The 113,948-nt window shown below is 66.8% G+C and carries 98 protein-coding genes, 4 tRNA genes and 1 riboswitch (1 of these 103 running past the window's edge); of the genes, 60 read left to right on the forward strand and 42 right to left on the reverse strand.

The features are described 5' to 3' along the window. The first annotated feature begins 411 nt into the window (after positions 1-411). The 3 genes from C8261_RS03910 (at position 412) to C8261_RS03920 (ending at position 2,724) form a co-directional block, all read left to right on the forward strand. On the forward strand, positions 412-1,098 hold the full coding sequence (locus C8261_RS03910) for a response regulator transcription factor (RefSeq protein WP_107492378.1): 687 nt from the start codon (positions 412-414) through the stop codon (positions 1,096-1,098). Further along, on the forward strand, positions 1,073-2,566 hold the full coding sequence (locus tag C8261_RS03915) for a sensor histidine kinase (RefSeq protein WP_107492379.1): 1,494 nt from the start codon (positions 1,073-1,075) through the stop codon (positions 2,564-2,566). Before C8261_RS03910 ends, C8261_RS03915 begins: the two co-directional genes overlap by 26 nt. A gap of 82 nt (positions 2,567-2,648) precedes the next feature. Continuing rightward, positions 2,649-2,724 (forward strand) — tRNA-Phe (locus C8261_RS03920). Between the two features lie 181 nt (positions 2,725-2,905). Here C8261_RS03920 and C8261_RS03925 read toward each other — a convergent pair. The 3 genes from C8261_RS03925 to C8261_RS03935 all read right to left on the reverse strand — a co-directional run bounded on the left by C8261_RS03925 (position 2,906) and on the right by C8261_RS03935 (position 5,089). Beyond that, positions 2,906-3,586, reverse strand: a complete 681-nt coding sequence (locus C8261_RS03925) for a GNAT family N-acetyltransferase (RefSeq protein ID WP_219905137.1) — start codon at positions 3,584-3,586, stop codon at positions 2,906-2,908. 54 nt (positions 3,587-3,640) lie between these two features. Further along, the gene (locus C8261_RS03930; RefSeq protein WP_235864827.1) at positions 3,641-3,928 is read right to left on the reverse strand and encodes a YjhX family toxin; all 288 of its coding nucleotides are present in this window, start codon (positions 3,926-3,928) and stop codon (positions 3,641-3,643) included. Positions 3,929-4,195: 267 nt separating this feature from the next. Further along, positions 4,196-5,089, reverse strand: a complete 894-nt coding sequence (locus tag C8261_RS03935) for a class I SAM-dependent methyltransferase (protein WP_181358839.1) — start codon at positions 5,087-5,089, stop codon at positions 4,196-4,198. A 233-nt stretch (positions 5,090-5,322) separates the two neighbouring features. Here C8261_RS03935 and hemA point away from each other — a divergent pair, with 233 nt between their 5' ends. The 10 genes from hemA (at position 5,323) to C8261_RS03985 (ending at position 15,633) form a co-directional block, all read left to right on the forward strand. Beyond that, positions 5,323-6,576, forward strand: a complete 1,254-nt coding sequence (gene hemA, locus C8261_RS03940; RefSeq protein WP_107492382.1) for a glutamyl-tRNA reductase — start codon at positions 5,323-5,325, stop codon at positions 6,574-6,576. Positions 6,577-6,644: 68 nt separating this feature from the next. Next, positions 6,645-7,724, forward strand: coding sequence for a peptide chain release factor 1 (gene prfA / locus C8261_RS03945; RefSeq protein WP_107492383.1), 1,080 nt, complete (start codon positions 6,645-6,647; stop codon positions 7,722-7,724). Then, positions 7,717-8,571, forward strand: a complete 855-nt coding sequence (prmC, locus tag C8261_RS03950; protein WP_235864828.1) for a peptide chain release factor N(5)-glutamine methyltransferase — start codon at positions 7,717-7,719, stop codon at positions 8,569-8,571. Before prfA ends, prmC begins: the two co-directional genes overlap by 8 nt. A gap of 76 nt (positions 8,572-8,647) precedes the next feature. Then, a complete protein-coding gene (grxD, locus tag C8261_RS03955) occupies positions 8,648-8,977 on the forward strand; it encodes a Grx4 family monothiol glutaredoxin (protein ID WP_107492385.1) in 330 nt (109 codons plus the stop codon). A 222-nt stretch (positions 8,978-9,199) separates the two neighbouring features. Further along, complete coding sequence (locus tag C8261_RS03960; protein WP_235864829.1) at positions 9,200-9,721, forward strand: GspH/FimT family pseudopilin; 522 nt, start codon at positions 9,200-9,202, stop codon at positions 9,719-9,721. Next, positions 9,702-10,181 (forward strand): type IV pilus modification protein PilV, encoded by a 480-nt coding sequence (pilV, locus tag C8261_RS03965; RefSeq protein WP_107492387.1) that lies wholly within the window; start codon positions 9,702-9,704, stop codon positions 10,179-10,181. The genes C8261_RS03960 and pilV overlap by 20 nt, the downstream gene beginning before the upstream one ends. Before the next feature lie 2 nt (positions 10,182-10,183). After that, positions 10,184-11,194: a PilW family protein gene (locus C8261_RS03970; RefSeq protein ID WP_181358840.1), complete on the forward strand. Its 1,011-nt coding sequence runs from the start codon at positions 10,184-10,186 to the stop codon at positions 11,192-11,194. Next, complete coding sequence (locus C8261_RS03975) at positions 11,191-11,769, forward strand: pilus assembly PilX family protein (protein ID WP_107492389.1); 579 nt, start codon at positions 11,191-11,193, stop codon at positions 11,767-11,769. The genes C8261_RS03970 and C8261_RS03975 overlap by 4 nt, the downstream gene beginning before the upstream one ends. 38 nt (positions 11,770-11,807) lie before the next feature. After that, on the forward strand, positions 11,808-15,134 hold the full coding sequence (locus tag C8261_RS03980; protein WP_107492390.1) for a pilus assembly protein: 3,327 nt from the start codon (positions 11,808-11,810) through the stop codon (positions 15,132-15,134). A 58-nt stretch (positions 15,135-15,192) separates the two neighbouring features. Continuing rightward, positions 15,193-15,633, forward strand: a complete 441-nt coding sequence (locus tag C8261_RS03985; protein ID WP_107492391.1) for a type IV pilin protein — start codon at positions 15,193-15,195, stop codon at positions 15,631-15,633. Positions 15,634-15,644: 11 nt separating this feature from the next. On the opposite strand, the gene C8261_RS03990 is transcribed toward C8261_RS03985, so the two are convergent. The 5 genes from C8261_RS03990 to argH all read right to left on the reverse strand — a co-directional run bounded on the left by C8261_RS03990 (position 15,645) and on the right by argH (position 20,210). Further along, the gene (locus C8261_RS03990; RefSeq protein WP_181358841.1) at positions 15,645-16,712 is read right to left on the reverse strand and encodes a nucleotidyltransferase domain-containing protein; all 1,068 of its coding nucleotides are present in this window, start codon (positions 16,710-16,712) and stop codon (positions 15,645-15,647) included. Between the two features lie 29 nt (positions 16,713-16,741). Then, positions 16,742-17,644: an HprK-related kinase A gene (locus C8261_RS03995; protein ID WP_107492393.1), complete on the reverse strand. Its 903-nt coding sequence runs from the start codon at positions 17,642-17,644 to the stop codon at positions 16,742-16,744. Then, positions 17,631-17,948, reverse strand: coding sequence for a hypothetical protein (locus C8261_RS04000; protein ID WP_107492394.1), 318 nt, complete (start codon positions 17,946-17,948; stop codon positions 17,631-17,633). The genes C8261_RS03995 and C8261_RS04000 overlap by 14 nt, the downstream gene beginning before the upstream one ends. Before the next feature lie 15 nt (positions 17,949-17,963). Then, positions 17,964-18,548: a hypothetical protein gene (locus C8261_RS04005; RefSeq protein ID WP_146161641.1), complete on the reverse strand. Its 585-nt coding sequence runs from the start codon at positions 18,546-18,548 to the stop codon at positions 17,964-17,966. A 207-nt stretch (positions 18,549-18,755) separates the two neighbouring features. Next, complete coding sequence (gene argH / locus C8261_RS04010) at positions 18,756-20,210, reverse strand: argininosuccinate lyase (protein ID WP_107492396.1); 1,455 nt, start codon at positions 20,208-20,210, stop codon at positions 18,756-18,758. A 125-nt stretch (positions 20,211-20,335) separates the two neighbouring features. Between argH and C8261_RS04015 the strand changes: the two genes are divergently transcribed. Beyond that, positions 20,336-21,310 carry a sensor histidine kinase gene (locus C8261_RS04015; protein WP_328588043.1) on the forward strand — a complete coding sequence of 325 codons (975 nt, stop codon included), beginning with the start codon at positions 20,336-20,338 and terminating at the stop codon, positions 21,308-21,310. Beyond that, the gene (locus C8261_RS04020) at positions 21,307-22,083 is read left to right on the forward strand and encodes a LytR/AlgR family response regulator transcription factor (RefSeq protein ID WP_107492398.1); all 777 of its coding nucleotides are present in this window, start codon (positions 21,307-21,309) and stop codon (positions 22,081-22,083) included. The genes C8261_RS04015 and C8261_RS04020 overlap by 4 nt, the downstream gene beginning before the upstream one ends. A gap of 12 nt (positions 22,084-22,095) precedes the next feature. On the opposite strand, the gene ppc is transcribed toward C8261_RS04020, so the two are convergent. Beyond that, the gene (gene ppc, locus C8261_RS04025; RefSeq protein ID WP_107492399.1) at positions 22,096-24,846 is read right to left on the reverse strand and encodes a phosphoenolpyruvate carboxylase; all 2,751 of its coding nucleotides are present in this window, start codon (positions 24,844-24,846) and stop codon (positions 22,096-22,098) included. A 19-nt stretch (positions 24,847-24,865) separates the two neighbouring features. Then, a complete protein-coding gene (locus C8261_RS04030; RefSeq protein ID WP_219905138.1) occupies positions 24,866-25,321 on the reverse strand; it encodes a thioredoxin fold domain-containing protein in 456 nt (151 codons plus the stop codon). Between the two features lie 81 nt (positions 25,322-25,402). On the opposite strand from C8261_RS04030, the gene hemC reads away from it, so the two are divergent. Genes hemC through C8261_RS04050 form a run of 4 tightly spaced genes read left to right on the forward strand, consistent with a single transcriptional unit; the run spans position 25,403 to position 29,597 of the window. Next, positions 25,403-26,374, forward strand: a complete 972-nt coding sequence (gene hemC, locus C8261_RS04035; protein WP_107492400.1) for a hydroxymethylbilane synthase — start codon at positions 25,403-25,405, stop codon at positions 26,372-26,374. An 11-nt stretch (positions 26,375-26,385) separates the two neighbouring features. Next, positions 26,386-27,174, forward strand: a complete 789-nt coding sequence (locus tag C8261_RS04040) for a uroporphyrinogen-III synthase (protein WP_107492401.1) — start codon at positions 26,386-26,388, stop codon at positions 27,172-27,174. A 4-nt stretch (positions 27,175-27,178) separates the two neighbouring features. Continuing rightward, a complete protein-coding gene (locus tag C8261_RS04045) occupies positions 27,179-28,378 on the forward strand; it encodes a uroporphyrinogen-III C-methyltransferase (protein WP_107492402.1) in 1,200 nt (399 codons plus the stop codon). A 10-nt stretch (positions 28,379-28,388) separates the two neighbouring features. Beyond that, entirely contained in the window at positions 28,389-29,597 is a 1,209-nt protein-coding gene (locus C8261_RS04050; RefSeq protein WP_107492403.1) for a heme biosynthesis HemY N-terminal domain-containing protein, read from the forward strand. 42 nt (positions 29,598-29,639) lie between these two features. Here C8261_RS04050 and hemF read toward each other — a convergent pair whose 3' ends face one another. The 9 genes from hemF to C8261_RS04095 form a co-directional block, all read right to left on the reverse strand. Beyond that, complete coding sequence (hemF, locus tag C8261_RS04055) at positions 29,640-30,563, reverse strand: oxygen-dependent coproporphyrinogen oxidase (protein ID WP_107492404.1); 924 nt, start codon at positions 30,561-30,563, stop codon at positions 29,640-29,642. Positions 30,564-30,567: 4 nt separating this feature from the next. Then, a complete protein-coding gene (purD, locus tag C8261_RS04060; RefSeq protein ID WP_107492405.1) occupies positions 30,568-31,842 on the reverse strand; it encodes a phosphoribosylamine--glycine ligase in 1,275 nt (424 codons plus the stop codon). Between the two features lie 13 nt (positions 31,843-31,855). Then, on the reverse strand, positions 31,856-33,451 hold the full coding sequence (gene purH / locus C8261_RS04065; protein ID WP_107492406.1) for a bifunctional phosphoribosylaminoimidazolecarboxamide formyltransferase/IMP cyclohydrolase: 1,596 nt from the start codon (positions 33,449-33,451) through the stop codon (positions 31,856-31,858). A 61-nt stretch (positions 33,452-33,512) separates the two neighbouring features. Next, complete coding sequence (locus C8261_RS04070; protein WP_107492407.1) at positions 33,513-33,749, reverse strand: helix-turn-helix domain-containing protein; 237 nt, start codon at positions 33,747-33,749, stop codon at positions 33,513-33,515. Beyond that, positions 33,746-34,768: a tRNA dihydrouridine synthase DusB gene (dusB, locus tag C8261_RS04075; RefSeq protein WP_107492408.1), complete on the reverse strand. Its 1,023-nt coding sequence runs from the start codon at positions 34,766-34,768 to the stop codon at positions 33,746-33,748. The genes C8261_RS04070 and dusB overlap by 4 nt, the downstream gene beginning before the upstream one ends. A gap of 272 nt (positions 34,769-35,040) precedes the next feature. Further along, a complete protein-coding gene (locus tag C8261_RS04080) occupies positions 35,041-36,186 on the reverse strand; it encodes an FAD-dependent monooxygenase (protein ID WP_107492409.1) in 1,146 nt (381 codons plus the stop codon). Next, the gene (pepP, locus tag C8261_RS04085; RefSeq protein ID WP_107492410.1) at positions 36,183-37,523 is read right to left on the reverse strand and encodes a Xaa-Pro aminopeptidase; all 1,341 of its coding nucleotides are present in this window, start codon (positions 37,521-37,523) and stop codon (positions 36,183-36,185) included. The genes C8261_RS04080 and pepP overlap by 4 nt, the downstream gene beginning before the upstream one ends. Positions 37,524-37,531: 8 nt before the next feature. Next, positions 37,532-38,221, reverse strand: coding sequence for an N-acetylmuramate alpha-1-phosphate uridylyltransferase MurU (gene murU, locus C8261_RS04090; RefSeq protein WP_107492660.1), 690 nt, complete (start codon positions 38,219-38,221; stop codon positions 37,532-37,534). 17 nt (positions 38,222-38,238) lie between these two features. Continuing rightward, positions 38,239-39,225 (reverse strand): aminoglycoside phosphotransferase family protein, encoded by a 987-nt coding sequence (locus tag C8261_RS04095; protein WP_219905140.1) that lies wholly within the window; start codon positions 39,223-39,225, stop codon positions 38,239-38,241. Between the two features lie 141 nt (positions 39,226-39,366). Between C8261_RS04095 and lptD the strand changes: the two genes are divergently transcribed. From lptD to rsmA, 4 genes are read left to right on the forward strand one after another with little or no spacing between them, the layout of a single operon-like run. Further along, complete coding sequence (gene lptD / locus C8261_RS04100; protein ID WP_235864832.1) at positions 39,367-41,886, forward strand: LPS-assembly protein LptD; 2,520 nt, start codon at positions 39,367-39,369, stop codon at positions 41,884-41,886. Between the two features lie 19 nt (positions 41,887-41,905). Continuing rightward, complete coding sequence (locus C8261_RS04105) at positions 41,906-43,222, forward strand: peptidylprolyl isomerase (RefSeq protein ID WP_107492412.1); 1,317 nt, start codon at positions 41,906-41,908, stop codon at positions 43,220-43,222. Beyond that, the gene (gene pdxA / locus C8261_RS04110) at positions 43,194-44,204 is read left to right on the forward strand and encodes a 4-hydroxythreonine-4-phosphate dehydrogenase PdxA (RefSeq protein WP_107492413.1); all 1,011 of its coding nucleotides are present in this window, start codon (positions 43,194-43,196) and stop codon (positions 44,202-44,204) included. The genes C8261_RS04105 and pdxA overlap by 29 nt, the downstream gene beginning before the upstream one ends. A gap of 29 nt (positions 44,205-44,233) precedes the next feature. Further along, positions 44,234-45,019 (forward strand): 16S rRNA (adenine(1518)-N(6)/adenine(1519)-N(6))-dimethyltransferase RsmA, encoded by a 786-nt coding sequence (gene rsmA, locus C8261_RS04115; protein WP_107492414.1) that lies wholly within the window; start codon positions 44,234-44,236, stop codon positions 45,017-45,019. 34 nt (positions 45,020-45,053) lie between these two features. On the opposite strand, the gene C8261_RS04120 is transcribed toward rsmA, so the two are convergent. The 8 genes from C8261_RS04120 to C8261_RS04155 form a co-directional block, all read right to left on the reverse strand. Then, entirely contained in the window at positions 45,054-45,248 is a 195-nt protein-coding gene (locus C8261_RS04120) for a YgaP family membrane protein (RefSeq protein ID WP_107492415.1), read from the reverse strand. Between the two features lie 67 nt (positions 45,249-45,315). Further along, positions 45,316-45,972, reverse strand: coding sequence for a Crp/Fnr family transcriptional regulator (locus tag C8261_RS04125; RefSeq protein WP_107492416.1), 657 nt, complete (start codon positions 45,970-45,972; stop codon positions 45,316-45,318). Positions 45,973-45,978: 6 nt separating this feature from the next. Next, positions 45,979-46,740 carry an exodeoxyribonuclease III gene (gene xth / locus C8261_RS04130; RefSeq protein WP_107492417.1) on the reverse strand — a complete coding sequence of 254 codons (762 nt, stop codon included), beginning with the start codon at positions 46,738-46,740 and terminating at the stop codon, positions 45,979-45,981. A gap of 127 nt (positions 46,741-46,867) precedes the next feature. Continuing rightward, complete coding sequence (locus C8261_RS04135) at positions 46,868-47,347, reverse strand: glutaredoxin family protein (RefSeq protein ID WP_107492418.1); 480 nt, start codon at positions 47,345-47,347, stop codon at positions 46,868-46,870. Beyond that, positions 47,344-49,401 carry a M3 family metallopeptidase gene (locus C8261_RS04140; RefSeq protein ID WP_107492419.1) on the reverse strand — a complete coding sequence of 686 codons (2,058 nt, stop codon included), beginning with the start codon at positions 49,399-49,401 and terminating at the stop codon, positions 47,344-47,346. The genes C8261_RS04135 and C8261_RS04140 overlap by 4 nt, the downstream gene beginning before the upstream one ends. 114 nt (positions 49,402-49,515) lie before the next feature. Continuing rightward, entirely contained in the window at positions 49,516-50,784 is a 1,269-nt protein-coding gene (locus C8261_RS04145; protein WP_107492420.1) for an MFS transporter, read from the reverse strand. A gap of 253 nt (positions 50,785-51,037) precedes the next feature. Beyond that, a complete protein-coding gene (locus C8261_RS04150; RefSeq protein WP_107492421.1) occupies positions 51,038-51,973 on the reverse strand; it encodes a phosphoribosylaminoimidazolesuccinocarboxamide synthase in 936 nt (311 codons plus the stop codon). 49 nt (positions 51,974-52,022) lie between these two features. Continuing rightward, positions 52,023-52,958: a nucleoside recognition family protein gene (locus C8261_RS04155; RefSeq protein WP_107492422.1), complete on the reverse strand. Its 936-nt coding sequence runs from the start codon at positions 52,956-52,958 to the stop codon at positions 52,023-52,025. Positions 52,959-53,148: 190 nt separating this feature from the next. Here C8261_RS04155 and C8261_RS04160 point away from each other — a divergent pair, with 190 nt between their 5' ends. Beyond that, entirely contained in the window at positions 53,149-54,678 is a 1,530-nt protein-coding gene (locus C8261_RS04160; protein WP_181358842.1) for an extracellular catalytic domain type 2 short-chain-length polyhydroxyalkanoate depolymerase, read from the forward strand. 60 nt (positions 54,679-54,738) lie between these two features. On the opposite strand, the gene aceB is transcribed toward C8261_RS04160, so the two are convergent. Beyond that, positions 54,739-56,337 (reverse strand): malate synthase A, encoded by a 1,599-nt coding sequence (gene aceB, locus C8261_RS04165; RefSeq protein ID WP_107492424.1) that lies wholly within the window; start codon positions 56,335-56,337, stop codon positions 54,739-54,741. Positions 56,338-56,550: 213 nt separating this feature from the next. On the opposite strand from aceB, the gene C8261_RS04170 reads away from it, so the two are divergent. The 12 genes from C8261_RS04170 (at position 56,551) to C8261_RS04225 (ending at position 67,322) form a co-directional block, all read left to right on the forward strand. Next, a complete protein-coding gene (locus C8261_RS04170; protein WP_107492425.1) occupies positions 56,551-57,459 on the forward strand; it encodes a LysR family transcriptional regulator in 909 nt (302 codons plus the stop codon). A gap of 90 nt (positions 57,460-57,549) precedes the next feature. Continuing rightward, a tRNA-Thr gene (locus C8261_RS04175) sits at positions 57,550-57,625 on the forward strand. A gap of 217 nt (positions 57,626-57,842) precedes the next feature. Then, on the forward strand, positions 57,843-58,610 hold the full coding sequence (locus tag C8261_RS04180) for a 3-hydroxyacyl-CoA dehydrogenase (RefSeq protein ID WP_107492426.1): 768 nt from the start codon (positions 57,843-57,845) through the stop codon (positions 58,608-58,610). A gap of 165 nt (positions 58,611-58,775) precedes the next feature. After that, on the forward strand, positions 58,776-61,274 hold the full coding sequence (locus C8261_RS04185) for a heavy metal translocating P-type ATPase (RefSeq protein WP_107492427.1): 2,499 nt from the start codon (positions 58,776-58,778) through the stop codon (positions 61,272-61,274). Positions 61,275-61,279: 5 nt separating this feature from the next. Then, entirely contained in the window at positions 61,280-61,495 is a 216-nt protein-coding gene (gene ccoS / locus C8261_RS04190) for a cbb3-type cytochrome oxidase assembly protein CcoS (RefSeq protein WP_107492428.1), read from the forward strand. 400 nt (positions 61,496-61,895) lie between these two features. Beyond that, the gene (ccoN, locus tag C8261_RS04195; protein ID WP_107492429.1) at positions 61,896-63,320 is read left to right on the forward strand and encodes a cytochrome-c oxidase, cbb3-type subunit I; all 1,425 of its coding nucleotides are present in this window, start codon (positions 61,896-61,898) and stop codon (positions 63,318-63,320) included. Positions 63,321-63,333: 13 nt separating this feature from the next. Then, positions 63,334-63,972, forward strand: coding sequence for a cytochrome-c oxidase, cbb3-type subunit II (gene ccoO / locus C8261_RS04200; protein WP_107492430.1), 639 nt, complete (start codon positions 63,334-63,336; stop codon positions 63,970-63,972). Positions 63,973-63,989: 17 nt separating this feature from the next. Next, positions 63,990-64,178: a cbb3-type cytochrome oxidase subunit 3 gene (locus C8261_RS04205; protein WP_107492431.1), complete on the forward strand. Its 189-nt coding sequence runs from the start codon at positions 63,990-63,992 to the stop codon at positions 64,176-64,178. Then, positions 64,171-65,079, forward strand: coding sequence for a cytochrome-c oxidase, cbb3-type subunit III (gene ccoP, locus C8261_RS04210; protein WP_107492432.1), 909 nt, complete (start codon positions 64,171-64,173; stop codon positions 65,077-65,079). The genes C8261_RS04205 and ccoP overlap by 8 nt, the downstream gene beginning before the upstream one ends. 118 nt (positions 65,080-65,197) lie before the next feature. After that, entirely contained in the window at positions 65,198-66,631 is a 1,434-nt protein-coding gene (ccoG, locus tag C8261_RS04215) for a cytochrome c oxidase accessory protein CcoG (protein WP_107492433.1), read from the forward strand. Between the two features lie 19 nt (positions 66,632-66,650). Then, a complete protein-coding gene (locus tag C8261_RS04220; protein ID WP_235864833.1) occupies positions 66,651-67,151 on the forward strand; it encodes a FixH family protein in 501 nt (166 codons plus the stop codon). Between the two features lie 27 nt (positions 67,152-67,178). Then, entirely contained in the window at positions 67,179-67,322 is a 144-nt protein-coding gene (locus C8261_RS04225; RefSeq protein ID WP_107492435.1) for a DUF3149 domain-containing protein, read from the forward strand. A gap of 95 nt (positions 67,323-67,417) precedes the next feature. On the opposite strand, the gene C8261_RS04230 is transcribed toward C8261_RS04225, so the two are convergent. Beyond that, on the reverse strand, positions 67,418-67,861 hold the full coding sequence (locus C8261_RS04230) for a universal stress protein (RefSeq protein WP_107492436.1): 444 nt from the start codon (positions 67,859-67,861) through the stop codon (positions 67,418-67,420). Positions 67,862-68,042: 181 nt separating this feature from the next. On the opposite strand from C8261_RS04230, the gene C8261_RS04235 reads away from it, so the two are divergent. After that, complete coding sequence (locus C8261_RS04235) at positions 68,043-69,452, forward strand: MBL fold metallo-hydrolase RNA specificity domain-containing protein (RefSeq protein ID WP_107492437.1); 1,410 nt, start codon at positions 68,043-68,045, stop codon at positions 69,450-69,452. Positions 69,453-69,619: 167 nt separating this feature from the next. Then, positions 69,620-71,257 (forward strand): PHA/PHB synthase family protein, encoded by a 1,638-nt coding sequence (locus C8261_RS04240; protein WP_408003207.1) that lies wholly within the window; start codon positions 69,620-69,622, stop codon positions 71,255-71,257. Between the two features lie 99 nt (positions 71,258-71,356). On the opposite strand, the gene C8261_RS04245 is transcribed toward C8261_RS04240, so the two are convergent. Continuing rightward, positions 71,357-72,043 carry a Crp/Fnr family transcriptional regulator gene (locus tag C8261_RS04245; protein WP_107492438.1) on the reverse strand — a complete coding sequence of 229 codons (687 nt, stop codon included), beginning with the start codon at positions 72,041-72,043 and terminating at the stop codon, positions 71,357-71,359. 67 nt (positions 72,044-72,110) lie between these two features. Here C8261_RS04245 and C8261_RS04250 point away from each other — a divergent pair, with 67 nt between their 5' ends. The 3 genes from C8261_RS04250 to C8261_RS04260 are packed head-to-tail and all read left to right on the forward strand — an operon-like array spanning position 72,111 to position 74,281. Then, positions 72,111-73,337 (forward strand): NnrS family protein, encoded by a 1,227-nt coding sequence (locus C8261_RS04250; RefSeq protein ID WP_107492439.1) that lies wholly within the window; start codon positions 72,111-72,113, stop codon positions 73,335-73,337. Further along, positions 73,337-73,729, forward strand: a complete 393-nt coding sequence (locus C8261_RS04255) for a SirB2 family protein (protein ID WP_107492440.1) — start codon at positions 73,337-73,339, stop codon at positions 73,727-73,729. Before C8261_RS04250 ends, C8261_RS04255 begins: the two co-directional genes overlap by 1 nt. A gap of 9 nt (positions 73,730-73,738) precedes the next feature. Next, on the forward strand, positions 73,739-74,281 hold the full coding sequence (locus tag C8261_RS04260) for a hemerythrin domain-containing protein (RefSeq protein ID WP_107492441.1): 543 nt from the start codon (positions 73,739-73,741) through the stop codon (positions 74,279-74,281). On the opposite strand, the gene fnr is transcribed toward C8261_RS04260, so the two are convergent. Next, positions 74,263-75,003, reverse strand: a complete 741-nt coding sequence (fnr, locus tag C8261_RS04265) for a fumarate/nitrate reduction transcriptional regulator Fnr (RefSeq protein ID WP_107492442.1) — start codon at positions 75,001-75,003, stop codon at positions 74,263-74,265. The two genes, C8261_RS04260 and fnr, sit on opposite strands and share 19 nt — an antisense overlap. A 115-nt stretch (positions 75,004-75,118) precedes the next feature. Here fnr and hemN point away from each other — a divergent pair, with 115 nt between their 5' ends. From hemN to C8261_RS04280, 3 genes are all read left to right on the forward strand, one after another. Continuing rightward, positions 75,119-76,510, forward strand: coding sequence for an oxygen-independent coproporphyrinogen III oxidase (gene hemN / locus C8261_RS04270; RefSeq protein WP_107492443.1), 1,392 nt, complete (start codon positions 75,119-75,121; stop codon positions 76,508-76,510). A gap of 63 nt (positions 76,511-76,573) precedes the next feature. Beyond that, the gene (locus tag C8261_RS04275) at positions 76,574-77,275 is read left to right on the forward strand and encodes a sulfite exporter TauE/SafE family protein (protein ID WP_107492444.1); all 702 of its coding nucleotides are present in this window, start codon (positions 76,574-76,576) and stop codon (positions 77,273-77,275) included. 97 nt (positions 77,276-77,372) lie between these two features. After that, the gene (locus C8261_RS04280) at positions 77,373-77,582 is read left to right on the forward strand and encodes a heavy-metal-associated domain-containing protein (RefSeq protein WP_107492663.1); all 210 of its coding nucleotides are present in this window, start codon (positions 77,373-77,375) and stop codon (positions 77,580-77,582) included. A 5-nt stretch (positions 77,583-77,587) separates the two neighbouring features. On the opposite strand, the gene C8261_RS17715 is transcribed toward C8261_RS04280, so the two are convergent. Further along, on the reverse strand, positions 77,588-78,349 hold the full coding sequence (locus tag C8261_RS17715; RefSeq protein WP_107492445.1) for an energy transducer TonB: 762 nt from the start codon (positions 78,347-78,349) through the stop codon (positions 77,588-77,590). A 102-nt stretch (positions 78,350-78,451) separates the two neighbouring features. Further along, positions 78,452-78,601: riboswitch (cobalamin riboswitch) on the reverse strand. Between the two features lie 60 nt (positions 78,602-78,661). Between C8261_RS17715 and ppa the strand changes: the two genes are divergently transcribed. The 3 genes from ppa to C8261_RS04300 all read left to right on the forward strand — a co-directional run bounded on the left by ppa (position 78,662) and on the right by C8261_RS04300 (position 81,408). After that, a complete protein-coding gene (ppa, locus tag C8261_RS04290; RefSeq protein ID WP_107492446.1) occupies positions 78,662-79,189 on the forward strand; it encodes an inorganic diphosphatase in 528 nt (175 codons plus the stop codon). A gap of 206 nt (positions 79,190-79,395) precedes the next feature. Further along, the gene (locus C8261_RS04295; protein WP_181358843.1) at positions 79,396-81,012 is read left to right on the forward strand and encodes an NAD+ synthase; all 1,617 of its coding nucleotides are present in this window, start codon (positions 79,396-79,398) and stop codon (positions 81,010-81,012) included. Between the two features lie 57 nt (positions 81,013-81,069). Beyond that, entirely contained in the window at positions 81,070-81,408 is a 339-nt protein-coding gene (locus C8261_RS04300; RefSeq protein ID WP_107492447.1) for a P-II family nitrogen regulator, read from the forward strand. Positions 81,409-81,588: 180 nt separating this feature from the next. Here the strand turns inward: C8261_RS04300 and C8261_RS04305 are convergent, their stop codons facing one another. Together C8261_RS04305 and trxB are read right to left on the reverse strand one after the other, a co-directional pair. Further along, positions 81,589-82,350, reverse strand: a complete 762-nt coding sequence (locus C8261_RS04305; protein WP_235864834.1) for a Smr/MutS family protein — start codon at positions 82,348-82,350, stop codon at positions 81,589-81,591. Positions 82,351-82,354: 4 nt separating this feature from the next. Then, the gene (gene trxB, locus C8261_RS04310; protein ID WP_107492448.1) at positions 82,355-83,314 is read right to left on the reverse strand and encodes a thioredoxin-disulfide reductase; all 960 of its coding nucleotides are present in this window, start codon (positions 83,312-83,314) and stop codon (positions 82,355-82,357) included. 248 nt (positions 83,315-83,562) lie between these two features. On the opposite strand from trxB, the gene C8261_RS04315 reads away from it, so the two are divergent. The 4 genes from C8261_RS04315 to C8261_RS04330 all read left to right on the forward strand — a co-directional run bounded on the left by C8261_RS04315 (position 83,563) and on the right by C8261_RS04330 (position 88,607). Then, complete coding sequence (locus C8261_RS04315) at positions 83,563-84,234, forward strand: Crp/Fnr family transcriptional regulator (protein ID WP_107492449.1); 672 nt, start codon at positions 83,563-83,565, stop codon at positions 84,232-84,234. A 114-nt stretch (positions 84,235-84,348) separates the two neighbouring features. Next, positions 84,349-86,640, forward strand: a complete 2,292-nt coding sequence (locus tag C8261_RS17800; protein ID WP_107492450.1) for a DNA translocase FtsK — start codon at positions 84,349-84,351, stop codon at positions 86,638-86,640. A gap of 10 nt (positions 86,641-86,650) precedes the next feature. Next, complete coding sequence (gene lolA / locus C8261_RS04325) at positions 86,651-87,274, forward strand: outer membrane lipoprotein chaperone LolA (RefSeq protein WP_235864835.1); 624 nt, start codon at positions 86,651-86,653, stop codon at positions 87,272-87,274. 16 nt (positions 87,275-87,290) lie between these two features. Beyond that, positions 87,291-88,607: a replication-associated recombination protein A gene (locus C8261_RS04330; protein WP_107492451.1), complete on the forward strand. Its 1,317-nt coding sequence runs from the start codon at positions 87,291-87,293 to the stop codon at positions 88,605-88,607. A gap of 13 nt (positions 88,608-88,620) precedes the next feature. On the opposite strand, the gene C8261_RS04335 is transcribed toward C8261_RS04330, so the two are convergent. Continuing rightward, positions 88,621-88,884, reverse strand: coding sequence for a hypothetical protein (locus C8261_RS04335; RefSeq protein WP_107492452.1), 264 nt, complete (start codon positions 88,882-88,884; stop codon positions 88,621-88,623). Positions 88,885-89,145: 261 nt separating this feature from the next. Between C8261_RS04335 and serS the strand changes: the two genes are divergently transcribed. Continuing rightward, positions 89,146-90,435 (forward strand): serine--tRNA ligase, encoded by a 1,290-nt coding sequence (gene serS / locus C8261_RS04340; RefSeq protein ID WP_107492453.1) that lies wholly within the window; start codon positions 89,146-89,148, stop codon positions 90,433-90,435. On the opposite strand, the gene mltF is transcribed toward serS, so the two are convergent. Continuing rightward, positions 90,399-91,844 carry a membrane-bound lytic murein transglycosylase MltF gene (gene mltF, locus C8261_RS04345; protein ID WP_107492454.1) on the reverse strand — a complete coding sequence of 482 codons (1,446 nt, stop codon included), beginning with the start codon at positions 91,842-91,844 and terminating at the stop codon, positions 90,399-90,401. The genes serS and mltF overlap by 37 nt on opposite strands. A gap of 158 nt (positions 91,845-92,002) precedes the next feature. Here mltF and C8261_RS04350 point away from each other — a divergent pair, with 158 nt between their 5' ends. The 3 genes from C8261_RS04350 (at position 92,003) to C8261_RS04360 (ending at position 92,696) form a co-directional block, all read left to right on the forward strand. Further along, positions 92,003-92,368 carry a carboxymuconolactone decarboxylase family protein gene (locus C8261_RS04350; protein WP_107492455.1) on the forward strand — a complete coding sequence of 122 codons (366 nt, stop codon included), beginning with the start codon at positions 92,003-92,005 and terminating at the stop codon, positions 92,366-92,368. A gap of 86 nt (positions 92,369-92,454) precedes the next feature. Then, a tRNA-Ser gene (locus C8261_RS04355) sits at positions 92,455-92,547 on the forward strand. A gap of 72 nt (positions 92,548-92,619) precedes the next feature. Then, a tRNA-Arg gene (locus C8261_RS04360) sits at positions 92,620-92,696 on the forward strand. A 54-nt stretch (positions 92,697-92,750) separates the two neighbouring features. On the opposite strand, the gene C8261_RS04365 is transcribed toward C8261_RS04360, so the two are convergent. Then, positions 92,751-97,364, reverse strand: a complete 4,614-nt coding sequence (locus C8261_RS04365) for an EAL domain-containing protein (RefSeq protein ID WP_107492456.1) — start codon at positions 97,362-97,364, stop codon at positions 92,751-92,753. A gap of 438 nt (positions 97,365-97,802) precedes the next feature. On the opposite strand from C8261_RS04365, the gene C8261_RS04370 reads away from it, so the two are divergent. After that, positions 97,803-98,132: a hypothetical protein gene (locus tag C8261_RS04370; RefSeq protein WP_107492667.1), complete on the forward strand. Its 330-nt coding sequence runs from the start codon at positions 97,803-97,805 to the stop codon at positions 98,130-98,132. Between the two features lie 155 nt (positions 98,133-98,287). Beyond that, positions 98,288-100,960: an HD domain-containing phosphohydrolase gene (locus tag C8261_RS04375; RefSeq protein WP_181358844.1), complete on the forward strand. Its 2,673-nt coding sequence runs from the start codon at positions 98,288-98,290 to the stop codon at positions 100,958-100,960. 141 nt (positions 100,961-101,101) lie between these two features. Here the strand turns inward: C8261_RS04375 and C8261_RS04380 are convergent, their stop codons facing one another. From C8261_RS04380 to C8261_RS04400, 5 genes are all read right to left on the reverse strand, one after another. After that, a complete protein-coding gene (locus C8261_RS04380) occupies positions 101,102-101,665 on the reverse strand; it encodes a phasin family protein (RefSeq protein WP_107492458.1) in 564 nt (187 codons plus the stop codon). Positions 101,666-101,874: 209 nt separating this feature from the next. Then, the gene (gene lpdA / locus C8261_RS04385) at positions 101,875-103,650 is read right to left on the reverse strand and encodes a dihydrolipoyl dehydrogenase (protein WP_107492459.1); all 1,776 of its coding nucleotides are present in this window, start codon (positions 103,648-103,650) and stop codon (positions 101,875-101,877) included. Positions 103,651-103,662: 12 nt separating this feature from the next. Then, a complete protein-coding gene (gene aceF / locus C8261_RS04390) occupies positions 103,663-105,342 on the reverse strand; it encodes a dihydrolipoyllysine-residue acetyltransferase (RefSeq protein ID WP_107492460.1) in 1,680 nt (559 codons plus the stop codon). A 13-nt stretch (positions 105,343-105,355) separates the two neighbouring features. Continuing rightward, positions 105,356-108,037 (reverse strand): pyruvate dehydrogenase (acetyl-transferring), homodimeric type, encoded by a 2,682-nt coding sequence (gene aceE / locus C8261_RS04395; protein WP_107492461.1) that lies wholly within the window; start codon positions 108,035-108,037, stop codon positions 105,356-105,358. 341 nt (positions 108,038-108,378) lie between these two features. Further along, on the reverse strand, positions 108,379-109,587 hold the full coding sequence (locus tag C8261_RS04400) for an ABC transporter substrate-binding protein (protein WP_107492462.1): 1,209 nt from the start codon (positions 109,585-109,587) through the stop codon (positions 108,379-108,381). Positions 109,588-109,796: 209 nt separating this feature from the next. Between C8261_RS04400 and C8261_RS04405 the strand changes: the two genes are divergently transcribed. The 3 genes in view from C8261_RS04405 to C8261_RS04415 are tightly spaced (at most 60 nt apart) and all read left to right on the forward strand, a layout consistent with a single transcriptional unit that may run on beyond the window. After that, positions 109,797-112,508: a PAS domain S-box protein gene (locus C8261_RS04405; protein WP_107492463.1), complete on the forward strand. Its 2,712-nt coding sequence runs from the start codon at positions 109,797-109,799 to the stop codon at positions 112,506-112,508. Then, positions 112,483-113,118 (forward strand): response regulator transcription factor, encoded by a 636-nt coding sequence (locus C8261_RS04410; RefSeq protein ID WP_107492464.1) that lies wholly within the window; start codon positions 112,483-112,485, stop codon positions 113,116-113,118. Before C8261_RS04405 ends, C8261_RS04410 begins: the two co-directional genes overlap by 26 nt. A 60-nt stretch (positions 113,119-113,178) precedes the next feature. Next, positions 113,179-113,948: the start of a potassium/proton antiporter gene (locus C8261_RS04415; RefSeq protein WP_107492465.1), read on the forward strand. 976 nt of this gene lie beyond the right edge of the window; the window shows 770 of its 1,746 coding nt (coding positions 1-770); the start codon lies at positions 113,179-113,181; its stop codon lies beyond the right edge, outside the window.

Consider the following 113,948-nt stretch of genomic DNA (forward strand, 5'->3'; position numbering starts at 1 on the left):
GGGTGAAGCCCCAAACACTCCGGCAGCGAGGAACCAAATCCGGCGGATCAGAGACCAGCAGCTTCAGGCGGTGCTAAGGGATTCGTCCCTGCATGCCGACCTCAACTATTCCAACCGCCCGGTGCGGACCCGCATGCCGGGTGGTGTGGGAGGGGCGGAGCCTCACGGCTCCCCCCTATCCCGATTACAGGGCGCTCAACGGCCCCTGCGCGCTCTGCCCGAAGGGCGGAAAGCGTGTGATAATCGCCGGAGTGGATGGGAAAAAAGCCGGCGGGGAGCAGCCGCAGCGCAATGCGGGGCGCTCCCCGGAATGTCTGCCACAAGGCAGCCATTCCCTCAGACCGAGTAAAGGAGAACAGCGCTGCTGACTCTACGTGCACGCGCTTACATATAACTTACGCCCGGAATCCGATGCGCATCCTGCTTGCCGAAGACGATACCGTGATTGCCGACGGTCTGGCGCGTACGCTGCGCCGCGGTGGTTTTGCGGTCGATCACGTCGCCACCGGCGTCGATGCCGACGCTGCCCTGGTGGCCCAGTTCTACGATCTGCTGATACTCGATCTCGGCCTGCCGCGCCTGCCCGGCATCGAGGTGCTGAAACGCCTGCGGGCGCGCAAGTCGGCGATGCCGGTGCTCATCCTTACCGCCCAGGACGGCATTGAGGACCGCGTGCGGGGGCTCGATGCCGGTGCCGACGACTACCTCACCAAACCCTTTGCCCTGCCCGAACTGGAGGCCCGCGTGCGCGCCCTGACCCGGCGTGGCACCGGCCAGCCGCGCTGTATCGAGGTCGGCTGCCTGAGCTACGACCAGGCCGACCGTGTGGTCAAGATCAACGGCCAGCTCGTCGACCTGTCGGCGCGCGAAATCGGCCTGCTGGAAGTGTTTGCGCTGCGCGTCGGGCGTCTGGTGAGCAAGGACCAGCTCGTCGACCACCTGTGTGGCTGGGGTGAGGAAGTGTCCAGCAATGCCATCGAGGTCTATGTGCACCGCCTGCGCAAGAAGCTCGAAGACAGCGGCGTGCGCATCGTCACCGTGCGTGGCCTGGGGTATTGCCTGGAAAACCCGGATGCTGAGCAAGCGGCGAAGGTCTGAACGCAAGGCTGCCGCCGCCGCGCGCCCGCCCGGACAGCCGAACTCCCTGTTCGGCGAAATCCTCGACTGGATGCTCGCGCCGTTGCTGTTCCTGTGGCCGATCTCGATCATCGTCACCCACAACGTCGCCGACAACATCGCCAACCAGCCCTATGACCGCGCGCTGGCTGACAGCGCAAGGGTGCTCGCGCGCATGGTCGCGCTCCATGAGGGCGAAGTGGTGGTCAACTTTCCCGCTCCGCCGCGTGCGCTCTTCCGTGCCGATCAGGACGATACCCTGTATTACCAGGTCGCCCGCCCCGAAGGCGCGGTGATTACCGGCGACGGCGAGATTCCCCGTCTGCCGCGCCCGGCGCACTGGCTGCCGGAGGAAGTGCTGTTTCGCGATGACATCATTCAGGGCGAGGAAGTGCGCATCGCCTACCAGTTCGTCCTGCCGCCGGGGGGCGCCGCGGACGAAGTGCTGCTGGTGCAGATCGCCGAGACGCGCAACAAGCGCTCCGACCTCTCCTCGCGCGTGGTCACCGGCGTGCTGCTGCCGCAGTTCGCCATCATCCCGCTTGCCGTGGTGCTGGTGTGGGTCGGCCTGACCCGCGGCATCGCGCCGCTGTCCCGCCTGCAGAGCCTCATCCGCCGCCGCCGCCCCACCGACCTGTCGCCCATCCCGCCGGCCAGCGTGCCCGAGGAGGTGCGACCGCTGATCGTCGCCTTCAACGACATGATGGCCCGCCTCGAAGAGAACCTGCAGGCCCAGCAGCGCTTCATCGCCGACGCCGCCCATCAGATGCGCACGCCGCTCACCGGTCTGCGCATGCAGACCGACCTTGCTCTGCTGGAGACCGACCCCGAGCTGCAGCGCCAGTCGCTGCGCCAGATTGCCGAGAGCGCGGACCGCGCCAGTCACCTCATCAACCAGTTGCTCTCGCTGGCCCGCGCCGAGGCCAGCTTCGAGAAGATCTACGCTGTCGAGACCGTGGATCTGGAGGCCGTGGTGCGTGAGGTGGCGCAGGACATCTTCCCGCGCGCGCTGGCCAAGAACATCGACCTCGGCGTCGAGGGCACCGGTGCGCCGCTGCCGGTGGAGGGCAACCCGGTGCTGCTGCGCGAGATGATCAAGAACCTCGTCGACAACGCCATCAAGTACACCCCGCGTGGCGGCAGCGTCACCGCCCGCACGCGCCACGCCGGCGCCCCCATCCTCGAGGTCGAGGACAACGGTATCGGCATCCCCGAGGCCGACCGCGAGCGCGTTTTCGAGCGCTTCTTCCGTGTCCTCGGCAGCGGCGTCGATGGCTCCGGCCTCGGCCTCCCCATCGTCCAGGAGATTGCCGAACTGCACCGCGCCGCCGTCAGTCTCAATCCCAACCCTGCCGGGCAGGGCACCATCGCCCAGGTGGTGTTCCCGCGCAGTCAGCTCGCCACCCAGCCCCCCGTCGGCCTGGGTGAGTCCCTGGCGCAGGGCGAGTGAGCCGCTGTCCGGCGCAGGGCGTTGAAAACGCCCGCAAAGGGTTTGACAGCGCGCTCCGCTCCGCTATAATGCGCACCTCGTTGGCCAGTTAGCTCAGTTGGTAGAGCAGCGGATTGAAAATCCGCGTGTCCGTGGTTCGATTCCGCGACTGGCCACCAGAACACTAAAAAACCAACCGTTTCCGGTTGGTTTTTTTTCGTCTGAGCATGCCGGGGATGAATTCCGGAGATGTTGGCGCGAGCGCGGGCGGACTGCTTTCCGGCGTTCTCACCGCCGCCCGCGCACCGCGGTTTCGGCACTCCGCGCCGCCTTCGCGGCTGGGTGCCGGGCTGCCTTGCCTTAGTCGACCACTGCGCGCACCAGCATTGAGAACAGCTCCTGGGAGTAGTGGTGTTTCTTCTCCTTGGGCGGGAAGCGCAGGTCGTAGGCTTCCGCCTGAGCTGCGTCAAACTCGTACACCGGGCTGGGCTGGAAGGCCCAGCGCGGGCTCGAGGCAAAGAAGCCCGGACGCAGTTCCAGTACCAGCAGGCCGAGCGGATAGCGGCCATCGACCATGCTGACACCGAGGTCCTTGCCCGTCCTGAAGCCGTGCTTGCAGTAGTTGTGCGGGTCGCCGAGGATGAGAATGGCCGGATACCCGCGCTGCACGGCCAACGCCCGGGTGTGTTCGATCAGCGCCGTACCGACACCGCGGCGCTGCCATGCCGGGTGTACGCACAGGGGGCCGAAGGTGAGCGTGTCCACTTTCTCGCCCGCTTCATTTGTCACCCAGGAGCGGGCGTACATGATGCTGCCGATGATCTGACCATCGACTTCGGCAACAAAAGTCAGTTCGGGCAGGAAGTCCTCGTGATTCCGGAGCAGGTGGGCGGTGTAGTGCTCGTCGCAGCCCGGTCTGTAGAGGTTCCAGAAGGCCTCGCGGATCATTGCGTCGACGGCGGGATGGTCGGCTGCGTTCTCGGGGCGGATGCTGATCGGCAGCGTGTGATCCTGCGCGCTGCAGGTGAAAGTGCTGTTCATGTCGATGTCCATGTATTGAGTGCGAGCGGCCCCCGGGTGGCCGCATGCGCTGGTTCATTGATTGTCGGGTTGCGGCCGGACCGCGCGCAGACCTCTTGCGTTGATCCGGTAGGGATGCCCGTCTTTCGAGCTGACGAGGCGCTTGCCGCGCAGCTTCAGAAAGACTGCAAGGGTGCAGTCCGCAAGAAGAAAGCCTTCGCGGGTGTAGCAGTCGACGGAGAAGATGTGGCCCTTGTCATCGCGGTTGTGCACGATGCGGCCGCCTTTTGCGAGGACGTGCAGTGTCCTCTGCTCTGGCCTGGAAAGGTTCATTCTGGAGAGCCTGAAAGCGATCAAATGCATGACAGCGACCGCCCCTGGCGGGGTGGTCGCGCCCTTGTCTGCATGGCGATAACTGACAGCCCGAAGTTCGGGGCCGCGTTATCGGATCGCTACACTCTCCAGCATACTGAGCCTATGAAATAGCAAAGCGGTAGTGAGAAACTGCGGCGGTGGCATGCCATCCGGCTGCACCGCCCTGGCGCGCATTATAGTCTTGCACACGGCCTTCCGGACAACAGGCCCGTCCTTTTCCACGGCCCTCGACTGCTGCCCACGGATCCTGCCGTGTCAGCGGTGCTGCGGGCGCCACGGCGGGTAGGCCAGGGCGTAGCCGCCGTGGCCCAGGAAGCGTGCGAGGTCGCGCAGGTCGCGCTGGCGGGCCCGGCTCAGGGCCTGCCACAGCTCCGCCGCGCGTTGTCGGCGGGCGCAGTCCACTGCGTATCCCGGGTGCGTGCGCAGGACCACCATGAAGGGTACCAGAAAGCTGCGCTCGATACGCACGCCGTTGCCGACATGGCGTGCGGCGGCGCGCCACTCTGCGAGGCTGAAGGCGGCGCGCAGGGAGTTGTAGTAGTCGGCGGTAAACAGGGGTGGCTGGACGGCGCTGCGTTCGTGGGCAAAAAAGTGCTGGGTGCGCTGGCGGCTGAGGCGGCCGAAGTCGGCCAGGTAGAGGCCGCCGCCTGCTCTGAGTACGCGGCGCACTGAGCGCATGCAGGCGTGCAGGCTTGCGCAGTCGGGCAGGTGGTGGAGGCTGACGGTGGAGATCACCGCATCGAAGCTGGCGTCGGCGAAGCCTTCCAGCGCCTCCATGCGCCCGGCGTGCAGGGCGACATTGTTGCGGCCGCAGCGCTCCAGCGTGGTCGCGGCGAGCTCGAGCATCGCGGGTGAGGCGTCGATGCCGGTGAATCGGGCGTCGGCACAGATGTCGGCGATGACGGCGAGCTGGTTGGCCGGGCCGCAGCCGAGGTCGAGCACGCGGGCTGCGGGCGGGATCTGCGCACTGGCCTGGATGGCGTGGTAGAGGTAGCTGGCGGCGAGCAGGCCGTCGCTGCGCCCGGCGTCATGGAAGGCCGCCGCGGCGTCGGGGTCGTCCATGCTCAGTTGCGGTTCGGCCACGCGTGCCTGCACGCCGGGGGTGAGCAGGTCGGCAAAGAGGTGGAAGAGCAGGGCGGGGCTGGGCATGGTGGTGACCGCGGCGGAAAAGCGGGAGCGGGGCCGTATTATGCGGAAAACGCCCGCGGGCGGGCGAATCGCCATGGTTGCGGGAACGCGCTGGGCTATACTCGCCGCCTTGCATGCCGCGCGGAGATGCCCGCAGGGCGTCCGAGTGTGTAATGCAAGCTATTGATTTTGCTGTTTATTGAGCTTTTGCGAGGGGTGCTATAATGCGCCTCGTCCGTGCCTCTCCCGCGCCCATGCAACTTTACGCCCTTGGTCTGAATCACCACACCGCTCCGCTGAGCATCCGCGAGCGCGTGGCCTTTCGTCCGGAGCGGCTCGACGAGGCCCTGCACGACCTCACCCGCGCCAGTGCGGTGCGCGAGGCGGCGATCCTGTCCACCTGCAACCGCACGGAGATGTATTTCGCCACCGAGCAGCCGCAGGCGGCGGCCGACTGGCTGGCGCGCTTCCACACCCTGAGCCTGGAAGAGATCGCTCCCTATCTGTATACACATCCGCAGCGCGATGCCATCCGCCACGTCTTCCGGGTGGCCAGCGGGCTGGATTCGATGGTACTGGGCGAGCCGCAGATCCTCGGCCAGGTGAAGGAGGCGGCACGCCGCGCGGAGGAGGCCGGCACCCTCGGCACCCTGCTGCACAAGCTCTTCCAGAATACCTTTGCGGTGGCCAAGGAGGTGCGTTCGACCACCGCCATCGGCGCCAACATCGTCTCCATGGCCGCCGCTGCCGTGCATCTCACCGAGCGCATCTTCGAGCGCGTGGCCGACCAGCACGTGCTGTTCATCGGCGCCGGCGAAATGATCGAACTGTGTGCTGCCCACTTTGCCGGCGCGCAACCGCGTTCGATGACCGTCGCCAACCGCACCGAAGCCCGCGCCCAGGGCGTGGCCGAGCGCTTCGGGGCGCAGACCCTGCGCCTCGACCTGATCGGCGAGATGCTGCCGCGCTTCGACGTGGTCATCTCCTGTACCGCTGCGCCGCTGCCCATCGTCGGCCTCGGCATGGTCGAGCGTGCCGTCAAGGTGCGCCGCCACCGCCCCATGGTGATGGTCGACCTGGCCGTGCCGCGCGACATCGAACCTGAGATCGGCGCCCTCGACGACGTTTTCCTGTACACCGTGGACGACCTCGCCCAGGTCGTCGATGCCGGGCTCGAATCCCGCCAGCAGGCCGTGCTGGAGGCCGAGGGGATCATCGACGAGCGTGTCGATGGTTTCATCCACTGGATGCAGGCCCGCGATGCAGTGCCCACCATCCGCGCCCTGCGCCAGCATGCCGAGGCGCTGCGCCAGGCCGAACTGGAGCGTGCGCTGCGTCAGCTTGGCCGCGGCGAGGACCCGCGCGCGGTGCTCGATGCCCTCAGCCATGGCCTCGCCAACAAGCTGGTGCACGGCCCGACACGCTTCCTCAACCACTCCGAAGGCGCGCAGCAGGCCGAGGCGGCGCGCGTGGTGCGGCAGATCTTCAACCTTTCCGCCGACGACTAGCACGCTGCGCGGAGGCCGCCGCCGGTCGCGGCACGCCTCCCGGTGGCGCATCGTCATTGCATCCAGCCATGAAGCAGAGCATCCGCGACAAACTCGAACAGCTCGCCGCCCGCCTCACCGAGGTGGACCGCGAACTCGCCTCCGAGGAGGCCGCGCGCGACATGAACGCCTTCCGCGCCCTGTCGCGCGAGCGTGCCGACATCGAGCCGGTGGTGGCCCTGTTCCGCCAGTATGAGGCGGCACAGGCCGATTGCCGCAGCGCCCGCGAGATGCTCGCCGACCCCGAGATGCGCGAACTGGCCGAGGCCGAGATCGATGCCGGCGAGGCGCGCATGGGCGAGCTCGATGGCGAGTTGCAGCGCGCCCTGCTGCCGCGCGACCCGAACGACGAACGCAACCTCTTCCTCGAAGTGCGCGCCGGTACCGGCGGCGACGAGGCCGCCCTGTTCGCCGGCGACCTGCTGCGCATGTACGCGCGCTATGCCGAGCGCCAGCGCTGGCGGGTGGACATCGTCTCCGCCAGCGAGTCCGAGCTTGGCGGCTACAAGGAGGTCATTGCGCGGGTGAGCGGCGCCGGGGCGTACTCGAAGCTGAAGTTCGAATCCGGCGGTCACCGCGTGCAGCGCGTGCCGGTCACCGAAACCCAGGGGCGCATCCATACCTCGGCGTGCACTGTGGCGGTGATGCCCGAGGCCGACGAGCTCGCCGAGGTCAACATCAACCCCGCCGAGCTGCGCATCGATACCTTCCGCGCCAGCGGCGCCGGCGGCCAGCACATCAACAAGACCGACTCTGCCGTGCGCATCACCCACCTGCCCACCGGCATCGTCGTCGAATGCCAGGACGACCGTTCCCAGCACAAGAACCGCGCCCAGGCCATGGCGGTGCTGGCGGCGCGCATCCGCGACGCCCAGGTGCGTGAACAGCAGGCCCGCGAGGCCGCCACGCGCAAGAGCCTGGTCGGCAGCGGCGACCGCTCCGAGCGCATCCGCACCTACAACTTCCCGCAGGGGCGGGTCACCGACCACCGCATCAACCTCACCCTCTACAAGCTCGATGCGGTGATGGATGGCGATCTCGACGAACTGCTCGCCGCGCTCACCTTCGAGCATCAGGCCGCACAACTGGCCGAGCTTGCCGGTGACTGAGGTGGAGCGCCCCCTCGCCCCGCCGCCGATCGCCACCGCGCTGGCGTGGGCGCGCGCGCGCATCGGCGTCGTCGACGCGCGGGTGCTGTTGCGCCACGTCCTCGGCTGCCCGTCAGCCCACCTCGCCGCCCACCCCGAGCGCCCCCTCGACGAGGAGCAGTGGTGCCTGTACTGCGCCCTCGTCGAGGCGCGCGTCAACGGCGAGCCGGTGGCCTACCTCACCGGTGAGCGCGAGTTCTTCGGACGCAGCTTCCTGGTTTCGCCGGCGGTGCTCATCCCGCGCCCGGAAACCGAGCTGCTCGTCGAACTTGCCCTTGCGCACGGTGGCGCCCATCCCCGCCCGCGCATCCTTGATCTCGGCACCGGCAGCGGTGCCATCGCCATCACCCTGGCGCTCGAACTCGATGGCGCCGAGATCACCGCCGTCGATGCCGCGCGCGAGGCGCTGTGGGTGGCGATGGGCAACGCCGCGCGGCTGGGGGCGAGCGTTTCCTTCATGCAGGGGAGCTGGTTCGAAGGGCTGGCCGGCGAGCGCTATCAGCTCATCGTCAGCAATCCGCCCTACGTCGCCGCCGGCGACCCTCACCTGAGCCAGGGCGACGTGCGTTTCGAACCGCGCAGCGCGCTCGCTGCCGGTGCCGAGGGACTCGACGACCTGCAGCACATCGTCGCCGCCGCCCCCGCCCATCTCGACGACGACGGCTGGCTGCTTCTCGAACACGGCTACGACCAGGCCGCTGCCGTGCGCGGCCTGCTCACCGACGCCGGTTTCAGCGCGATCAACTCCTGGGCCGACCTTGCCGGCATCGAGCGGGTCACCGGCGGGCGCTGGCCGGGCCGTCCCTGAGCCGCGCATTGACGCCGCCGGCGCGGCAATCTAGACTTACCCGACTTTTTCACTCAAGTTTATTGCGGGGCAATACATGGACATCCAGGACCTCATCCGCGAACAGGTCAGCAGCAATGCCGTCGTGCTCTACATGAAGGGCACGCCGCAGTTCCCCCAGTGCGGTTTCTCCGCCGCTGCCGTGCAGATCCTCAAGCGCTGCGGCGTCAGCCAGGTCGCCGCCGTCAACGTGCTGGAGAACGACGCCATCCGCCAGGGCATCAAGGAATTCTCCAACTGGCCGACCATCCCCCAGCTCTACGTCGGCGGTGAATTTGTCGGCGGCTCGGACATCATGCGCGAGATGTTCGACAGCGGTGAGCTGCTGCAGATGCTGCAGGACGCCGGGGCCGTTGCCCCCCAGTAATACCCCGATGAATGGCGGGTGAGGCTTCCACACCCGCCATTCATCCACCGCCGGCGCGCGTTCGTCGCACCCACCGCCGCATGCCGTGCGCACTGTCTAGAATGTCATCAGGCTCCACTCAATGGTGACATGGCAGACATGCCTTCATATTCCACTCCAAGGCCTCCCACTCCAAGGCATCCCACTCCAGGGCGTTCCGGCGGCTTCACGCTCATCGAGCTGATGATCGCGGTTGCCGTACTGGGCATCCTCGCCGCGATTGCGGTGCCCAACATGCAGGCCATGCTGGTCAGCAACCGCCTCACCGGGCAGACCAACGAGCTGCTTGCCGCGCTGCAGCTGGCCCGCAGTGAAGCCATCCGCCTCAATGCGCCGGTGAGCTTCTGTCGCGCCGACAACCCGGGGGACGCGGTCTGCTCGGCCGTCGATGACCCCTGGGAAAACTGGATCGTCGTCGCCCCCGGCCTGGCCAACCCGCTGCTCAGAAGCGGCACCATCGACAACCGCCTGACCGTGGAGACCTCTCCCGCGGTGGGTACCGTCCTCACCTTTGGCGCCGATTCGCTGGCCCGCAATGCGGGGCAGCCCATCGTCGGCCGCCTGCGTATCTGCGCGCCGGTAAACAACCCCCCGCAGAACAGCCGTAATCTCAACGTCCGCGGCGGCGGCAGCCGCATGGAGACCGAACGTGTTGAAACAGCGATTGTCCTCAACGCCTGCACCGGTGCAGTCGCCAACCCCTGACAGGGGCGCGCGGGCGGCCACTTGCCAGCGTGGTGTCGGCCTGCTGGAAGTGCTCATTGCCCTGGTCATCCTGTCCATCGGCCTGCTCGGCATGGCCGCCCTGCAGGCCAGCTCCCTGCGCAACAATCAAAGCGCCAGCGAGCGCAGTCTGGCGGTAATGGTCAATCATTCGATCATCGACGCCATGCGGGCAAACCTCGGCCCGGCACGGGCGGGGGATTACAACATCGCCTTTCCCGGCCCCGCAGCGTGCTGGGCCGCACCCGGCAACGCATCTCAGGCCGATGCCGACCGCACTGCCTGGCTCGGCGTGCTGGAGCAGCATCTTGGCCAGGATGCGTGCGGATCGATCAACTGCGACGCGGCCACCGGCGTCTGCACCGTCGAGAGTCGCTGGAACGACAGTCGCGCCACTGGCGGCAACGCCCAGATGATTCTGCAGACCCAGGTACGGCTATGAACATGCCAATCTCCGTTTCCTCGTCCCGCCCGCAGGCAACCGGGCAGCGCGGCCTCACCCTGGTCGAGCTGATGATCGCCATGCTGCTGGGCCTGATCATCCTTGGCGCAGTGGTCAGCGTCTTCCTCGCCAACCGGGTGAGTTACAACGCCGGCGAGAACCTCGGCCGCGTGCAGGAAAACGCCCGCCTCGCCTTCGACCTGATGGCGCGCGACATCCGCGAGGCGGGTGGCAGTGGCTGCGGTGAGAACCTCACCGAGGTCAATGTGCTCAACGGCGCCAACGCTGCCTGGTGGATGACCTACGCTGGGGGCTCAGCGTACGGCGTTGTGGCTTTCGATAATGCTGTGGCTTACCCATTTCGTGGTTTCGGCGTTGGCGAGCGGGATCGTGCTGCCGGGACCCATGCCATTCACATGAGCTACGCCGCAGGGCAGGGCAGCGTGGTGACGGCTCACGACTTTGCCGGAACGACCTTGACGCTGGATGCCAATGTCGACGGCATCGGCACGGCGGATATCGCTGCTGTCTGTGACTTTGCCCGCTACAGCATCTTCCGCGTGACCAGCGTAGGCGGTGCCGGGAATACCGATATCGGACATGCCTCAGGTGGAGGCGACGACGAGGAGAACGGCACCTCGGATATCGGCACCTATGCCATCAACGCCGCCCTCTACCGCTACAACTCGGTAGGCTGGTACGTCGGTTGCAACAACCGCGTGCCCTGCGATCAGCAGGGCGGGCGCTCGCTTTACCGTGTCGCGCTGGTGAATGCGCTACCTGCGGCGGACGAGTTGATCGAAGGGGTCGACGACATGCAACTCGAATTCATGGTGCAGGGCGCGAACCAATACGTTGCGCCTGCTGCCGTCGTCAACTGGGCAACGGTCACCGCCGTGCGCATCACTCTCGATCTGGTCGGCCCCGATGCCGGGGTGACGACCGGCGCAGCGGCAGACCGCCTTACCCGCCGTGTCACCCAGACCGTCGCCATCAGGAACCGCGTGTCATGAACTCCCGCTTCCTTACCCCCTCGCGCCAGCGCGGCATCGCGCTGATCGTCGCCCTGCTGCTGCTGGTGGTGATTTCGCTGGTTGGTCTGTCCAGCATCCGCAACACCACCCTGCAGGAGCGCATGAGCGCCAACCTCTACGACCGCGACCTGGCCTTCCAGGTTGCCGAATCTGCGCTGCGTGCGGCGGAAGCGGCGATTGAGGCGAATCCTGAAGATCTCGTCGCCCTCAACGGCATCGACTGCCGCGTCAGCGCAGCGGCCTGCCCCATCGTGCCGGCCACCGCCTGGGCCAACGACAACACCAACTGGACCAACGTGCCGGCAGCCTTTCAGGTTTCCGCCGGACTCGTCCAGGGGGTGCCGCAGTACCACATCGCCTGGATAGGCTTCGACAGCGGTGAGGATGAAACCACCGGCTGGGAAAGTGCCGAGTGCCAGCAGCGCGCCTGCCCGCCGCCCATCGTCCGTCCGCCCGCCAATTTCTACCGCGTCACCGTGCGCAGCGCCAATCCCGGCGCCGTGGACGGCCGTGCCATCGTCGTGCTGCAAACCGTGGTGCGCGTCAACATCTGACGGGCATCGCCTCAACCTGAAGTTCGGGGGGTTCCATCATGTCACCCATATCCGTCACCACTCTCTGCCCGGCCGCCATCCGCCGTGCGGCGCTCAGCCTGTGTGCGACCTTCGTCGCGCTGCTCTCGGCCAGCGCTTCCTACGCCACAGTGGCCATCGACCAGATGCCGCTGGTGGTGCCGCAGCCCATTCCGCCGAACATCATGTTCATTCTTGATGACTCGGGGTCGATGGACTGGAATTACATGCCGGATTCGGTTCCGTCGATGACGTCAGGGCCGAATATTCGTTATACGGCCTATCCAATCAACACGCTTTACTACAACCCCCACATCACCTATCAGCCGTGGGTAGTTCCTTCTGGCATGACGCCTTACAGTGAACCCCTGCCGAGTAGTGTCTCCGGGGGAACCACAGCCAGCAAGCGTTTTCTGACGGGCTCAGTGGATCTGACCACGCAGAATCGTTGCTTTCACGTCCCTAAAGAGCCTAATAATCCTAGCTTCAACCTGCGTAATGGTAACAACTATTACCGCTGGCGCCTGAATTCAGATGGTACGGCCAACCGTTGCGATGCGCGCGCAGTCGCGTTCTGTATGGATTGCACGAACGACACAAGTGGTACGGGTGGGGGATGCGACGATAATAGCGGTTGTGTTGCGGTGGCCAGCTTCAGCTGGGATTTGCCTAACGGGACGACGATTACCCGTACTATTGCCGAAGAACGGCAAAACTATGCGAACTGGTATCACTTTTACCGAACCCGGATGAAGATGGCGAAGGCTGGGGTTAGCCGCGCCTTTGTTGGATTGGGCGAGGATTTTCGCGTTGGGTTCCGCACTATTCATAATCGGACTGCGCTCGACATTCCTGTGGGTAATGATAATGGTTTGTTTTCGGGGGATAATCGCCAGACTTGGTTCTCAAGGCTTTTTGGGGCAACAGCGGGTGGCGGTACACCGCTGCGCCGGGCGTTGGAGGCAACCGGAAACTACTACATGCGTTCCGACGCCAATGGACCCTATGGCCCGGAGTCGGGCAGTGCCCAGCTGTCCTGCCGCCGTAATTTTGCCATCCTGACCACCGATGGCTATTGGAACGGTTCTGATCCGGTCTCGGCGGATGTTGCCGCGAACAACGACAATCTAGCGGGGCCGGAAATTGAACATCCGGACGGAACGGTCTTCCAGTACCAACCGGAGCGCCCTTTTCTCGACAGCCAGGCTCGTACCTTGGCGGATGTGGCGATGTATTACTGGAAGCACGATTTGCGTACGGAGGAATACATGCGTAACAACGTGCCGGTCAGCGCCGGAAACCCGGCGTTCTGGCAGCATATGGTTACATTCGGTATTTCCATTGGCTTGCGTGGAACCCTTGATCCCGATACTGCCTTGGATGAGATTGCCGCTGGAACAAGGGACTGGCCTGATCCGCACAGTGGAAGCGCCGATCGGAAGATTGACGACCTCTGGCATGCCGCGGTCAATTCTCGGGGCGAGTTCATTGTGGCGGCTAACCCCGCCGCTCTGGAAGAGGGGCTAACGAATGCCCTGAAAGCCATCGAGGGCTTGGGTGGCTCCGGCGCGGGATTGAACATTTCCGACGAGAGTATTGCCGGCTCGCTGGTCTTTCAGACGCTGTATTACAGCGGCAACTGGCACGGCGATGTACAGGCTTTCAGTTTCAATACCTCCACCGGCACCATCGGAGCCACCCCGGAGTGGTCGGCGCTGGAAGAGCTTCCGGCCCACAATCTGCGCAATATCCGCGTCAATACCGGCACCGCGCTGCGGGCGTTGACCTGGGCCAATCTGACCGCAACTCAGCAGGCGGCGCTTGGGAATTCTGTCGATGTGATGAACTACATCCGCGGCGCCCGCGACAAGGAAATCGCCCAGGGCGGCACCCTGCGTGATCGTGAGCAGGTTCTGGGGTCCTTCATCAACTCGCGCTCGGAGTACGTCGGGGCGCCCAGTGACGCACTCTTCGAGGGCCGCACCTTCCTTGGGGCAACGAGCTACCCGGCGTTCGCTACGGCCAATTCGGCCCGTCCCGCGGTGCTGTTCGCCGGTGGAAACGATGGCATGCTGCACGCGTTCCGGGTCACGGACAAGCTCGATGACGCAAGCAATGTCGTCGAACGGGCGGGGACCGAGATGTTCGCCTTCGTTCCTGCGGCGGCGTTCGACTCAGGCCTGGGTACGATTGCCGATCCTGCCTTCGAGCACCGTTATTTTGTCGATGGGCGCATGGCCACGGGGCAGGTGTACTCGGCTACGCCGTCGTCGCCGGTACTGGCCTGGCGTACGGTGCTGATCGGTACCATGGGGCGCGGCGCGCGCGCGGTGTACGCTCTGGACATTACCGATCCGGAGAATATCCAGTTGCTGTGGGAAAAGACTGCTGCGCAGATTCCGGAGCTTGGCAATGTCATCGGTGATCCGGTGATCGCGCAGATCGCCGATGGCGACTGGCGGGTACTGTTGCCCAACGGCCCGAACGGCAGCGACGGCGAGTCGGCCCTGGTGATGATCAAGATCGGCGATGGCGCGGTGGACGTCATCCCCACCGGCGCGACGGGCAACAACGGTCTTACGGGGATTACTGCTGGCGATACGAATGGCAACGGGTTTGTCGATACCGTCTATGGCGGCGATCTGCTTGGCAACGTCTGGCGCTTCACCGATCTGGACTCCACGCAGTCCCTCGGCTTGCTGTTCACCGCCAGGAATGCTGCCAATCAGGTGCAGCCGATCAGCGCTGCCCCGTACGTGGCTGTGCAGCCGGTGACGCTGAAGCGCTGGGTGTTCTTCGGTACCGGGCGGTACCTCAACCAGGCCGACCTCACTGACACTACCGTGCAGTCCTGGTATGGGCTGATCGACAGCGGCACCACGATCACCGATCGTGCTACTGAGCTTGTGCAGCGTACGATACAGGCCGATGGTGAGACAGAGGCGAGTTCGGGCGCCGACATGGAAGGCAAGCAGGGCTGGTATGTGGACTTTGTCGAGAGCGGCGCCCGCATGCTGGTATCCAATCGGATCATGCTGGGCGGACTGTTCGGGACGGTGCGTATTCCCGACTCTTCCGATCCCTGCGAACCGGAGGGCACCGGCTTTACTCTGGCGATAAGCCCCTTCTCCGGCGCGCGTCTGACCAATCCCATGTTCCTCAGCGGGCGCTCCATCGTTCGCCATACCAGCGGCCCCAACGAAATGCTCTTCTATACCAACGAGGAAGGCGAGACCTTCATGCTGGGTACGTATGACAGTGCTGCACGGGAGAGCTTCCGGCTGAATAACCCTCCGGGTGGGGGCGGTGTTGCAGGTTGGTCGTCCTGGCGTGAGATCGTGCGCTGACGACGGAGTGCTGATTCAGGGGCCTGCATGTGCAGGCCCTTCTTCACAGGATACGGAAATGAAGCGTGCGCGCGGTTTTACCCTGATCGAGATGATGATCGTCGTCGCCATCATTGCCTTGCTGGCGTCGATCGCGATCCCCAATTACAACGAGTACATCACCAAGAGCCGCCGCGGCCAGGCCAAGGCCTGCCTGCAGGAAATGGCGCAGTTCATGGAGCGCTTCTACACCACCAACATGCGCTATGACCAGACTCCGGCGGCGGTCGCGGTCGCCTTGCCGGCAGGGGGGTGTCGTACGGAAAGCAACCTCGCCACTTTTTACACCATCGAACTTGACCCGGCGTTTACTGCGCCGCGAACCTTCCGTCTTGAGGCGGTGCCGCAGGGCGTGCAACTGGCCCGGGACGGCAACGTCGGCGGTTGCGGTACCCTGCGCATCGACGAAACCGGCGCGCGCACCCGTACCGGCGACAAGCCGATTACCGAGTGCTGGTAAGAGGATGCAGGTCAGGGGGCGTTCTTGCCGTTGCCGCTGAGGCGCAGCAGCTTGCGGGTCAGGTGAGCGACCAGCAGCCTTGCCGGCATGCGCAGCCAGTGTCCGCGGAGATAGAGCAGGGCGCTGGCTGAGCCCAGGCTGCGGCTGCGCATACTGGGGTGGTGGCCGCGGAAAGCGGCGTCGAACATCCAGTCCAGTGTGCCGGTAAAGGCGCGGATCTGCTTGTTGCGGGCCAGTTCAGCGTTGATAGCGGCGGCCGCCATCGAGCCCAGTTGGCGGTGCAGATGGCGAGCGGCGAGTGCCAGCGGGGCGATCAGATCCAGCGTTGCAGCGCGCTCGCAGAGCGCGGCAGCAAAGCCGTCGGCGTCCTGTGCGGAGCCCGAACACAGCAGGTCATGCAGATCGACCAGGTTGCGCAGTGCCATGTCCGTTTCGCCTTCCGTGAACAGATGGGTTGCGGCATGGAGAAACTGGTCGGCTGTCGACAGCGTGGCCAGGCGGTCATCGGCTGGCAGGCCTTGTGCGTTCTCGAAGAGCTTTTCTGCCGGCGGGTGATAGCGCGCGGTGCGCGGGACAATGGTGTGGTGCACGTCGAGTGCGGTGCCGCGCAGGAGGTGCTGCAGTGGTGGCAGTTCATGCATCCAGCGGCGGTAGTAGGCCTGGTCGTAGTCGTCCCGCTTGCTGTGTATCCAGCCATTGACCGCGAGCAGTCTTTCCGCGTCGGGCAGGGTCGCTGCCGGCAGCAGGATGTCGATATCGCCGAAATGCCGCCAGTGCGCCCAGTCATGGCCCTGGATGACGTAGGCCGCGCCCTTGAGCAGGATCACCGGTACGCCGAGCGGGGCGAGTACGCGGGCGAGTTCCTCCACTTCCCAGCGCAGGCAGGCGCAGCGGTGGGCGGCCAGATTCCTTTCCGCTGTCAGGGCATGGGCTGCACAGGGCGGCAGCGCGCTTTCGCCAATGCGCGCTGCGACGGCGCTCAGGCTGCGGCCGAGGACGGCGGCACTGCGCGCCTGGCCGACCAGCAGATGCCAGCCGGCGTCGTCGAGGGCAGCGGCCTCGGCGGGGTGTGCGAGCACGCGGTGGAGCAGGGGGCGGGGGGGGCTCATTATGCGGTGGCAAGCTGGCCGAAGAGGGCGATGGCTTCGTCCAGCGAGGCGTATTCGAGGCGGTAGCACTGTGCGGTATCGCAGAGGCCGGCGAGGGTGTCGAACGCCAGGGTGCCGATGCCGACCAGGTTGAAGCAGTTGCGCGCCAGCTCCGCCGTGGCCTCGGCGCGCACCAGGGGCTGCAGCGTGGTGGTGGCGCCCTGACGGTACTGCGGCAGGATCACCCAGGTGGGGCGTGCGGGGACGTGTGCGTGGTCGAGGGCGAGCGCAGGCGGGGCGAGGTGGGCGACGGTGCCCTTGATGGTGTCGAAGACCTCCGGGGTCAGGCGGGCGGCGGGGAAACGCTCGCGGATGATGGCGATGGAGGCGTTCTTGAGGCTTACCGGGCGCACGCAGGGGTGGATGGCCAGGCTGGTGGGGGCGATGAGGGCCAGTTCATCGGAGAGCAGGCGCCAGCCCGACAGCGCCAGTGCGGCGCACAGCGTGCTCTTGCCCGAGCCCGGCGGGGCGGGCAGCAGCACCGCGCGGTCGCGGTGGGCGAGTACCGCGCTGTGGCACAGGGTGTAGTGGTGGGCGGTGGAGGTCACGCACCAGTTCATCGCCCATTCGAGCAATGGAAAGGCATGGGCGCTGGGCAGCACCTCGAAGGGGCGGGCGCCGTCGACTTCGATGCGGATCAGCGGACGCAGCCAGCGCCGCGGGCCGGAGACCGGTGCGATGTGGAGGTCGAAGTCGTAGGCGCCGTCTGCGGCAATGCTGTAGTCGGCGTAGGCCAGCCGCAGTGCCTGGTGAAGATGTGCGAGCGGGCTGCGCAGGCGGAAGCTGAATGGCGGCGTGTGCAGGATGAGGCCATCGTGCAGGCGGCCGGCGAGCGCGGCGGGGGACAGTTCAGCGAGCTTCATGGCTGTCCGGGCGCTCGATCAGGCGGGTTGAGGCGAGCAGTTCGTCGACGATGTGCTGGCAGTGCGTCAGGCAATCGTCGGTGCGCAGGGTGGTGTCGAGTGTGTGCAGACGTTCGGCGAGCTCAGCGATGCTGGCAGGGCCGTCCCGCAGTATCCTGAGGACGACACCGGCACCCGGGGTGAGGGCGAGGATGTCGCCGCTGTGCGGGTGAAAGGCAACGCAACTGTCGTCGTCATGGAAATGCACATGCCACTGCGGGCGCAGGGCAAACAGCGGGAGGGGTACTGCGGGTGGGGCGGTCAAGACCTGCGGAGGCTGTCAGTTGACCACCAGGTTGAGGTAGTTGCGCACGTCGGAGGGTGTCCAGCCACTGAAGGGGCCGCTGCTGAAGGCCGAGCCGCGGAACATGATCGCCCACATGTCGAGGACGTTGTCGACGCTGATGTAGGGCGTGCTGCGGCCGTTGATGGCGTCCAGGTAGACGGTGACGAGGTCGCCTTCGTCGGCGCGGTAGGGCACGCTCTGCAGGATGTCGAGGAGCTTGGTGGTGGCCGGGAAGTTGGCCGTGGCGGTGAAGCCGCGGTTGGACAGGGTGGCGGTCTTGAAATCCACCACGCCCCAGCGCTGCTGGCGCTCGTGCTTGGAAATGCCGCCGTTGCCGTAGTAGCCGTGCGACTGGCACACCGGGTAGTACTCGATGGGCTTCTGACTGGCGTGGGTGAGCGCGCTGATCGAGGAGTACGCCGACGGTGAGACGCAACGCCCTGCCGCCAGGGCACTGCCGGTCTTTACCGACAGCAGCACCGTGCTGGCACCGCCGGCGAGCAGCACGCGGCGGCGGCCGGCCGTGGAGGTCGGGGTCGCGGGGCTGGCTTGCTGGGTGTCAGGGGCAGGGGTTTTCATGTGTGCGGCCATTCGAAACGGATGATCCTATTGTCGCCAATCGGGCAGAGAAATCCAGCCCGATATGGTCGAGGGCGTGACATGCTTCATGATTAGCAAGGATCGAGCCTGCAATTCCTTGGTATTTTTATCCTTTTGTATCAGTCAATTACGGTGTACTCGGGGATGGCCCTGAGCAGGGTGTAAAAAAAACCGACGCGAGATGGTTCAGCCCAGGCTGCTGCGCATGCGCGCAATTGCGGCGCGCACCTGCTGCGGGGCGGTGCCGCCGACGTGATTGCGCGACGCCAGTGAGCCGGCCACGGTGAGCACCGCAAAGACGTCTTCGCCAACGCGTTCCGCGGCGCCATTGACTTCAGCCATCGCCGCACGCAGTTCGTCCAGCGTGAAGTCGGGCAGGTCGCATGCACGTGCTTCGGCTGCGCGCACGGCCAGCGCGACGGCTTCGTGGGCGTCGCGGAAGGGCAGCCCCTTCTTGACCAGGTAGTCGGCCAGGTCGGTGGCGGTGGCGTAGCCCTGGGAGAGCGCGCCGAGCATCGCCGCAGCCTTGACGCGGACGTTGAATACGCGTTCGCCGGTTTTCTCGTCGATGCGGCTGCCCATCATGTCGGCGTAGATGCGCAGCGTGTCGATGACGGTGTCGGCGGTGTCGAAGAGGGGTTCCTTGTCTTCCTGGTTGTCCTTGTTGTAGGCCAGCGGCTGGCCCTTCATCAGGGTCAGCAGGGCGATCAGGCTGCCGTTGACGCGGCCGGTCTTGCCGCGCACCAGTTCGGGAACGTCGGGGTTCTTCTTCTGCGGCATGATCGAACTGCCGGTGCAGAAGCGGTCGGCGAGGTCGATGAAGCCCACGCGCGGACTCATCCACAGGATGAGCTCTTCCGACAGGCGCGACAGGTGGGTCATCAGCAGCGCGGAGGCGGCGCAGAATTCGATGGCGAAGTCGCGGTCGCTGACGGCGTCCAGTGAGTTGTAGCAGACCTCGTCGAAGCCCAGTTCGCGGGCAACGGATTCGCGGTCGATCGGATAGCTGGTGCCGGCCAGTGCGGCACTGCCCAGCGGCAGGCGGTTGACCCGGCGGCGGCAGTCGGCGAAGCGCTCGGCGTCGCGCCGGGTCATCTCGCAGTAGGCCATCAGGTGGTGGCCGAAGGTCACCGGCTGGGCGACCTGCAGGTGGGTGAAGCCCGGCAGCGGGGTGTCGGCGTGCGCTTCGGCAAGTTCGAGTACGTTGCGCTGGAAGTCGCCGATCAGCACCAGGATCTGGTCAATGGCGTCGCGCAGCCACAGGCGGATGTCGGTGGCGACCTGGTCATTGCGGCTGCGCCCGGTGTGCAGGCGCTTGCCGGCGTCGCCGACCAGCGCGGTGAGGCGCTTCTCGATGTTGAGATGGACGTCCTCGTCGTCGAGACTCCAGGTGAACTCTCCGCGCGCGATCTCGTCGCGGATCTGCGCCATGCCACGCTCGATGTCGGCCAGATCCTGGGTGCCGATGATGCCCTGGCGGGCAAGCATCCTGGCGTGGGCGAGCGAGCCGCGGATGTCCTGTTCGGCCATGCGCTGGTCGAAGAACACCGATGCGGTGTAGCGTTTGACGAGATCGGAGACCGGTTCGGAAAAGCGTCCCGACCAGGCCTTGGCCGGTTGCGCGGAGGAGGTATCTGTCATAATGAGGGCAGCGTGGGTGTTGGCGCCGGATTCGGCGGTGTTGCGGGCGGCGCACAGGGATGGGCGGCCCGGCGTGAGCGATGTCAAGTATAAAGCAAAAGCCTTCTTCTCCTGCCGCAGGCGGCGTGCTGCCGGATTTCCGCAATCTGGGTGTGCTGTTGCGCCTGCTGCTGCTGATCAACCTGCTCGCGGTGGGCACGGTGCTGATCACCGGCGAGGCCCTGACGGACTTCCTGTCCGACTTCATCGCCTTTGCCGGGCGTCTCGAGCTGCCGCTTCTGTATGCCGCGGCCCTGCTCTACATTGGCCACCCCCTGCTGGTGCGTCTGCCCGTGCGCTGGGCGGTGGTGGCGGTGCTCGCGCTTGCCGCAGCGGTTGCCGTGGTGGCGTGGATGCTGGCCGGCGAGCTGGTCGGCGGCGGGGAAGGCGTGCTGCGCTGGGTGCTGTGGGCGGTGGCTGCGGCTGCGCTCGGGCTGGGCTACTTCGATTACCGCAACCGCCTGCTGTCGCCTGCGCTCACCGAGGCGCGGCTGATGGCCCTGACTGCACGCATCCGCCCCCACTTTCTGTTCAACAGCCTCAACGGCGTGCTTGGGGTGATACGCTCTGACCCGCGCCGTGCCGAGCGCGCGCTGGAGGAACTGGCCGAACTGTTCCGTGTGCAGATGCGCGAGAACCGCGAGTTGGTGCGCCTCGATGACGAGTTGCGCCTGTGCGAGCACTACCTCGACCTCGAACGCCTGCGCCTGGGCGAGCGCCTGCAGGTGCACTGGCAGACCGAGCATTGTCCGCGTGATGCCCTGGTGCCGCCCCTGCTGCTCCAGCCGCTGCTCGAGAATGCGGTTTACCACGGCATCGAGCCGGCCGCTGCGGGCGGCGAGATCCGTGTGCAGATCTACCGCCGCGGCAAGGAGCTGCGCATCGAGGTCGACAATCCCGTGGCCGAGCAGGCCGATCACCATGAAGGCAACCGCATGGCGCTGGAGAACATCCGCGAACGTCTGATGCTGTTCTTCGACCTCGAAGCCGGGCTGGACACCGAGGCCCGCCACGGGCGTTACCGCGTGCGTATCCGCATGCCCTGCCGGAGGCCCTCATGAGCGCGCCGCAGCCACCCTTGCGGGTACTCATTGTCGATGACGAGGCGCCGGCGCGCAGCCGTCTGCGCGATCTGCTCGGCGATCTTGCTGCCACAGTGCCCACCGAGCTGGTCGGCATGGCCGCCAACGGTGCCGAGGCTGTGCGCCTGCTGGAGCACACCCAGGCCGATGCGGTGCTGGCCGACATCCGCATGCCGGTGATGGATGGGGTCGAACTCGCCCGCCACCTCCAGCGCCTTGCGCTGCCGCCGGCGGTGATATTCACCACCGCTTACGACCAGTATGCGGTGCAGGCCTTCGAAGTGGCGGCGGTCGATTACCTGCTCAAGCCGGTGCGTGCCGAGCGCCTCGCCGCCGCGCTGGGCAAGGTCCGCCAGCGTGCGCCCCTTGCCGAAGGCACGCTGGCCGCGCTGGCGCCCTCCGCGCGCCGCCACCTCAGCGTCAGCGAGCGCGGGCGCATCCTGCTCGTCCCCGTCGACGCGGTGCTCTACCTGAAGGCGGAGCAGAAGTACGTTACTGCGCGCACGGCGGAGCGCGAATACCTCCTCGATGAAACCCTGGTGCAGCTTGAACAGGAGTTCGGCGAGCGCTTCCTGCGTATCCACCGCAACAGCCTGGTGGCGCGCGCGGCCCTGAGTGGCGTGGAGCGCGTCAATGACGGCGAACGGGGGGAGGGTGAGGGGCACTGGGAGGTGCTGCTCACCGACGTGCCCGAGCGCCTGCCGGTGAGCCGCCGGCAGTGGCCGGCGGTGAAGCAGTTGCTGGGTTTGTAGCGACAGCCCCGCTCAGCCGCTGTTGCGCAGGCCGGCGGCGATGCCGTTGATGGAGATGTGGATGCCCAGGCGGATGCGCTCGTCGTCGTGGACCTCGCGGTGGCGGCGCAGCAGTTCGACCTGGACGTGGTTGAGTGGGTCGAGGTAGGGGAAGCGGTTGCGGATCGAGCGCTTCAGCAACGGGTTGCCGTCGAGCAGTTCGCTCTGTCCGGTGATCGCCAGCAGGGCGTCCACGGTGGCTTGCCACTCCTTGCGGATGCGCTCGAAGATGGTGTCGCGCAGGGTGGTGTCGCGCACCAGTTCGGCATAGCGCGAGGCAATCGCGAGGTCGCTCTTGGCCAGCACCATGTCCATGTTCGACAGCAGGGTGGCGAAGAAGGACCATTCGCGGTGCATGCGCTGCAGGCCGGCGAGACCGTCGGCGGGGTGGCGGGCCAGCCAGTCCTGCACGGCACTGCCGAAGCCGAACCAGCCCGGCAGCATGAGTCGGCATTGTGACCACGAGAACACCCAGGGTATGGCGCGCAGGTCTTCGATGCGGGTGCCTTTCTTGCGCGATGCCGGGCGCGAGCCGATGTTCAGTTCGGCAATCTCGCTGATCACCGTGGATTGCCAGAAGTAGTCCTCGAAACCGGGTGTCTCATAGACCAGTCCGCGGTAGGCGGCGAAGGCGCTGTCGGAAAGTGCCTGCATGGTGTCGATGAAGGCCGGATCGGGGGCCGGGGCGTCGCCGCTGCCAAGGCTGGCTTCCAGTGTGGCGGCGAGTAGGACTTCGAGGTTGCGCCGTCCGACTTCGGGGTTGCCGTACTTGGCGGCGATCACCTCGCCCTGCTCGGTAAGGCGGATCTGCCCCTGCACGGCGCCGCCGGGCTGGGCGAGGATGGCCTGGTAGCTGGGGCCGCCGCCGCGTCCGACGGAGCCGCCGCGGCCGTGGAAGAGGCGCAGGCGCACGCCGTGGCGGGCGAAAACGGTGACGAGTTCGATCTCGGCCTTGTAGAGCTCCCAGCCGGAGGTCAGGAAGCCGCCGTCCTTGTTGCTGTCGGAGTAGCCCAGCATCACTTCCTGCAGATCGCCGCGGGCGGCGATCAGGGCACGGTAGGGGGGCAGTTCGAAGAGCTTCGCCATTACCGCCGGGGCGTTGCGCAGGTCGCCGATGGTCTCGAACAGCGGCACGATGTTGACGTCCAGGGCCCGCTCCTGCGGGCGCAGCAGCCCGCCTTCCCTGAGCAGCACCGCCAGTTCGAGGAGGTCGGAGGCCGCAGCGGTCTTGGAGATGATGCAGTTCTGGATGGCAGCGCTGCCGAAACGCAGATGGGCGCGGCGGGCGGCATGGAAGATGGCCAGTTCGCCGCTGGTTTCGGCGCTGTAGCGCACGTGCGGCGAGGCCAGCAGGCGCGGGGTAGCCAGTTCGACAAGAAGCAGCTCGCAGCGTGCCGCTTCGTCGAGGGCGAGATAGTCGCTGCCGGGGCTGGCGCAGGCGAGCAGTTCGGCGACCACGCGCTCGTGCACGTCGGCGTTCTGGCGCAGATCGATGGGGGCGAGGTGAAAGCCGAACACCCGCGCGGCGCGGCGCAGGTGGCGCAGGCGGCCGCGGGCGAGGGCCTGCGAGCCGTTGGCGACCAGCGAACGGTGCAGGGTGTCGAGGTCGGCAGCGAACTCGTCCGGGCCGCTGTAGGGCTGCGCCGCAGCGACGGCGTGGCGCGGAGGCTGGCCGCCCAGCAGTTCGTTCCAGCTTGCCGCCAGGCGCGCATACATGCCGGCAATGGCGCGCCGGTAGGGTTCGTCGCTGCGGTGCGGGGAATGGTCGGCGGAGGTTTCGGCGAGCGCCAGCAGGGCATCGGAGGCATTGACCAGTCCGCTGGCGAGCGACAGTTGTGCGCCCAGGGCGTGCAGTTCGTCGAGGTAGAAGCCCAGCGCGGTGGCAGCCTGCAGGGCGAAGGCGCGGTCGAGCACTTCGGCGGTGACGTAGGGGTTGCCGTCGCGATCGCCGCCTATCCAGCTGCCAACCTGCATGAAGGCGGGCAGTTCGGTGCCGCCGAGCTGGTCTTCCAGACTGGCATAGAGGCGCGGCAGTTCACGCAGGAAGGTGGTCTGGAAATAGGACAGGCCGTTGTTGACCTCGTCGACCACCGACAGGCGCGCCGGACGCAGCATGCGCGTCTGCCACAGGGTAAGGACGGCGCGGCGCAGGGCCTCGTCGTTGGCCTGGTGTTCTGCGGGGGTGAGGGTGATGCGGTCGCGTTCGTCGAGCAGGCGGGCGATCTCGGTCTGGCAGTTGAGGATGCTCTTGCGCTGTACCTCGGTGGGGTGGGCGGTGAGCACCGGCGATATCGCGGCCTTGCCGAGAAGCTCGCCGGTGGCAGCCTCGGTGTCGTCGCCAAGGCACTCGCGGAGGCGTTCGAGGGCGCAGGCCAGGCTGCCTGCACGCGGCGCCGAGCCGGCGATGAGGTGGGCGCGGCTGCGGCGGATGTGGTGCTGATCCTCGGCGATGTTGGCGAGGTGGGAGAAATAGCTGAACGCGCGTACGACCTGGATGGTCTGCTCGCGCGCAAGGGCGTCGAGGAGGTCTTCGAGCTCGCGGCGGGCTTCGAGATCCTCATCGCGGCGGAAACGCACCGAAGTCTGACGGATGCGCTCGATGAGCGCGAAGCTGGCTTCGCCTTGCTGGTCGCGCACGGTGTCGCCGAGGACGCGGCCGAGGAGGCGGATGTCCTCGCGCAGGGGGGCGTCCTTGTCGTTGGCGGGCAGGGTGTTGTCGGTCATGGCGGGGCGTCCGGGGCGGTCAGTGCTGCGGTTTGAGTTGTTCGCGGGCCACCGCGATGGCCTGCTCGATGTAGAGAGCATAGAAATCAGGCAGACGCATGCCGACGATGGCTTCGCCGATGCGTTCGCCACGCGGGCCGTAGACCACCACCGTGGGCGTGAAGCGCACCTGCTGGGCCGCGGCGAAGGCGCGCTGGGTGGTGCGCTGGCCGCCGAAGTCCGTCAGCGGCGTGTCCGCATCGAGGTCTACCTGGCGGAACAGCGCCGCGGCATCGCTGCCGGCAGCCATCGGTACCAGATAGCTGCGCGCCTGCTCGCACCAGCCGCAACCGTTCTGGCTGTACAAAACCACCAGCGGCTGGCCGCTGCGCGCCATGGCCAGGCCGTCGCGCTGCAGATCCGCTGCCGGTGGCAGGCCCGGTGGCGCGGCGGCGCTGCCGGCGGGGACGAGCAGGGCACATGCTAGAATCGCCATCAGCCTCCGCGCCATGGGTGTGAACCCTGATGCGGCGCTGCAGCACAGCCGCTTCTGTGGCATCCGTCCCGTCCTCCTTGCATGAGTTACCCGATCGTGACCCGAACCGAATCCGGCCCTGCCACCCATCCCGCGCCCGCGCGCATCGTCATTGCCACCCGCGAGAGCCGTCTCGCCCTGTGGCAGGCCGAGCACGTCAAGGCCCGCCTCGAAGCATTGTATCCCGCCTGCCAGGTGGAGTTGCTCGGCATGACCACGCGCGGTGACCAGATCCTCGACCGCCCGCTGGCCAAAGTCGGCGGCAAGGGGCTGTTCGTCAAGGAGCTGGAGACCGCACTGCTCGACGGCCGTGCCGATATCGCCGTGCATTCGATGAAGGACGTGCCGATGGAGATGGGCGAGCCCTTCGCGCTGCCGTGCATCTCGGCGCGCGAGGTGCCGCTCGACGCCTTCGTCTCCAACCGCTATGCCAGTCTCGAAGACATGCCGCCGGGGGCAGTGGTCGGGACCTCCTCGCTGCGCCGTGAGTCGCAGTTGCACATGCATTACCCCTATCTGTCGGTGACCAGTCTGCGTGGCAACCTCGATACCCGTCTGCGCAAGCTCGACGAGGGCCAGTACGATGCCATCATCCTCGCCGCCGCCGGACTGATGCGCCTCGGGCTGGGCGAACGCATCCGCGGTGTTCTGCCTGCCGAGGTCTCGCTGCCGGCGGCCGGTCAGGGGGCCCTGGGCATCGAGTGCCTCGCCGGTCGTCCGGAGGTGGCGGCCTGGCTGGCACCGCTCAACGATCCCGAGACGTCCGCCTGTGTGCGTGCCGAACGCACCGTGGCGCGCGCACTGGCAGGCAGCTGCGAGGTGCCGCTGGGCGCCTATGGCGAGATCCGCGACGGGCAATTGTGCCTGCGCGGCTTCGTCGCACTGCCCGATGGCAGCCGCGTGGTGCGCGCCGAGTGCAGTGGCGCGCCGGCAGATGCGGAGCAGCTCGGCCAGACGCTCGCCGACGCGTTGCGCGCCCAGGGCGCCGCCGACATCCTCGCCGAGCTGGGCTGACGGCGCTGGCCATGTCCCCGTCCGCCGCGCTTCCCCTTGCTGGTCTGCGCATCGTCGTCACCCGCCCCGCGGCGCAGGCCGATGCCCTTTGCGAGGCCATCGCCGCGCGCGGCGGCGTGCCGGTGCGTTTCCCGGTGATGGCGATCGAGGGGCTCGCCGATACCTCTGCGCTGCGCGAACTGGCGGGTCGTCTGGAGGACTACGACGTGGTCTTCTTCGTCAGTCCGAATGCGGTCAGGCATGCGCTGGAGGTCATCCTCGCGCAGCGTCCGTGGCCGCCGCAGCTCGCCGTCGCCACGGTCGGCAAGGGTAGCGAGCGGGCGCTGGCCAGTCATGGGCTGACGACGGTGATCGCGCCCGCAGAAGGTTATGACAGCGAGGCCGTGCTTGCCCTGCCGGCCTTCGCACCGTCGGCCATCGATGGCAAACGCGTACTGGTGCTGCGCGGCGATGGCGGGCGCGAGCTGTTCGGCGATACCCTGCGCGCGCGCGGCGCGCAGGTCGACTACCTGAGCTGCTACCGCCGCACCCTGCCGCTGGTCGAACCCGCCGTGCTGCGCGAGCTTGCCGAGCGCGGCGAGATCGACGCCCTTACCCTCAGCAGCACCGAAGGGGTGCGCAACCTGCTCGGTCTGCTCGGCGGCACGCTGCCGGCGGCCGTGGCGGCCTTGCCCCTGTTCGCCTCTCACGAACGCATCGCCGCTGCGGCACGTCAGGCCGGTTTTGCAGATGTTCACCCCTGTGCCCCCGGGGACGACGGCTTGCTGGGGGCTCTTGAACGTCATTTCACTGTAAACTGAACCCATGAAAGAAGAGATCCCTGCGCTGACCCAGCCGCCGCTCAAGGGGGCTGAAGAGTCCACTCCGCCCCCTGCCCCCGACGCAGGCTCTGCTGCCGCACCGCCGCCTGCCCGCGAGGCGCAGGCAGCCCGCCGCGGGGCATCGTTGTGGCCCGCTGTCCTCGCCGTGCTTGCCCTTGCTGTGGGGGCGCTGGGCCTCTGGCAAGGCTGGCAGGCCGGCACCGGGGGCAAGTCCCTGCGCGACGAACTGGCCAGCCGGCTGGCAGCGGTCGAGGGGATCGGCAATGAGGCGCGCACGCTTGCCCGCCAGCAGCAGGAAACCCTCATCCAGCAGCAGGGCAAGCTGGGAGCACTGGAAGCCAAGCTTGCGGCCACCGAGGGGCAGGCAGCCGCGCTCGAAGCGCTCTACCAGGAATTTTCCCGCTCGCGCGAAGACCGCGTGATGGCCGAGATCGAGCAGGCGGTGACCATTGCCGGACAGCAACTGCAGCTTGCCGGCAACGTCGAGGCCGCGCTCATCGCCCTGCAGGGCGCCGAAGCCCGCCTTGCGCTGCAGGACCGCGGGCAGCTGATCGCCCTGCGCCGTGCCGTCGGGCGTGACATCGAGGCCCTGCGGGCATTGCCGCAGGTCGATGTACAGGGCCTCGCGCTGCGCCTTGAGCGCCTGCAGGAGCGTGTCGACGTGCTGCCGCTGGCCTACGCCGGGGAGTTGCCCGCGGAGGTCGCCGGCGACGCCGCAGCGGAGGCGGATGCGCCGTCCTTCGAGTCGCGTCCGCTGGATTTCCTCGCCACCCTCGGGCTCGACCTCTGGCGCGAGCTCAAGACCCTGGTGCGGGTGGAGCGCCTGGACCAGTCCGAGCCGGTGCTGATGGCCCCGGCGCAGAGCACCTTCCTGCGCGAGAACGTCAAGATCCGCCTGCTCACCGCGCGCCTGGCGTTGCTCGCGCGCGACGGGCGCACCTATGCCGCCGATCTCGCCCAGGCGCGGGGCTGGATGGAGCGCTTCTTCGATCTGCGTGACGCCGCCGTGCAGGCCGCGGTGGCCGATCTGGCGGCGCTGGAGGCCACACCGGTGGTGACCGAGCAGATCACCACTCTCGAGAGCATGGCGGCGTTGCGCCTGCTGCAGGCGCGCGCAGCCGAAGGCGGGGTCGTGGCGACGCCGCCCGCGGCAGGCAGCACCAGCGCTGCCGACGAGCGTTGAGGAAGCGCCGATGCGTGCATTGATCTGGTTGATCGGCATCTTCGCCCTCGCCGCCGGGCTGGCCACCGTGGCCAGCGTCAACACGGGCTACGTGCTGGTTGTGGTGCCGCCCTACCGCGTCCAGGTGTCCCTCAATCTGGTCATCATCGGCCTGGTGGTGGTCTTCGTGCTGGGCTATCTGGTGGTGCGCCTGATCCGTCGCACGCTCGCCTTGCCGGGAGTGGTCGGCGCCTTCCGCGAGCGCCGTCGGCGTGACCGCGCCGGCCGTGCCCTGCGTGACGCCCTGCGTACCCTCTTCGAGGGCCGCTACGCGCAGACCCTCAAGTTTGCCGAGAAGGCCTTCGACAATGGCGAGAGCCCGGCAATGGCGGCGCTGGTCGCCGCCCGTGCCGCCCACGCCCTGCGTGACGAGACGCGCTACCGGATCTGGATCGCACGCGTTGCCGATGCCGGCGAAGAGGCCCGCCCGGCGCGGCTGATGAGTGAGGCCGAACTGGCGGTCGAGGACCGCGACTACGAGAGCGCCGCTGCGCATCTGGAAACCCTGCGCCAGCTCGGCCACCGCCACATCGCCGCGCTACGCCTGTCCCTGCGGGTGGCTTCGGCGCTGCAGCGCTGGGAGGAAGTGCTCAGGCTTGCCCGCCAGCTCTTCAAGCACAAGGCCCTTTCCGACGAACAGGTGGCGCCGGTGCTGCGCCGCGCCCACGTCGAGCGCCTGCGCCAGCTCGCCGGTGACGGCAAGGCGCTGGCCGACTACTGGAAGGCCATCCCCGCCGCGGAGATGAAGGATCGCCGCATGGTCGAACGTGCGGTGCCGCTGCTGGTGGCCGGCGGGCAGGGTACGCTGGCACGCCGCAAACTGGAGAAGCTTCTCGAGGAGGAGTGGGACTCAGCGCTCGCCCGTCTCTACGCCCTGTGTGGGGAGGATGATGCCGTTGCCTGTCTGGCGAAGGCTGAGGGCTGGCTGCAGCAGCATCCGCGCGACGCCGGACTGCTGCTGGCCCTCGGCCGCCTGTGCCTGCAGGCGCAGTTGTGGGGCAAGGCGCAGAGCTATCTCGAAGCCTCGCTCAACATCGAAGGGGCGGTGGAGACCCACCTCGCGCTCGCCGGCCTGCTGGAGCAGTTGGGGCGTGCCGACGAAGCGCAGGACCACTATCGCGCCGCGGTCAAGGTGTCCGGCGCACCCAGCGCGGCGGCGCCGCTCGCGACCGTGGCCTGAAGCCGAAAGACGGAAGCCGCTTCACAGCGGCTTCCGTCTTTCTCAAACCCAGTCCTGCGGCCTGAGATAACGTTCGTAGAGTTGCGCTTCCGCGCTGCCGGCTTGCGGCTGCCAGTCGTAGCGCCATTTGACGATGGGCGGCAGCGACATCAGGATCGATTCGGTGCGCCCGCCTGACTGCAGGCCGAACAGCGTGCCGCGGTCGAACACCAGGTTGAACTCCACGTAGCGCCCGCGGCGGTAGGCCTGGAAGTCGCGCTCGCGCTCGCCATAGGGCGTGTCGCGGCGGCGCTCGACGATGGGCAGGTAGGCGTCGAGGAAGGCGTCGCCGACCGAGCGGGTGAGGCCGAAGGCGGTGTCGAAGGAGGTCTGGCCGTCGGCGCCGAGGTCGTCGAAGAACAGCCCGCCGACGCCGCGCGGCTCGTTGCGGTGCTTGAGGAAGAAGTAGCGGTCGCACCAGTCCTTGAGCCGGCGGTATTCCGCCTCACCGCCGAAGGGCAGTACCGCTGCCTTGCAGGCGGCGTGGAAGTGGCGCACGTCCTCGTCATTGCCGTAATAGGGCGTGAGGTCCATGCCGCCGCCGAACCACCACACCGGATCCTTGCCCTCGGCCAGCGCGACGAAGCAGCGCACGTTCATGTGCACCGTCGGGCAGTAGGGGTTGCGCGGATGCAGGACCAGCGACACGCCCATGGCCTCGAAGCGTCGCCCGGCCAGTTCGGGGCGGTGCGCGGTGGCCGAGGCCGGCATGGCCTCGCCCATCACATGCGAGAAGTTCACCCCGCCGCGCTCGAAGAAGTCGCCCTCCTCGATGACCCGGGTGAGGCCACCACCGCCGGCGGGGCGCTCCCAGGCGTCGGCGCGGAAGGTCTGGCCGTCGAAGGTCTCCAGGCGCCCGACGATGCGTGCCTGCAGGCCGGTGAAGTAGGCCTTGATCCGTGCGAGGTCAGGCGTGTCCAGTGCCATCGCCTCAGCCCTTGCGGGCCACGGCGCGGTGGCCGATGTCGCGGCGGTACTGGCGGCCGGCGAACTGGATCTGGTCGGCGACCTCGTAGGCGGCCTTCTGTGCGCTGCGCACGTTGTCACCCAGTGCGGTGACGCACAGCACGCGCCCGCCGGCGGTGAGCACCTGGCCGTCCTGTTCGATGGTGCCGGCATGGAAGACGTGCACGTCCTCGCTGTCGGCCGGCAGGTGGGCGATCGGATCGCCCTTGCGCGGGCTGTCCGGGTAAGCTTCGGCGGCCATCACCACGCCCAGTGCGACGCGGCGGTCCCACTCGGCCTCGACCTGATCCAGCCTGCCGGCGATGGCGGCTTCCACCAGGTCGGCCAGATCGGTCTTCAGGCGCATCATGATGGGCTGGGTTTCCGGGTCGCCCATGCGGCAGTTGAACTCGACCACGCGCGGCTTGCCGGCCTCGTCGATCATCAGGCCGGCATACAGGAAGCCGGTGTAGGGGCTGCCGTCGGCGGCCATGCCGGCGAGCGTGGGCTGGATGACCTCGCGCATCACCCGCGCATGCACCTCCGGGGTGACCACCGGGGCGGGCGAATAGGCCCCCATGCCGCCGGTGTTGGGGCCTTCGTCGCCGTCCTTGAGGCGCTTGTGGTCCTGGCTGGTGGCGAGCGCCAGGGCGTTCTTGCCGTCGGCCATGACGATGAAGCTGGCTTCCTCGCCCTGCATGAACTCCTCGATGACGACGCGCGCCCCGGCATCACCCATCTTGTTGTCGAGCAGCATCATGTCGATGGCCGCGTGCGCTTCTTCCAGCGTCATGGCGACGACCACGCCCTTGCCGGCGGCCAGGCCGTCGGCCTTGATGACGATGGGCGCCCCCTCGGTATCGACGTAGGCGTGTGCCTGCGCCGCATCCGCGAAGGTCTGGTACTTCGCCGTAGGGATGTTGTGGCGGATCATGAACTGCTTGGCGAAGTCCTTCGAGCTTTCCAGACGGGCGGCGGCCTGCACCGGGCCGAACACCGGCAGCGCGGCGGCGCGGAAGGCATCGACCACGCCGGCGGCGAGCGGCGCTTCGGGGCCGACCACGGTGAATGCGACCCGCTCGCCGAGGGCCAGCTGTACCAGATCGGGAATCGCGCTGACCGGCACGTTCTCCAGCAGCGGTTCGCGTGCGGTGCCGGCATTGCCGGGGGCGACCAGCACACGGGTGACCTTGGGCGACTGGGCGAGCTTCCAGGCCAGCGCGTGTTCGCGTCCGCCGGAGCCGATGACGAGGACTTTCATGGGGCTGCTCCGATCAGTGGCGGAAGTGGCGGAAGCCGGTGAACACCATGGCGATGTTCTGCTCGTCGGCCGCGGCGATCACTTCGGCGTCGCGCATCGAGCCGCCCGGCTGGATCACCGCGGTGGCGCCGGCCTGGGCGAGCACGTCGAGGCCGTCGCGGAAGGGGAAGAAGGCGTCCGAGGCGACCACGCAGCCGGCAATCTGCAGGCCGGCGTTCTCGGCCTTGATCCTGGCGATGCGGGCGGAATCCACCCGGCTCATCTGCCCGGCGCCGACGCCGATGGTCATGCCGTCCTTGCAGTAGACGATGGCGTTGGACTTGACGTACTTGGCCACCCGCCAGGCGAACAGCATGTCGCGCAGTTCGGCCTCGGTGGGCGCACGCTGGGTGACGATCTTGAGATCGGCGAGCGCGATGCGCGCTTCGTCGGCGCTTTGCACCAGCAGGCCGCCGCCCACGCGCTTGTAGTCGAGCGCGCCGGCAGGCTTGCCGAGCGGGCAGGTAAGCACGCGCACGTTCTGCTTGGCGCGCAGCAGTTCCAGCGCGTCGGCGGTGTAGGCGGGGGCGATCAGCACTTCGAGGAACTGCGCCGAGACCGCCTCGGCGGCGGCGCGGTCGACTTCGCCGTTGAAGGCGATGATGCCGCCGAAGGCCGAGGTCGGGTCGGTGGAGAAGGCCTTCTTGTAGGCTTCCAGCGGGGTGGCGCCGAGCGCCACGCCACAGGGGTTGGCGTGCTTGACGATGACGCAGGCCGAGTGTGCCACGTCCCTGTCGAAAGCCTTCACGCATTCCCACGCCGCATCGGCGTCGGCGATGTTGTTGTACGACAGCTCCTTGCCCTGCAGTTGGGTGTAGCTGGCGATGCCGCCTTCGGGCGCATTGGGTTCCTTGTAGAACGCCGCGCTCTGGTGCGGGTTCTCGCCGTAGCGCAGGTTCTGCACCTTGTCGAAGGCGAGCTGGAAGCGCTCCGGGTAGGCCTGCTTGGACACGTCGCCGGCTTCGTTGCTGACCAGCGCGGTGAGGTGGTTGGAGATCGCCGAGTCGTAGCGCGCGGTGTGGGTGAAGGCCTTCACCGCCAGCGCGAAGCGGGTCTTGTACGACAGCGTCTTGGCGTTGGCCTTGAGCTCGGCGACGATGCCGGCGTAGTCCTCGGGGTCGGTGACGATGCCCACGCCGCCGGCCTCGTTGCCGTGGTTCTTGGCCGCGGCGCGCACCATGGTCGGGCCGCCGATGTCGATGTTCTCGATGGCGTCTTCCAGGGTGCAGTCCGGACGCGCCACGGTGGCCTGGAAGGGGTAGAGGTTCACCACCACCAGGTCGATGCGGCTGATGTCGTGCGCGGCGATGGTGTCCATGTGCTCGGCGAGGTCGCGGCGCGCGAGGATGCCGCCATGCACCTTGGGATGCAGGGTCTTCACCCGGCCGTCGAGCATTTCGGGGAAGCCGGTGTGCTCGGAGACGTCGGTGACGGCGAGGCCGGCATCGCGCAGCAGCGCGGCGGTGCCGCCGGTCGACAGCAGCTTGACGCCAAGGGCGGACAGCTCGCGGGCGAATTCGAGCACGCCGCGTTTGTCGGACACGCTGATCAGGGCTTGGGTGACGGTCATGTGAAGCTCTGCAACAGGAAGTGGGAAAGACGGGACGCGGCGCGCCATGCGCCGCGGGCGATCACAGCAGATCGTATTCGGTGAGCTTGCGGCGCAGGGTGTTGCGGTTGATGCCCAGCATGTCGGCTGCGGCGGTCTGGTTGCCGCCGGCCTGGCGCAGGACGAATTCCAGCATCGGGCGTTCGACGTTGCGGATCACCATCTCGTAGATGGCCGCCGGCCGTTCGCCGTCCAGGTCGCGGAAGTACTGGTCGAGGGTGCGGTGGACGGAATCGGCGATGTCGTTGCTGCGGCTCATGCTGCGAGCTCCTGCGGGAGGTCTTCTTCATAGCGCAGGCGGGCGTCGGCCTCGGCAAGTTGGCCGAAGAAGACGTCCACCGCGTCGAGCTGGGCGGGGATGGTGGGCAGCTGGTTCATGGTGCGGCGGAAGGCCGCCGAGCCGACCAGGCCCTTGGTGTACCAGGAGATGTGCTTGCGCGCGATCTTCAGGCCGGTGTCTTCGCCGTAGAAGGCGTAGAGATCGGCGAGGTGCTCGCGGCACACCTGGTGGATTTCGCTGACCAGCGGTGCGGCGAGCAGTTCGCCGGTGGCCAGGTAGTGTTCGATCTCGCGGAAGATCCACGGCCGGCCCTGGGCGGCACGGCCGATCATGACGCCGTCGGCGCCGGTGTAGTCGAGGACGTGCCTGGCCTTCTGCGGGCTGTCGATGTCGCCGTTGGCAATCACCGGGATGCTCACCAGGGTCTTCACGTGGGCAATGGTGTCGTACTCCGCCTCACCCATGTACTGGTCGGCGCGCGTGCGGCCGTGGATGGCGATGGCGCGGATGCCGGATTCCTCGGCGATGCGCGCGACCCTGGGGGCGTTCCTGTTGTCGCGGTTCCAGCCGGTGCGGAATTTCAGCGTTACCGGGGTGTCAGGCACGGCCTTGACCACCGCTTCGAGGATGCGCGCGATCAGCGGTTCGTCCTGCATCAGCGCGGAGCCGGCCATCACGTTGCACACCTTCTTGGCCGGACAGCCCATGTTGATGTCGATGATCTGTGCGCCGCGCTCGGCGTTGTAGCGCGCCGCCTCGGCCATCATCGCCGGATCGGCGCCGGCAATCTGCACCGAGATCGGCGCCACCTCACCCTCGTGGTTGGCCCGCCGGCGGGTCTTGGCGCTGCCGTAGAGCAGCGAGTTGGAGGTCACCATCTCGCTCACCGCGAGTCCGGCCCCCAGCTTCTTGCACAGCTGGCGGAAAGGACGGTCCGTCACCCCGGCCATGGGGGCGACGAAAAGGTTGTTGCGCAGGGTGAAACCGGCGAACTGCATGGGGCGGTCGGGCGTGGGGGGAAAGGGCGGCATTTTACCCCATGCGGCGCAGGGGGTGGGGGCTTGCGTGCGGGGGGCAGGCCCATCCTGGGGCGGGTGAAGGCGGGAGAGATACGGGGTGGCCGGGCAGGGGACGCGGGCCACGGCTCATGCGTACCGAAATCGCCGCGTCCCCTGCCCGGCAGGAATCTGCGGTGCTTGCTCGCGCGGGCTGAGCGTTTCCGGGTAGTGCCGCGTCCTGGTGCGAGCCACGTGTCGGTGGCCAGGCTCGTTCAGGGCCAGGCGCGGGCGCCGAACATCATGCGCTTGGCGACGAAGTGGCGCAGCGGCGGCAGCATGTCGAGGGCGAACAGGCCGGCACCGCGCAGATGACGCAGCGGCGGCAGGTCGTTGCTGAACAGGCGTACCAGGGTGTCGGTGAAGCGTACCGTGCCGAAACGGTCCGCGCTGCGGCTGCGGGCGTAGGCGGTCAGGGTGGCGGGTGCGCCGGGGTCGCCGGGGTGGCGCAGCAGGGTATCGGCCAGCGCCCAGACGTCGCGCAGCGCGAGGTTGAAACCCTGGCCGGCCACCGGGTGCAGGGTCTGGGCGGCATTGCCCAGCCAGACGGTACGCGCCCCCACCGGGCTGCGCCGCACGCGCAGGCCGAGCGGGTAGCGCAGGCGTTCGCTGACCGCGGTGAGGCTGATGCGGGTGCCGAGGTGGGCCTGCAGGCGGGCCAGATAGGCGCTGTCGTCCAGCGCGAGCAGTGTGTCGGCCTGTTGCGGAGACGCAACATGGACCAGGGCGTAGGCCTCGCCGCAGGGCAGCAGGGCCACCGGGCCGGCGGGGGTGAAGCGCTCGAAGGCGGTGCCGCGTGCCGCGCCAGTGGCATGCACCATGGCGATCAGCGCGTGCTGGCCGTAGTCGCGGCTCATCGTCTCGGTGGGGTCGGCGTTGATGCTGCCTTCGGCGCACACCGCCAGAAGGGCGCGGCGGCTGCCCGCATGGCGGCCGGCGAGTTCGATGGTGACGCCGTCGTCGGCGGGAGTGAGGCTGCGCACCTCGGTTTCGTCCAGCACGCTGATGCCCGCATGGTCGATCGCCTGGCGCAGCGCTGCGGCCAGTGCGCCGGCGGCCGCAACGTGGCCGAGGGCCGGCACGCCGTAGTCGGTGGCGTGGATCAGCGTGCGGCCGAAGCCGCCTTGCTGGGAAACGTGGATGGTGTCGATCGGCGTGGCGGGCAGGGCCTGCCACACGCCCAGGCGCTCCAGCGTGAGGCGGGTGCCGTGGGAGAGTGCGAGCACGCGCGGGTCGGCGGCGGTGGCTTCGGCCGGGCGGGCGTCGGCCAGCACCACGTCGAGCCCGCTGTCCTTGAGCGCGAGGGCGAGCGCCATGCCCACCGGGCCGGCACCGACCACCAGCAGGTCGTGGGTCGTCATGCCTGCGCCTCGCGCATCACCGCCTCAATGTCGGCCACGCTGCGCGGGGCGTCTTCGGTGATGAACTCGCAGCCGTCTGCGCTGACCACGGCGTCGTCCTCGATGCGCACGCCGATGTTCCAGAAGGCTGCGGGCACCTTGTCGTCCGGTCGGATGTAGCAGCCGGGTTCCACGGTGAGCACCATGCCCGGTGCGAGCAGGCGCCAGTCGCCGTCCTGCTTGTATTCGCCGGCGTCGTGGACGTCCATGCCCAGCCAGTGGCTGGTGCGGTGCATGTAGAAGCGGCGGTAATCACCGTTTTCCAGCACGCCGTCGAGGCTGCCGCTGAGGAGTTTCAGGTCCAGCATACCCTGGGCGAGCACGCGCACCGCGGCTTCGTGCGGCTCGTTCCAGTGCGCACCGGGGCGGATGGCGGCCTTCGCGGCGCCCTGGGCGGCGAGCACCAGTTCGTAGATGTCGCGCTGCGGGCCGGAGAAGCGGCCATTGACCGGGAAGGTACGGGTGATATCGGAGGCGTAGCCGTCGAGCTCGCAGCCGGCATCGATCAGCAGCAGGTCGCCGTCGGCCATGCGGCAGTCGTTCTCGACATAGTGCAGCACGCAGGCGTTGCGGCCGCTGGCGACGATGCTGGTGTAGGCCGGAGCCTGGCTGCCGGCGGCGCGGAAGGCGTGCAGCAGTTCGGCTTCGATCTCGTATTCGAAGCGCCCCGGGCGGGTGGCGGCCATGGCGCGGCGGTGGGCGCCGGCCGAGATGCTGGCGGCGCGGCGCATGGTGGCCAGTTCGAAGTCGTCCTTGATCAGGCGCATTTCGTCCAGCTCGGCGCGGATGTCGCGTACCGAGTGCGGCGGCACCACGCCGCTGCGGGCGTTGGCGCGCACCGCGTTGAGCGCGGCCATGACCTTGCCGTCCCATTCGCCGTCATAGCCCAGGCCGCTCCACAGCACCGGCTGGTTGGCGAGCAGGTCGGGCAGGCGGCGCTCCAGGTCGCCGATGGTCCACGCCTCGTCGAAGCCGAAGGCGGCCTGCGCGGCCTCGGGGCCGTAGCGGTAGCCGTCCCAGATCTCGCGTTCCTCGTCCTTGGCGCGACAGAACAGGACGCTGCGGTCCTCGGTGCCGGCCACCAGCACCACCACCGCTTCCGGCTCGCGGAAGCCGGTGAGGTAGTAAAAGTAGCTGTCGTGCCGGTAGGGGTAGTGGGCGTCGCGGTTGCGCGTGCGTTCCGGCGCGGTGGGCAGGATGGCAACGCCGCCGCCCAGCGCGTGCATGCGGGCCAGCAGACGTTCGCGGCGGGCGCGGAAGGGGGTGATGTCGAGGACGTGTTCGGTGGGCGCGTTCATGGCGGGGATTATGCGCGGTGTTGTGCTTCGACGGCGAGATGGCGGTCCAGTTCGGCGAGGCGCGCCGGGGTGCCGACATCCAGCCAGTAGCCGGTGTGCAGTGCGCCGGAGACGCGCCCTGCGGCCATCGCGCTGCGCAGCAGTGGAGCGAGCCGGGCGGGCTGGCCGGCGGGCAGGTCGGCGAACAGCGCCGGGTGGTAGGCGCCCAGGCCGGAGAAGGTGAAGCGTGCGCTGCCCTGCTCCTGTACGCGGCCGGCGGTCAGGGCGAAGTCGCCGTCCGGGTGGTGGTCGGGGTTGGGTACCAGCAGCAGATGGGCCAGATCGCCGGTCGCGGCGAGCCGGTGTGCTGCGGCGGCGAGCAGCGCGGGATCGGCGTCGCAATAGACGTCGCCGTTGATCACCAGGAAGGGCTGCTCGCCGAGCAGGAGCAGGGCCTGGCGGATGCCGCCGGCGGTTTCCAGCGCCGTGCCTTCGCGCGACCAGGCGATGTGCACGCCGAACGCGCTGCCGTCGCCCAGCGCGCCCTCCAGCTGGGCGCCGAGGTGGGCGTGGTTGATCACCAGCTCGGTGATGCCGGCCGCGCGCAGGCGTTCGATGTGATGCACGATCAGCGGCTTGCCGCCGGCCGCGAGCAGCGGCTTGGGACAATTGTCGGTGAGCGGGCGCATGCGTTCGCCGCGCCCGGCAGCCAGGATCATCGCGCGCATCGGCGGGCTCAGAAGGTGTAGCCGAACTCGACCGGCTCGGGGTCTAGTTGGTCGAGCAGCCGCAGCAGCGGGGCGAGCTCGCCATAGCGGCGGCAGGCGCGGCGCAGGTAGTCCATCACCAGCGGCATGTCCTTCAGGTAGCCGTCCTTGCCGTCGCGGTGGTAGAGGCGGGCGAAGATGCCCAGCACCTTGAGGTGGCGCTGCACGCCCATCCACTCGAAGTCGCGGTGGAAGTCGGCGAAGTGCTCGCGCACCGGCAGGCCGAGCTTGCGCGCGGCGTCCCAGTAGCGCGCCAGCAGGTCGAGGACGAAATCCTCTTCCCAGCGGATGTAGGCGTCCTTGAACAGCGAGGCGAGGTCGTAGCTGAGCGGGCCGTACACCGCGTCCTGGAAGTCGATGATGCCGGGGTTGCGGCCGTCCTCCAGATACATCAGGTTGCGCGAGTGGTAGTCGCGGTGCACGAAGACCTTGGGCTCGTCGAGGTTCACCGCGAGGATGCGCGCGAATACCTTGTCGAGCATGGCGCGCTGGGCGTCGTCCAGGGTGTGGCCCTTGTGGCGCGCCACATACCACTCCGGGAAGAGTTGCAGCTCGCGCATCAGCAGCTCGCGCGAGTACTCGGGCAACACCCCGGGGCGGCTGGCGGCCTGGATGGCGACCAGGCTGCCCAGCGCGTCCGCGTACAGGGCGTGGGCGTTGTCCGCGGTGAGCACGTCGAGATAGGTGCGGCTGCCAAGGTCGGAAAGCAGCAGGAAACCCTGCTCGGCGTCGCGCGCCAGCACCTCCGGGACATGGGCGCCACTGGCACCGAACAGTTCGGCGACCTGCAGCCAGGGGCGGCAGTCCTCGTGTTCGGGCGGTGCGTCCATGACGATGCGCGAGGGGCTGCCGTCGGTGAAGCTGACGCGGAAGTAGCGGCGGAAGCTGGCGTCCGCCGAAGCGGGGGCGAGTTCGAAATCCTGGCCGGGCAACTGCGCGGCCAGCCAGTGCTGCATTTGGGCAAATCGATGCAAGACAATGCTCCGCTGGGGCTTCGTGTAGAATCCGCAAGTTTATCAAAGACCAACACGTGCGCCCTTGCCGGCGCCGACTTTTGGACGGGGTGCGTTTTGCCGGACTTGTGCTTGAAGACGCGGATGAAGCTGCTTCCGCTGTTGCTGTGCTGCATGTCGGGCAGCGCCCTGGCTGGCGGCATGCCCGCGCTGGTCGTCTCTCCAGATCTGGTGCGTGCGCGGACGCCCGCGCCTGCCGTGACCCCCCAGCCGGCCCCGGCGCGTGCGCCCGTCGCCTCCCCGTCACGACAAGCTGCCGCCGCCGCGCCCACTCCCGCGCCGAGCGCGCCTCAGGCCACCCCTGTCCCCACGCAACCGGCACTGGCACCCGCGCCGGCCTCGGCGGCCGCAGTGGTGAGCCCGGTACGCCCACTGGACGACAGTGTGTCGGCGGCACCTGCCGCGCAGGAGCAGGACGCGTCGCCGCTGCCCGCGCCAGGCACGCAAACTGCCGCAGCCGCGCCGGCTGCAGGCGAACGTGAGGCGACCCAGGTTTCGGCGCTGCGCATCCGCGGCACGCGTGCGGTGGAACTGGTCGCCGATGGCGAGGCCGAGCTGCAGCGGGGCGACATCACGCTGACCGCCGACCGGTTGCTCTACCGGGAGGTGAGCGACGAGGCCATTGCCGAGGGCAACGTCCGTCTCGCCCAGGGTACCGACGAGATCACCGGGCCGGCGGCGCGTATCGTCGTCGGTGCACGCACGGGTGAGTTCGAGTCCCCCCGCTATGCCATCACCCGACGCTCCGATCCGCGTGCCGGCGAGGCCCCGCGCGAGGTCACCGGCAGCGGCGAGGCCGAAGGGCTGTATTTCGAGGGCGAGAACCAGTACCGCCTGCGCAATGCAACCTGGACCAGCTGCCGTCCCGAGGACCCGGACTGGTACGTCAAGGCGCGCGACCTGCACCTCGACTACGACAGCGAAGTGGGTACCATGCGCCACGGCACCGTGGTGTTCAAGGACGTACCCATGCTTTGGGTGCCGTGGGCGGAGTTTCCTCTCGTCGGCCGCCGCCAGTCCGGCTTGCTGGCGCCGACCGTGGGGACCTCCAACAAGACCGGCCTCGACATCACCCAGCCCTACTACTGGAACATTGCGCCCAACTACGATGCCACCCTGTCACCGCGCTTCATGAGCCGCCGCGGTCTGCAGCTGGGCGGCGAGTTCCGCTACCTCGGCGAGGACCACGCCGGTGAGCTGCGCACGGAGTGGCTGGCCAATGACCGTGTTTCCGGCGAATCGCGCAGTCTCGGGGCCTGGCAGCACCAGCACCGCATTACCTCCCGTCTGTACGCCTCGCTCGATGTCAACGCGGTGTCGGACGACGAATATTTCGAGGATCTCAGTTCGCGCGTGTCGGTGGCTTCCAAGGTCAACCTGCTGCGCCAGGGCCGGCTCGACTACTACGGCGCCGACTGGTGGTCGGCTTCGGCGCTGGTGCAGCGCTACCAGACCTTGTCCGGCGACGAACCCTATCGCAAGCTGCCGGAACTGCGCCTCAGTGCCAACCGCGCCGGGATGGCGGGCGGCACCACCTGGGCGCTGGAAAGCCATTACACCGACTTCGAACACCCCGAGAAGACCCGCTACGTCAATGGCAGCCGGCTGGTGCTCTATCCGCAGGTCTCGCTGCCTGTCGAGCGATCGGGCTACTTCATCATTCCCAAGCTCGGCCTGCATTACACCAAGTACCGCCTCGACGATCCCTACATCGCTGGCGGACGGACCTCGATCACCCGCTCGGTGCCGATCTTCTCCATCGACAGTGGCCTGATCTTCGAGCGTGAGGCGAGCTATTTTGGCAATGCCTACCAGCAGACCCTCGAGCCGCGGGTGTTCTACGTCAAGGCGCCGGATCGCAAGCAGGATGACATTCCGGTGTTCGACACCGCGCGCTACGACTTCAGCTTTGCGCAGATGTTCTCCGAGAGCGCCTACAGCGGCAGCGACCGTGTCGCCGATGCCGACCAGATCACCGTGGCGCTGAGTTCGCGGCTGATCGATCCGCGCAACGGTGCCGAGCGCCTGCGCGTGGCGGTGGGTCAGCGCCATTATTTCTCCGATCAGCGCGTCGCCCTGCCCGGCGAGCCCTTGCGCATCGACCGCCGTACCGACTTTCTTGCCGCCCTCAGCGGTCGCGTTACCGCGACCACGACGCTTAACAGCGCCTGGCAGTACAACCCGCGCGACAGTCAGACCGAGCGCTTCAATTTCGGCGTTGGCTGGCAGCCCGAGTACGCCAAGGCGATCAACCTGAACTACCGCTGGACCCGCGGAGTGCTGCGCGACATCGACGTTTCGGCGCAGTGGCCGCTGGGCGGGCGCTGGTACGGGGTCGGCCGCGTCACCCGCTCGATCCGTGAGAACCGCGTCACCGAAGCCATCGCCGGTATCGAGTACGATGGCGGCTGCTGGGTGTTCCGCGCCGTCGCCCACCGTTTCGCTACCACCACCGACCGCGTTACCCAGTCGCTCTTCCTGCAGCTTGAACTCAATGGTCTGGCCAGCATCGGCTCCAACCCGGTGGGGCTGCTCAAGCGCAGCGTGTCGGGCTATGGCAAGATCAACGAGCCCGGCTCCGGGCGTATCTTCGGCACCGATTGACCCACACCTCCGAGAGTCCATGAAAAAACTGCTTTCCCGCCTGAGTCTTGCGCTGCTCGCCGGCGTGTCCAGTGTCGCCGTCTCGCCCGCTGTCGCGCAGGCGCGCGCAGTCGAGGTCGATCGCATCGTCGCGGTGGTCAACCACGAGGTCATCACCGCGCTGCAGCTGCGCAGCCGCCTCGATCAGGCCGTCCGTCAGCTCAGCCGCCAGGGGGTGGAGCTGCCGCCGCGCGAAGTGCTCGAGCGGCAGATGCTCGAACGCCTGATCATCGAACGTGCCCAGCTCCAGCTCGCTGCCGACAGCGCCATCCGTGTCGATGAAGCCACCCTCGAGCGCGCCATCGCACGCATTGCGGAGAACAACGGCCTCACCCTGGGGCAGCTGCGCGAGGCCCTCGACCGCGACGGCATCCCCTGGGAGCGTTTCCGCGACGAGATCCGTACCGAACTGCTGATCACCCGCCTGCGCGAGCGCGAAGTCGACAGCCGCATCGTGGTCACTGACGCCGAGGTGGACAACTTCATCGTCAACAACCCCGACGCCTTCGCCGGTGGCGAGTATCTGCTCGCCCACATCCTCCTGCGTGCGCCGGAGGGCGCGACGCCGACGCAACTCGATGCGCTCGCCCGCCGCGCCGATGAGGTGGTGCGCCGCCTCGAAGGCGGGGAGGACTTCGCCCGCGTCGCTGCCAGCGTTTCCGACGCCCCCGATGCGATGAACGGTGGCGAGCTCGGCTGGCGCAGCCGCGACCGCCTGCCGGCGCTGTTCGCCGAGATCGTCGACCGTCTCCAGCCCGGCCAGATGTCGCCGGTGCTGCGCAGTGCCGCCGGGCTGCACATCGTCAGGCTCATCGATCGCCGCGGCGGCACGCTGGCCGGCCCCGACACGGTCGAGCAGACCCGCGCCAGCCACATCCTCATCCGCACTTCGGAGATCGTCTCCGACGCCGAAGCGGAAAGCCGTATCCGTGGCCTGTACGAGCGCGTGATCCTTGGTGGTGCCGATTTTGCCGAGCTGGCGCGCAATCACTCCGCCGACCTCTCCGCGGCCAACGGTGGCGAGCTGGGCTGGATCTACCCCGGCGACACCGTGCCCGATTTCGAGCGCGCAATGGACGCCCTGGCGCCCGGGCAGGTCAGCGAGCCGGTGCGCTCGCCCTTCGGCTGGCACCTCATCAAGGTGCACGAGCGCCGCGTGCAGGACGTCTCCGAGGAGCGCAAGCGGGCGATGGCGCGCGCCGCGCTGCGCGAGCGCAAGTCCGAGGACGCTTTCGAGGACTGGGTTCGTCAGTTGCGCGACAGCACCTATGTCGAATACCGCCTCGAACAGGACTGAAGCCCCGGTGCTCGCCGTCACCAGCGGCGAGCCTGCCGGTGTCGGCCCCGAGCTGTGTGCCTGGCTCGCCAGCCGTGAATGGCCGGCGCGGCTGGTAGTGATCGGTGATGCCGGGCTCATCGCCTCGCGCCTGGCGTGCACCGGAGTGGCAGCCAGCGTGCAGCCCTATCACCCGGCGGCCCGTCCGCAGTCCGGCATACTCGAAGTCCTTCACCGCCCGCTGGCCGTGCCGGCGCAGGCCGGACGGCTGGATGTCGCCAATGCGCCGTATGTCCTCGATGTGCTCGACTGTGCCATCGATGGCTGTGTCAGCGGACATTTCTCCGGCATGGTCACCGCACCGGTGCATAAGGGCGTGATCTGCGAGGCCGGCGTGCCCTTCAGCGGCCATACCGAGTACCTAGCAGAGCGTACCGGCAGCGCACGGGTGGTGATGATGCTGGTCGGCGGCGGCCTGCGCGTGGCGCTGGCCACCACCCACCTGCCGCTTGCCGCGGTGCCGGCCGCGCTCACTGCGACGGTGCTCGAAGAGACCCTGCGCATCGTCCACCACGATCTGCAGCGCCGCTTTGGTCTTGCGCTGCCGCGTATCCTGGTGGCCGGACTCAATCCCCATGCCGGCGAAGGCGGGCATATGGGGCGCGAGGAAATCGAGGTCATCGAGCCGGTGCTCGAACGCCTGCGCGGCGAAGGCATGCAGCTGATCGGCCCGCTGCCCGCCGATACCTTGTTCGTCCCTCACACGCTGGCGCGCGGCGACGCGGTGCTGGCGATGTACCACGACCAGGGCCTGCCGGTGCTCAAGCATGCCAGTTTCGGCGGCGGGGTGAACGTCACCCTCGGTCTGCCCATCGTCCGCACTTCGGTCGATCACGGTACCGCGCTCGACCTTGCCGGCAGCGGCCGCGCGGACCCCGGCAGCCTGCATGCCGCGGTCGAACTGGCCGCGCAGATGGTTGCGCAGCGCGGCGCGCCGGCCTGAAACCCCACTCCCCATACCGCAGGCCGTAAATGGAACATCGCGCACGCAAGCGCTTCGGGCAGAACTTCCTCTCCGACCCCAACATCATCCGCAAGATCATCGATGCCATCCGTCCGCTGCGTGATGATGTGATGGTCGAGATCGGTCCCGGCCTGGGGGCGATGACCGAACCCTTGCTCGAACGCCTCGCCCATCTGCACGTCGTCGAGATCGATCGCGACCTCATCGCCCGCCTGCATCAGCGCTGGCCGGCCGAGCGCCTGACGGTGCACGAAGGAGATGCGCTGAAATTTGATTTTGCCACCCTCGGTGCGCCGCTGCGGGTAGTCGGCAACCTGCCCTACAACATCTCCACGCCCCTGCTCTTCCACCTCGCCGGCTTTGCCGCCCAGGTGCGCGACATGACCTTCATGCTGCAGAAGGAGGTGGTGATGCGCATGGTCGCCGAGGCCGGCAGCGACGACTACGGCCGTCTCTCGGTAATGCTGCAGTACCGCTTCCGCATGGGGCGGTTGTTCGACGTGCCGCCGGGCGCCTTCCGCCCGGCACCGAAGGTGATGTCGAGCATCGTGAGGCTGATCCCGCTGCCCGCCGAACAACTGCATGCGGACGACGAGGAGGTGCTCGCCGAAGTGGTGGCGGCGGCTTTCGGGCAACGCCGCAAGACCCTGCGCAACACCCTCAACGGCCTGCTCGATGCTGCCGGCTTCGACGCCCTCGGCATCGACAGCGGCCTGCGTGCCGAGCGCCTGACGGTGGATGATTACGTTGCCATAGCCAATCACGTCGCCGCACAAAGAAAAAGGGCCGGGTAAGGCCCCGGCCCTGCTGTGCGTACGTGGCGGACGCTCAGTTCTTCTTCATGGGGCAGGTATTGATGCCCAGCAGCGGATACAGCGGGCACCAGCCCATCAGGCCGGTGGCCAGGGGGACGACGCCGATCCAGGTCCACGGGGCGCCGATGCCCATGATGGCCAGCACGATCAGCACCAGCCCGGCAACGATGCGCAGGATCTTGTCGATACCGCCGACGTTTGCTTTCATGGTGTTCTCCAGTGGGTTGTGAAGACGCCATTTGACCACCGCCGCGGCGCGCGGTCTGTAACCGTGGTCACATAGCTCCGGCGGCGAGCCTGCGCAGGCCGGCAGGGTCGAGGATCTCGATCTGCTCGCGCCCCAGGCGCACCAGCCCTGCCGCGGCAAAGCCCTTCAGCAGCCGGCTGACGATTTCGCGCACGCTGCCCAGTTCGTCGGCCAGCTGCTGGTGGGTGACGTGGAGCACTCGCCCCTTGCCGAGCAGCAGGGTGGCCAGACGCTGGTCGAGGCGGTGAAAGGCGACCTCTTCGATCAACTGCATCAGCCCGGCGATGCGCTCGGCGAAGAGATGGAAGACAAAGCTGCGGAACGCCGCCTCGCCGAGCAGGGTGTCGAAGACCTGCCGCGGCAGCAGCATCAGCACGGTATCGGTTTCGGCCACTCCGCGGGCGTTGTAGTCGGTGCCGCCGAGCAGGCAGGACGAAGAGATGACGCAGGTCTCGCCTGCGGCGACGCGGTACAGCGGCAGCTCGCGACCACTGGGGGCGCATTTCACCACCCGGATCGAACCCTCGACGACGAAGGGGAAGCCCTCGCAGGGCTGATGGTCGTCGAACACCACCTGGCCCGCGGCCACCTTCATCCACTGCGCGGCAGCCTGCAGCGTCGCCCGTGCAGGCGCGGGCAGGGCGTCGAGAACGGGATAGCTGGCGGTGGGCAGGGCGTGTTGCATCGGGGGTCAGCGTTCCAGGGTGAGTACCACGGGAGCGTGGTCAGAGGGACGCTCGAGTCTGCGCGGGGCCTTGTCCACCGAGCACGCACGGCAGGCCGCACGCAGCGCCGGAGAGACCAGGATGTGGTCGATGCGCAGGCCGAAATTGCGCCGGAAGGCCATCATGCGATAGTCCCACCATGAGAAGGCGCGCTCGGGTTGCTCGAAGAGGCGGAAGGCGTCGACCAGGCCCAGCGCGGTGAGGGCCTCGAAGGCTGCGCGTTCGGGTGCGGAAACGTGGATCTCGTCCTTCCAGTCGGGGTGGGCATCGCGGGCCTCGGGGGCGATGTTGAAGTCGCCGGTGAGCACCAGTTGCGGGTGGCGTGCCATTTCCGCGCCGACCCACTCGGTGAGCGCGGCGAGCCAGCGCATCTTGTAGTCGAACTTGTCGGAGCCGACGGCCTGGCCGTTGGGGAAATAGCCGCAGATCACCCGCACGCCGTCCACGGTGGCGGCAATGATGCGCTTCTGCTCGTCGGCGAAGCCGGGGATGTCGCGGACGACGTCCGTCGCCGCAGCGGGGGTGAGGATGGCGACGCCGTTGTAGGTCTTCTGGCCGTTGACCACGGCGTGGTAGCCGGCGGCCTCCAGCTCGGCAAACGGAAAGGCTTTCTCTTCCTGCTTCAGCTCCTGCAGGCAGAGCGCGTCGGGGCGGTGTTCGGCCAGCCAGTCGAGGACATGGGGAAGGCGGATCTTCAGCGAGTTGACGTTCCAGGTGGCGATCTTCACTTTCTTGCGTGTGCCTGTCGGTGGGGCTGGGGTTGGTTCAGGAGCGGCGCGCGCGGCGTGGCGGCCCCGGGTTGCGGCGCCATCAGCGCCACCCCGGGGCATATGGGGCATCGGTTCGAGGCGGCGCTCAGCGCATCGGCGGCGCGCTGCGCGGGTAGCCGGCGTCGTCCAGCAGGCGGGCCCACGACGACTCGAGGAAACCCTTGAACGGCAAGTGACCGACGGTGATGGCGGGGATCTCTTCCGGTTCGCCGAGCGCGGCGCGGTAGGCCGCGACGTCTTCCTCGTTGCGCAGCACGCGCTCCGTGTAGGGTACGCCACGGCCGTCGAGATAGGCCTTGGCGCGCTGGCAGGGGTCGCCACAGGTTTCCGAGACGTACAGCGTCACCGGGTAGGTGTCGGCCGCCACGCTGACCGTGTAGGCCGGCACCTGATCGGCGCTGCGCGGCACGAAGCGGCGCTCCTCGACCTGGCGGACCTGCTGGGGCGGGGGTTGGTCGGAGTAATGCACCCGTCCCTGTTCGTCCACCCAGCGGTAGGTGGTGCCCTGGGCAAGGAGGGCGGGGGTGGCGGTCAGCAGGGCGGTCAGCAGCAACAGGCGTTTCATGCAGTCACCATTCCATTGTGGCGTAGCAGGGCATCCACCCGCGGCTCGCGACCGCGGAAGGCCTTGAACGACTCCAGCGCCGGACGGCTGCCGCCGACCGCGAGGATCTCGCGCCAGAAGCGCGCGCCGGTTTCCGCATCGAGCAGGCTGCCACGGCCCTGCCCGGCTTCCTCGAAGGCTTCGAAAGCGTCGGCGGAAAGCACTTCCGCCCACTTGTAACTGTAGTAGCCGGCGGCGTAACCGCCGGCAAAGATGTGCGAGAAACTGTGCGGGAAGCGGTGCCAGGCCGGCGGGATGATCACCGCCACCTCGCGGCGCACCTCGTCGAGCAGGGCGAGCACGCGCTCCACCGGCACCGGGCCTGCACTGGCGTCCACCTCGCCGTGCAGGCGCAGGTCGAACATCGAGAACTCGAGCTGGCGCACGGTCTGCATGCCGCTCTGGAAGTTCTTGGCGGCGATCATCTTGTCGAACAGCGCGCGCGGCAAGGGCTCGCCGGACTCCACATGGGCGGTCATTGCGCTGAGCACGTCCCACTCCCAGCAGAAGTTCTCCATGAACTGGCTGGGCAGTTCCACCGCGTCCCACTCGACGCCGTGGATGCCGGAGACGGCCAGTTCATCCACCTGGGTGAGCAGGTGGTGCAGACCGTGGCCGGCTTCGTGGAACAGGGTCAGCACGTCGTCGTGGGTGAAGGTCGCCGGCTTGCCGCCTACCGGGCCGGGGAAGTTGCACACCAGGTAGGCGACCGGGGTGGACACCCCCTCGCGGCCCCGGTAGCGGCTGCGCGCGGAGTCCATCCAGGCGCCGCCGCGCTTGGTGTCGCGCGCATGCAGGTCGAGATAGAAGTGGCCGATGGTGTCGCCGGCGCGTTCGATGCGGAAGAAGCGCACGTCGGTGTCCCAGCGCGGCGCCTCGTCGGGCAGGATGTCCACGCCGTACAGGGTGCGGATCACGCCGAACAGGCCGTCGAGCACCTTGGGTTCGGGGAAGTACTGCTTCACCTCCTGGTCGGAGTAGGCGTAGCGCGCCTGGCGCAGCTTCTCCGAGGCCCAGCCGATGTCCCACGGCTGCAGATCCGCGAGGCCCAGGTCGTCGCGCGCGAAAGCCTGCAGTTCGGCGAGATCGCGCTCGGCAAAGGGCTTTGCCTTGGCAGCCAGCTCGCGCAGGAAGTCCAGCACCTGCTGCGGGTCGTCGGCCATCTTGGGGACCAGCGAGACCTCGGCGAAGTTGCGGTAGCCCAGCATGCGCGCTTCCTCGTCGCGCAGGGCGAGGATGCGGCCGATCAGCGGGCCGTTGTCCCATTCCGCCTTGCCGGCTTCTGAAGCGCGGGTGGCGTAGGCGCGGTACATGCGCTCGCGCAGGGCGCGGTCGTCGGCGTACTGCATCACCGGCAGGTAGGCGGGCATCTGCAGGGTGAATTTCCAGCCCGGCTGGCCGTCGCGTTCGGCGGCGGCGCGCGCGGCTTCCAGCGCGTCGGCCGGAATGCCGGCCACGCCGGTTTCGTCGCGGACGTATTCGGCGTGGGCGTTGGTGGCATCGAGCAGGTTCTCGGAGAACTTCGCCGCCAGCTGCGACTGCTCTTCCTGGATGGCCTGGAAGCGCGGCTTGAGTTCATCGGGCAGTTCGGCGCCGGAGAGGCGGAAGTCGCGCACTTCGTGTTCCACGATGCGCCGGCGTACCGCCGACAGAGTGGTGAATTCCGCGCTTTCGGCGAGCGCCTTGTACTTGCCGAACAGCGCCAGGTTCTGCCCCACCTCGGCGTAGAAGCGCGATACCTCGGGCAGCATGGCGTTGTAGGCCTCGCGCCATTCGGGCACGTCCTTGACGCTGTGCAGGTGGCCGACCACGCCCCAGGCGCGCCCCAGACGCTCGCCGGCCTCGGTGAGCGGCACGACGAAACCGTCCCAGCTGCTCGGCGCGTCGTCGGCGGTCAGGCGCGCGATCAGCGTGCGGTTGTCGTCGATCAGCTGGCGGAGCGCCGGAGCGACGTGCTCCGGGCGGATGGCGTCGAAGTCGGGGAGGGCGGCAAGGTGCAGCAGGGGATTGCTCATGGGGCGGCGGTTCCGGGCAGCTATGCAGAAGTGCTGTATTGTGCCGAAAAAGCGCCCGCGATGCGTGCTGTGCCCTGCTATTCGTGCAATAGCCCGCCGCCATCGGCGGCGGTTTCAGCGCCCGCCGGGGGCCTGCCAGATGTTGCGGCAGCCGGTTTCGCGGATGAAGAAGCTGGACAACGCACCGAGCACGCCGGCTGCGGCGAGCAGGCCGATGCCGAGGCGGAAGGTGTCGGCCGAATAGATGCGCACACCGTCAATCACCGTGCCGTCCCAGCCCCAGTCCATCACCAGTCCCACCGCCGGCTGCAGCAGCGCACCGGCGAGGAAGCCGCCCATGTTGGTGACGCTGGTGCTCATGCCGGAGAGCTGGGGCGGATTCACTTCCTTGGCGCATGCCCAGGTCAGCGAGAAACTCGAGGTGGTCAGGCCCATCAGGGCAAACAGGGCATACGACAGCCCGACCGGCATGCGCAGTGCGGACAACCACACCAGCCACAGCAGGCAGTAGGCCAGGCTGGCGGCGATCAGCACCGGCTTGCGGCGGCCGAGCTTGTCCGACAGCGAGCCGATGGCCAGGCAGCCGACGGCGAAGCCGGCGAAGAACAGCGACAGGTGGCTGGCGGCTTCCACCCGGCTCAGTTCGTGCACCTGCACCAGGTAGGGTGTTGCCCACAGCCCGGCAAAGGCGAAGAAGCTGCCGGCGAGGCCGAAATTCACCCATACCGCCGGCCAGGTGGCGCGGTTCCTCAGCACGCCGAGCAGGCCGTTGATGACCACCGTGCGGTCGAAGCGCGGACGCGCAGTGTCAGCACTGCGCCCTTCCTTGACGAACAACCAGCAGGCCACCGCCAGCACCGCCGAGATGACCGCGGCGCCGAAGAAAATTCCGCGCCAGGAGGTGACCTGCGCGAGTGCCGCGAGCGGGGTGCCGGCAAGCACCGAGCCGAGGTTGCCGAGCAGCATCGACAGTCCCACCATGGTGGCAAAGCGGCGCTCATCGAACCACACCGCGATCAGCTTCAGCATGGCGATGAAGACCACCGACACGCCCAGCCCGATCAGGGTGCGGCCGACCAGCGCGATATCCAGATTCGGTGCGAGGCCGAACAGCAGGCTGCCGGCCGCCGCCACTACGCAGCCGGTGACGAGGATGCGGCGCGGGCCGAGGGTATCCACCAGGATGCCGGTGGGCACCTGCATGATGGTGTACACGTAGAAATAGGTTGCCGCCAGCACGCCCAGCGAGGCTGCGCTGGTCTGGAAGGCGAGGGCCAGATCCTGGGCGATGCCGGCAGGCGCGAAACGATGGAAGAAGGACAGGATGTAGGCGGCAATGACGACGGCCATCGCCAGCCCGCGTCCGCTGGCGGGGATCTGCATGTTTGTCTCCTGAGGGGCCTGCGGCCTGATTGTTGTTTTTTGAACCGGGGGGTGTCGCTAGCGCGGCGCTTCTCCTTTAAGGGGAGGGGTTGTTGACGAGGTTCGACGGACCTTGGTCGTTCCCGCCGGAAACCCATCCCCCTCCTGTCCTGTCCAGGGCCGGCTTTGCACAGCCGGCCCGCTCAGCCGGCGCCAAGCATGCTTCGCGAAACCCCGGCTTCGCCCCCTTGAAGGGGGAGGAGAGGTCAGGAGCTCAGCCCAGGGGAGTGCCGGTCAGGCGCTCGTAGGCCTCGCGGTACTTCGCTGCGGTGTGCTCGATGACCTCGGCCGGCAGGCGTGGCCCGGGGGCCTTCTTGTTCCAGTCCAGGGTCTCCAGGTAGTCGCGCACATACTGCTTGTCGAAGGACGGCGGGCTGATCCCTTCGCGGTAGCTGTCGGCGGGCCAGAAGCGCGACGAATCCGGAGTCAGCGCCTCGTCGATCAGATGCAGCGTGCCGGCGGCATCGACGCCGAATTCGAACTTGGTGTCGGCGATGATGATGCCGCGCCCGGCGGCGTAGTCGGCGGCCTGGGTGTACAGCGCAATCGCCGCATCGCGGGCTTCCTCGGCCAGGCCCGCGCCGCTCTTGCCGGTGCCGGCGAGCGCTTCGGCCAGAACGGCGTCGCAGTTGGCCTGGGCAACGGCGAAGGAGACGTTCTCGTCGTGGTCACCCACTTCGGCCTTGGTGGCCGGGGTGAAGATCGGCGCCGGCAGCTTTGCCGCCTGCTGCAGGCCGGCGGGCAGTTCGATGCCGCAGATCGCCCCGGTGGTCTGGTAATCCTTCCAGCCCGAGCCGATCACGTAGCCGCGCACCACGGCCTCGATGGGCAGCGGCTTGAGGCGCTTGACCACCAGCGCGCGTCCCGCGACCTGGTCGCGCTCGTCGGCGGCCACCACGGTTTGCGGATCGATGCCGGTAAGCTGGTTGGGGACGATGTGGCCGAGGCGGTCGAACCAGAAATTGGCCAGCGCGGTCAGCACCCGGCCCTTGTCCGGAATCGGGTCCGGCAGGATGACGTCGAAGGCGGACAGCCGGTCGCTGGTGACGATCAGCAGTTTGTCGGCATCGACCGCGTAGATGTCGCGCACCTTGCCGCGGCCGAGCAGCGGCAGGCTCTTGATGGTGGATTCGAACAGGGGAGTGCTCACGGTGACGGTACCGGTCGAGATAAAGGGGGAATTATAGCCGGGGCCGGCACTACAGCAGTGCATGACCCAGGGTGCGCAAGGCGATGCCCACTGCCGCGCCGGCCAGCGCTGGGCGCAGCACGCCGGCCACCCGCCGCCCGGCGGAGATCAGCACTGCCACGCCGGCCACGTCGAGCGGGTGGATGAGGAAGCCGGCGCTGCCGTTGAGCACCGCCACGCTGGCGCTGCCCTCGCGCAGCATCTCGTCCATCACCCCCATCATCGCGGTGCCGCCGGCGATGTACTTGGTCAGCGTGGGCAGGATCAAGGCAGGGTCGATGGCCAGTACGGCGAGCAGCGGGGTCAGCAGCGTGGTCAGCGCGTCGATGGCGCCGCTGGCACGCAGCGCCATCACCGCGACCAGTGCCAGCACCAGCATCGGGATGGCGCCCACGGCGATCTTGAAGGCTTCCGCGCCGGCGCGGTTGATGACGTCGAGCACGCCCTTGGCATCGTCCGCGCTGCGGTGATGCAGGGTCTCGTCCACCGGTCCTTCTACCGCCGACAGCTTGCGCCCGAATACATGCCAGGTGGCCGCCGCGGCAAGCAGGCCGCCGGCCATGGAGAGCGTCAGGGTGAGGGCGAAGTTCAGCCCCATCGCCGCCATCGGGAAGGTGACGTTGGCCTGCGCCATCGCCATCACCATCGCCAGGGTGGCCGCCAGATGGCGGTCGGAGGCGCCGCGCCCTTCCATCATGGTGAGCGTGGCCACCGGCGCGGCGAAGCTGACGAAGTTGATCTGCAGCGCAGCGAACACGCCGAGCCCGGTGAGACCCGCCGGGCGCAGCAGCGGCGTGGCGCGCTGCACCACCCAGTCGATGACACCACGCGCTTCGAGCAGGCGCATCAGCGACAGCATCACCACCATGATGGGCAGCAGCACGAAGAGGGCCAGCTCGACGGCCGAGCGGCCGGCGCGCAGGATGATGTCGGTGAGCAGGTCCATCGAAGGCGGGGCTTGAATGCGATGCGACGCATGCTACCGCGCCGGCGTCCGGCGCACGAGTGACAGATGCCGCGCGCTCGACCGATACGCCCGCTTGCGCTGCAGCACGGCGGTGGCTAAGGTGAGCAATGCAATGGTCATCGAGGCGGCGTCTGCCGGCAGGGCCGCCAACGACATGGAAGGGAACGCGATGAAAAGGCGCGCTGGCGTATTCCTGCTGTGGCTGCTGGCCGGCATCCTGCCGGTGTCGGCGGCGCAGGCGCAGGTGTTGCCGGCCTTGCGCATCGACCCCACGCAGGTCACCGTTTCGGGCATCTCCTCGGGCGCCTACATGGCGGTGCAGTTCGGCGTCGCCCATGCCGAGGTGGTCAGCGGGGTCGCCGCCACCGCCGGCGGGCCGTATTTCTGTGCCGGCGGCGACGCCCTTGGTGGAGCAGCGGTGGGGCGGGTGATCGCGCGCTGCATGCAGGGCGACCCGGCCTATCCGGCGCGCCCGATCGGCGTTGACGAACGGCGTGCGATGGCCGCCGCGACCCGGCAATGGGCGGAAGAGGGCCGCATTGCGCCCCTCTCCGCACTTGCCGCGCAGCGCGTGTGGCTGTTCCACGGCTATAACGACGGCATCGTCAGACGAGCGGTGGTCGACGCCCTGTTCGACTGGTACCGCGAGTTCGTGCCCGGGCAGCAGGTGTTCTACCGCAACGACATGAATGCGGCGCACGCGCAGATCAGCGCCACATGCACGCGCCCCGCGGCAGCCGATGGCGGAGCGGCATGCAATGCCTGCACGCAGACCGGCGGGCAGTACATCAATGCCTGCATCGATCCCCTGGGCGGCGGGGCTTACGATGCGGCCGGCGCTGCCCTGCAGCTGTTTCACGGGCCCTTGCTGCCGCCTGTCGATGCCGCCGGCGCGGGGACGGTGCAGGCCTTCGATCAGCGCCCCTATGTGCGCCGTGGGGAGCGTGAACGCTCACCCGTGCGCGTGGCGCTCGCCGATACCGGCTATCTGTACCTGCCGGCGCCCTGCGCGGCGGGCGAACCGTGCCGCCTGCACGTGGCTTTCCACGGCTGCCAGCAGCAGGCCGAGCGCATCGGGCTGGCCTTCGTCAACGGCGCGGGGTTCAACGAATGGGCGGCGGCCAACCGCATCGTCGTGCTCTATCCGCAGACGGTGGCGACCCGTGCCGTGCCCTTTACGCCGTACAACCCGCAGGGCTGCTGGGACTGGTGGGGCTACAACGACTTCTTCTTCGACTTTGCCGGACGTTATGCCACCCGTGAGGGAGTGCAGGTCGCCGCGGTGTGGCGCATGGTGCAGCGCCTGATGTCCGGGGGCGAAGGCCGCGTGGAAGCGGCGCCGGCGAGCGTGCCGGAGCTGCTCCGCGTCGATGTTTCGGCACGCGCCGTGGCCCTGAGCTGGGTGCCGGCGGCGGGTGCGGTGGCGTATCGCCTCCTGCGTCATGACGACGAGGCCGGTGGGGCAGCGGTCGAAACCATCGTAAACGCGCCGCCCTTCGTAGACCACGGCGTGCTGCCGGCGCGCAGCTACCGCTACCGCCTGCAGGCCCTCGCCGCCGACGGCGCAGCGGGTGAGGAATCGGCCGAGCTGGTGCTGCGCACGGCGTCCGAGGCGCCGCCTTGTGATCCTTATTATTCGCTGGCGGCGGATCGTCCGGTGGATGCGCGCAATCGCCCGAGCGCGGCGGTCTGTCCCTGAGCACGGTAAACGACAGACGCCCGCGCGGGCGCGGGCGTCATCGTTGCGGGGTGGCTGTGCTCAGTCCATCGCCTCGTACAGCGGCAGGGTGAGGAACTCGGGGAAGTCGTCGGAGAGCGACATCTCTTCGAAGATCTTCGCCGCCTGGTCGTAGGTGGCGGTGTCCTCGCCCTGGGCGGTGACGGTGGCCTTGACCTTGGCGAGCTCCTCGGGGATCAGCGCGCGCACCATGTCGGCGGTGACCTTGCGGCCGTCGTCGAGCACGCCCTTCGGGCTCACCACCCACTGCCAGATCTGCGAGCGCGAGATCTCCGCGGTGGCGGCGTCTTCCATCAGGTTGTGGATCGGCACGCAGCCGTTGCCGGCCAGCCAGGAGCCGAGGTAGTGGATGCCGACGTTGATGTTGTTGCGCACGCCCACTTCGGTGATCGGCTGCTCGGGCTGGAAGTTCATCCAGTCCTTGGGGCCGAAGCTGCCGGAGACCTGCTTGTCCCACTGGTTGGGGCGGTCGCCCAGCACCTTGACGAATTCTTCCATGGCGATCGACACCAGGCCCGGGTGGGCCACCCAGCCGCCGTCGTAGCCGTCGTTGGCATCGCGGGTCTTGTCGTGGCGGATGCCGGCCAGCGCCTTGTCGTTGGCGGCGGGGTCGTTCTTGATCGGGATCAGCGCGCTCATGCCGCCCATGGCCGGGGCGCCGCGCTTGTGGCAGGCCTGCACCAGGGCCAGCGCGTAAGAGCGCATGAAGGGCACTTCCATGGTGATCGCGCCACGGTTGGCAAGGCAGAAGTCCTTGTTCTTCTTGAACTTCTTGATGCAGGAGAAGATGTAGTCCCAGCGCCCGGCGTTGAGGCCGGCGGAGTGGTTGCGCAGCTCGTACAGGATCTCTTCCATCTCGAAGGTGGCGAGGATGGTTTCGACCAGCACGGTGGCCTTGATGGTGCCCTGCGGCAGGCCGATGTGGTCCTGCGCCATCACGAAGATGTCGTTCCACAGACGGGCTTCGAGGTGGCTTTCCATCTTCGGCAGGTAGAAGAAGGGGCCGGCGCCGCGGGCAATCTGTTCCTTGGCGTTGTGGAAGAGGAAGAGCGCGAAGTCGAAGATGCCGCCGGAGACGCGCTGGCCGTCGACCAGCACGTGCTTCTCGTCCAGGTGCCAGCCGCGCGGGCGCACCTGCAGGGTGGCGATCTTGTCTGCGAGCTTGTACTCCTTGCCGTTTTCGGCGACGAAGTCGATCTGGCGGCGGATCGCGTCATAGAGGTTCACCTGGCCCTGGATCTGGTTGTACCAGTTCGGGCTGTTGGAATCCTCGAAGTCGGTCATGTAGGAGTCGGCGCCCGAGTTGAAGGCGTTGATGATCATCTTGCGCTCGACCGGGCCGGTGATCTCCACGCGGCGGCATTCCAGTGCCTTGGGCAGCGGCGCGACTTTCCAGTCGCCTTCGCGGATGGCCTTGGTTTCCGGCAGGAAGTCGGGCAGCTCGCCGGCGTCGATGCGCGCCTGGCGGGCGACGCGGGCGGCCAGCAGTTCCTGGCGGCGCGGTTCGAAGGCGCGGTGCAGCTTGGCGACGAGTTCCAGCGCCTCGCGGGTGAGGATCTGGTCGAAGCGCGGGTGCAGCGGGGCGTTGATCTGCATGCCCTGGGGCAGGTCGAGGCTCATGGAAACTCCTGTCTGAATGGTTGCGAAAAGCGGTGATCTTCGGTGTGCTGCGCCGGGCCGCGGGCCGTCGCCTGCGGGCTGCGCCCGTCTGAAAGGGTGCTGGCCGCGGGTGGTGTCTCCTCCACCCGGCATGATTTGACAGCGAGTCTATTGCGTCACAAATGAAAATAGAAGATAACGGTATATCAATTGATCTTTTACTTTGAGTAAAAAATGGATCAGCTCAAACAGATCGAGAGCTTCGTCAGCGTCGCCACGCGCGGCTCGCTCTCGGCCGCGGCGCGCGAGGAGGGGGTGACCCCGGCGGTGATCGGCCGCCGCCTCGACGCCCTGGAGGCGCGCCTGGGGGTGAAGCTCCTGCTGCGCACCACCCGGCGCATCACGCTCACCTTCGAGGGTAGTGCGTTTCTCGAGGACTGCCAGCGCATCCTCAACGATCTTGCCAATGCAGAAGCCTCGGTGAGTCTGGGCGGCATCAAGCCCAGCGGCCATCTGCGCCTGACTGCGCCGGCAGGTTTCGGGCGCCGCCATGTGGCGCCGCTGGTGATGGACTTCCTGCGCACCAACCCGGAAGTCAGCTGCACACTGGAGTTGTCCGACCGTATGGTCGATCTGATCAACGAGAACTTCGATTGCGCCATCCGCATCGGCGAACTGTCCGACTCCAGCCTGGTGTCCGTGCGTCTGGCGGAAAACCGCCGCGTGGTGATCGCCAGCCGCGAGTACCTGTCCCGTCACGGCACGCCGCAGACCCCGCAGGACCTGCTCGCCCACAACTGCCTGTGTCTGGCCCAGCAGCGCGGCTGGCAGTTCCGTGGCGCGGACGGCACCCCCTTGCTGCTGCGCGTTGCCGGCAACCTTGAATGCAACGACGGCGCAGTGTTGCGCGACTGGACGCTGGCTGGCCTGGGGCTGGCCTGGCGCTCGCTGTGGGAGGTCGGCGAGGACCTGCGCAGCGGCCGCCTGGTGCCGGTACTGGAAGACTGGGCCGCGGCGCCGCTGGGCATCTATGCGGTGTTTCCGCAACGCCGCCACCTCGCCCTGCGCATGCGCCTGCTGCTCGATCATTTCCGCAGCACCTACGCCCGCCCCGCCTACTGGAACGAGTGCGGAGATGGGTGAGGGCGGGAGGGGTGAGGGCGGGATTGATGAAACCGCCGTGCATCGGGTATATTGCCGTCCCTTGTGGTGCGTCGTCTGCTGACGTGCCGGGCCGGCATAGCTCAGTTGGTAGAGCAGCGCATTCGTAATGCGAAGGTCGGGGGTTCGACTCCTCTTGCCGGCACCATCCGCTTGAAAGAATAGGCCAGTCCTTCGGGGGTGGCCTTTTTCTTTTCCAAGTACTTCTGCAACATGTTGACGTTTACGTCAACGTCTCCTATCGTCGTCTATCCCGCTATTTCCGCACCGGTGCGTCGTGAGCGCCTCAGTGGCTGCTGCAGCGCGGGAGCGAAAAATGCGGGCGAGTTGTCCGAAGCAGGTATCCGAACACGGGAGGAGAGCAGGTGAAGATCGACGACAAGGTATTCGTGGTGACCGGCGGTGGCTCCGGCCTCGGTGCGGCGACCGCACGCATGCTGGTGGAGGCGGGCGGCAAGGTGGTGCTGGCCGATGTCAATGCCGAGGCGGGCGCGCAGGTGGCGGCCGAACTGGGCGCGGCGGCGGTTTTCGTGCGCACCGACGTGAGCGACGAGGCCAGCGCCAGGGCCGCCATCGAGCGCGCGGTGAGCGCTTTCGGCGGCCTCCACGGGTTGATCAACTGCGCCGGGGTGGCTCCGGCCGAGAAGGTGGTGGGGCGCGACGGTGCGCACCGCCTGGAGTCCTTTGCGCGCACCATCAACATCAATCTGGTGGGCAGTTTCAACATGATGCGCGTGGCCGCGGAGGTGATGAGCAAGGCCGAAGCGGATGAGGGTGGCGAGCGCGGGGTGATCGTCAGCACCGCCTCGGTGGCGGCCTACGACGGCCAGATTGGCCAGGCCGCGTACGCGGCCTCCAAGGCCGGCATCGTCGGCCTGACCCTGCCGGTGGCTCGCGAACTGGCGCGCTTCGGCATCCGTGTGATGACCATCGCTCCGGGGATCATGGAGACCCCGATGCTGATGGGCATGCCGCAGGAGGTGCAGGATTCGCTCGGCAAAATGGTGCCCTTCCCGTCGCGCCTGGGCAAACCGGCCGAGTATGCCGCGCTGGTGCGCCACATCATCGAGAACAGCTATCTCAATGGTGAAGTGATCCGCCTCGATGGCGCGATCCGCATGGCAGCCAAGTAAGCGCCCGGACTGGCGGCAGTGGCAGGCCCGAGGGGGTGCTGCCGCCAGCGGGGAACCTTTGCGGCAGGTCAGGCCCAAAGTCGGGTATTTGTGCTAAAAGTGCGCTTCCGTATTTTCCCGCGCTGCCGTCCCGGTCATTGCGCGCGGGCGCTCCCGACTCCGTAGATGAATACTGCCAGCGAAACCGCCCCGCCACCCGTCGTCGCCGGGTCTGAAGACCCCAACTGCTACCATTGCGGTCTGCCGATCCCACCCGAGACCCGCCACTATGTCCGCATCGAAGGGCAGAGCCGGCGGATGTGCTGCGTCGGCTGCGAAGCGGTGGCACAGTCCATTGTCGACAACAATCTCACCGAGTACTACCGCCACCGCGATGCGATGCCCGAATCGCGCCGCGAGGCGATGCCGCAGGAGTTGCAGGAACTCGGTCTGTTCGATCACCCCGACTTCCAGAAAACCTTCGTGCGTCCGGTCGGAGAGCATGAGCGCGAGGCCTCGCTGATCCTCGAAGGCATCACCTGCGCGGCCTGCGTGTGGCTCAACGAGCAGCATGTCGCGCGTCAGCCCGGTGTGCGCGGCATCGACATCAACTACGCCACCCGGCGTGCGCGGGTGCGCTGGGACGAGCGCGAGATCAAGCTCTCCGACATCCTCGGCGCGGTGCAGGCCATCGGCTACCGCGCCTATCCCTACGACGCCGAACGTTCCGAGCAGCTAGCCCACCGCGAGCGCCGCTCGATGCTGTGGCGGGTCTTCGTCGCCGGCTTCGGCATGATGCAGGTGATGATGTACGCGATTCCCGTGTACGTCGCCGGCGAAGGCGAGATGACCGCCGAGATGGAGGTGCTGATGCGCTGGGCAAGCCTGGTGCTGACCCTGCCGGTGGTGTTCTACTCCGCAGCGCCCTTCTTCCAGCGTGCGCTGCGTGATTTCCGTCTGCGCCGGCTGGGCATGGACGTACCGGTGGCGCTCGGGGTGGGCAGCGCCTTTGCCGCCAGCGTGTGGGCGACGCTGATCGACGGGCCGGAGGTGTATTTCGACTCGGTGACCATGTTCGTGTTCTTCCTGCTGTGCGGGCGCTATCTGGAAATGCTGGCGCGCCAGAAGGCGGTGCGCGGGGTCGAGGAACTCGGCAAGGTGCTGCCGGTGTTCGCCGAGCGCCTTGGCGCAGACGGCGCCGTCGACAAGGTGCCGGTTTCGCAACTGCAGCCCGGTGACCGCGTGCGCGTGCGTCCCGGCGAAGTATTCCCGGCCGACGGTGTGCTGGCCGAAGGCCATAGCGAGGCCAATGAGGCCCTGCTCACCGGAGAGAGCCGGCCGGTACCGAAGGCACCGGGCGCCGAGGTTACCGGCGGCAGCATCAACGTCAGCAGCCCGGTGGTGGTGGAGATCCGCCGGGTCGGCGATTCCACCCGCCTGGCGGCGATCCGTCAGCTGATGGATCGTGCGGCGGCGGAAAAGCCGCGCATCGCCACCCAGTCCGACCGCGTTGCCCGGGTTTTCATCATCGCCCTGCTGGTGCTGGCGGCGCTGACCTATGTCGGCTGGCAGTTCATCGATCCCGAGCGGGCGCTGTGGGTCTTCGTCTCCGTGCTGGTGGTGGCCTGCCCCTGCGCGCTGTCGCTGGCCACGCCGACCGCGTTGACCGTGGCCACCGATGCACTGGCCCGCATGGGGGTGCTGATCACCCGCGGGCACGCCATCGAAGCGCTGGCCGGTGCCAACCGCTTTGTCTTCGACAAGACCGGCACGCTGACCCACGGTCAGATGCAGGCGGGTGCGGTGACGGTGCTCGACGGCAGTGATGAGACGCAGGTGCGGGCGCAGGCGGCTGCGCTTGAGCAGGCCTCTGAGCACGCCATTGCCGCCGGTGTGCGCCTGGCCGCGGAAGGCCTCCGGCTACCGCCGGTGAGCGCGCAGCGGGCGGTGACCGGGCAGGGTGTGGAAGGGCAGGTGGATGGTGAGTTGATGCGCATCGGGCGCCCCTCCTTCGTTGCCGAACTGGCCGGCAGCGCGGTGCCTGCCGAAGTTGCGGCGCTCGAGGGCGATGGCGCCACCGTCGTTGCTCTGGCGGCGCAGGGGCGCTGGGTGGCGCTGTTCGGCCTCGCCGACCGCGTGCGCGAGGAAGCTCCGCTGCTGCTCGCCCATCTGCAGCGTCAGGGCATTCCGACTGTCATTCTCTCCGGCGATGCGCCGGCTGCGGTGGCTGCGGTTGCGGCCCGTGTCGGCGCTGCCGAGGCCCATGCCGGCCTCACCCCGCAGGACAAGCAGGCCTGGGTCGAGGCCCGTCAGCGTCAAGCGGGGGTCCTGGTGGCCATGGTGGGCGACGGCGTCAACGATGCGCCGGTGCTCGCCCAGGCCCATGTCTCCATCGCCATGGGCGGTGGCACCGATCTGGCGCGCAATCAGGCCGACGTCGTGCTGCTGTCGGAGAACCTCGTCGGTCTCGGGCAGGCCATCGGTCAGTCGCGGCGTACCCTGGCGGTGATCCGGCAGAACCTGTGGTGGTCCTTCACCTACAACTTCACTTCGGTGCCACTGGCGATGATGGGGCTGATCACCCCGTGGATGGCCGGCATCGGGATGGCTGCCAGCTCCCTGCTGGTGGTACTCAATGCGCTGCGCCTGCAAGGGGCGGGGGCGCGCGCGCAACAGACGAGGTAGTCACCATGGACGGTCTGCTCGGCAGTCTCTACATACTCATTCCGCTGTCGGTGGTGCTCGTTTTCCTCATCGGCATGATATTCTGGTGGTCGGTGCGCTCCGGTCAGTTCGACGACCTTGAAGGTCCGGCCTACCGGCTGATGATGGACGACCGCGACCAGCCGCCGGATGCCGATGAGAACAAGGGCGATGGGACGGGGGGCAAGGGCGGTGAGCGCTGAACCGAACCGGCTGGCGAAGCGGTGATGCGGTCAATGAGTACGGCATAGGGATTACTCGCAAGGTATTTGATTTAAGTCAAGGTCCGGTCCGGCCGCTAAGGCACACTGCGCACATGGTTATTCACCGCTGCGCGCCGTGCTCTGCACAGCGGTGAGGCAACCGGATTTTGTCTCTCTGTTGGGGTTGGGGGTGCGTGTTACACGCACCCTTTTTTTTGCCCAAATGCAAGGCGTGGCAAGGCTTCGCGCGCTTCCGGCAATCCCCGCGCTGGAATACAATGTTGATCTGCGTCAAATTCTGGATCCACTTGCGGCGTATCCTTCACCGGTCGATTTCCGGGCTGGATACGCGAAGTCGGATGGGATCTACAAGGGGTTTTCAATCAAAGAGGTGACTCACATGCAATCGCAAGCGACTTATAACTACAAAGTCGTGCGCCAGTTCGCCATCATGACGGTGGTGTGGGGCATCGTGGGCATGCTGGTCGGCGTTATCGTCGCAGCACAGCTCGTGTGGCCTGAACTGAGTGTTCACGAATGGCTGTCGTATGGCCGTCTCCGCCCGCTGCATACCAATGCGGTGATCTTCGCATTCGGTGGCTGCGCGCTGTTTGCCACGTCGTACTACTGTGTCCAGCGCACCAGCCATACGCCGCTGTTCGCGCCCGGTCTGGCAGCCTTCACCTTCTGGGGCTGGCAGCTGATCATCGTGCTGGCGGCCGTGTCGCTGCCGCTCGGCTTCACTTCCGGCAAGGAGTACGCCGAACTGGAGTGGCCGATCGACATACTGATCGCCGTGGTGTGGGTCTCCTACGCCGTCGTCTTCTTCGGCACCATCATCAAGCGCAAGGTTTCCCACATCTACGTGGCGAACTGGTTCTTCGGCGCCTTCATCCTCACCGTTGCCCTGCTGCACATCGTCAACAGCGCTGCGATCCCGGTCAGCCTGACCAAGTCCTACTCCGCCTATGCCGGCGTGCAGGATGCGATGATCCAGTGGTGGTACGGCCACAACGCGGTGGGCTTCTTCCTGACCGCCGGCTTCCTCGGCATGATGTACTACTTCGTGCCCAAGCAGGCTGACCGTCCGGTGTACTCCTACCGCCTGTCGGTGGTGCACTTCTGGGCGCTGATCTTCACCTACATGTGGGCCGGTCCGCACCACCTGCACTACACCGCGCTGCCCGACTGGACCCAGTCGCTCGGCATGCTGTTCTCGCTGATCCTGCTGGCACCGTCCTGGGGCGGCATGATCAACGGCATCATGACCCTCTCCGGCGCCTGGCATAAGCTGCGCACCGATCCGATCCTGAAGTTCCTGATCACCTCGCTGTCCTTCTACGGCATGTCGACCTTCGAAGGTCCGATGATGTCGGTGAAGACCGTCAATGCACTGTCGCACTACACCGACTGGACCGTCGGCCACGTGCACTCCGGTGCGCTGGGCTGGGTGGCCATGGTGTCGATCGGCTGCATCTACTTCCTGCTGCCGCGCATGTACGGCAAGACCGAGATGTACAGCGTCAAGCTCATCAATACCCACTTCTGGATCGCCACCATCGGCGTGGTGCTCTACATCGCCTCGATGTGGATTGCCGGCGTGATGCAGGGTCTGATGTGGCGTGCCACCAACCTCGATGGCACCCTGACCTATTCCTTCGTGGAGAGCGTGAAGGCCAGCTACCCGTTCTGGACCATCCGTCTGGTCGGCGGCATCCTCTTCCTCACCGGCATGCTCATCATGTTCTACAACATGGTGAAGACCATTGCCGGCCAGAAGGCCTACGACGCCCCGGTTCTGGCACCTGCTGGCGCCCACGCCTAATCGGAGATAGCAAATGGCTCAAAAATCCTTGCACGACAAAATCGAGCGCAGCGTATTCCTGATGATCGTCCTCACCCTGCTCACCGTCAGCGTGGGCGGCCTGGTGGAGATCGTGCCGCTGTTCTTCCAGAAGTCGACCACCCAGCCCATCGACCAGAAAGGCAACACGCTCGCCGTCAAGCCTTACGATCCGGTGCGACTGGTCGGTCGCGACATCTACATCCGCGAAGGCTGCTACAACTGCCACTCGCAGATGATCCGTCCGTTCCGCTCCGAAACCGAGCGCTATGGCCACTACTCGGTGGCGGGTGAGTTCATCTACGACCACCCCTTCCAGTGGGGCTCCAAGCGTACCGGTCCGGATCTGCATCGTGTCGGCGGCCGCTATTCCGACGAATGGCAGCGTGTCCACCTGCTGAACCCGCGTGACGTGGTGCCGGAGTCCAACATGCCGGCCTACTACTGGCTCGATCGTCCGGCCAAGGTGGCCGACATCCAGACCAAGATGCGTGCGCTCAACATGGTCGGTCTGCACAAGTACAGCGAGGAAGAAATCGCCGCAGCGCCCGCCGCTGTGGAGGGTCTGACCGAGCTGGACGCCCTGGTGGCCTACCTGCAAGGCATGGGCACCGCGCTGCAGAACGTAAGGTAAGGGGTTGAGGACGCGCCGTGGAACTGAATGACTTTCGCATCATTGTCACCGTCGTTGGCTTTCTGTGCTTCGTTGGCATCGCAATCTGGGCCTGGAGCAAGCACGCCAAAGCGGGTTTCGAAGAAGCGGCGCGACTGCCTCTGACCGATGACGATCCGCCGGCCGCAGCAGGCCGGCAAGGAAAGGAAGGAAATACAAATGGCTGACTTTGTTAGCGGTTTCTGGAACATGTACGTGATGGGCCTGGTGGCCCTGAGCATCCTGTTCTGCGTGGTGATTCTGGTCGCCAACTCGGGCGGCAAGGCACCTGCTGCCGGCCAGCAGGCCGAGCTCCAGTCGCATGTCTGGGACGAGACCCTGCAGGAGTACAACAACCCGCTGCCGCGCTGGTGGATGTACCTGTTCTGGATCACCATCATCTTCGCGGTGGTGTATCTGGCCATGTACCCGGGCTTCGGCAACGTCAAGGGCCAGTTCGGCTGGTCGTCGATCGGCCAGTACGAGGCCGAGATGGCGCGTGCAGACGAGCAGTACGGGCCGATCTTCAACAAGTACCTGGAGATGGACCTGATGGCGGTGGCGGCCGATTCCGACGCCAATGCCATGGGCCAGCGCATGTTCCTGACCTACTGCGCGCAGTGCCATGGCTCTGCTGCCCAGGGTGCGCGCGGCTTCCCCAACCTCACCGACAACGTGTGGAACTGGGGTGGCGAGCCTGAGACCGTCAAGGCCACCATCATGCATGGCCGTTTCGGTGTCATGCCCCCGTTCGGCCCGGTGCTGGGTACCGAAGGCGTGAAGGACGTTGCCAACTACGTGCGTTCGCTCAACGGCCTGGCCCACGATTCCCTGCGCGCCCAGCGCGGCAAGGAAATGTTCGACCAGCAGTGCACGGTCTGTCACGGTGCCGACGCGACCGGCAACACCATGCTCGGCGCGCCCAACCTGACCAACAACGTCTGGGTGTACGGCTCTTCCGAAGCCGCCATCATCGAGCAGATCGCCAATGGCCGTCAGAACCAGATGCCTGCCTTCGGCGATTTCCTCGGCGAAGCCAAGGTGCACATCCTGGCCGCCTACGTGCTGAGCCTCAATCAGGGCAAGTAAGCGCCTGATCAGTTGTACCGCAGTACCGCAGTACCGCAGTGACCGTCCCCGGAGCGTCATGCTCCGGGGACTCCCCCCCAAGCAGTAAAAAAACAAAAATCCATTACAAGAAGAGATCATGAACAGCCCAACCCCCAAGCCACAACCGGCGGGCGCCCCCAAGCCGCCCGACCCCAAGCAGGACACACTTTACGCAGCGCGCAAGAAACTTCAGGTGCGCTCCACCAGCGGAACCTTCACCACCTGGCGCTGGATTCTCGTCTGGGTCACCCAGATCCTCTTTTACGGCCTCCCCTGGCTGTCCTGGAACGACCGGCAGGCCGTTCTGTTTCACCTCACCGAACGCAAGTTCTATATCTTCGGCTGGGTCTTCTGGCCCCAGGATGTGTTCTATCTTGCCATCCTGCTGATCATCTCCGCCTACGCGCTGTTCTTCTTCACCGCCATCGCCGGTCGCCTGTGGTGCGGTTACGCCTGTCCGCAGACGGTCTATACCGAGATCTTCATGTGGATAGAGGAGAAGATCGAGGGCGACCACAACAAGCGTGCCAAGCTCGACCGCGCGCCGATGAGCGGGCACAAGCTGGCCCTGCGCGGGACCAAGTTCCTTGCCTGGGGCCTGTTCTCGTTGTGGACCGGCTTTACCCTGGTGGCCTACTTCACCCCGGTGCAGGAGCTGATGCAGTCGGCGCTGACCCTCGGCTTTGGCCCCTGGGAGACCTTCTGGATCCTCTTCTACGGTGCCTTCACCTACCTCTTCGCCGGCCACATGCGCGAGCAGGTGTGCAAGTACATGTGCCCGTATGCGCGCTTCCAGGGGGTGATGTTCGACCCCGACACCCTGGTCATTACCTATGACGAAGAGCGCGGTGAGCCGCGTGGGGTGCGCAAGAAGGGTGCCGACTACAAGGCCGAAGGCAAGGGCGACTGCATCGACTGCGGTATCTGCGTGCAGGTCTGTCCGACCGGCATCGACATCCGCAACGGCCTGCAGTACGAGTGCATCGGGTGTGCGGCCTGTATCGATGCCTGCGACCAGGTGATGGACAAGATGGGTTATCCGCGCGGACTGGTGCGCTATTCCACCGAGAACGCGATCAAGAAACACTGGGGCATGCGCGAGATCTTCGGTCACGTGATGCGCCCGCGCACGCTGATCTACGGCACCATTCTGGCGCTCATCTGCGCGGCGCTGGCGTGGGGGCTGGCGACCCGCTCCGACCTCCGTGTCGACGTCATCCGCGACCGTGCCAGCCTGGCGCGGGAGCTCTCCGACGGCAACATCGAGAACGTCTATCGCCTGCAGGTGATGAACATGGTCGAGCGTCCGCGCGCCTTCGAGATCCGCCTCAGCGGCCTGGAGGGGGCCCGCGTGCTGGGCAACGAGCGTTTCGATGTCGCCGCCGCGTCTGCCCAGGCCGTCACCCTGCAGGTCGTGGTGCCGCCCGGAGTCGGCAAGCCCGGCGCCAATGAACTATTCTTCGAGATAGTGGCCGTTGGCGACGAGTCGGTGGCCGTACGTGAAAAGACAACCTTCCTGATGCCTCACTGAGCCCATGACTACAAGCACGATGACCGAACAGACCCCCGAGCCCTGGTACAAGCAGTTCTGGCCGTGGTTCATCCTCGCCATTCCCGCCACCTCCGTGGTGGTGGGGATTGCCTTCCTGACCACCTCCATCAAGGTGTGGGATGGCCTGGTGGTGGATGACTACTACAAGGAAGGGCGGGCCATCGTGCAGACCATCGACCGCCTCGCACTGGCGAAGTCGCTTGGCCTGAGTGCCGGTCTGGCCATTGACGAGGGGAGCGTGCGGCTGGACATCACCGCTACCGATGCCGCCAGCGTGCCCGACGTCGTGCGTCTTACCATCGCCCATCCCACCCGTGGCGGGATGGACCAGGAACTGGTGCTGCGCCGTCACGGAGGCGTGTTCACCGGCTTGATCGACCCCCTGAGCAAGGGTCGTTGGTTGTTTCAGATAGAAGACGAGTCCCGAAGCTGGCGCTTGAACGGGGCCGCATTTCTCCCGACAGAGACGGAAATCAGGATTGATCCATCAGGTTCCTAACCCGTCGACTGTAAAAGGAGTTGTCTCATGGCCTGGAATGAATTGCTGACCACTGATATCGGTCTGCTGAGCCTGTTCACCATCGTGTTCATCCTCGTGATGGGTGCCTACATCTACCGTTATGCGGTGCGCAAGATGGATGAGGACGGCAAGAACGCCCAAGGCAAGTGAGGAAACATCTGCACGCGCTGGCGCAGGCGTGCAGCGTACAAGACACAACGGCCCGCCAATGGCGGGCCGTTGTGCTTTTTGCGGTGCTGCGGGGGTCAGCGGTACACCAGCACCGGCGTCGTGCTGTGGGTGAGCACCTTCTGCGTCTCGCTGCCGAGCAGAAGCCCGGCAATGCCGCGGCGGCCATGCGAAGCCATGAAGATGAGGTCGCAGCCGTGGCGGTCGGCCGCTTCGATGATGGCCTGGTAGGGGACCTCGTTGACCAGGGTGTCGGTGTCGGCGCTCACCCCTGCAGCGTCGGCGGTGGCCTTGGCGCGGTCGAGGATGCGTGTGGCCTCCTCGGCAGCTGAGCGCGCGAACTGTTCCGGTGTGGTGGGGTCGATGAGGGCGCCCTCGCCGTAGATCGGCAGCGGAAAGTCCGGTTGCGCATAGAAGAAGGTAATGCGCGCTCCAGCTTCGCGGGCAAATGACACTGCGCGCGCAACGGTGCTTTCGGAAAGCTGAGAGCCGTCGGTGGGGACGAGGAGGTGTTTGAACATGACGGTGTATCCTTTTCCTGGGTTGGCGTGGAGTGCGCGGCGTTAAGATTATAGCCAGCGCGGCGAGAGCGGCGTATCCGTTGACTGCGATCAAATCGGCCGCGGGGTGGTCCATGCAAGCTGAGACATGTCAGATTCGTGCCCGCGCGATTGAAGGCGGCACGAGGTACAGGAGCCCATCATGAACATCACCTTCCATGGTGCCGCAGGCGAAGTGACCGGTTCGTGCATGCGCGTGCAGCATGACGAAGGCGTTTTCCTGGTCGATTGCGGCATGTTCCAGGGTGGGCGCAGTGCGGCGGCGAAGAATCTTCATGCCCTTGACTTCAATCTGCGCGAAATCGATTTCGTGCTTGTCACCCACGCTCACCTCGATCACTCCGGCCTCATCCCGCGACTGGTCACCCTGGGCTACCGCGGCCCCATCGTCGCCACTGCGGCAACGGTGGATCTGCTCGAGGTGCTGCTGCTCGACTCCGCCTATATCCAGGAGAAGGAGGCCGAGTGGAACAACCGCCGTCAGCGCTCGCGCCGTGGCGCCGGGGGGCGGGAGGTGGCGCCGCTGTATACCGTCGCGCAGGCCGAGAACAGCCTCAAGCGCCTGCAGGCGCAGGCCTATGGCGTGCAGTTTTCTCCCGGGCGCGGGGTGCGCTGCACCTTTCACGACGCCGGACACATCCTCGGCTCGGCGATCATCGAGTTGCTGGTGGGTAGCGGTGCCGGCGCGCGCCGCCTGGTGTGTTCGGGCGATCTCGGCCAGCCCATGCGCCCTGTGGTGCGCGACCCGACGCCCATCGCCCACGCCGATCACCTGGTCATCGAATCGACCTATGGCGACCGTGCCCACCGGCCGCTGGCGGAGACCGAGGACGAACTGGTGAGGGTGCTCCGCCACACCCTGAAGGAGAAGGGCGGCAACGTCATCATTCCGGCCTTTGCGGTGGGGCGTACCCAGGAGGTGATCTTCGTGCTTGCCAACCTCGTTCGCCAGGGACGCGTCGATGGCCTGGAGATCGTCGTCGACTCGCCGATGGCCGCCGCAGCCACCGGGCTCACCCTCAAGCACGATGCGTTGTGGGATGCCGATACCGCCGAACTGCTGGCGTGGATGCGTGCCCATCCCGGGCGCGCGCGGGTGAGCTTCGTGCGCGACGTGGAGGAATCGATCGCCCTCAACGAGCGCAATTCCGGCCTGGTGATCATTTCCGCCAGCGGCATGTGCGATGCCGGCCGGGTCAAGTACCACCTGCGCAACCACCTGCCGCGGCCGCAGAGCTCGGTGGTCATCGCCGGCTTCCAGGCCGCCGGTTCGCTGGGACGCCGCCTCGTCGAGGGCGCGCGCATGGTCACCCTGTTCGGCGAGCGCGTCGCCGTGCGCGCCGACATCCACACCATCGGTGGGCTCTCCGCGCATGCCGACCAGCCCGCGCTGCTGGGCTGGCTGCGCAACTTCCGCCAGCCGCCACGCAACACCTTTGTGGTACACGGTGAGGCGGGCGCATCGGCCGCCTTCGCCGCCGCCATCGAGCGCGAGTTGGGCTGGGGTGGCGTGGTGCTGCCGGAGGGTGGCCAGGCCTATGCACTGGACTGACGTCGACAGTCCGCAAGGATGCCCCTAACATGGACCGTGTGCCGCCGCGCACACGCACAAGGAGCCAGATCATGAGCAGCAAGGAAGCCCTGACGCCGCCGCAGATGATGCGACACTCCGCGCAGTTGATGCGCAGCACGCTGGAGAACGTTGTCGATCCGCTGGGCATGGCGGCGCCCATCATGCATGCGCAACTGGCCTGGATGGCGCACCCCCAGGAACTCGCCGAGCGCATGGCGATGCTCTCCGGCGATCTCTGGCGCCTGCAGGCCCATACCTGGAAACGGGCGCTCGGCGTTGCCAGCGAGGATCCCATCCGGCCAAATGCCGACGATGCGCGCTTTGCCGATCCGGTATGGACCGAATCGCCGAGCTGGGACCTCACCAAGGAGTGGTACCTGGCCTTCACCCACCACATCCAGGACATGCTCTACGACACCCCGGGGCTCTCTGCCAAGGAGCGTCGCCGTGCCGCGTTCTGGTGGCGGAAGTGGCTCAATGCGGTGGCGCCGACGAACTTCTTCTGGACCAACCCGGTGGCGTTGCGCAAGGCCGCCGAGAGCCGCGGCGAGAGCCTGCGCAAGGGCCTGCACAACTTCCTCGCCGACCTCAAGGCGGGCAACGTGCAGATGACCCGTCCGGACGACTTCGTGGTTGGCGAGAATCTCGCCACCACGCCCGGTGCGGTGGTGTTCCGCAACCGCCTTCTCGAAGTGATCCACTACGCCCCCACCCAGCCGCGCGTGCATGCCGAACCGGTAGTGATCGTCACGCCGTGGATCAACAAGTTCTACATTCTCGACCTGGTGCCGAAGAAGAGCATGATCCGCTTCCTCCTCGACCAGGGGCTGGACGTCTTCATCACCAGCTGGAAGAACCCCGGTGCGGAGATGCGCGAGGTCGGCTTCGATGACTACCTGCGCGAGGGCGTGCACGCCATCGTCGACACTGCCTGCCGTTTCACCGGTGCACCGAAGGCTCACGCGGTGGGTTACTGCATCGGCGGTACCGCGCTGTCGATGTACATGGCCTGGGCGAACCGTCATTTCAAGGCCGATGAGGTGCCGGTGGCGGACTGGACGCTGTTCACCACCCTGGTGGACTTCAGCAAGCCGGGCGACATCGAGGTCTTCGTGGACGATTCGAGCATCCGCTACCTCACCGGCAAGATGGCCAGCAAGGGTTTCCTCGACGGCAAGGAGATGGCCGCCTCCTTCCGCCTGCTGCGCTCCAACAGCCTGATCTGGCACTACGTCGTGCACGGCTGGCTGTACGGCGAGGCACCGCCGCCGTTCGACGTGCTGTACTGGAACATGGACGCCACCCGCATGCCCTATCGCATGCACGCCTGGTATTTGCGCGAACTCTATCTGCACAACCGCCTGGTGCAGAAAGACGCCCTCGAGATTGCCGGCGAGCAGATCGACCTCGGCCGCATCGTGCAGCCGCTGTATGCGGTGTCCGCCGAGGACGACCATATCGCGCCGTGGACGCAGACCTACAAGGTCAACCACCACGTTTCCGGAGAGCGTCGCTATGTCCTCTCCAGTTCGGGGCACATCCTCGGCATCGTCAATCCGCCGGTCAATCCGCCCAAGCGTCGCTACTGGGTGGCCGACGCCCGCGGCGGGGAAAGTGCCGAAGCCTGGCAGGCCCGCGCCGAGGAGCGCCCGGGCAGCTGGTGGGAAGACTGGATGGCCTGGCTCAAGCCGCGCTGCGGCGCGCTGGTCGAGGCCCGTCCGGCGGCCAGCAAGGCTTTCCCCCAGCTTGCGCCGGCGCCGGGTACCTACGTGCGCGAAAGCTGAACGGACCCGCCGCACTTGATGGCGGTCAAGGCCGCCGCACCCTCGACACCGCGACAATGCGCGCACGGCCGGTAATCGCCGGCTGTGCGCGGCCTCGCTTCAAGCCTGGTGCCTGGCCAGGCGGGCGGGGTCGTGGAGGGTGATGTGCTTGCCGCGGACGCTGATCAGGCCCGCTTCGGCGAGGTCGTGAAAGATGCGCGACAGGGTTTCGGGGGTCAGGTTGAGGCGCGAGGCGATCACCTGCTTGCTGGTGGCGAGGTCGAACTCGCGCGCCTGGCCTTCGTCGGTTTCGGCCTGCTGGAGCAGATAGCCGATCACGCGCTGGGTGCTCGAACGCAGCGAGTAGGTTTCGACGTCGCGCACCATGCCGTGCAGGCGGATCGACAGGCCGGCGAGCAGACGGCGGGCGAAGGCTGAGTCCTGGTCGATGAGTTCGGACACCACGTTCTGCCCGACATGGAGCAGGCGGCTGTCGGCAAGCGCTTCGGCAAATACCGGATAGGGGCGGTTCATGAACATCACCGCTTCGCCGAAGCTCTGCCGCGGGCCGATGACCTCGACGATCTTCTCGTTGCCCTGCGCCGACGAGAACGCCAGCTTCACCTGGCCGTCGATCACCGCGTAGAAGCCGTGCGGCATGTCGCCGCGCTGGAACAGCACTTCTCCACGGGCCAGTGCGCGTTCGCGCGTGAAGCGTGCAACGCGCTCCAGATCCTCCGGCAGCAGTTCGCCGAAAAGGGGGAGCTGGCGCAGCAGTGCGGGGATGTCCAGGGTCTGATCGGGCATTCGTGAGCCTCCTTCGGGGGGCATTCTACCTGCACCATGGTGGTGCGGGTTAAGCCGAGGTCTGACGATGGACGGAACGACTGCCGTGGCGCCGCAAGGGGTGCTTTTCCGCGCCCCGCACCGGGCGATGTTTCTCGCCGGCATGCTTGCCGTGCTGCTTTCCTTTGCGTTGTGGGCGTGGGTGCTGATCGCCCGCCTGGGGTGGTGGGCAATGCCACAGTGGGTGCTGCCGGTGAGCTGGGTCCATGCCCTGCTGAGTCTGGGTGCGGCATTCCCGTTCTTCATCTTCGGCTTCCTGCTCACCGCCATGCCGCGCTGGCAGGCGGTGGAGAGTCCGCCTCGGAAGGCCTGGCTGCCGGGCTGGCGCCTGCTCGTTGCGGGGTGGGCGCTGATGCTGCCGGGGCTGTGGCTGCCGGGGCTGGCCCTGCTGGCCCTGCTGGTCGTTCTCGCCGGCTGGTGCGTGCTCGCTGCGGCGCTGTGGCAGGTGGCCTTTCGCAGCCCCGCAGCGCCCCTGCATGCGCGCGCGGCGTGGTTCGGTGTGGGCGGCGGGGTGGTGGCCTTGCTGGCCTGGCTGGTGGTGCTTGGCGGCGGCGGCGCGGGGTGGGCGAGGGTGGCCATCGAGGCCGGGCTGTGGTGGTTTCTGCTGCCGGTGTTCGTCAGCGTCTGCCACCGCATGATTCCGTTCTTCTCCAGTTCCATCATCCCTGGCTATGCGCTGTGGCGTCCGGCCTGGGCGCTGCACCTGCTGCTTGCTGCAGCAGTCGTGCATGGCGCGCTGGCAATGGCCGCGCTGGGGCAGTGGAGCTGGCTGGTGGATGCCCCGGCTGCGCTGGTCGCCCTGATGCTGAGCGTGCGCTGGCGCCCCCTGGCGGCGCAGCGGGTACGCCTGCTCGGCATGCTGCACTTCGGTTTTGCCTGGCTGGGGGTGGCCTGGCTGTTGTATGCCGTGCAGAGTGCCCTGGCGCTGGCCGGCATTCACGTATTCGCGCACGCCCCCCTGCATGCGCTCGCCGTGGGCTTCTTTGCCTCCATCCTTCTCGCCATGGTGTCGCGCGTCACCCTCGGTCACTCCGGCAGGCCCTTGCTCGCTGATGGCCCGACCTGGGCACTGTTCCTTGTCCTGCAGGCTGTTGCCGTGCTGCGCGTCGGCGCCGATCTGCTGCCGTTCCTGCCCTGGGCGCCGGCAATGGCGGTGGCGGTGGCGGTAGGTGGCTGGCTGGCAGTGTTCGGCGTGTGGGCGCTGCGCTACCTGCCCATTTATCTGCGTCCGCGCAGTGATGGCGGGGAGGGTTGATGAACACCTATGTCGTGCTCAAGCACCTGCATGTTGCCTGTGTGGCGCTGAGCGCCGCCGGCTTTGTGCTGCGCGCGTACTGGATGCTCTCCGGCAGCGCCCTGCTGCGCAGCCGTGCGGCGCGCGTGCTGCCACACCTGGTGGACAGTGCGCTGCTGGCCAGCGCCATTGCGCTGGCGGTGCTGATGCGCCAGTATCCGTTCGAGGCACCGTGGGTGAGCGCGAAGGTGGCGGGTCTGCTGCTCTACATCGCCCTTGGCGCCCAGGCCCTGCGCGGGCACACGCTGCGCCGCCGGCTGGCGGCCCTGGCGGCGGCGTTGTTCACCTATGCGTGGATCGTGTCGGTGGCGCTGAGCAAGAACCCCGCAGGTTTCCTGTCCATGAACGGATAGCGAGTGACGATGAACGAGATCCTGATTCCCGTCTCCCCTGGTTTCGAGACTCCGCTGGAGATGGTCGAGGCCTGCCATGAGCGCCTGCACGGCCAGCTCGACACCCTTGCCCGGCTGGCGGCGTGGCTGCCCGAGCACGGTGCCGACCGTCAGGCGCAGCAGGCCGCCGTGGCGGTGATGCGCTACTTCGACCTTGCCGCAGTGAATCATCACCTCGACGAGGAGGAGGATCTCTTTCCGGCCCTTCTGGCGCGCGCCGAAGGTGGTGTGCGCGCACATCTGCAGACGCTGGTGGACTGGCTGCTGGCCGATCACCAGCGCATGTTCGCGGGCTGGGCGGCGATGCGCGCGGTGCTGCTGCCGATCAGCCGCGGGGAAGAGGCGGAGCTCGACGCCGCCGATGTGCAGGCCTTCGCGGAGCGCTATCAGCGCCACATCGAACGTGAGGAAGGGGAGCTGCTGCCGATGGCGCGCATTCTCCTCACCGAGGATGATCAGCGCGTGCTGGGTGAGCGCATGAGCGCGCGCAGGCGTCAGCCGCCGGCAGGCTGATGCTGCAGGAGACGCTTCAGGCCGGCGCCGTCGAGAATGCGGATGTGCTTCTGCTGGACGGCGATCAGGCCTTCGTCCTGAAAGCGTGAGAACGCCCGCGATACCGTCTCCAGCTTGAGGCCGAGGTAGGAGCCGATCTCCTCCCGGGTCATGCGCAGATGGAACTCGGCGGAGGAGAAGCCGCGCGCCGTGAAGCGCTGCGACATGTTGAGCAGGAAGGCGGCGAGGCGCTCTTCGGCACGCATCGAGCCGAGCAGCATCATCACCCCGTGGTCGCGCACGATCTCGCGGCTCATCACCTTGTGGAACTGGTGCTGCAGGCCTTCGACCTTGCGCGACAGCTCTTCCAGCTTGGCGTAGGGGATCACGCACACCTCGCTGTCTTCGAGGGCGATCGAATTGCAGGTGTGGAATTCGGTGCTGATGCCATCGAGACCGATGATCTCGCCGGTCATCTGGAAGCCGGTGACCTGTTCGCGCCCGTCCTCGAGCAGCACGTCGGTCTTGAAGGAGCCGGCGCGGATGGCGTAGATCGCCTCGAAGAGGTCGCCGGCGCGGTACAGGTGCTGCTGGCGCTTGATCTTGCGCCGCGTGCCGACCAGTTCGTCGAGACGGTCGATGTCGTTTTCCGACAACCCGAAGGGCAGGCACAGCTCCTGCAGGTTGCACTGCGAACAGGCTGTCTTGAGACCTGCACTGGAGATCGGCACTGTCGCCTTCATTTGCACGATAAACAGCTCCGCCTCGGAAAATGGACAACGGTGCGACGTTGATCCACGTCAACCACTACACTAGCGCTTTCTGCGATCTTACGGCACAGACTGCTGCAGCTCGACCATGAACACCCAGAAAGAACTCATCTTCGACACCCAGTTGATCCGTCGCTTCGACATCAACGGGCCCCGCTATACCTCCTACCCGACTGCCGACCGCTTCGTCGAGGCCTTCGACGCCCAGGCCCTGCGCGAATGGCTGGCCAAAAGGGGGGTCGGCGGGCTGAGTCGGCCTTTGTCATTATACTTCCACATCCCGTTTTGTAACACGATCTGTTACTACTGCGCCTGCAACAAGATCATCACCAAGGATCACGGGCGTTCGGCGAAGTACCTCAAGTATCTTGCCAAGGAGATCGAGATGCAGGCCGCCTGTCTGGGCGGTACGCGCCAGGTCGCGCAGCTGCATCTGGGCGGCGGCACGCCGACCTTCCTGTCGCACGAGGAAATGCACCAGCTGATGGACTCGGTGCGCGAGCACTTCACCCTCATCCCGAACGGCGAGTACTCCATCGAGGTCGATCCGCGCAAGGTCGATTTCGATACCGTCGAGCTGCTCGCCAACCTCGGCTTCAACCGCATGAGCGTGGGGGTGCAGGACTTCGCCAGCGACGTGCAGGAAGCGGTCAATCGCGTGCAGAGCTACGAGGAGACCAAGCTCGTCGTCGATGCCGCACGCGTCACCGGTTTCAAGTCGGTGTCGATGGATCTCATCTACGGGTTGCCGCGGCAGAACGTGATCAGCTTCAACCGTACCCTGGAGCAGGTGCTGGAGATCTCTCCGGATCGCATCTCGCTGTACAGCTATGCCCATCTGCCGCAGCTCTTCAAGCCGCAGCGGCGGATCAACTCCGCCGACATGCCGACCGCGGACACCAAGCTGCAGATCCTCCAGCTCGCCATCCGCCGCCTTACCGAGGCAGGCTATGTGTATATCGGCATGGACCACTTTGCCAAGCCCGAGGACGAGCTCACCATCGCCCAGCGCCAGGGCCGTCTGCACCGCAACTTCCAGGGCTATTCCACCCATGCCGAATGCGATCTGCTGGCCTTCGGGGTGTCGGCGATCAGCAAGGTGGGGCCGACCTACGCGCAGAACGTCAAGACGCTCGACGAGTACTATGACATCCTCGATCAGGACGAACTGCCGGTGCTGCGCGGCATCGAGCTCACCGCCGACGACCTCCTGCGCCGTGCCATCATCCAGGCGCTGATGTGCCACTTCGAGCTCTCCATCGAGTCCATCCAGATTGCCCACCTGATCGACTTCAAGACCTACTTTGCCGAAGAGCTCGCCGATCTGCGCGAGATGGAAAAGGCCGGGCTGCTCAAGGTGGAGGACGACTGGATCTCCGTCGAGCCCGCCGGCCGCCTGCTGGTGCGCGGCATCGCGATGGTCTTTGACCGCTACCTGCGTGCCGACCGCGAACGTGCGCGTTACTCCAAGGTGATCTGAACGGCGTCGGTGGAGCGGGGGTAGAATGACAGCCCCCCCTGCACCCGCCTGCGCGTCGCGTCCATGCCTGAAACCGGTTACATCGCCGTCTTCCTCATCGGCCTGCTTGGCGGCACCCACTGCGTCGGCATGTGCGGCGGCATCGTTGGCGCCCTCACCGTCCAGGTGCCCGGACAGACGCGCCGCCAGTGGCCCATACACCTGGCCTACAACCTCGGGCGCATCACCACCTACACGGTGGCCGGAGCCCTGCTCGGGGCGCTCGGCACGGTGGGCATGCTCTACAACGAAATCATGCCGATCCAGCTCGGGCTGTACGTCCTCGCCAACCTCATGCTGATCGCGCTCGGGCTCTATCTCACCGGCTTCACCCAGTTGCTGGCCCCGGTGGAACGCCTCGGCCAGCATCTGTGGCGCCGGGTGCAGCCCTTCAGTCGCCGCTTCCTGCCGGCGCGCTCGGTGGCGCAGGGCTATCCGCTCGGCCTGCTGTGGGGCTTTCTGCCCTGCGGGCTGGTGTACAGCGTGCTGGCCACCGCGCTGGTGACCGGTTCGGCCACGCGTGGTGCCGGGCTGATGCTGGCCTTCGGTCTTGGCACGCTTCCCAACCTGCTACTTGCCGGCTTGTTGTTCAGGCGCTTCCGCGACATCACCCGCAGCACCAGGGTACGCTTTGCGGCCGGGCTGGTAGTGATGGGCTTCGGCATCTTCGGCCTCTTTCACGCGCCGTCTCTGGGTGGCGTGCTGTGGAGCGGTGTGGTCTGCTGAGGCTTGCGGCCTGCAGGTCCTTCCGGTAAAAAAATCCCTCAGCTCCGGCGCTGTTGCCGGAGTGTTCAAGCATGCCTGCGCACTGGAGAACCGCAAAATGAATGAAGTGACGATCAAGATCGAGGGCATGAGCTGCGGCGGCTGCGTGCGCAATGTCACCGGCGTGCTGCAGGCCCTCAAGGGCGTCAGTGCCGCCGAGGTGTCGCTGGAGGGCGCCTGCGCGCGGGTGATCTATGACCCCGCGCTGCTTGGCGTCGAGCAACTGCGCGAAGCGGTCGAGGCGGCAGGTTTTGACGCCCCCGTCTGAGGGCATCAACCGTTCTGCAGGCGGAATACCACCGGCACCCTGAGCCAGCTGTCGACGGCCACCTCGCCGTGGCGCGCGGGCTCGAAGCGCCAGCGCGCCACGGCTTGCAGGGCGGCCTGATCGAGGCGCGGATGGCGGCTGCTTTCCGCCACTTCGACATGCAGAGGAAGGCCGTCGCGACCGACGTGGACGCGCAGTATGACCTGGCCTTCCTCGCCGCGCCGCCGTGAGGCGGGCGGGTAAGAAGGCGGCGGATTGCGCAGGTAGGCAGCGTCGAAGCGTGCCGCCTGCGTCCCGCCAGCTGCCGGCGGCCTGTCCTCCGGCGCTGTCGCCGTCAGCGATTGCGCGCTGCTTGCCTGAACCCCTGGCGGTTCGTCCGGGGTGACCGGCGCGGGTTGGGGCGCCGGGGGGCTGCTGATCGCGGTGGCGGATTGCACGGGTGGCTCTGGCGGCGTCGCGGCATGCTGCTGACGGGGCGTGGGTGTGGCAGCGGGCTGGCGCGCGGTGTGGCGCACCGGGGGCGCCTTGGGTTCCGCAGGTGTGCTTGCCGTGTGTGCAGCAGGTGCCGGGGGTGCGGGTGGTGCCAGCAGGGCCACGCTGATGGCCGGCGCAGAGGCCGGACGGGGCTCGCCGGCAAGCGGCAGACCACCCAGCCAGGCCAGTCCGGCGGCATGCAGGCCGGCGACGAAAGCCAGCCATCCCCACTGCAGCGATGGTGGGGAGGCCGAAGCGGTGGCATGCACCGGAAAGGTCGGCGGAGCGTGCATCTGGACCCGTCTGTCGTCGAACACGGCGGCGGGCAGGCACGGGCACGAGGCTCGTGTCGCGCAGCCGGCCCGCAGCGCTACACGGCAAGAACCCGCCAGGGCGGGGTTGCCAAATCGAAGGCCGGTCTCCGGGCTCGGCACGGCAGTGCTCACGCACGCCGGCCACACCGTTGCGGGGGCAGCACAGGTCTCGCACCTGTTTCCCGATTCTCCGTCGCTGCACGCGGCGGCACCTTCAACGAATCCTGGCATTATAGTCGCGCCCACCTTTCCCGTATAATTCGCGCGACTATTTCCATGGGAGGGCATCAGATGGGTTTCGACCTCGTTAAGGCCGGCAAGGACGTGCCGAACGACATCAACGTCATCATCGAGATTCCGGCGCAGGCCGATCCGATCAAGTTCGAGGTGGACAAGGATAGCGGCGCCGTGTTCGTGGACCGTTTCATGGGCACCTCGATGCGTTACCCGATCAACTACGGCTACGTGCCGCACACCATCGCCGGCGATGGCGATCCGGTCGACGTGCTGGTGGTGACGCCGTTCCCGCTGCACCCGGGCGTGGTCATCCGCTGCCGTCCGGTTGGCGTGCTGAAGATGGAAGACGAGTCGGGCATGGATGCCAAGGTGGTCGCGGTGCCGGTTTCCAAGCTCACCCCGCTGTACGACAAGGTGCAGGGCATCGAGGATCTGCCGGAACTGCTGATGAAGCAGACCGTGCACTTCTTCGAGCACTACAAGGATCTCGAACCCGGCAAGTGGGTGAAGGTGATCGGCTGGGGTTCCATCGACGAGGCCCGCCAGGAGATCCTCGACGGCATCAGCAACGCCAATCGCTGAGCAGTGCTGCCGCAGATGCAAGGCCCGTCCTCAGGACGGGCTTTTTCTTTGCCTGCGCCGCGTGCTGCGTAATAATGTCGCGGCGCGCAAAACGGCTTTCCGGCCAGTGCCCTGCGCCCCTTGTTCACCGCTTGTCCACAGGCTTGCCCACGGCTCCTGTGGATGACTGCGCCGCAATGCGGCGGTCACCCGCTATCGTCCCCATCATGAGCACACCGCTTACCATTGCCGTTGCCCAACTCAACCCGGTGGTCGGCGACCTCGCCGGCAACGCCGAGCGCATCATCGCAGCGCTGGCGCGCGCACGCGCTGCCGGAGCGGCAATGATGATCACCCCTGAGCTGGCGCTGTCGGGCTATCCGCCCGAGGATCTGCTGCTGCGCCCCGACTTCTACCGTGCCTGCGCGCGCGAGGTAGGGCGCATTGCCGCCGCCACGCAGGGCATCACCCTGGTCCTCGGACACCCGCAGGAGCGCGCCGGGCAGCGCTTCAATGCCGCCACGGTGCTGCGCGACGGCGCGGAGCTGTGCGTCTATCACAAGCTGCGCCTGCCCAACTACGATGTCTTCGACGAGGAGCGCTACTTCGAGGCGGGGCGTGCGGCGGCGGTGTTCGAGTGTGGCGGGCGCCGTTTCGGCATCAACATCTGTGCCGATGTCTGGGAGCCCGCAGCGGCCGAGCTGGCGCGCGCTGCCGGCGCCGAGGTGCTGCTCGCGCTCAATGCCTCACCCTACCATGCCGGCAAGCTGGCTACCCGCCATCAGGTGATGCGTGAGCGGGCCGCCGAGACGGCGCTGCCGGTACTGTACTGCAACATGGTGGGGGGGCAGGACGAGCTGGTGTTTGACGGCGGCTCATTTGCCCTCGACGCCGACGGTGCGCTGGCCTATCAGGGGACGTGCTTCGGCGAGGCGCTCGACATTGTCGAGCTGACCGACGGGCGCTGGCGGGGGGCGCAGGAGGCTGCCGTGCCGACGGCGGAGGCAGAGATGTATGCCGCACTCAGGCTGGGGGTGGCAGACTACCTCGGCAAGAACCGTTTTCCAGGCGCCATCATTGGCCTTTCCGGCGGCATCGATTCGGCACTGACCCTGGCGATTGCCGTCGATGCCCTGGGGGCCGAGCGCGTGCGCGCGGTGATGATGCCGTCGCCGTACACCGCGCAGATGAGCCTCGACGATTCGCGCGAGATGGTGCGCCGCCTGGGGGTGCGCTACGACGAGATTCCCATCGCAGACGCGATGGAGACCTTTGCCGGCCTGCTTGCCGGGCAGTTTGCCGGTCTCCCCGCGGACACCACCGAAGAGAACCTGCAGAGCCGCATCCGCGGCATGATCCTGATGGCGCTGTCCAACAAGACCGGCGCCATCGTGCTCACCACCGGCAACAAGAGCGAGATGGCCACCGGCTACGCCACCCTCTACGGCGACATGGCCGGCGGTTTCGCGGTACTGAAGGACGTCTACAAGACTCTGGTGTTCCGCCTCGCGCGCTGGCGCAATACCCAGGGCGAGGTGATCCCGGAGAACATCATCACCCGCCCGCCGTCGGCCGAACTCAAGCCCGACCAGAAGGACCAGGACAGTCTGCCGCCCTACGAGGTGCTCGATGCCATCATCGAGGCCTACATGGAGCGCGACGAATCACCGCGTGCGATGATTGCCCGCGGCCTTCCCGCGGCCGAGGTACGCCGCACCGTGACGATGCTCAAGCGCAACGAGTACAAGCGCCGTCAGGCGCCGGTGGGGATCCGTCTGACCCGCCGTGCTTTCGGCAGGGATTGGCGATATCCGATAACATCGGGTTATCAGGACGAATACTGAAACGCGATGCCGCCGTCCCGCGCGGCATCAGGCAACGAACCCGAGGAGGCGTAGCAGATGAAGAAGATCGAAGCCGTGATCAAGCCGTTCAAGCTCGACGAGGTGCGCGAGGCGCTTTCCGAAGTCGGCATCACCGGCCTGACCGTCACCGAGGTCAAGGGCTTCGGCCGGCAGAAGGGCCATACCGAGCTCTACCGCGGCGCCGAGTATGTGGTGGACTTCCTGCCCAAGATCAAGGTCGAGATCGTCATTGGCGACGATCTGGTCGAGCAGGCCACCGAGGCCATCATCAAGGCCGCCCGCACCGGCAAGATCGGCGATGGCAAGATCTTCGTCATGCCGGTCGAGCAGGTGGTGCGCATCCGCACTGGCGAGACCAACGAAGCGGCGATCTAGCCAGCCCACGTTTCTCACACCATCCCTGCTGCGGGTGCCGATGCACTCGCCGTGGCACGCCGTACTCCCTCACGCCGCCTCGACGTAGTGTCAGCTACGCCTTCGGCGCCGCTCAGTCCGTGCGGCGCACCACGGCGGCGCCTCGACCCCCTCGCGACGTGAGGGGGTGAGAAGCGTGGGTTAGCCCTGCCGCTCGCGGCTGCCGGCCGGTGCCCGCAGCAGGACCAGCAGGGCGCCGGAGCCCCCGGCATGCGGCCCGGCCTGGCAGAAGGCGAGGATTTCCTCGCGCTGTGCCAGCCAGCCGCGCGAGAGCTGCTTCAGAATGGAAAAGCGGCCGGGTGAGCCGAGGCCCTTGCCGTGGATCACCCGTACGCAGCGCCGGCCGCGCTGCAGGCTGGTGTGCAGGAAGTGCGCCAGCGCTGTGCGCGCTTCCTCACGGTTGAGACCGTGCAGGTCAACCTCCCCCTGCAGCACCCAGCGCCCCCGGCGCAGGTCGGCAAGGACCCGGCGCGGCAGGCCGGGGCGCAGAAAGGCGGCCTCGTCGCCCATCTCCAGGCGATCCTCGAAACTCAGCGGTGCGTGCAGGGATTCCTGCAGCGTGGCGCTGTCATCGGCATGGCGCTTGAGTGGTGCCGGTGCGGGGGGCGGCGGGGCGAGCTCGACGCGGGTGTGGCGCGGGGCCAGCGGCTGCACGTCACTCATGACGTTCTGGAAGAGCGCCAGATCGGCCGCCTGCGGCACAGTGGTTGTGGCCGCCGGGGCGGACGCAGGAGCGGGTGTTGCGGCGGGTGGGGTGTGCGCCGCCTCCCAGACGCGCATGATGGGATTCTGCGGCGTCGGGCGCAGGGCGCGCCTGAGCCCGGCCAGTGCCGCCAGCGCGCTGTCGCCAGCGCCCGCCCCGTGCGGCCGCTGTGGCGGACGGTGGCGGGCGGGACGGCTCATGCCTTCAGTCGGCCTTGCCCAGTGCGTCGAGGTAGCGCTCGGCATCGAGCGCTGCCATGCAACCGGTGCCGGCCGAGGTCACCGCCTGGCGATAGATGTGATCCTGCACGTCGCCGGCGGCGAATACGCCGGGGATGCTGGTCTGCGTGGCATTGCCCTCGCGTCCGCCGTGGGTGACCAGATAGCCGCCTTCCATCTCCAGCTGGCCTTCGAACAGATCGGTGTTGGGCTTGTGGCCGATGGCGATGAACACGCCCTGCAGGGCGACGTCGCGCGTGCTGTCGCTCTTCAGGTCGCGGATGCGCATGCCGGTCACGCCGCTGTTGTCGCCCAGCACCTCGTCGAGCGCGCTGTCCAGCGCCAGTTCGATCTTGCCGGCAGCGACCTTCTCCATCAGCTTGTCGACCATGATCTTTTCGGCGCGGAAGCTGTCGCGACGGTGCACCAGGGTCACCTTCCTGGCGATGTTGGCCAGATACAGCGCCTCTTCCACCGCGGTGTTGCCGCCGCCGATTACCGCGACGTCCTGGTTCTTGTAGAAGAAGCCGTCGCAGGTGGCGCAGGCCGACACGCCGCGCCCGGAGAACTTCTCCTCGGAGGGCAGGCCGAGGTACTTGGCGGTGGCGCCGGTGGCGATGATCAGCGCGTCGCAGGTGTATTCGCCGGCATCGCCGAGCAGGCGGAAGGGGCGCTCCTGCAGCTTCGCGGTGTGGATGTGGTCGAAGATCATCTCGGTGTTGAAGCGCTCGGCATGCTTCTGGAAGCGCGCCATCAGGTCCGGGCCCATCACGCCGTCGGCATCAGCCGGCCAGTTGTCCACCTCGGTGGTGGTCATCAGCTGGCCGCCCTGGGCGAGGCCGGTGATCAGTACCGGATTGAGGTTGGCGCGCGCGGCATAGACGGCCGCGGTATAGCCGGCGGGGCCGGAGCCGAGGATGAGCAGGCGGGCGTGCTTGGTGGTCATGGCTGGCGGTGTCTCCGAGGGTTGGCGGTGAAGGAGGGGTCAGCGGGGGATTATAGCCGAGCGCTGATATGCCGCCCGCCCATGGCGGCGATAGCGCGGCGCAATCGGCCCGTGGCCGGGGCGGATTTGCGTGCGGCATGGCGGAGGCTTGAACGGCGGCAAGGATGTTCGACTATACTGCGCGGAAAATAAACTGATGTGTCAAGTCAGGAAATACTGATTCTCACCCAGGCTTTTGCGGAGACCTCATGAGCCAGCCTACCGCCGTATCCACCGTGGCGTTGAAGACCTTCGCGCTGTTCAACGGCTTGTCCGAGGAGACCCTCGCGGCCGTTGCGCAGTGCGCGATGATGCGCCGTTTCCCGCGCGGGCAGGCGGTGGTGATGGCGGGCGACCGCAGCGACTACGTCTATTTCATCCTCACCGGCAGTCTCAAGGTGGTGGTCAGCGACGAGGATGGCCGCGAGGTGATCCTCTCCATCCTCCGCCAGGGCGAATTGTTCGGCGAGATGGCGGTGTTCGGCGAGCAGCCGCGCTCGGCGTCGGTGGTGGCGGTCAGTGCGGCCGACCTGGTGATGCTGCCGAAGGCCGATTTCCGCCAGATCATGCGCGACAATTTCGAGATCGCCTGGCGCATCATGTGCAATCTCGCCGAGCGTTTGCGCAGTGCCGACCGCAAGATCGAGAGTCTCGCACTGATGGACGTCTATGGCCGGGTGGCCCGTCTGCTGCTGGAGATGGCCGAGGCGCACGAGGGCGGACGGATCGTGCGCCAGAAGGTGTCCAAGCAGGATATCGCCAAGATGATCGGCGCCTCGCGCGAGATGGTCAGCCGGGTGATGAAGGATCTCACCGCCCAGGGACTGATCGAGGAAACCGACCAGGGCGTGCTGCTGCGCGAGCGCCTCGGCGACATCTGAGCGCGCCGGCCGGTCGCCATTGTTACCGCCGGCAACGCTGCCGGACCGGGGGGCGGGCTTGGCATATAATGGCCCGCTGACGATTCCCCCGGCCTTCCGCCGCTTGCCGCCCTGATGCTGTCTCGTTCCGCCTCGCGCTCGCAACCCCTGCCAGAGAAGATTTCGCTGCTCCTCACCGAGGCGAAGTGGCTGCTGCTGGGTGTGATGTCGCTCTACATCGGCCTCATCCTGCTCGGCTACAACCGCAGCGACCCGGGCTGGTCACATGCCGCCGAGGTGGCGCGGGTGAGCAATCCGGGCGGGCGCTTCGGTGCCTGGCTGGCCGATCTGCTGCTCTACCTGTTCGGCGTTTCGGCGTGGTGGTGGGTGATCTTCCTGGGCTACGGGCTGGCCTGGGGCTTTCGCCGCCTGCGTCACGAATTCCAGGTCGACCGGCGTTCCTTCTTCATCGTCATGGCCGGCTTCGTGGTGGTGCTGCTGTCCAGCAGCGCGCTGGAGGCCCTGCGCTTTCATTCCCACGGCGGCAGCGTGCCACTCGGGCCCGGCGGCCTGATCGGCACCGAGCTGGGGCTGGCGGTGCAGCGTTACCTGGGCTTTACCGGCGGTACGCTGGTGCTGCTGGCGGCGCTTGCCGCCGGTTTGTCGCTGTTCTCCGGGGTGTCCTGGCTGGCGGTGGTGGAGCGCATCGGACTATGGCTGGAGCAGGCCTGGTTTGCCGCCCAGCGCGGCTACTACACCTGGCAGGATCGCCGCGCCGGGCGCGAGGTGGCGCAGAAGCGCGAGGCGGTGGTGGAGAAGCGCCGCCGCAAGAGCGAGGAGGCGCCGCCGCCACCGCTGCGCATCGAGCCCGCGGTGGCCGAGGTGCCGAAGTCCGAGCGCGTGCTCAAGGAGCGCCAGCAGTCCCTCTTCGAAGACCCGGTGGCCGGCGGCACGCCGCCGCTGTCGCTGCTCGACCAGCCCAGCGGCGACGGCGAGCCGCCGGCGGCCGAGGTGCTGGAATTCACCTCGCGGCTGATCGAGTCCAAGCTCGCCGAGTTCGGTGTCGAGGTCAAGGTGCTGGCCGCCTATCCGGGGCCGGTGATCACGCGCTACGAGATCCAGCCGGCGACCGGGGTGAAGGGCAGCCAGGTGGTGAATCTGGCCAAGGATCTGGCCCGCGCGCTGTCGCTGATCTCCATCCGCGTGGTCGAGACGGTGCCGGGCAAGTCCTGCATGGCGCTGGAGCTGCCCAACCCCAAGCGCCAGACCGTACGCCTGTCGGAGATCGTCGGCTCGAAGGCCTACCACGACATGCACTCGCCGCTCACCGTGGTGCTCGGCAAGGACATCGGCGGGCTGCCGGTAGTGGCCGACCTTGCCAAGATGCCTCACCTGCTGGTGGCCGGCACCACCGGTTCGGGCAAGTCGGTGGGCATCAACGCGATGATCCTGTCGCTGCTCTACAAGAGCGAGCCCGAGCGCGTGCGCCTGATCATGGTCGATCCGAAGATGCTCGAGCTCTCCATCTACGAGGGCATCCCGCACCTGCTCGCGCCGGTGGTCACCGACATGAAGCATGCCGCCAATGCGCTCAACTGGTGCGTGGTGGAGATGGACAAGCGCTACAAGCTGATGGCCGCGGTCGGCGTGCGCAACCTTGCCGGTTTCAACAAGGCGGTGGCCGAGGCGGCCAAGGCCGGTGCGCCGCTCACCAATCCGTTCTCGATCACCCCGGAAAGTCCCGAACCGCTGGAACATCTGCCGCACATCGTGGTGGTGGTCGATGAGCTTGCCGACCTGATGATGGTGGTCGGCAAGAAGGTCGAGGAGCTGATCGCCCGCTTGGCGCAGAAGGCGCGTGCGGCCGGCATCCACCTCATCCTCGCCACCCAGCGTCCGTCGGTGGATGTGATCACCGGCCTGATCAAGGCCAACGTGCCGACCCGCATCGCCTTCCAGGTTTCCAGCAAGATCGACTCGCGCACCATCCTCGACCAGATGGGCGCCGAAACCCTGCTGGGCATGGGCGACATGCTCTACCTGCCGCCGGGCACCGGCCTGCCGGTGCGTGTGCACGGCGCCTTCGTTGCCGACGAGGAGGTGCATAAGGTGGTCGAGCACCTCAAGAAGATGGGTCCGCCCGACTACGTCGAAGGCATCCTCTCTGCCCCCGAGGACGACATGGATGCGGCGCTGGGTGGTGGCGGTGGCGAAGGTGGCGACGAGGCCGATCCGCTCTACGACCAGGCCGTCGAGGTGGTCATCAAGACCCGCCGGCCATCGATCTCGCTGGTGCAGCGTCACCTGCGCATCGGTTACAACCGCGCCGCGCGCCTGATCGAGCAGATGGAGCGCGCCGGGCTGGTCAGTGCGATGGGCAGCAACGGCAATCGTGACGTGATCGTTCCGCCCAAGGAGGGCGACTGAAATGCGGCCAATGAAGCTTCTGCGCGGCTGCGCGATGGCATTGTTGAGCGCCGTTGCGGTGAGTACGGCCTGGGCGGGCGACGGCGTGGCGCAGCTGCGCCAGTTCGTTGCGGCAACGCCGGCCGCGGAGGGCGAGTTCGAACAGGTCGTGCATTCGGCCTCCGGGCGGCGTCCGCAGCACGCTGCAGGCAGTTTCGCGTTCGCCCGTCCGGGGCTCTTTCGCTGGGTCTATGAACAGCCTTACCGTCAGCTGCTGGTCGGCGATGGCGAGCGCCTGTGGTCGTGGGACGTCGATCTCGCCCAGGTCACCGTGCGTGCCCTCGGCGATGCCCTGGGCAGCACCCCGGCGGCCGTGCTGGTCGGTGGCAGCGACATCGACAGCGCTTTTGAACTCGCCGAAGGCGGTCAGAGCGAGGGGCTGAGCTGGGTGGTGGCGCGCCCGCGTCAGGCCGACAGCGGCTTCGAGTCGATGCGCCTGGGGCTCTCCGGCGGGCAACTGCGGCGCATGGAGATGCGCGACAGCTTCGGCCAGAACACGGTGATCGTGTTCACCCGCCTGCAGGTGGTGGAAGCGGTCGACAAGTCGCTGTTCCGCTTCACGCCGCCGCCCGGTGTTGACGTGATCGGCCAGTGAAGGCCGCGCTGCCGCGATGAGCGATCTCTTCGCCGACGCCGAGGCACCGCGCGTACCGTTGGCCGAGCGCCTGCGTCCGCAAAGCCTCGACGAGGTTGCCGGGCAGCAGCACCTGCTCGGTGCGGGCAAGCCGCTGCGCCTGGCCTTTGCGTCGGGCAAGCCGCACTCGATGATCCTGTGGGGGCCGCCGGGGGTGGGCAAAACCACGCTTGCGCGGCTCATGGCGCAGGGTTTCGATGCCGAGTTCATTGCCCTGTCGGCGGTGTTCTCGGGGGTCAAGGAGATCCGCGAGGCCATTGCCCAGGCCCGTGCCGCACAGGCGCGCGGGCGCCACACCATCCTTTTCGTCGATGAGGTGCACCGCTTCAACAAGGCGCAGCAGGATGCCTTCCTGCCCTTTGTCGAACAGGGGCTGGTGACATTCATCGGTGCCACCACCGAGAATCCGTCCTTCGAGGTCAATTCCGCGCTGCTCTCACGCGCCGCGGTGTATGTGCTCGAACCCCTCGACGGTGATGCCATGGCCGAGTTGCTGCAGCGCGCGCAGGCCGCGGCCTGCCCGCAACTGAGCTTCGATGAGGATGCGCGTGCGCGCCTGATCGGCTTTGCCGATGGCGACGCCCGCCGCCTGATGAATCTCGTCGAGCAGATCCAGGTGGCGGCGGAGACCGCCGGCTGCGCGCACGTCGATGGCGAATTCGTCGATCGCGCCCTGGCGCAGAAACTGCGCCGCTTCGACAAGGGCGGGGACGCCTTCTACGACCAGATCTCGGCGTTGCACAAGGCGGTGCGCGGTTCGCATCCGGATGCCGCGCTGTACTGGCTGTGCCGCATGCTCGACGGCGGGGCCGAACCCCTCTACCTGGGGCGCCGCCTGGTGCGCATGGCGGTGGAGGACATCGGCCTCGCCGATCCGCGCGCGCTGGAGATCGCCCTCAACGCCTGCACTACCTACGAGCGCCTGGGCTCACCGGAGGGCGAACTGGCGCTCGCGCAGGCCACGGTCTTCCTGGCCTGTGCGGCGAAGTCGAACGCCGTGTACAAGGCCTATAATGCCGCGCGCAAATTCGTTGCCGGCGACGTCTCGCGTCCGGTGCCGATGCACCTGCGCAATGCGCCGACGCGCCTGATGAAGGAGCTCGGCCACGGTGCGGCCTACCGCTATGCCCATGACGAGCCCGAAGCCTATGCCGCCGGGGCCTCCTATCTGCCCGAGGGCATGGACGAACCTGGCTGGTACCAGCCCGTGGGGCGTGGCATGGAGTCGCGCATCGGCGAGAAACTGGCCTGGCTGCGCGGCCTCGATGCCGCTGCGCGCGGCGGCAAGCGCTGAGCGCAGGGGGATGTCAGTGGGGCAGGGGATGATCGGCGACGAAACGCTCGCACAGCTTGCGCGCCTCTTCCGCCTTGCCAGCGTCGCCGCGCTCGGCGGCACGCTCGACGAGATCGAGCATGTAGTGGGTGAGCAGCAGCACGCCCTCGGGGGTCTGCACCAGTCCGCAGGCTACCTGCGCGGCGGCGGCATCGGGAATGCCTTCGTGTTCGGCGATGAGGGCGACTTCTTCCTCGGTAAGGTCGCAGTAGTCCAGGCAGTCGCGGATGGATAACATGTGGTCCTCCTCGGTATGGGTGCTGTCTGTGCAGCTTTGCTCACTATTTCAAGCTTAAGACAGCATGGCCCGAAAGCAAGTTGCCTTTTACTTTTGGATTTCTTTTAAGTAATTGATTGGATTGATTTAAATGGCGCGCCGCAACATCGGTTGCGGTAATGTGAAAGTGCCGTGAAAGCATACGGATGGCGTGACAAGCTCAGAGTTCTTCGAGGCTTGTGCGACATGTCCATGAATTGAAACGTACTTGTGGAAATACTGATGCTCGACATTCAGCTCCTGCGCACGCAGATCGATACCGTCGCGGCCCGCCTCGCCAGCCGTGGCCTGACCCTGGATACGGCCACCTTCCTGGCCCTTGAAGAGGAGCGCAAGCACCTGCAGACCCGCACACAGGAACTGCAGGCGCGCCGCAATGCGCTCTCCAAGCAGATCGGCATGCTCAAGGGGCGCGGCGAGGATGCCTCGGCGGTGATGGCCGAGGTGGGTCAGCTCGGCGACGAACTGAAGGCCTGCGAGCAGGCCCTGCCTGGGCTGCTGGAGCGCATCGCCGAATTCACCGCCGGCCTGCCCAATCTGCCCCATGAAAGCGTGCCGGTGGGGGGCGACGAGTCCGCCAATGTCGAGGTGAGGCGCTGGGGTACGCCGCGCAGCTTCGATTTCGAGGTCCGCGACCACGTCGATCTGGGGGCGCCGCTGGGGCTGGATTTCGAGACCGGCGCCCGCCTCTCCGGTTCGCGCTTCACCTTCATGCGCGGGCAGATCGCCCGCCTGCACCGTGCGCTCGCCCAGTTCATGCTCGACGTGCAGACTACCGAGCACGGCTATACCGAGTGCTACGCGCCCTACATCGTCAATCGCGAGGTGCTGGTCGGTACCGGGCAGCTGCCGAAATTCAAGGAAGACATGTTCTGGGTGCTGCGCGGCGGGGATGACAGCGCGCTCGAACAGTACCTGATCTCCACCTCCGAGATTCCGCTCACCAACACCGTGCGCGAACAGGTGCTGGCGCTCGACGCGCTGCCCATCCGCCTCACCGCGCACAGCCCGTGCTTCCGCTCCGAGGCTGGCAGCGCCGGGCGCGATACCCGCGGAATGATCCGCCAGCACCAGTTCGACAAGGTCGAGATGGTGCAGATCGTCCATCCGGAGCAAAGCCATGCGGCGCTCGAAGAGATGGTCGGTCACGCCGAAGCCATCCTGCAGAAGCTTGCCCTGCCGTATCGGGTGGTCGCGCTGTGCACCGGCGACATGGGCTTCTCCGCCGCCAAGACCTACGATCTGGAAGTCTGGCTGCCGGCGCAGAATACCTACCGTGAGATCTCCAGTTGCTCGAACTGCGAGGACTTCCAGGCCCGCCGCATGCAGGCCCGGTTCAAGAACGCCCAGGGCAGGAACGAACTGGTGCACACCCTCAACGGTTCCGGCCTGGCAGTCGGGCGTACCCTGGTGGCGGTACTGGAGAACTACCAGCAGGCCGACGGCTCGATCACCGTGCCGGCGGCGCTGGTGCCCTACATGGGCGGCGTCGAGGTGCTGCGCAGCGCCTGAGCGTTGACCCCGCCGGCCGCTTCACCCTGGCGGCCCAGCTGCAGGCCGCGTGGTTGCAGCGGGGGTTCGTAGGGCGGCTCGATGCGGCTGAGGATGTCGTAGTAGTTGCGGATGCGCTCGGTCATGATCACTGCCTCGCCGCCGCGCGCGGCGCCGGCCTTCAGGCGGGCGGCGTATTCCGGGCGCGAGAGCAGTGGCAGCACCGCCTTCATGTCCAGCCAGGAGGTGTTGTCGCGCTGCAGGCTGCGGGCGATCTGGCGTGCTCCACGCATGTGGCCCATGCCGAGGTTGTAGGCGGCGATCGCCATCCAGGTGCGGTCGGGTTCCTCCACTTCGGCGGGCAGTTCGTCGCGCAGCATGGCCAGATAGCGCGCGCCGCCGAGGATGCTGTCGCGCGCATCGAGGCGGTCCTTGACCCCGAGGCGGTCGGCGGTATCGCTGGTCAGCATCATCATCCCGCGCACGCCCGTGCGTGAGGTCGCCAGCGGATCCCATTGCGACTCCTGGTAGGACAGTGCCGCCAGCATGCGCCAGTCGATGCCGGTACGCGCCTGGGCATCGTGGAAGTGCGCGCGGTAGTGCGGCAGGCGCTCGCGGCTGCGGGCGATGAAGGCGCTGATGTCGCTCGGCCGCAGGCGGCGGACGTGGCCAAAGTAGCGGTCGGCGACGCGCGCCAGCTGACCGCTCTCGGCCGCCTCTTCGAGAAAGGCATCCACCTCCGCGGCCAGTCCGCCGTCGTCACCCTGTGCCGGCAGTGCCCAGGCCACCTGTGACTTCAGCGGCAGGTCGTAGACGATGCGAAGCTGCGGGTGCAGGCGCGCGGCGATGGCGAAGTGCAGCCGGTCTACCGCCACCAGGTCGAGCTTCTTCTCCGCAGCCTGGGCGAGCAGGGCCTGCTCGCCGTCCAGCACGCTGAGATGGATATTGAGGCCGGTGTTGCGGCGGCGCATGCGCTCGAGCTTCTCTGCCGGCAGCGAACCGCGCCGGGCGCTGATGGTGCGGCCGTTGAGGTCGGCCTCGCGGCGCACCGCGGGAGCGTCGGCGTGGCCGACGAGGACGAAGTCAAGTTCGCGCAGTGCCGTCGTCCAGCGCAGGGGCAGCAACTCGTTGCGCGCCAGTCCTGCAGCGGCCATATGTACCTTGCCGCTGATCACCGCGTCGAGCAGGCGGGGAAGGTCGGGGTAGACGATGAACTCCACCGGCACATCGAGGTACTCGCCGAGCTGCAGCACCAGATCGTGCTCGAATCCGGAATTGCCCTGCCCGCCATCCTGCCGGAAGGCCACTGCATCGAGGCGGGTGCCGACGCGCAACTCGCCCGCAGTGCGGAAATCCTCGAGGCGCGGCGGCTCGGCAGGCGTACAGGCGGTCAGCACGACGGCCACGAGGATGGGCAGCGACAGGCGCATGGGCAGACATCCGGGTCTCGGGACGGCCGATTCTGCGCGACTGAGGGCGAGCCGGCAACTCCCATGCGTGCTGCGCCGCAATGCCCGGCGTGCCGTGCGATGGCAAAGGGCAGGCACGAATGGTATATTAGAGAAACATTAACAAAGAGCTATTCCCCATGTCCGGCAAATCCTTCGTCCAGATCACCAACGACGTTTCCAAGGCACTCGAAGCGCTGCGCGCCGAGGCGCCCGAAACCATGCAGGGCTTCGGCGCAATGGCCAAGGGCGCCCTCAAGGAAGGCAGCCTCTCGGCCCTGCACAAGGAACTCATCGCGCTCGCCATCGGCGTCGCCTCGCGCTGTGATGCCTGCATCGGTTTTCACGTCAAGGCCCTGATCCGCCTCGGCGTGACCCGCGAACAACTGATGGAGACACTGGCCGTGTGCGCCTACATGGGCGGTGGCCCGACGCTGATGTACGCTGCCGAGGCCGTGCGCGCCTACGAAGAACTGCTGCCCCGTACCGCGCGCGCAGGCGCCTGAGTGCCCTGGCCGGGCCGTATTCTGTGCTGGTGCATTTCGCCGCGCTTGTGCGTATAATGCGGCCTCCCCGCCTCGGCGGGGATCGCGGAGAGGTACCGAAGCGGTCATAACGGCGCCGACTCGAAATCGGATGGTCAGGGAAACCTGGCACGGGGGTTCGAATCCCCCCCTCTCCGCCACTTCAAGCAAAAAGTTTTTAACCGATGCTTGACTAAGGAAGTAGAGCTGCTAAAATTCTGCTTCTTCGCAAAGCGCCCGTAGCTCATCTGGATAGAGTACCTGGCTACGAACCAGGGGGTAGGAGGTTCGAATCCTTCCGGGCGCGCCAGTTTCAAGAAAAAACAGGCAGGTAAAACCTGCCTGTTTTTTTTCGTCCAGTGCTTTACGGACGCAGTGCAAGTCTTGTGCACATCTCTGTGGCCGTGAGAGGCCTGGCGTAAAGATAGCCCTGCCCGGCCGGGCATGCCATCTCGCGCAGGGTGCGTGCCTGATGCTCGGTTTCCACGCCCTCTGCCACCACTGACAGCCCCAGTGTGGAGGCCATCGCCAGGATGGTCTGTGTGATGGCACGGTCGTCCGGATTTGAGACAAGCTCATCGATGAATGAGCGGTCGATCTTGAGTTCGTCGATGGGATATCTGCGCAGTGAAGACAGGGATGAGAAACCAGTGCCGAAATCATCGATGCTCAGCCCGACGCCGAGCACCTTCAGATCCCTCAGTAGACGGCGGCAGTGCTCGGGGTCGGCCATCAGGGCGCTTTCGGTGAGTTCGATGGTCAGTTGATGGGCCTCAAGTCTGTAGTGCGTGAGCAGCCGTCTGATTGTTGACGGCAGGTGGGACTGGCGGAACTGCTCGGCTGAAACGTTGATCGATATCCTTGGGACGTCGTATCCCTGGGCGGTCCAGGCGGCTACTTGGCGGCAGGCTGCGTCTGCGACCCAGTCGCCGACGTGGTTGATGAGTCCCGAGCGTTCGGCGAGGGGTATGAACTTGTTCGGCATGATCAGGCCCGTTTTAGGTTCCTGCCAGCGCACGAGGGCTTCCATGCCGATCAGCACACCGCTCGTCATGTCGATCTGGGGTTGATAGAGCAGGAAGAGTTCATCGCTGTCGATGGCTCGTTTAAGGCCATTGCCCAGCAGCAGGCGTTCGTCTGCCTGATCCTTGAGATTGCTGGTAAAGAACCGGTGGGTGTGCTTGCCGGCTTCCTTTGCCTGGTACATTGCGCTGTCAGCATTCTTGAGCAAGGTCTCGGAGTCGCTGCCGTCATCTGGGTAGATGCTGATGCCGATGCTGGCACTGACGAAAATGTCATGCCCGCCAATATCAACGGAGCGACCGAGTGCATCGGCAATCCGGCGCGCCGCCACGTCTACCTCAACGGCATTCGTTTCCTCGATCAGCAGCGCAAACTCGTCGCCGCCAAAGCGTGCTACGGTATCAACCGCGCGCAGGCACTGGCGCAGGGTGGAGGCGGCTTCCTTGAGCAGTTTGTCGCCGGCAGCATGTCCCAGCGAATCGTTGATGACCTTGAAGTTGTCGAGGTCTACAAACAGGATGGCAAACTGGTCTTCGTGCCGTTTGGCGCGTTCAATGGCCTGGCGGACCCGGTCCACGAACAAGGTGCGGTTGGGGAGGCTGGTCAGTTCATCGTGGGTGGCGAGGAATTCGATGCGGCGCTGTGAGTCCTTTATCACAGTGATATCGCTGAAGATTCCCACATAGTTGGTGAGTGCCCCATCGGAGTCGTGGACCGTATTGATGGTCAGCCATTCCGGAAATATCTCTCCGGACTTGCGGCGATTCCAGATCTCACCTTGCCACCAGCCCTTTTCCTGGAGCGCTTCCCACATTTCCAGGTAGAAGTCATTGCCGTGGCGGCCGGAGGACAGCAGGGCAGGGGTCTTGCCCGAGACTTCCTCGATCGTATAGCCGGTAACCTGGGTGAAGGCCTCGTTGACGGTGAGTATCCGCTGCTGCGGGTCCGTTACCACAATGCCTTCGCCTGCGCGGTCGAAGACGCGCGCGGCAAGGCGCAACTGCTCCTCTGCATGGCGACGGTCCGTCATGTCGGAAGACTGTGTGCAGACCCCTTGAATGACATTGTCGATGCCGAAGAGCGGGAAACGTATGGAGAGCAGGTAGCGGTCGCCGTCGGCGCGTCGCAGGACCTCCTCTGATTCGATGGCCTCCTGGCGGCGGACGACCTCGAGTTCCTTGCTGCGGAAATGGTCGGCATTGCGTCCAATGAACAACTGTGCGTCTGTCTTGCCGATCACGTCGGCTGACTTGAGCCCGAAGGTTTTTTCGAACTGTCGATTGACGAACTCGTAGCGCCCGGCCAGATCCTTGAGAGAAATCATTGAGGTCGAGTTGTCCATGATCGCTTGCAGCCGCTCACGGCTTTCGCGAATCGCTCGCTCGGCGGCCAGCCGTTCGGTGTGATCCATCAGGCTGATGATCGCGCCGCGACTGCCCGGGCGAGTGGTCTCGTAGGGTGCGATATGGAGCAGGTAATGCCGTTCGTTGGAGAATACGGCCTCTTCAATGGACTGATTGGTGTCGATGGCGCGTCGAACCTGCGGAGAGAAATCCTTCATGCCGAACGGCAGGCGCAATGTAGGCAGGGGTTGGCCCATGGACTTCTCGGTGAGGAGGAAGATCATGATGGCCGGGCTGTTGAAACGCGACAGCTCCATGTTCTCGTTGCATACCAGGATGGGAAAGCCCACGCTGTTCTGAATTTTCTCGAGGTCGTTAAGTGCTTCGGCAAGTTCGCCGGAGCGGACCTGCAGTTCTTCATTGACGGTGGTCAGCTCCTCGTTGGTGGATTGCAGTTCCTCGTTGGCCGATTCCAGTTCTTCGTTGGTGGATTGAAGCTCTTCGTTGGCAGCCTGCACCTCCTCGTTGAGGGCCTGCATCTCCTCATTGGAGGTTTCCAGTTCCTCGATCACCGTCTGCAGGCGTTCACGGGTCGAGATGAGCTCCTCCTCCAGCGCCTTGACGTCTATCGAATCCTGTGTGGCATCCGGTTTCGAGTCCCCGCTCGGTGCTTTCTCGACGGGCGGGGTTTCGAAGGCAATCAGGAAGAAGGAACTGGTCACTCCTTTTTCCAGCGGATGAACTGACAGCAGTACGCGTCGCTTGCCATCCACGGTCTTGATCAGGTGTGGGCGTCCGCTGGCCGATTCCGAGGAGCGCTCGACCTGATGCACCATGAGGTTGAGATCGGCGCGAAACTCACGCCTGATCAACTGCTGCAGGTTGGTGGTGGGTTTCCCGGCGCTGATACTCAGGAAGTCACCGACCTCGCCCTGAATATGGAGGATTTCGAAGGCTGCGTTGATCAGGATGGTGGGTGGTATGAACAGCTTGATCGATGCATCCAGCAAGCGTTGTTGGGCATTCGGCTGCTGAGCGGAGGGGCGTTCGCGGTTGTCGGGCAGATGGAAGGTAGGCATCGGCATCAGACGTGATTCGCCTGGGCGCCGCCTGTAGATGCGGGCGGTCTTGTCGCTCGGGTCGAACTGTCCAATCTGCTGGAATACGCCTTCGGACTTGCCGAGGAAGAGATAGCCGCCCGGGCGCAGGCCGTAGTGGAAGGTCCCCAGTACCTTGGCCTGCAGTTCGGTCTGAAAGTAGATCAGCACATTGCGGCAACTGACCAGGTCCAGGCGCAGGAAGGGTGGGTCCTGAACCAGATCCTGGCGGGCAACCACGACCATGTCGCGCAGCGTGCGCGAGACCTCGTAGCGGTTGCCGGTATTGCTGAAGTGCCTGGTAACCAGCGCAGGATCCATGTCGGACAGGGCCGTTTCCGGATAGGCTCCGCGGCGGGCGACGGCGAGGGCGTTGAGGTCGAGATCGGTGGCAAAGATCTGGACACGAAACTGGCTCAGATTGGGGCCAAGCAGCTCCGCCAGCAGGATGGCGATGCTGTAGGCTTCCTCCCCGGTGGCGCAGCCCGGTACCCAGATGCGAATCTCGTCGCCGAAGTGTTTGGTTGCCAGCAGGGCCTGCAGGGTCGTGCGCAGCGCTTCGAAGGCTGCCGGATCGCGAAAGAAAGCCGTTACCGAGATCAGGATGTCCTTGCAGAGATGATCGAGTTCGCTGGGGTCGGCCTCGACCAGTGCCAGATAGTCGTCCAGGCTTGATACATGGCGGGCGGCCAGCCGCCGTTCGATACGGCGCCAGATGGTGCCCTCCTTGTAGTTGCCGAAGTCGATGCGGGTCTGCTGCTTGACCCGGATCAACAGCTTCTTCAGGGTGGTTGTCGCGGCCGGTGGACTGACTGCGACAGAGCCTTTGGAGCGGGCAATCTGGGCAATCTCGCGGGCAATCTCCTCGGCCGGCAAGACCCAGTCGACACAGCCAGTGTCGATGGCCGCCTGCGGCATGCCGTTGTATTTGGCGCTCTGCGGCTCCTGGGCAAAGGTGTAGCCGCCAACTGCCTTGATCTCGCGCAGGCCGACGGCACCGTCGCTGCCGGTTCCGGACAGTACTACGCCGATCGCATCCTCGCCTTTTTCGGCCGCCAGTGAGGAGAAGAAGGCGTTGACGGAGGGGCGCGGGCTGGCGCTCTTGGGTTCATCCTGGAGGACAAAGCGACCTTCGCGCAGGACCATGTTGCTGCTTGGCGGCGTCACGTAGATGGTGTCGCGTTCCGGCTCCATGCCGTCGGTGATTTCCTTTACCGCCATCGCCGTTTCACGCCCCAGCAACTGCGCCATCATGCTGCGGTGAGTCGGCGACAGATGCTGGATCACAGCGTAAGCCAGCCCCAGGTCGGTTGGCAGCGCGGCGATCAGGTTGGACAGGGCTTCAAGGCCGCCTGCCGATGCGCCGATACCGACAAGGTAGATCGGCCTGTTCGAGGCGCTGTTCGCCTTGACTGAGGATTTGCGGCGGGCCCTTGCCCTCCGGGGTGGGGCGTCTGCCGTGGAGGTGTCATCGGCCTTCTTGCTTACCATTCCGATGGGCTTTTTCGTCGCCATGTCCGGCCTCTATCTTTGGTGCTATCAAAGAGGTTTTTGTCAGGATGGCATCTTGGCATAAACCATGATCATCATGTGGCTTTTCGACCCTGGGGCCCTTGATGTGCGTGGCCCCGATAAGCCTGCGGATGAAGCCTGCCGTGCTCCTGCCAGGAGGGCCGTAATGCCCCGCCCATTGCCACTGCTGACGCTTTTCACCCCACAGCGGGGAGCAGGATTGCGTCGCAGATCTGCAACAATGCTGCCTGCCGAAAAGTGCGCTGACGGCTAGAATGAGCGCCGGTGCGGAGGGCTGAGGGTCAGGCTCGGGCGCACTGCATACTCCTCCCCGTGCGCGGTGTGTGAAACCGAAGGCGGTGCGAGCGGGGCTGCGCAGGCCGGCGCAAGCCGGTTCTTCAACATCAACATGTTTCCCGGGAGCCTTCCATGCGGGCCTTCATGAAGTTCATTGCGGCAATGGCGGTGTCGATGTGGCTGGGGGCGAGTGCCTTCGCTGCGGACTATTACGTCGATATCACCAACAAGACCGGTTTCACCATCTTCTACATGTACGTCAGTCCGGCGAAGTCGAAGAGTTGGGAGGAGGATGTGCTGGGTGAGAACGTACTGATGAACAACGCTACCCGCAGGGTCAACCTGCGCGGCTATTCGAGCCCCGTCTTCGATATCCGCCTGGTCGACGAGGATGGCGACAGCTACACCTTCTGGAAGGTTGACGTGTCGACGACCGACATCACCGTCACGCTTGACGACATCGACGTGGATTGAATCTGACCTTCGGCTGTGTGGGCCCCGGCGCAGTCCCTGCTGCCCGGGGCCTTTGCATTGCTGCGGCGTGCTGGCGCAGGAGGCGGCACGCTGGCATGATGGGGCCATCGGCAATCCGAGTCTGCGCGATCCCGGCGGGTTTGCGTTTACCCAATATGTCCAGTCCCTGGCTGTTCCGCCTCCGCTCCCGTTTCCCGGCTCTTGCCGCCGTCGTCTGGCGCCGTCTGCTGGCGCTCTGCCTGACCGGCTGCGTAATGGCCGGCGCGCATGCGGACGAGGTGCGCATCGGTGTTCTTGCGCTGCGGGGGGTGGAGACTGCGGAACGCATGTGGGTGCCGACTGCGGACTATCTGCAGGCGCGCCTGCCGGCACACCGCTTCACCATCGTGCCGCTCGGCTTCGACGATGTCCAACTCGCTGTGCGCCAGCGCAGCATCGATCTAGTCCTCGCCAATCCGTCCTACTACGTCGAACTCGAAGCGCTCTACGGCATCAGCCCGGTGGTGACGATGCGCAACCGCCACGACTCTTCCGGTGCCGGCTACGGCGTCTTCGGCGGTGTGGTGTTCACCCGCGCGGAGCATGCCGAGGTGCGCCAGATGGGCGATCTGCGCGGGCGCCGGCTGGCCGCGGTGCATCCCGGCTCCTTCGGAGGCTGGCATGCGGGTTGGCGCGAGCTGCGCCGGCGCGGCGTCGACCCCGAGCACGATCTGGCCGAACTGGCCTTTCTCGGTACCCATGACGAGGTGGTCTATGCGGTGCTGGAAGGGCGCTTCGACGCCGGCACGGTGCGTACCGAGACGCTGGAACGCATGGCCCAGGAGGGACGCATAGAGCTGTCGCGGCTGTTCGTCCTCAACGAACGTCAGAACCCTGCCTTTCCGCTGCGCCACAGCACGGCGCTGTATCCCGAATGGCCGCTCGCCCGCCTCGGCAACGTCCCCGAGGAGCTTGCCGTGCAGGTCGCGGTGGCGCTGATGCTGATGGAGCCGGATGACCCCGCCGCGCTGGCCGGGCACACCACAGGGTGGACGCTGCCGCTCAACTATCAGCCGGTGCATGAGGCACTGCGCGAGCTGCGCATCGGCCCCTACGCCCATCTGCGCGAGGTCAGCCTGCGGGAGGTGTTGGCGCAGTACTGGTACTGGGCGGCGATTGCCTCCCTGCTGCTGCTGCTGGCCTTCGTCACCGTCGCCTACATCGGCCGCAGCAACCGCCGCCTGCGCCAGCATCAGGGCGAACTGCAGGTGCTCAACGCCAGCCTGGAAGAGCGCGTGGTCGAGCGCACCCAGCGTGTTGGCCTGCTCCTTGATCGCGAGCGTTTCCTGCGCGGCATCGTCGAGATGGTTGCCGACGTCAATGAGATCCTCATCACCGCCAGCTCGCGCGACGAGATGCTGAAGGCCTGCTGCGACCGCCTCGTCGCTAATCCCGATTACCGCTTCTGCTGGGTTGCCCTGCTCGCCGATGGGGAACTGGTGCCGGCGGCCAAGTCCTACGGCACCGCGGATTTCGTCCGCGCCATGAGCGCCTGCCAGGGTGACGGTCCGGGGGCGCTGGCGCTGCGCGAGAACCGCACGGTCACGGTCAACGAGCTTGCCAAGGTGGACGGGCTGGCGGCGCTGGGCATCCACGCCGTGACCTCGCTGCCGCTGCGCAAGGATGCCTTTGCTGCGCCCTTCGGCACCTTGTGCGTGTTCACTGCGCGGGGGAGCGGTTTCGATCGCGAAGAGGTGCTGATGCTGGAGCAGCTTGCCGGCGACATCGGTTTTGCCACCGCAGCCTTCGATCAGCGCGAGGAAACCGCCCGCCTGCAGCGTGACCGCATCACCCACTATGAGAAGACCATCCTGTCGCTCGTCGATCTCATCGAGCGCCGCGACACCTACACCGCCGGGCACACCCGGCGGGTGGCCCACTATTGCGGACTGATCGCTGCCGAACTGGGGCTGGAGGCGGCGCAGAGCGAGGAGCTGCAGCAGGCCGCGCGCCTGCACGACATCGGCAAGATCGCCATTCCCGATGCCGTGCTGTTGAAGCCGGGGCCCTTGACTGCGCTGGAGTACGAGCTGATCAAGCAGCACGTCGTCGTCGGCTACGAGACGCTGATGCATATCGACATGTACGCCGCGCTCGCGGAAATCCTCCGCCATCACCACGAACGCCACGACGGCAGCGGGTATCCTGCCGGACTGGCGGGCGAGGCCATCCCGTTGGCGGCGCGCATCATGGCGGTGGCCGACGCCTTCGATGCGATGACTACCAACCGCATCTACCGACCGCGCAAGTCGGTGGCTGTGGCACTGGAAGAGATCGGCACGCTCGCCGGATCGCATTACCACCCCGAGGTCGCCGCTGCGGCGCGCCGCGCGCTGCAGACGGTGGAGCCCCCGCCGGTGGTGGACCAGTTGCCGCGCACGGCGCTGGAGCGCCAGCGCTTTGCCTACTTCTTCAATGACCAGCTCACCGGCGTGCACAACGCCAGCTATCTGCAGTTCATCTTCCGTAACAAGCAGTACGGTGACCTGCAAGTGGCAGCGGTGTGCCTGCTGCACGACTTCGGTGCCTACAACCTCGCTCATGGCTGGGTAGCTGGCAACCGCCTGCTTGCCGACGTCGCCGCTGCGCTGGTGGAGGCCAGCGGCGATGCCCTGGTCTGCCGTGTGATGGGTGACGACTTCGTCATTCTTGCAGCGTCCGCAGCGGCTTTCGAAGGGCTCGAAACAAGGCTCGGGGAAGGCGTGCTGGCAGGCAGCGGGGTGCGCCTCGAAGTCGAGCGCATGTCTGTCGACGAGGCTGCCATAGCCCGCTTGCAGGGCTTGCTGTAGTCCGGCTTGCATGTGCTCCGGGCACAGTGCCGCGTTGCCCCCTGCTGTCGACGGTCGGGAGTGCCGGGCGTCCGCTGGTAAACGACAACAGGCCCCGCGGCCCCTTGCGGGGCGGCGGGGCCTGGCTGGCCGGGTGAGGGCTCAGGCGCTCTTGCGGGCGGGCTTGGCGGCGGTGGTGGTGCCGACAGCCTTGACGGCGGCGCCGGTGGCAGCAGCGACGTTCGCCTCGGCGATGTCGACCACCTGGCGGGCGGCCTTGCTGACGCTGTCGTAGGTCGAGTTGGCGGCGGCCAGCGCGGACTTGACCGCGGCGATGGCGACGTCGGAGCCGGCCGGGGCGGACTTGGAGGCTTCGTCGAGCGCGGCGTTGAGGCTCAGGTTCAGGTCGGCAAGCTGGGATTCCATCAGCTTGGTGATCTCGGCCTGGTTCTGGGTGGCGATCTCATACACGCTGCGGTAGTAGGCCACGAGCTTTTCGGCGCCCGGTTGGGCGATCGAGGTCTGCAGGTTGATGAAAGCCTGCGGGTCCTTGGCTTCGCTGAGGGTCTTGAGGGTGCTCATGCTGTCCTCGATGAGGGCACGGGCGGTGTTCAGGTTCAGCGCGGCCAGACGCTCGGCGGAGGCCATGGCGGTGGCGGAGACGCTGAGCAGGGATTCGACGGTGGCCTTGTTGGCGGCGGCAAGCTTCTCGGGGGTGGCGATCATGGCAGACTCCTGATGAACATTGGGTTGGGATGTTGCCGAAGCGTCTCGCTACTGCGATTTGCTGCGGTGCACAATGTCAAGTGTAGACAACTCGGCAAGCATGTCAAATTAAATTTGTGCGACGCAGCAAATATATTTGTGTGACAGCACGAAAAACGGCCCGGCGGGTTCGCTCCCGGCCGGGCCGCATGCGGCTTGCTCGCGCAGTCTTACTTCTTGCGCATCGGCGGCAGGTCGGTGCAGCTGCCGTGCGCGACCTCGGCGGCCATGCCCACCGTCTCGCCCAGCGTCGGGTGCGGGTGGATGGTCTTGCCGATGTCCACCGCGTCGGCGCCCATCTCGATGGCCAGGCAGACCTCGCCGATCATGTCGCCGGCCGAAGGGCCGACAATGGTGCCGCCGATCACGCGGTGCGTTTCGGCGTCGAAGATCAGCTTGGTGAAGCCGTAGTCGGCGCCGTTGGCGATCGCGCGGCCGGAAGCCGCCCAGGGGAACTTGGCCACCTCGACCTTCTTGCCCTCGGCCTTGGCCTGCGCCTCGGTGTAGCCGACCCAGGCCACTTCCGGATGGGTGTAGGCCACGCCGGGGATCACCGTGGCGTCGAAGGCAGCCTTCTGTCCGGCCGCGACTTCCGCCGCGACGTGGGCTTCATGCACCGCCTTGTGGGCGAGCATGGGCTGGCCGACGACGTCGCCGATGGCGAAGATGTGCGGCACGTTGGTGCGCATCTGCGCATCCACCGGGATGAAGCCGCGCTCGCCGACGATCACCCCCGCCTTGTCGGCGCCGATCTTGTTGCCGTTGGGCGCGCGGCCCGCCGACTGCAGGATCATGTCGTACTTCACCGGCTCGGTCGGTGCGCCGTCGCCTTCGAAAGTCACATACAGCCCGTCGTCCTTGGCCTCGACGGCCACGGTCCTGGTCTTCAGCATGATCTTGTCGAAGCGCTGGGCGTTCTGCTTCTCCCACACCTTCACCGCGTCGCGGTCCGGGCCCTGCATCAGGCCGTCCATCATCTCGACCACGTCGATGCGCGCGCCCAGGGTGGAATACACCGTGGCCATCTCCAGGCCGATGATGCCGCCGCCGATGACCAGCATCTTGCCCGGCACCTGGCGCAGTTCCAGCGCGCCGGTGGAGTCCACGATGCGCGGGTCGCGCGGGATGAAGGGCAGGTGCACCGCGGCGCTGCCTGCGGCGATGATGCACTGCTTGAACTTCACCACTTTCTTGGCGCCGGTCTTGTCCTGTGCGCTGCCGGTGGTTTCCTCGACCTCGATGTGGTGCGGGTCGAGGAAGCTGCCGTAGCCGCGGATCACATCCACCTTGCGCGCCTTGGCCATACCGGCCAGCCCGCCGGTGAGCTTGCCGATCACGCCGTCCTTGTGCTTGCGGAGCGCGTCGACATCGACCGTGGGCTTGGCGAACTTGATGCCGGCGGTTTCGACATGTTCGGCCTCTTCGATCACCGCGGCGACGTGCAGCAGCGCCTTGGACGGGATGCAGCCGACGTTCAGGCACACCCCGCCGAGCGTGGCGTAGCGCTCGATGATCGCGGTCTTCAGGCCGAGGTCGGCGGCGCGGAAGGCCGCCGAGTAGCCGCCTGGGCCGGCGCCGAGGACGACCATGTCGTACTCGACGTCGGCGCTGCCTGCGTGCGCGGCTGCGGTCGGGGCCGACGCCGCGGCGGGTGCTGCGGCCGGCGCCGGGGCGCTAGCCTGAGCAGGGGGCGCAGCGGCTTCGCCAGCCGCCTCGACCTTGATCAGCACCGCGCCTTCGCTGACCTTGTCGCCGAGCTTGACCAGCACTTCCTTGACCACGCCGGCGGCCGACGAGGGCACATCCATGGTGGCCTTGTCAGACTCCAGCGTGCAGATGGCGTCATCCACCTTGATGCTGTCGCCGGCCTTGACGAACAGCTCGATCACCGGCACCGCATCGAAATCGCCGATGTCCGGCACCTTTACTTCAACGATCTGGCTCATGTCCGGGCCTCCTTACAGCATGACCCGACGGAAGTCGGCCAGCAGTTGCGCGAGATAGACGTTGAAGCGGGTGGCCAGCGCGCCGTCGATGACGCGGTGATCCGCGGTCAGCGACATCGGCAGGGTGAGGCGCGGCACGAACGCCTTGCCGTCCCAGACCGGCTTCATCACCGACTTGTTCACCCCGAGGATGGCCACTTCCGGCGCATTGACGATGGGCGCGAAGTAGGTGCCGCCGATGCCCCCCAGCGAGGAGATGGTGAAGCAGGCGCCGGACATGTCGGCCGGGCCCAGCTTGCCGTCGCGCGCCTTCTTGGCCAGCGCGCCGGTTTCCGCGGCGATCTCGAACACGCTCTTCTTGTCGGCGTCCTTCACCACCGGCACCACCAGACCATTGGGGGTGTCCGCGGCGAAGGCGATGTTGAAGTACTTCTTGTAGACCAGGTTGTCGCCGTCCAGTGAGGTGTTGAACTCGGGGAATTCCTGCAGCGCGCGCACCGAGGCCTTGATGATGAAGGCGAGCATGGTGAGCTTCTTGCCGGACTTCTCGTGCTCCTTGTTCATCGCCACCCGGAAGGCTTCCAGGTCGGTGATGTCGGCGTCCTCGTGGTAGGTCACCGCGGGGATCATCACCCAGTTGCGCGCCAGATTCTGGCCGGAGATCTTCTTGATGCGGGACAGCGGCTTGACTTCGACCTCGCCGAACTTGGCGAAGTCCACCTTCGGCCAGGGCAGCAGGTCCAGGCCACCGCCCAGCGACGCGCCTGCGCCGGCCGCAGCCGCCTTGCCCGGCACCACGCCGGTGCTCATGGCGCCCTTGACGAAGGCGGTGACGTCTTCCTTGAGGATGCGGTTCTTCGGTCCGGTGGCCTTGACCTGGGCGAGATCCACGCCCAGTTCGCGGGCGTAGGCGCGCACCGAGGGGCTGGCGTGCACCTTGCCGCCCAGCTTCACCGCGGAGGGGGCTGCAGCGGGCGCGGGGGCCGGTGCAGCGGCCGGGGCTGCAACCGGGGCCGGTGCGGCTGCGGCCGGCGCGGCAGCAGGGGCCGCTTCGGCACCCGCCGGGGTCGCTGCCGAGGCGCCTGCCGACTCGACCTTGATCATCACCGTGCCCTGCGACACCTTGTCGCCGACCTTGACCAGCACTTCCTTGACCACCCCGGCAGCCGAGGAGGGCACGTCCATGGTGGCCTTGTCGGACTCCAGCGTGGCGATGGCGTCGTCCACCTTGATGCTGTCGCCGACCTTGACGAACAGCTCGATCACCGGCACGCCGGAGAAGTCGCCGATGTCGGGTACGGTGACCTCGACCACGCCGCCGGCAGCCGCCGCTCCTCCCCCTTCAAGGGGGAGGCTGGGAGGGGGATGGGTTTTCCCGGACGTTGGTTGAGACCCATCCCCACCCTGACCCTCCCCTTGAAGGGGAGGGGACCCAGCCGCGGCCACCGCGCCGGCCGCTTCCACCTTGATCATCACGCTGCCTTCGGACACCTTGTCGCCGACCGCGACCAGCACTTCCCTGACCACGCCGGCGGCCGAGGAGGGCACGTCCATGGTGGCCTTGTCGGATTCCAGGGTGGCGATCGCGTCATCCACCGCGATGGTGTCGCCCACCTTGACGAACAGCTCGATCACCGGCACCTCGGAGAAGTCGCCGATGTCCGGAACCTTCACTTCGATCAACTGGCTCATCGTCATCTCCTCCTCAGACCGTCACCGGATCGGGCTTGTTGGGGTCGAGCTTGTACTTGACCATGGCGGCGGCAACCTTCTCGCGCTCGATCGCGCCCTCGTCGGCCAGCGCCTTGAGCGCGGCCAGGGTCACCCAGTAGCGATCCACCTCGAAGAAGTGGCGCAGCTGCTCGCGGGTGTCCGAGCGGCCGAAGCCGTCGGTGCCCAGGGTCACGTAGTTGCGCTTGACGAAGGGGCGGATCTGCTCGGCGAAGAGCTTCATGTAGTCGGTGGCGGCGATCACCGGACCTTCGCTGCCTTCCAGGCAGGCCTCAACGTGCGACTTCTTCGGCGCCTCCATCGGGTGCAGCAGGTTCCAGCGCTCGCAGTGCTGGCCGTCGCGGGTCAGCTCGTTGAAGCTCGGGCAGCCCCACAGGTCGGCTTCCACGCCCCAGTCGTTCTTCAGCAGCTCGGCAGCGGCGATGACCTCGTTGAAGATGGTGCCGGAACCCAGCAGCTGCACGCGCGGGCCCTTCTTGTCGGCGCCCTTGCGGAAGGCGTACATGCCCTTGAGGATGTCCTGCTCGGCGCCGGCCGGCATCTCGGGATGTTCGTAGTTCTCGTTCATCACCGTGATGTAGTAGTAGATGTCCTCCTGCTCGGCGAACATCCGCCGCATGCCGTCCTGCACGATCACCGCCACCTCGTACTGGAAGGTGGGGTCGTAGGACACGCAGTTGGGGATCATGTTGGCCATGATCTGGCTGTGGCCGTCCTCGTGCTGCAGGCCTTCGCCGTTTAGCGTGGTGCGCCCGGCGGTGCCGCCGATCATGAAGCCGCGGGTGCGCTGGTCGGCTGCCGCCCAGCACAGGTCCATGGTGCGCTGCAGGCCGAACATCGAATAGAAGATGTAGAAGGGCACCATCTGCACGCCGTGCACGCTGTAGGCGGTGCCGGCGGCGATCCAGTCGGCCATCGCGCCGGCCTCGTTGATGCCTTCCTGCAGCACCTGGCCGGTTTCCGATTCCTTGTAGAACATCAGCTGGTCATGGTCTTCCGGCACGTACTTCTGGCCCTGCTGGTTCCAGATGCCGTACTGGCGGAACATGCCTTCCATGCCGAAGGTGCGGCTCTCGTCGGGCACGATGGGCACGATGTGGCGGCCGATCTGCTTGTCCTTGAGCAGGGTGTTCATGATGCGCACGATGGCCATGGTGGTGGACAGCTCGCGCCCTTCGCCGGAGGCCTTCAGCAGCGCGGCGAAGGCGTCCAGGCCCGGCACCGCCAGCGGCTCGGCCTTCTGCCGGCGCTGCGGCAGGAAGCCGCCCAGCGCCATGCGGCGCTCCATCATGTACTTGTACTCGGGCGAGCCTTCCTCGAAGCGCAGATAGGGCAGCTCGGCGAGCTTGTCGTCCGGCACCGGCAGGCCGAAGCGGTCGCGGAAGCGGCGGATGGCGTCGATGTCCAGCTTCTTCTGCTGGTGGGAGATGTTCATCGCCTCGCCGGCCTGGCCCATGCCGAAGCCCTTGATGGTCTTGGCGAGGATCAGCGTGGGCTGGCCCTTGTGTTCGCTGGCGGCCTTGTAGGCGGCGAAGATCTTGAAGAGGTCGTGACCGCCGCGGTTGAGGTTCCAGATCTCGTCGTCGGTCCAGTCGGCGACCAGCTCCTTCAGTTCCGGGGTGTTGAAGAAGTGTTCGCGCACATAGGCGCCGTCCTTGGCCTTGAAGGTCTGGTACTCGCCATCCACGCATTCCATCATGCGCTTCTTCAGGATGCCCTTCTTGTCACGCGCGAGCAGGGTGTCCCAGTGGGTGCCCCAGATCACCTTGATGACGTTCCAGCCGGCGCCGCGGAATTCGGCTTCCAGTTCCTGGATGATCTTGCCGTTGCCGCGCACCGGGCCGTCCAGGCGCTGCAGGTTGCAGTTGATGACGAACACCAGGTTGTCGAGGCGCTCGCGTGCGGCCATGCCGATGGCGCCGAGCGATTCGACTTCGTCGGTCTCGCCGTCGCCGAGGAAGGCCCACACCTTGCGCTGCTCGGCCTTCGCCGCGTCGATCATGCCGCGGCTGGCGAGGTACTTCATGAAGCGCGCCTGGTAGATGGCCTGCAGCGGGCCGAGGCCCATCGACACGGTGGGGAACTGCCAGAAATCCGGCATCAGCCAGGGGTGCGGGTAGGAGGAGATGCCGCGGCCGGAGACTTCCTGGCGGAAGCTGTCCATCTGCTCTTCGCTGAGGCGGCCGAGCATGAAGGCGCGTGCATATACGCCGGGCACCGAGTGGCCCTGGAAGAAGATCAGGTCGCCGCCGGTGTCGTGCTCCAGGCTCTTCCAGAAGTGCGAGAAGCCCACGTCGTAGAGCGCCGCGGCCGAGGCGAAGGAGGCGATGTGGCCGCCGACGTTGGTGTTCTTGTTGGCGCGCACCACCATCGCCATGGCGTTCCAGCGGATGTAGGAATGGAGCTTGATCTCCATGTCCGGGTTGCCCGGATAGGCGGGCTGCTGGTCGGCCGGGATGGTGTTGATGTACTGGGTGTTGGCGGAATAGGGGATGTCCACCCCTTCCTCACGCGCGGTATCGATCAGCGTTTCGATCAGGTAGTGGGCACGCTCCGCGCCCTCGTTGTCGATCACGCCGGCTAGGGCGTCGAGCCATTCCTGCGTCTCCTGGGCGTCCGGGTCGGATTGCAGGAGGACGTTTCGTGTTCCGGTCATGGTCTGTCTCCTCATGACTTGCGGTTGGCGGTTCCCCGCTTGGCGTCCGGGTGCTGCTGCGGGGCGGTTCTGAAGCGTGCAGCCGGGGTGTTCCGGCGATGTTGCGAACTATAAAACGATATTTCGGTATGTGCAATAACGTTTCGTTTAGTGCAATGCAACAAAGATCCCGGCTGCCGGCCTACACAGCGCATGGCGAACGCCGGCACAAGACAAAAAGCCCGCCGGAAGCTGGCAGGCAGCGCGGCGGGCGTTTGCTGAGGCGGGAGAAAAAATCGGCCGGGAGACGAGGGAGGGAGGGAGAGTATCTCCCGGCCGATCGGGAAAGCGTGGCGTGTTCATCACGGAGCGGAGGCGCGCCGACGGTCTTCTTCGTAGGCGAATACCACGCGACCGGCGCGCACTTCGCCGAGGTAGATGCGTGCGGTGGACACGATGGTCTCGTGGTTGATGCTGTCGAAGGGGCGCTGGTAGCGCATGATCACCCCTTCCACCGGTTCACGCAGGTCTTCCAGGGCTTCGCGGATGGCGTCGCCGTCGGTGCTGCCGGCCTGGCGGATGGCAGCGGCGAGCAGCAGCATGGAATCATACCCTTGTGCGGCCGCCGGTGGCACCGGAATGCGCGGGTTGCCGGTGTTTTCCTGCCATGCGGCGAGAAAGGCGGCGCGTTGCGGGGTGTTCGGCTCGGGGATGAAGGTCTGCGGCATGCGCGCGCCCTCGGCGTTGGGGCCGGCGCTGTCGATGAAATTGGACATCGCCAGGGTCCAGCTGCCGATCAGCGGTACCCGCCAGTTGAGCCGTGCCATGCCGTTGGCGATCTGCGCCAGTTCCGGGCCGATGCCGTAGGTGAGGATGGCCTGGGCGCCGGCCGCGCGGGCGCGCCGCAGTGGCGTCACCATGTCGGCCTGGCGGAGCTGGAAGCGCTCCACGGCGACGGCCTGTATGCCGCGCTCGGCGAGTGCGCGTTCGAGGTCGTCGCGGCCGAGCTGGCCATAGTTGGTGGCGTCGTGAAAGATCGCCACGCGGGTCAGGCCGCGGCGCTCGATGGCCTCCTCGACGATCATCGCGGCCTGCAGGGTGTCGTTGGCCGAGACGCGGAAGACGAAATTCTCCGGATGCTGCGGGGGCAGGAACTGACGGGTGATCAGGCTTCCGGTGGCCACCGAGGTGATCACCGGAACGCGTGCCTGCTGGTAGAAGCGCTGGCTGGCAAGGGCCACGCCGGTGTTGACGATGCCGAGCCCGGCCACCACGCCTTCCCTGATGAGTTCCTGCACTACTTGGGCGCCACGCTCGTTGCGTGCCTCGTCGTCGCGTTCGAGCAGCACCACCGGACGGCCGAGCAGCCCGCCGGCGGCATTGACCTGCGCCGCGGCAATGCGGATGCCCTCGCGCATCGAGATGCCCATCGGGCTGGAGCCGCCGGTGAAGGGGCCGGAGACGCCGATGAGGATGGGGCCCTCGTCGCCGGCGTGCGCAGGCGGGGCGAGGCTCAGCGCCGCGGCGAGGAGGGCGCCGCAGAGCAGGCGGAAGAGGGTGGTGACGGCCATGGGATGACTGTACGGCGCGGCGCGTGCATGCAGAATTGGCGATAACCCCAAGGGCGTGTATACGGCGGCTGCGGTGCCGATGCAGGCCAGGACGCAGGTGTGCCCTTGGGGAAACACCCGATGCCAGCGGGGTGGCAGAGCGGCAAGAATGCAGTCTGTCCGTGCTGCCCGGCACCCCGTCGGCGCCGCTTCTCCCGGTTCTCCCGTCAATGCCCGATTCCGCCTCCCGCGGCCCCTTGTCGCCTTCGCAGTGGTACTGGACGGCCCCTTATGTGGCCGTGGTGCTGTTCGCCGTGGCAATGTTTGCGCTCGCCTGGCTGATGTTCGAGCGCGAGGCCGCGGCCCAGCGCAGTGCGGTGACGCGTGACGTACAGTGGGCCGAGCAGACCATGCGCATGCACATGCAGGGCAGCGAGGAGTTCATCGCCCAGCTCGCGCGCGACCTTGCCGCCGGCGTGCTCGATGCCGACAGTTTTCAGTTGCGCGCCAACCAGCACATCGCCAACAACGCCGAACTGGTGAACGTGGTGTGGGTGGGGGCGGACGAACTGGTGCGCTGGTCGGCGCCCTTCGATACCATCGAATGGCTGGTCGGCGATGCCTTGTCGGCGCGTCAGCAGCTTGCCTTCCTGCACGCCCGCGAGCTCGGTGGCCCGGCCTATGGCGAGGCCTATGCGGGGGCGCGTGGCACGGCGGTGCTGGAGGTGTATCAGCCGGTGCGGCGCGGGCGCGAGTTCCTCGGCGCCATCGTTGCAGTGTATTCGGTGGACCGCATGGTGCATCACCTGGTGCCGGGCTGGTTTGCCGAGAAGTACCGGCTGGCCCTGCTCGACGGTGGCGGCGAGGTGCTGGCGACGAGCTCGGTGGTCAGCGAGGTCGATGAGCGCCTGTTCTACGAGATCGCCCTTGATCCGCCGGGCAACGGCCTGATCCTGCGCGCCACTGCCTTCCGCTCTGTAGACGGCCTGCCCAAGACCCTGCCGATGGTGGCCATCGTCGGCCTCTCGCTGCTGGTGCTGTGGACTCTGTGGATGCTGCGTGCCCACGTGCAGCGCCGCGTCCAGGTCGAGCGCGAGCGCGACCGTCTCTTCAACCTGTCGCTCGACATGCTCTGCGTGGTCGGTCTCGATGGCCGCTTCCGGCGCTGCAATCCGGCTTTCCTGAACGTTCTCGGCCACCCGCCGGAGAGCCTCGCCGGCACGCCGCTGCTCGACCTCGTGCATGCCGAGGACGTTGCCCTTACCGTTGGCCAGTTGCGCGCGCTGGAGGCCGGTCAGGCGGTGAGCTTCGAGAACCGTTGCCGCTGCGCCGACGGCAGCCACAAGTGGCTGGTATGGAGCATCAACCCGGTGCGCGAGGAGCTGCAGGTGTATGCGGTGGCGCACGACATCACCGGGCGCAAGGCCACCGAGGAGGCGCTGCGGGCGGAGTCGGCCTTCCGCAAGGCGATGGAGGAATCGGTGCTCACCGGCCTGCGTGCCATCGATCTGTCCGGGCGCATCATCTACGTCAACTCGGCCTTCTCGCGCATGGTCGGTTTCTCACAGGACGAACTGGTCGGCGCCGGGCCGCCTTTCCCCTACTGGCCTGACGAGGACGTCGACACCTGCCGGCGCAACCTTGAGCTCACCCTCGCCGGGCGGGCCCCCGCGGGCGGCTTCGAGATGCGCATCCGGCGCAAGAACGGCGAACGTCTCGATGCGCGCTTCTACCTCTCGCCGCTGATCGACCTCACCGGCAAGCAGACCGGCTGGATGGCCTCGGTCACCGACATCACCGAGCCCAAGCGCGTGCGCGCGGCCCTGGAGGCCGCCCATGAGCGTTTCGAGGCGGTGCTCGATGGCCTCGATGCGGCGGTGTTCGTCGCCGACGCACGCACCGACGAGATTCTCTTCGCCAACCGCGCCTTCAAGGCCATTCACGGCTTCGACGCGGTCGGGCGCACGGTGCGCGGGGTGGCGGTGCCGCAGCCCGAACGCGGCGACTACCGTGTCGACCCGCGCGGCTTGAGCGTTGCCGACCTGCCGCGCGAACTGTTCGACGGCGAACTGCAGCACCCGCTCTCCGGGCGCTGGTACCACGTCCGCGAGCAGGCCACGCGCTGGGTGGATGGTCGCGTGGTGCGCATGGGCATTGCCACCGACATCACCGACCGCAAGCAGACTGCGGAGGTCTCGCGCCAGCAGGAAGAGCGCCTGCAGCGCACCGGGCGCCTGATCACCATGGGTGAGATGGCCTCCACGCTGGCGCACGAACTCAACCAGCCGCTGTCGGCGATCGCCAACTACTGCATGGGCTGTGTGACCCGCATGCAGTCGGACAACTGGAAGCAGGACGAAGTGCTGGCGGCAATGCAGAAGGCCAGCTTCCAGGCCGAGCGTGCCGGCAAGATCATCCGCCGGGTGCGCGAGTTCGTGAAGAAGAGCGAACCGCGGCGCAGCGCGGTGGCCATCGACGAGGTCATCGACGACGCCATCGGTTTCGCCGAGATCGACGCCCGTCGCCTCGGTGCGCGCGTGCTCACCGAGGTCGAAGAGGGGCTGCCGGCGGTGTACGCCGACCGCATCATGATCGAGCAGGTGGTGCTCAATCTGGTCAAGAACGGCCTCGACGCCATGCACGACAACCCGCCCGTGCACCGTGTGCTGCGCGTGCGCGCCCGCGCGCTGGGGCGACTGAGCGTGGAGGTGGCGGTGATCGACCGCGGCCACGGCATCGGCGAGGAGGAGCGCGAGCGCCTGTTCACCCCCTTCTACACCACCAAGGCCGAAGGCATGGGCATGGGGCTCAACATCTGCCGCTCCATCATCGAGTTCCACGACGGCCGCCTGACGGTTGAATCCAATCCGGAAGGGGGTACCATCTTCGCTTTCACACTGCCTACGGAGGCTGCGAGTGAGCGCCTTGCCCGCCGAGCCTGATCAGATCATCTACATCATCGACGACGACGAGGCCCTGCGCGACTCGCTGGTCTGGCTGCTCGAATCGAGCGGCTACCGTGTGCAGGCCCTCGAATCGGCGGAACGCTTCCTTGCCCGTTACGACGAGAACCTCACCGGTTGTCTGGTGCTCGACGTGCGCATGCCGGGGATGAGCGGCCTGGAGCTGTTCGAGGAGCTCGGCCGCCGCCGCTGCACCCTGCCGGTGATCTTCATCACCGGCCACGGTGACGTGCCGATGGCCGTCTCCGCCCTCAAGAAGGGCGCGGTGGATTTCATCGAGAAGCCGTTCACCGACCGTGACATGCTTGGCCTCATCGAGCAGTGCCTGGCCAGCGAGCGTGAAAACCGCGGCAAGCGCCGCCAGGAGGCCGATACCGCGCGCCGCCTGGCTCAGCTCACGCAGCGCGAGCGTGAGGTGCTCGATCTGATCATCCTCGGCAAGCTCAACAAGCAGATTGCCGACGTGCTCGGCATCAGCATCAAGACTGTGGAGGTGCATCGCGCGCGGGTGATGGAGAAGATGGGCGCCCATTCGCTGGCCGAACTGGTCCAGCACGTGGTCAGCGCGGAGCCTGCCGCGACGCGTTGACCCGCGCCCCCGCGGGGCGCGACGTTGTCGAACGCCGATCTTGTGGTGTAATCGGCGTCAATGACCTCGATCAACGCCTTTCTCCTGCTCGGTGGCCTGCTGCTCTTCGTCAGCGTGCTGGCCAGCACCCTGTCGGCGCGCCTCGGCCTGCCGCTGCTGCTGCTCTTCCTCTTCGTCGGCATGCTCGCCGGCGAGGAAGGGGTCGGCGGCATCGTCTTTCACGATTTTTCCACCGGCATGTTCGTCGGCCAGCTCGCGCTGGCGGTGATCCTCCTCGACGGCGGCCTGCGCACGCGCATCGAAACCTTCCGCGTGGCACTTTGGCCGGCGGCGGTGCTGGCGACCTGGGGCGTGGTCGGCACCACCCTGTTGCTCGGCCTCTTCGCCACCTGGCTGCTCGACGTGCATTGGAGTCTGGCCCTGCTGCTGGCCGCCATCGTTGGCTCCACCGATGCCGCGGCGGTGTTCTCCCTGCTGCGCAACAGCGGCGTGCGCCTCAACGACCGGGTCAAGTCCACTCTCGAAATCGAGTCCGGCGCCAACGATCCGATGGCCATCCTGCTGGTGACGGTGATGGTCGAGGTCCTGTTGCAGCCCGACAATGCCAGCCTGCCGCGCTTTGCGCTGCTGCTGATCACCCAGATGGGCCTCGGTGCGCTCGCCGGGGTGGCCGGCGGCTGGGTGCTGGCGCGCCTGCTCGCCCGCCTGCGCCTGGCAGAAGGGCTCTACGCCTTGCTCATCGTCTCCGGCGGGCTGATGGTCTTTGCCGCTACCAATGCCCTGGGCGGCAGCGGCTTCCTCGCCGTCTACCTGGCCGGTCTGGTGGTCGG

It is taken from the genome of Pseudothauera lacus (assembly GCF_003034845.1).
GTDB classification, from domain to species: domain Bacteria; phylum Pseudomonadota; class Gammaproteobacteria; order Burkholderiales; family Rhodocyclaceae; genus Pseudothauera; species Pseudothauera lacus.

Excerpts from the sequence above, each read along its gene's own strand:
- C8261_RS04255 (WP_107492440.1), top strand. The coding sequence starts at position 73,337 with ATGAACACCTATGTCGTGCTCAAGCACCTGCATGTTGCCTGTGTGGCG.
- lpdA (WP_107492459.1), bottom strand. The coding sequence starts at position 103,650 with ATGAGCCAGATCGTTGAAGTAAAGGTGCCGGACATCGGCGATTTCGAT.
- C8261_RS04140 (WP_107492419.1), bottom strand. The coding sequence starts at position 49,401 with ATGAGCAATCCCCTGCTGCACCTTGCCGCCCTCCCCGACTTCGACGCC.
- C8261_RS04170 (WP_107492425.1), top strand. The coding sequence starts at position 56,551 with ATGGATCAGCTCAAACAGATCGAGAGCTTCGTCAGCGTCGCCACGCGC.
- hemF (WP_107492404.1), bottom strand. The coding sequence starts at position 30,563 with ATGGCACTGGACACGCCTGACCTCGCACGGATCAAGGCCTACTTCACC.
- C8261_RS03930 (WP_235864827.1), bottom strand. The coding sequence starts at position 3,928 with ATGCATTTGATCGCTTTCAGGCTCTCCAGAATGAACCTTTCCAGGCCA.
- C8261_RS04020 (WP_107492398.1), top strand. The coding sequence starts at position 21,307 with ATGAGCGCGCCGCAGCCACCCTTGCGGGTACTCATTGTCGATGACGAG.
- C8261_RS04275 (WP_107492444.1), top strand. The coding sequence starts at position 76,574 with ATGCCTGAAACCGGTTACATCGCCGTCTTCCTCATCGGCCTGCTTGGC.
- ccoP (WP_107492432.1), top strand. The coding sequence starts at position 64,171 with ATGGCTGACTTTGTTAGCGGTTTCTGGAACATGTACGTGATGGGCCTG.
- C8261_RS04230 (WP_107492436.1), bottom strand. The coding sequence starts at position 67,861 with ATGTTCAAACACCTCCTCGTCCCCACCGACGGCTCTCAGCTTTCCGAA.
- murU (WP_107492660.1), bottom strand. The coding sequence starts at position 38,221 with ATGATCCTGGCTGCCGGGCGCGGCGAACGCATGCGCCCGCTCACCGAC.
- prfA (WP_107492383.1), top strand. The coding sequence starts at position 6,645 with ATGAAGCAGAGCATCCGCGACAAACTCGAACAGCTCGCCGCCCGCCTC.
- C8261_RS04050 (WP_107492403.1), top strand. The coding sequence starts at position 28,389 with ATGCGTGCATTGATCTGGTTGATCGGCATCTTCGCCCTCGCCGCCGGG.
- ppa (WP_107492446.1), top strand. The coding sequence starts at position 78,662 with ATGGGTTTCGACCTCGTTAAGGCCGGCAAGGACGTGCCGAACGACATC.
- purD (WP_107492405.1), bottom strand. The coding sequence starts at position 31,842 with ATGAAAGTCCTCGTCATCGGCTCCGGCGGACGCGAACACGCGCTGGCC.
- C8261_RS04400 (WP_107492462.1), bottom strand. The coding sequence starts at position 109,587 with ATGGCCGTCACCACCCTCTTCCGCCTGCTCTGCGGCGCCCTCCTCGCC.
- C8261_RS04250 (WP_107492439.1), top strand. The coding sequence starts at position 72,111 with ATGGACGGAACGACTGCCGTGGCGCCGCAAGGGGTGCTTTTCCGCGCC.
- C8261_RS04045 (WP_107492402.1), top strand. The coding sequence starts at position 27,179 with ATGAAAGAAGAGATCCCTGCGCTGACCCAGCCGCCGCTCAAGGGGGCT.
- C8261_RS04220 (WP_235864833.1), top strand. The coding sequence starts at position 66,651 with ATGACCGAACAGACCCCCGAGCCCTGGTACAAGCAGTTCTGGCCGTGG.
- C8261_RS03985 (WP_107492391.1), top strand. The coding sequence starts at position 15,193 with ATGAAGCGTGCGCGCGGTTTTACCCTGATCGAGATGATGATCGTCGTC.
- C8261_RS04235 (WP_107492437.1), top strand. The coding sequence starts at position 68,043 with ATGAACATCACCTTCCATGGTGCCGCAGGCGAAGTGACCGGTTCGTGC.
- C8261_RS04365 (WP_107492456.1), bottom strand. The coding sequence starts at position 97,364 with ATGGCGACGAAAAAGCCCATCGGAATGGTAAGCAAGAAGGCCGATGAC.
- aceB (WP_107492424.1), bottom strand. The coding sequence starts at position 56,337 with ATGAGCCTCGACCTGCCCCAGGGCATGCAGATCAACGCCCCGCTGCAC.
- C8261_RS04030 (WP_219905138.1), bottom strand. The coding sequence starts at position 25,321 with ATGGCGATTCTAGCATGTGCCCTGCTCGTCCCCGCCGGCAGCGCCGCC.
- C8261_RS04305 (WP_235864834.1), bottom strand. The coding sequence starts at position 82,350 with ATGAGCCGTCCCGCCCGCCACCGTCCGCCACAGCGGCCGCACGGGGCG.
- ccoO (WP_107492430.1), top strand. The coding sequence starts at position 63,334 with ATGGCTCAAAAATCCTTGCACGACAAAATCGAGCGCAGCGTATTCCTG.
- trxB (WP_107492448.1), bottom strand. The coding sequence starts at position 83,314 with ATGACCACCAAGCACGCCCGCCTGCTCATCCTCGGCTCCGGCCCCGCC.
- C8261_RS03915 (WP_107492379.1), top strand. The coding sequence starts at position 1,073 with ATGCTGAGCAAGCGGCGAAGGTCTGAACGCAAGGCTGCCGCCGCCGCG.
- C8261_RS04260 (WP_107492441.1), top strand. The coding sequence starts at position 73,739 with ATGAACGAGATCCTGATTCCCGTCTCCCCTGGTTTCGAGACTCCGCTG.
- C8261_RS03960 (WP_235864829.1), top strand. The coding sequence starts at position 9,200 with ATGATCGCGGTTGCCGTACTGGGCATCCTCGCCGCGATTGCGGTGCCC.
- dusB (WP_107492408.1), bottom strand. The coding sequence starts at position 34,768 with ATGCAGTTCGCCGGTTTCACCCTGCGCAACAACCTTTTCGTCGCCCCC.
- C8261_RS04040 (WP_107492401.1), top strand. The coding sequence starts at position 26,386 with ATGTCCCCGTCCGCCGCGCTTCCCCTTGCTGGTCTGCGCATCGTCGTC.
- C8261_RS04080 (WP_107492409.1), bottom strand. The coding sequence starts at position 36,186 with ATGACGACCCACGACCTGCTGGTGGTCGGTGCCGGCCCGGTGGGCATG.
- lolA (WP_235864835.1), top strand. The coding sequence starts at position 86,651 with ATGAAGCTTCTGCGCGGCTGCGCGATGGCATTGTTGAGCGCCGTTGCG.
- C8261_RS04380 (WP_107492458.1), bottom strand. The coding sequence starts at position 101,665 with ATGATCGCCACCCCCGAGAAGCTTGCCGCCGCCAACAAGGCCACCGTC.
- C8261_RS03980 (WP_107492390.1), top strand. The coding sequence starts at position 11,808 with ATGTCACCCATATCCGTCACCACTCTCTGCCCGGCCGCCATCCGCCGT.
- C8261_RS17800 (WP_107492450.1), top strand. The coding sequence starts at position 84,349 with ATGCTGTCTCGTTCCGCCTCGCGCTCGCAACCCCTGCCAGAGAAGATT.
- pdxA (WP_107492413.1), top strand. The coding sequence starts at position 43,194 with ATGTCGAATACCGCCTCGAACAGGACTGAAGCCCCGGTGCTCGCCGTC.
- C8261_RS04245 (WP_107492438.1), bottom strand. The coding sequence starts at position 72,043 with ATGCCCGATCAGACCCTGGACATCCCCGCACTGCTGCGCCAGCTCCCC.
- C8261_RS04315 (WP_107492449.1), top strand. The coding sequence starts at position 83,563 with ATGAGCCAGCCTACCGCCGTATCCACCGTGGCGTTGAAGACCTTCGCG.
- aceE (WP_107492461.1), bottom strand. The coding sequence starts at position 108,037 with ATGACCGGAACACGAAACGTCCTCCTGCAATCCGACCCGGACGCCCAG.
- argH (WP_107492396.1), bottom strand. The coding sequence starts at position 20,210 with ATGACAGATACCTCCTCCGCGCAACCGGCCAAGGCCTGGTCGGGACGC.
- C8261_RS03910 (WP_107492378.1), top strand. The coding sequence starts at position 412 with ATGCGCATCCTGCTTGCCGAAGACGATACCGTGATTGCCGACGGTCTG.
- C8261_RS04095 (WP_219905140.1), bottom strand. The coding sequence starts at position 39,225 with ATGCAGCACTGGCTGGCCGCGCAGTTGCCCGGCCAGGATTTCGAACTC.
- C8261_RS04225 (WP_107492435.1), top strand. The coding sequence starts at position 67,179 with ATGGCCTGGAATGAATTGCTGACCACTGATATCGGTCTGCTGAGCCTG.
- C8261_RS03970 (WP_181358840.1), top strand. The coding sequence starts at position 10,184 with ATGCCAATCTCCGTTTCCTCGTCCCGCCCGCAGGCAACCGGGCAGCGC.
- C8261_RS03995 (WP_107492393.1), bottom strand. The coding sequence starts at position 17,644 with ATGAAGCTCGCTGAACTGTCCCCCGCCGCGCTCGCCGGCCGCCTGCAC.
- C8261_RS04160 (WP_181358842.1), top strand. The coding sequence starts at position 53,149 with ATGAAAAGGCGCGCTGGCGTATTCCTGCTGTGGCTGCTGGCCGGCATC.
- ccoN (WP_107492429.1), top strand. The coding sequence starts at position 61,896 with ATGCAATCGCAAGCGACTTATAACTACAAAGTCGTGCGCCAGTTCGCC.
- C8261_RS04105 (WP_107492412.1), top strand. The coding sequence starts at position 41,906 with ATGAAAAAACTGCTTTCCCGCCTGAGTCTTGCGCTGCTCGCCGGCGTG.
- C8261_RS03925 (WP_219905137.1), bottom strand. The coding sequence starts at position 3,586 with ATGAACAGCACTTTCACCTGCAGCGCGCAGGATCACACGCTGCCGATC.
- ccoS (WP_107492428.1), top strand. The coding sequence starts at position 61,280 with ATGGACGGTCTGCTCGGCAGTCTCTACATACTCATTCCGCTGTCGGTG.
- hemA (WP_107492382.1), top strand. The coding sequence starts at position 5,323 with ATGCAACTTTACGCCCTTGGTCTGAATCACCACACCGCTCCGCTGAGC.
- rsmA (WP_107492414.1), top strand. The coding sequence starts at position 44,234 with ATGGAACATCGCGCACGCAAGCGCTTCGGGCAGAACTTCCTCTCCGAC.
- ccoG (WP_107492433.1), top strand. The coding sequence starts at position 65,198 with ATGAACAGCCCAACCCCCAAGCCACAACCGGCGGGCGCCCCCAAGCCG.
- mltF (WP_107492454.1), bottom strand. The coding sequence starts at position 91,844 with ATGCGCCTGTCGCTGCCCATCCTCGTGGCCGTCGTGCTGACCGCCTGT.
- C8261_RS04120 (WP_107492415.1), bottom strand. The coding sequence starts at position 45,248 with ATGAAAGCAAACGTCGGCGGTATCGACAAGATCCTGCGCATCGTTGCC.
- C8261_RS03935 (WP_181358839.1), bottom strand. The coding sequence starts at position 5,089 with ATGCCCAGCCCCGCCCTGCTCTTCCACCTCTTTGCCGACCTGCTCACC.
- C8261_RS04330 (WP_107492451.1), top strand. The coding sequence starts at position 87,291 with ATGAGCGATCTCTTCGCCGACGCCGAGGCACCGCGCGTACCGTTGGCC.
- C8261_RS04135 (WP_107492418.1), bottom strand. The coding sequence starts at position 47,347 with ATGAAACGCCTGTTGCTGCTGACCGCCCTGCTGACCGCCACCCCCGCC.
- pepP (WP_107492410.1), bottom strand. The coding sequence starts at position 37,523 with ATGAACGCGCCCACCGAACACGTCCTCGACATCACCCCCTTCCGCGCC.
- purH (WP_107492406.1), bottom strand. The coding sequence starts at position 33,451 with ATGACCGTCACCCAAGCCCTGATCAGCGTGTCCGACAAACGCGGCGTG.
- hemN (WP_107492443.1), top strand. The coding sequence starts at position 75,119 with ATGAACACCCAGAAAGAACTCATCTTCGACACCCAGTTGATCCGTCGC.
- C8261_RS04370 (WP_107492667.1), top strand. The coding sequence starts at position 97,803 with ATGAAGTTCATTGCGGCAATGGCGGTGTCGATGTGGCTGGGGGCGAGT.
- grxD (WP_107492385.1), top strand. The coding sequence starts at position 8,648 with ATGGACATCCAGGACCTCATCCGCGAACAGGTCAGCAGCAATGCCGTC.
- fnr (WP_107492442.1), bottom strand. The coding sequence starts at position 75,003 with ATGAAGGCGACAGTGCCGATCTCCAGTGCAGGTCTCAAGACAGCCTGT.
- C8261_RS04280 (WP_107492663.1), top strand. The coding sequence starts at position 77,373 with ATGAATGAAGTGACGATCAAGATCGAGGGCATGAGCTGCGGCGGCTGC.
- C8261_RS03975 (WP_107492389.1), top strand. The coding sequence starts at position 11,191 with ATGAACTCCCGCTTCCTTACCCCCTCGCGCCAGCGCGGCATCGCGCTG.
- hemC (WP_107492400.1), top strand. The coding sequence starts at position 25,403 with ATGAGTTACCCGATCGTGACCCGAACCGAATCCGGCCCTGCCACCCAT.
- C8261_RS04295 (WP_181358843.1), top strand. The coding sequence starts at position 79,396 with ATGAGCACACCGCTTACCATTGCCGTTGCCCAACTCAACCCGGTGGTC.
- C8261_RS17715 (WP_107492445.1), bottom strand. The coding sequence starts at position 78,349 with ATGCACGCTCCGCCGACCTTTCCGGTGCATGCCACCGCTTCGGCCTCC.
- serS (WP_107492453.1), top strand. The coding sequence starts at position 89,146 with ATGCTCGACATTCAGCTCCTGCGCACGCAGATCGATACCGTCGCGGCC.
- C8261_RS04145 (WP_107492420.1), bottom strand. The coding sequence starts at position 50,784 with ATGCAGATCCCCGCCAGCGGACGCGGGCTGGCGATGGCCGTCGTCATT.
- C8261_RS04070 (WP_107492407.1), bottom strand. The coding sequence starts at position 33,749 with ATGAGCCGCAGCAACGACATCGCCGATTCCGTCCACCGCACCCTCGAC.
- C8261_RS04185 (WP_107492427.1), top strand. The coding sequence starts at position 58,776 with ATGAATACTGCCAGCGAAACCGCCCCGCCACCCGTCGTCGCCGGGTCT.
- C8261_RS04405 (WP_107492463.1), top strand. The coding sequence starts at position 109,797 with ATGCCCGATTCCGCCTCCCGCGGCCCCTTGTCGCCTTCGCAGTGGTAC.
- ppc (WP_107492399.1), bottom strand. The coding sequence starts at position 24,846 with ATGACCGACAACACCCTGCCCGCCAACGACAAGGACGCCCCCCTGCGC.
- C8261_RS04350 (WP_107492455.1), top strand. The coding sequence starts at position 92,003 with ATGTCCGGCAAATCCTTCGTCCAGATCACCAACGACGTTTCCAAGGCA.
- aceF (WP_107492460.1), bottom strand. The coding sequence starts at position 105,342 with ATGAGCCAGTTGATCGAAGTGAAGGTTCCGGACATCGGCGACTTCTCC.
- C8261_RS04335 (WP_107492452.1), bottom strand. The coding sequence starts at position 88,884 with ATGTTATCCATCCGCGACTGCCTGGACTACTGCGACCTTACCGAGGAA.
- C8261_RS04005 (WP_146161641.1), bottom strand. The coding sequence starts at position 18,548 with ATGAAAACCCCTGCCCCTGACACCCAGCAAGCCAGCCCCGCGACCCCG.
- C8261_RS04125 (WP_107492416.1), bottom strand. The coding sequence starts at position 45,972 with ATGCAACACGCCCTGCCCACCGCCAGCTATCCCGTTCTCGACGCCCTG.
- C8261_RS04155 (WP_107492422.1), bottom strand. The coding sequence starts at position 52,958 with ATGGACCTGCTCACCGACATCATCCTGCGCGCCGGCCGCTCGGCCGTC.
- C8261_RS04300 (WP_107492447.1), top strand. The coding sequence starts at position 81,070 with ATGAAGAAGATCGAAGCCGTGATCAAGCCGTTCAAGCTCGACGAGGTG.
- C8261_RS04240 (WP_408003207.1), top strand. The coding sequence starts at position 69,620 with ATGGCGGCGCCCATCATGCATGCGCAACTGGCCTGGATGGCGCACCCC.
- C8261_RS04375 (WP_181358844.1), top strand. The coding sequence starts at position 98,288 with ATGTCCAGTCCCTGGCTGTTCCGCCTCCGCTCCCGTTTCCCGGCTCTT.
- lptD (WP_235864832.1), top strand. The coding sequence starts at position 39,367 with ATGAAGCTGCTTCCGCTGTTGCTGTGCTGCATGTCGGGCAGCGCCCTG.